This is a genomic window from Lentzea aerocolonigenes, from assembly GCF_000974445.1.
GTDB classification, from domain to species: domain Bacteria; phylum Actinomycetota; class Actinomycetes; order Mycobacteriales; family Pseudonocardiaceae; genus Lentzea; species Lentzea aerocolonigenes.
Genome location: NZ_BBOJ01000031.1, coordinates 1 through 101,753, shown reverse-complemented (window position 1 = coordinate 101,753; position 101,753 = coordinate 1). Strand labels below are relative to the sequence as shown.

The window sequence follows — 101,753 nt, the reverse complement described above, 5'->3', positions numbered from 1 at the left end:
AACCAGAACCGGTTCGAGCTTCGGCTCATCGTTGGTTGTAATTTCATAGTGTTTCGGTGGTTATAGCGTTGGGGAAACACCCGGTCCCATTCCGAACCCGGTAGTTAAGCCCTTCTGCGCCGATGGTACTGCACTGGTTACGGTGTGGGAGAGTAGGTCGCCGCCGAACTTAATTTGCCCTGCGGGTCGAGCGCCACAAGCGCTCCCCGCAGGGCTTTTTTGTGTTCTGGCCCCGTCCGCGAGGGGTCGTGTCCGCTTGAGCCGCCGACCGGGTGATGAGGCGCAGGCGAGCGGGTGATGCAGGTCAAGCGCAGGTTGTTCCTCCCTACCGTGATCGTCATGAATGAGCAGTGGGCAGGGGAGGCACCTTTGCGGTGGCGAGCGCGCAGGAGGCGGGGCAGGCACGCCCGCGAGCCCGCGCCGTCCTCGCAGTCGCTCCTGCCCGCGGTGCTCGGCGTCGTGCTGCTGGTGTGCCTGATCCTTCTCCTGCTCACGTACCTCTAGCGGGACCGCAGCGCGTCGAGCGCGACGGCTCGGCCGATCACGGGCCGGCGGTCGGCGCCAGGACCCTGGACCGGGACCCACATGGTGGTCGCGAATCCAGGTCGTCCTGTCGACGCTGAACACGGAAGCGCCGTTCTCCGCGGGGAAGTGCTATCGCAAGGGGGACGGCGCTTCGCCGACTCACAGTTCGCCCTTCTCGACCGGGACCGGTGTCAGGCTTCCGGTGGGGAACCGGCGCTCATTGCGTTCGATCTTCGCGAACGCGGCCTCGACGAGGTCGACACCGAGCTTGTCCGCCAGCCGGGTGAGGTAGTGCATCACGTCGGCGAGCTCGTCCCGCACGTTCCAGGCGAGATCGGGGTCGTTCATCGCGTTCGCCGCTTCCTCGGGCGTCAGCCACTGGAAGAGGTCGGTGAGCTCGCCGACCTCGGCAGACAACGCCATCACCAGGTTCTTGGGCGTGTGGTAGCTGTCCCAGTCGCGGGCAGCGGCGAACGCCCGCAAGGCGTCCCTCAGGTCCACGAGATCACGCTGACTCATGCACCACTAAGTACCACGTGGACGAACGAGCAAGGATGGCGGTCAATCAAGCATGGATCGTCCGCGTCAATGTTGATTGGCTCTAGTCATGTCAACATTGAGCGCAATCAAGTCGTCCACCGTCCTCGTGCTCGGCGCCACCGGCAAGACCGGTCGTCGTGTCACCGAACTCCTCGGTCCTGCCGCTCGTCCGGCGTCGAGGTCGTCCGCCACGAAGTTCGACTGGTCTCTCCCCGGCACCTGGGAACCCGCCGTCGCCGGCACCACCGCCGTCTACGTCGTGCCGCCGGAGAACCCGGCAGCGCTCGCCGACTTCGTGCCGGTGGCCGTGAAGGCCGGCGTCAACCGGTTCGTCCTGCTGTCCATGCGGGGTGCGCCGGACGACGACCCGTTCGAGGCGGCGATCAAGAACTCCGGGGCCGACTGGACGATCCTGCGTCCCACCTGGTTCATGCAGAACTTCGACGAGGACATGTTCGCGGAGCCTGTGCGGCACGGCGAGCTCGCTGTGCCCGCGGGGCAGGGCGTGCACCCGTTCATCGACGTCCGCGACATCGCAGAGGTCGCCGTCGCGGCGCTCACGCGGCCCGGTCACGCGGGGGAGACCTACGACCTGAGCGGGCCCGAGTCGTTGTCGTTCGCGGGGATGCTCGCGCGGATCGTGGCGGTGACCGGCAGCCCCGTCCTCTACACGGACGTCGCCCCGGACGACTTCGCGGCCTCGTTGCGCGGGCTCGGGTACCCGGACGAGATCGCCGAGCTGGTCACGATGCTGCTGGTGCGCATCCGGACGGGAGCCGAGGCACACCTGTCCGACGGGGTGCAGCGGGTCCTCGGCCGTGAGCCGCGAACGTTTGCGGACTACCTGGGCAGCAGCAGCTTCGCGTGAAGGCCGCGCGTGCCCTCGTTGACGATGACCGCTTCGCAGAGCGCGCGCCCCGTGCGGGCGCGCCACTCCTGCGCCACGTCGCAGTAGCGCAGACCCATCGCGTAGGAGAGTTGGCCGATGCATTCGCCTTCGAGCAGCACCTCGAGTGTGTGTTCGCCCGTGTGCGAGCCCTTGGCGATGCGGCAGTCGCGGAGCTCGGCGATGACGTGCACCGGGGTGTGTCCGTTGACCACGCGGTGCAGCACGTGCTGATGCGCTTCTTCGCCCGTGACGGTGACCTGGTGTTCGGCGGGCATGGTCGGTGCCGTGCCGAGAGCCTCGTGGTCGAGCAGCAACAGCCGCGGGGCACCGAGCTGCAGGTGCACGCCGTAGTGGCGCTGACCCCCGCCCATGATGCGGGCGGGGCACGAACCGACCTCGCCGCGTTCGGCCAGTTCGAGCAGAAGCGGCTGGTAGTCGGCAGCCTGATCAGTGCGCAGGTAGCCGGCGGTGACCGCCCAGCCATCGCCGCGCAGCAGGTCGACCCGCACCGCCTGGCGGTCGTGCCCGTCGGAAGGCTCCGGCACCAGCACGGCGGTCGCGGGGATGGGCTCGTCCGGCGAGTGCGCCGTCGCGTGCCTCGCCACCTCGGCGATGGCGTCCTGGTAGTACGACTCGCCGACGATCGCGACGCGTCCCGCCGTGGACAGGCGCCGGATCCGGGAGCGCGTACGTGACGACGTGGACTGTTCGGCGGGTTTCTTCTTGCTGCCGATGAACATCAACGCGAACAACGCGAGCCCGATGACGAAGCCCAGCGGGCCGAAAGCAACGGTCAGAACCAACGCGAGCACGGCAACGGAGATCAGAACTGCGGCGGGCGATGGCTCTGTGCGTTGCTGCATCGTCATGGGCGCATCCTCACGACTCGGCTTCCCGTCACTCTCAGTGTCGGGGATGCCGAGCGATGCGTTTCACAAATCGCTCGTTTGGTCTAATACAACGGGCCAAAAAATTGCAGCCTGTGACCAGTCAGTGAACGAGAGTGAGGCGCGCACGCCCTCGGGGCCCGCGTTCTCCGCCGCCGGGCAGCGCGGTCAGCACCAAGCCGAACACCAGACCGTTGAGCTCTTCCAGCCCGAGATTGAGTTCCTTGGCGACGTGCAGCGGCGTCGTGCCGTGCTCCCGGAGAACCTTGAACACCTTGGTGAGGAGCTTCGACGACTCCCGCCGCGCCATGCCACCCGGCGCCAGGCTGTGCACGTTCGCCCGCGTGCTGAACCGCTCCCTGGCCACGTGCCAGTGCCGGTGGTCCGTACCGGCCAGAAGCTGGTGCGGCATCAGGAACTCGGCGGCGAACTCGGCTGGTTCGTCGTGCCCGAGCAGGACGGCCAGCTGCACCGCCGCGTCGAACCTGGCCTGCTCCGGCGTGACCGTCGGGTCGAGGAACACGTACGGCGTCCCGAAGTGCCAGCAGGAGAACGCCTCCTGCCCGGCGCAGTCGACCGGCAACGAGAACACCCGCACGCCGTGCGACTCGAGCAGCTGCACCATGTTCGGCGCCGGCCCCGCCGCAAGCCGCCACGCATCGCGAGTGCGACCCGGCGAGGTCCTGGGCGGCGGCAGATCCGGCTGCGGCAACACGAACAGCCGCTCCAACCACCCGTTGAACTCGATCGCCAACTGCGCCGCCGCCGTGGCCTGGGCGTCGTGCGGCGCGTTCTGCGGCCGCGGCGGCTCCGGCGCACTCAGGAACGCGGCCGGAAACCCGAGCGCCCCGGCCAACGACTCGACGGTGGCAGCCTTGGGCCTGCGCACGCCGCGCTCGTACTCACCGATGGCCCGCGCCTGCACGCCGGCCTTGCGCGCGAGCTCGGCCGCGGTGAGTCCGCGCCGGGTGCGGGCGAGCGTGAGTCGCGAGGGCGTGAGCATGATCCGGTCATTGTCACCGGTGGCGCGGCGAGCTGCCACGCGGGTCCCGGTAGACAGGACGGCGGCTGCTCAGCGCGCCGCGGCTGCCCCGCGTGGGCCCGCGGGGGTGACTCGGCTTTGCGTCCAATGGGGACGTGGTTGCTTGGTTTGGTGTTGCTCAGGGTGGTGCGGCTGCCCGGCGTGGGCTTGAGCCGGTGGCAGGTGGGCGACCCGATTCCGGCGGTGCGGGCGTGGATGCTTGGTCTGGCGCTGCGCAGGGTGGCGTGACTGACCGAACCGCTTCGGGCCAGCGACGTCGGGGTGACCGGACACTGCGCAGCGCAGGCGTGGTCGCTTGGTCTGGTGCTGGACACTGCGCCGCGGCCGTGCGGTGTGGGCTCGAGCCCGGTCGCGTTGGGCGACCGGATTCTGCGTAGCGCAGGCGTGGTTGCTGGGTCTGGCGTTGCCCAGCGCACGGCGTCCGTCCGGCGTGGGTTTGAGTCGGTAGGGGCTGGGCCACCCGATTCTGGGCGGCGTGGGTGTGGTCGCTTGGTCTGCCTCGCTCAGCTCGCCGCGACTGTCCCAGGTGGGCTCGAGCCGGTCGCGGCGGCCGACCTGATTCTGCGCGGCGCAGACGCGTTGCTCAGCGCGGTGCGGTTGTCCCGCGCAGCTTCGAGCCGGTGACCCCGAGCGGCGACCCGACTTCGCGTAGCGCTCACGTGGGTGCGTGGCTGCTCGGGCTGGCACTGGTCGCGTTGTCGGTGGCCGGCGTGGTCAGGTGGCCGCATCCGGTGTGGGCGGCGCCGATCGCCTGCGCTGTGCTCGGCTTCCATGCGAACCACAGGACGAGGCGCACCGGCCGGCGCGGTGCGGCGGTGTTGCTCGGTGTGCTCACGCTCGTGCTGCTGGTTGGCGCGGGGGCGTTGGCGGAGGTCGCGTTCGGCGTCGCCTCAACGACGTAGCGCGATCGGGAAGTCCACCTCCTCCGGACCGTCCACATTGGGCGTCTTGAGCACCGGGAACTCCATCGGCGGCAACGGAATCCGGTGCGCCCAGCGCTCGATGACCTGGTTCTGGGGCGTGGGTTCCGGCTGCGACACCTCCCGCAGCACCACGAGCCGGTCCTCCAGTTGCAACGGGTACGTCACCAGGAACCACAGCTTCAGTCCTTCGCTGCGCGCGTTCTCGAACAGCGCGAACTGGTCGTGGTCGTTGTCCCGCATCATCGCCGCGATGGCGGGTCCCTTCGCGTAGTCGCTGCGCAACGGCGCGTCCGGCGAGCCCGTGCCGCGGTTGCCCTGCAGGGTGCCCAGCAGGATCGGGCGGGACGGGTGGCGGATCAGGCCCGCGTTCCAGTGGTCGAGGCGCTGCCAGCCTTCGCTCGCGAGGAGCTGGCGGAGCGTGCCGACCCGGTGGATCCAGTCGAGCAGGCCGGGCGCGTTGGTGGGCCCGAACGGCGGCGAGGCGGCGCGCGCGTCGATGCCGGCGGCGATCGCCCGGTCCAGGACCGCGAGGCGCAGGCCCAGGTCGGCGAGCTTCTCGTCGGTGGTGGGGGTGCGCTTGCGGAAGGCGGCGTTGGTCATGGGGTGACGGTAGCGACGGGGTCTGACAATTCCGGGATGCTGCAGGTCGTGTACCGCTACATCGACCCGGGGCCCGCGCCTGGAGCCAGCTCCGCGGCGACCTCGGGGGTGATGCGCAGGACCCGGCGGGTCGGCACCGCGCCGGAGCTGGCGGTTCGCCGGGCGCTGCACCGCAGGGGGCTGCGCTACCTCGTGAACGTCGCACCGCCCGGCACCAACCGGCGTCGGCGAGCCGACGTCGTGTTCCGCGGGCCGCGCATCGCCCTGTTCGTCGACGGCTGCTTCTGGCACTCGTGCCCCGAGCACGGGCAGCTGCCGAAGGCGAACCGCGAGTGGTGGCGGGTGAAGCTGCACGGCGTGGTCGTCCGCGACCGCGACACCGACGCGCAGCTCACGGCCGCCGGATGGCTCGTCGTGCGGGTGTGGGAGCACGACGACCCGGACGAAGTCGCCGTCCGGGTCGCCGCGCTGGTGACCTCTCGAAGACCGGTCAGGCCGCCACCGGCGTGAGCTGGTGCAGCACGTCCCGCTCACCCAGCCGCTCCCGCGCCCACTCCAGCACCGCGGTCTCCTGCGCGAACAGCACGATCTGCCGGTCCTCCGACAGCTTCAGCAGCAGGTCCAGCACCGCGCGGGTGCGGGCGTCGTCGGCCTGCACCGTGACGTCGTCCAGCAGCAGCGGGCACGGCTCGGTGGCGAGGTGTTGGGCGAGGGCCACGCGCAGCAGCAGGTAGATCTGTTCGGCGGTGCCCAAGGACAGGCGTGAAGCCTGGTGCCACGTCTCGGAGGAGGAGCACACCCGCACGGTCAGGGACTGCGGGTCTACGGCGGCGTCCACGTAACGGCCGTCGGTCACCAACGGTAGCCATGTGCGGAGGGTGGTTTCCAGGGCCGGGGCGATGGTGCTGTGCACCTTCTCGCGGGCGGCCGTCAGGTAGCGGGAGGCCAGGTCGATGGCTTCCACTTCGGCCGTCACCTCGGTCAGGACGGCGGTGGCCGCCTGCACGGCCTCCTCCGCGTCCGGGACGCTGGGGAGTTTGCGGGCCAGTTCGGTGACTGTGGCGGCCAGGGCGTCGGCTGCTGTGGCCAGGGTCGGGTCCACCGGGTCGCAGGCGGCGTAGCGGGCCGCGGTTTCGATCAGCGCGGCGTGCTCGGTCTGGGCGGCGGAGAGGGTTGTCTCCAGGTCGTTCACCGTGCCCTCCGCCAACAGGTTCTGGAGCTCCGCCCACGCGTTGCGCTCCTCTTCCGCCTCGCGGAGCATCCGGTCCCAGCCCCGTTGCCACTCGGCGATCGCGCGGAGCAGGTCCTCCGGGCGCTCGCCGGTGCCGCCGATGGCCGTCACGGCGTGGCGCAGCAGGGCCAGGGCTCTGGTGTGGGCGACCGTGGCCTCGGCGACGGTGGACTCCGCCAGACGACGGTCTTCCAGTGCCTGGGCGAGAAGGGGGCGCTGGGCCGCCATCAACGCCTGGCGGGCGCGGACCTTGCAGTCGGTTTCGTAGTCCACCAGCAGATCCGGCACGGACATGCCCGCCTCGACCTTGCCGCGGGCGGCCAGTTCCACGCGCACCGCCTTCTCGGTGCGGGCCACCTCGGACATCAGGTCGGCGTGCTCCGCCTCCCAGGCGGCGCGGTTCGCGAGGCGCCACAACGTCTCGCGGTCGGCTGGGATGCCCAGGGCGGCGCACCGGGCAGCGGCTTCGTCGTGCACGCGCACGGCTTCCGACGCCACGGCGCGCTGGCCTTCCGCTTCGGCGAGCGCCCGGTCCGCGTGGAACAGCACGGCTCGTGCGTCGGTGGCCGCCGCGGCACGCTCGGCGGCGAAGGCGACCGCGGCGTTGCGCTGGGCCGCGTTGCCCCGGGACAGGGCTCCACCGACGCCGGCCACGAGAGCGGCCACCAGCACACCGACGGCGGGAATTTGCTGGCCCACCACGAACAGCAGCAGACCCACGACGCTGGTCAGGCAGCTCAGAGCCAGCAAAGCGTTGCGCAGGAACGGGTTCGGCACGGCGATCTCGTGCACGCGAGCCGCCGCCACGTCGGCCTCGACCTGGGCGCGCGCTGCGTTCGCGGCGGCCTCGTCCTGGATCTGGCGGGCGGTGTCCACCTCGATCGACGCGGTGGTCAGGCGGCCACCGGCGGCCGGGTCGAGGCGCGTGGCCAGGCCCCGCAGCACCGACGGTTCAGCGGTGGTCGGGGGTGACGGCCTGCGCTCGTTGTGCGCCGCGGCCACGGCGGCCGCGGTCTCGTAAGCCGTTGCCACGACACGGAGTTCGTCGTCCACCGCGGTCTCACCGACCGGGAACTCCGGCAGGGCTTCGAGCTCGCCTTCGAGGGTCGCCGCCGACGGACCGGTCAGCACGCGCGGGGTCGGGGCGGCACGCCACGCGGCCAGCGCGCGGTTCACCACGTGCGTGAGCTCCTCCTGCGCGGCGAGACCGGACGGCGGCGAGTCGCCGAAGCGCTTCTGCAACTCGGTCAGCCGGGCCACCCGCTGGGACAACGCCTCCATCGACGCGGCGTGCTCCTGGACGGCCAGGCGGGCACGAGCCGCGGCGGCAAGCCTCGCCCGCGCGCTCAGCTCCAGGTACCGGACGTGCTCGCGCCGAGCCACGCCGAGGTCGGTTTCCGCCTCGCGCAAGCGGTTCCGCGCCTCCCGCAACGCGTCCACGGGCGCGTTCAGCCGTTTCAACGCCTGCTCCACCGTGCCGTCCGTGCCCGCCGTGGCGGCGGCACGGCGCAGGTGTTCCTGCAGACCGTCTGCGGCGTCGAGCACCGTCAGCAGCTGCGCCTGGTCAACGCAGGCGGTGGCGGCGAACGACGTGCGGTCGAGGCCCACCCGGCGCGCGACGTCCGGCGCCGAGTCGTCGTTCAGATCCCGGTCCACGGCAACGACTTCGCCCGACGCCAGCGACACCATCGCCGTCACGCGCCACGACTCGCCCTGCCACGGACGGTGCCGCGCCGACGGTTCACCGCACAGCGCGGCCCGGATGGCGGCGTGCCAGGACGACTTCGCGGACTCGTTCACGCCCGACACCACGGTCAGACCGGGCGCCAGCGGCAACGTCCGGTCGTGCAGCGGACCGAACGCGTGCGCGGTCACCGACTCGATCTTCATCGTTCCTCCAGCGCGCGCAGGCCCGTTGCGAGCACGCGGCCGCGCAACGCCGTGTCCAGGGACGGGTCCGCGAGCACGTCGCGCACGAACTGGCCGCGCACGGTCCGTTCCGCGGCGACGGAGTCGAAGTCGAGCGACGGGAACGCCTCGGCCCGCTCGGCCAGCAGCCCCAGCGACCGCGACGCCGACACGTCGAACACCTCACGCGACACCGTGCCGTCTTCGTGCACCGTGCACAGCACCGCCCCGCGTTCACCGGTCTCGCCCGGCGTGAGCGGGTCCGGGTTGCCGGGGAACGTGTAGCGGACGGCGTGTTCCGGCGTGTGCACGTGTCCCAGGAACGCGTGGTCCAGCCCGGTGATCTCGACGTCCTCCGGCGCGCAACCGTGGCCCAGGGCCAGGTTCACCCCGCCGCGGTTCACCGCGAAGCCGTCCAGGAAGTCGCGCGCGGGGCCGGGGCCGACGTGCGCGGCTCCCCACAGCGTGATGCCGTCGGTGAGCTCCACGGGCGTCAACGACTCCGAGGAGAACACGTGCACGTTCGGCGACCAGTCCACCTGCTGGTAGACCGACTGCGGCCCGTACCAGTCGTCGTTGCCCGGCGCCAGGAACACCGGCACCGAGCAGTCGAAGGACGACTGCAGGAACGAGGCGGTGTGAGGGGAGCAGCGCTCGTGCTCGTACAGGTCGCCGGCGCAGAGCACCGCGTCGGCCTTCGATTCCTCCGCGAGGTCCACGATGCGGCCCAGCGTGTCGCGCAACGCCTGGCGCCGCAGGGGACCCGCGCTGGGAAAGCGCGTGTCCAGGTGCAGGTCCGCGAACAGCAGCAGTTTCACCGGTGCCTTCAGGTGATCTCGATGGTGCCGGACAGGGTCAGGGTCGGGTGGAGAGCCGCGGCGACCGCCGCGGTGTCGGAGTGCCAGCCGCTCAGCTCCGCGACGGTCGGGGTCAGCTCGTAACCGTGGTGCCGGATCGCGCGGCTCAACGCGTGCCACAGCTGGGACGCGTCGTGCGCCACGTCGGCGTCCACATGAGACGCGAGGTTGATCAGCAACGCGTGTACGGGCTGATCCGTGTCCTCGGCGCCACAAGCGCGGGCCACCGACCGCTCCACCGCCGTGCGCAACAGCTCGGCACAGCACCGTATCCGGACGCCGTCGAGCTGATCCGGGCGTGCCAGCAGGTTCGCGACGCAGGTCAGCCGGTCCTGCACGTCAGAGGGAACGTTCATCGCTGCAACCACCCCGCCAGCAACTCGGTGTCGCGGATCAGCACGTCGAGATCGCCGCTGTCACCACCGACCCTGCACGCCTGCAGCAGGTCGACCGCCCAGGAACCGACGACGTCCTCGAGGTGCGGCAACAGCTTCGCGGGCTCCGCGAGGTCGTCGAGCACGGCCAGCGCGATCTTCTGCCTGGTCGTCAACGCGCACTCCAGCACCCGTTCCACCTCGGCGTGCGGCATCCCGCGGCCGAGCCGTTCACGGCGGAACCGGGCGTGCGACGCCGCTTCCAGGGCCGCCCGGCAGCACGACGCCACCAGCTCGGCCCGCAACGCGTCCGGCAGGTCCTCGTCGCCCCGCATCGCGCGGGCGTCGTTCAGGCACCGGCCGACCGGGTCGTCGGACATCCGCACCTGCACGACGGACTCCTCGCCGCGGCAGACCTCCCAGACCGTCGCCGCGAGCCGCAACCGCCGCAGCGCCTCCACCAGCCGTTCGTCGTGCGTGAAGACCACGACCTGGCGGGTGAGCCCGACGTCGGCGAGCACCTGCGCGAGTCCATCCACTTTGGACGGATCCATCGCCTGCACCGGGTCGTCGATCACGACGAACCGGAACGGGCTCTCGTCCACCATGGCGCGCGGCAGGAACAACGCCAGTCCCAGCGAGTGCAGCTCGCCCTGGCTCATCACCGCGAGCGCCGAGTTCGAGACGCCGTCGACCGACACGTCCAGCTCGACGTTGCGGGTGCCGCCGAGCCGCACCGCGCCCAGGTCGACGTTGCTCTGCTGCCGCAACCGCTGCCAGATCCGCTGCGACTCCTTGGCGAACGGCGCGATGCGCTCGGACCGCAGCGTGGCCGCGGTCTTGCGGATCCAGTTCTCCGCCTCGGTCACGTCGGCGAGCACCTCGGCGTCCGCAAGCGCTTGCTGCGCCTGGGAATGCCACTCGAACAACGCGATCGCCATCGGCCGCCACACCAGGTCGCGCCGGTCGATCTGCTCGCGCGCCACGGACTTCAGCTGCTCGACGACCGCCACCAGTTCGGCGTAGCGGTCGAAGAACTCGCGCCGCAGCCGCACGGGGTCGTCGATCGCGACGCAGTGCTCCCACGCCTGCCACGCCTGCAGCGCGGTCGTCGTGTCGAGCATGTCCTGCGCCTCCAGCAGCACGTCCGGCGCCGGCTGGCACAACGCCCGCGTGGCCGCCACGGCCACGTCCAGCCGGTCCGCGGCCTCGTGCAGCTCCGCGGCGGCCTTCGCGAGGTGCTCGGCGCGTTCCTTGGCCTTGGCCAGCCACAGCCCGTCGAGGCGGCCGAGGTCGCACACCGGGCACGACTGGTTGCCGCCGGACTCCTGCAGCTGGATCGCGAGCCGCAGGATCTCGCTGCACCTGAGCGAGTCCTGCGCGTTGTCCGTCGCAACGACAGTTACAGCCCCTAGCGCCAGATCGAGAGTCTCGCGGCACCGGTCGATCTCGTCGTCCGGCGGCAGTGTCAGGTCCACGATCTGGTGCAGCAGGTTCGTTCCGCTGCCGACCTCCGCGCCGAGTGCGAGGTCCGCGATCGCGTCGAGGTCGGGGGAGTCGCTGCCGAGCAGCGCCGCGGCGCGACGGGCGCGTTCGTCCTGCGACGCCGCCAGCTCCGCGCGCACGCGTTCACGTCGGTCGTAGGGGCGGGCAACGATCTCGGCGAGGCGTTTGCGGTGTTCGGCGAGAGACTGTTGAGCTTCCGTTATAGCCTCTAACCCCAGCAAACGGTGCAACGCTTCGTAGAGGTCCTCGGGCTGCGCGTCGAGGACGGTTCCCAGTTCGCTGTAGGGCAGAAACGGCCGGTAGGTCTCCAACGCGTCGTGCCACCTGCGGTCGTCGAACGGCGCGCCGTCCTGCGTCCACTCGCCCTGTGCCAGGTCCTCGTCGGGCGTCCAGCGTCTTCGGATCGTCGTGCGGTCCGGCAGCGACGCCTGGACGAGCTCCAGTTCGACGGCGGTGTCGTTCTGGTGCAGGTTGCGCCACCCCTGCCGCCACACGTCGTGCCGCGCGCGGGTCCAGCGGGCGTTGTAGCCGGTCAGCGCCAGTTCGGCGGCCTCGGCGAAGCTCGACTTGCCCGAGCCGTTGCGTCCGGTGACGACGGTCAGTCCAGGACCCGGCGCCAGCGGCAGGCGCGCCTGGGGACCGATGCCCCGGAAGCCGCGCACGCGGATCTCCGACACGAAGATGCCCTGGCCGGGGCCGTCCGTCCGCTCTCGCGGTACGGCGGTGTCCTCTGCGGGCACGCCGGCGAGCGCGCGCTCCAGCGCCGCTTCGCCTCGGCACGCCGCCAGCACCAGTTCCGCCGCACGTGGGGTGAGATCGTCTTTGGCCAATCGCCCGGCCATAAGTTCGAGTAACCCGGCTTCACCCGCCACGGTCACATTTCCTCCAGCTGCCACCACTCGATAGGGCGGCAACCTAGGCACCAAATGAGACCTACTGGTGAGTACTCACACGATCGGGTGGTGTTACATAGGGTGACTAAAGTAGTCCGCCCTCGTTATGGCCCCCACACTTCCAGCGCCCTGATGACGAAGTACGCGTCGGGCACGTACGTGCCGTGTCTGGGGTAGGTGGTGAACTCCGCCTCCGTCGAGCAGTTCTCGCGTTGGTAGACACTCGCGTCCCTGCTCAGGCGGTTGACGAACGATCTTCCGACGAGCGTGAGCGTGATGCACTCGGCGGGGTTCGCGGACTCCAGGTCGAGCCGCTGCACAGCCCCCGTGTAGTCCGGTCCGGCCCACACGCAGAACTCACCCTTGTCGCAGTTCTTGTCACTCTGCGCTACCGCGATCCCACTGGAGGCAACCGCTCCCGCAGTGATCACCAACGCGGCGATGAGGCTCTTCGTCGACATGGGCGCACCTCCGTCAGAGAACGAGTGTGCGTCCGTTTGGATCAATCGGCGAGACGATCTTGGATCAGCTCTTGCAGCTTCATGGCGTCGCGGGGCGCGTACGCCTTCGCGTCGTTGTCGAAGTACACGTACACGTCACCCTGCTTCGCCCAGCCGCGCACCTTCTCCGCCCACGCGTCGAGGCCCTCGTCGGTGTAGCCGCTGACGTAGAGCTCGTCGTGGCCGTGCAGCCGGACGTAGACGAAGTCGCTGGTGACCTCTTCGATCAACGGGTACTTGCCCGCGGCGTCCGCGACCACGAGCGCGATGTCGTGCTGTGTCAGCAGGTCGACGAACTCCGGCGTCTTGTAGCTGTCGTGGCGGACTTCCAGGGCGTAGCGCATCGGCCGTTCGGCGTCCGTGGTGGTGTGGGCCGGGTCCACGCGGTGGTCGTGGCGTTCGGCGACTTTCGCGGCCTCGGTGGTGGTGCGGGGGAGGCTTTCGAAGAAGCGGGTGAGCAGGTCCGCGTCGAACTGGAGCGTGGGCGGGAGCTGCCAGAGGATCGGGCCGAGCTTCGGGCCGAGGGCGAGCACTCCGGACGCGAGGTAGTTCGCGAGGAGCTCGTGGCCGTCCTTGAGGCGCTTCATGTGAGTGATGAAACGGCTTCCCTTGACGGAGAACACGAAGTCGTCCGGCGTCTCGGCGGCCCACTTCAGGTAGCTCGACGGGCGTTGCAGCGAGTAGAACGAACCGTTGATCTCGACCGAGCCGAGCTGCTCGCTGAGGTAGGCCAGCTCGCGCTTCTGCGTGACGCCCTTGGGGTAGAACGTGCTGCGCCAGGGCGGGTAGACCCATCCCGAAGTGCCGATCCTGACCTCGCCCATGTGGTTATCGTGGCACGGTGGACGCAGTCGTGTTTGATTCCTACTTGCAGCGCATCGGCGCCTCTCGTTCGTCGTCGTTGGTGGAGCTGCACGAACGCCACCTGTTGAGCGTCCCGTTCGAGAACCTGTACACCCACATGGACATCCGGATCGTGCTGGAGATTCCGTGGCTGTACGACAAGATCGTGGTGCAGCGTCGTGGCGGGTTCTGCTACGAGCTCAACGGGTTGTTCGCGGAGCTGTTGCGGGACTTGGGCCACTCCGTCGAGCTGCTGGCCGCGCGGGTGTTCAACGGGGAGCGGTTCGGGCCGCCGTTCGACCACGTGGCGTTGCTGGTGGACGGTTCGTGGCTGGTCGACGTCGGGTTCGGAGCGTTCTCCCTGCACCCGTTGTCGTGGGCGTCGCGGGAGGACCAGAAGGACCCGTTCGGGGTGTTCCGGCTGGTAGACCACGGCGACGACGTCGACGTGCTGATGGACGGCGCGCCCGTGTACCGGCTGGAGCGGCGGCCGCGTGAGCTCGCCGAGTTCGTGCCGGCCTGCTGGTGGCAGCAGACCGCGCCGGAGTCGGGTTTCCGCAAGGCGCCGCGGGCGTCACTGGCCAGGCTCGACGGGCGGATCACCGTGACGGACGAGAAGGTCGTGATCACGAAGGACGGCCACAAGACCTCGACTCCCGTCGAGGATCCCGCGGCCGCCTTCCTGGAACACTTCGCCATGAAATTCGAACAGAGTCACTTTCGGCAGAGCAACGCGTCCGGAGTCCTGCGCCAGTTGTAGGCGACGCCGGCGATGTGCTCGTCCTGCGCGCACTGACCCTTGTAGTGCCCGTTCGCCCAGTCGCCGCCCTGGTCCGGCCGGTTGTCGCCGCGGTCGAACCACAGGACACGCGTGGTCGTCCCGGTGGCGACCGGCGCGCAGACCAGCGTGAAGTTCGCGTAGCCGACGGCCGCGTTCCCCTGCGGGCACTGGAGTTTCGTGTAGCCGACGGCCCAGTCGGTGGTCACGTGCTGCTCGTTGGTGACCCTGGTGGTGTTGCTCCACTGTGGACCGCTGACGCACAGCCCGCGGTTGCCCGTGTGGCTGATGCCGACGAGCTTCTCGTTCTGTGGGCACGATTCCTTGAGCAGCATGTTCCACCGGGTCTCGGTCGGGATCTGACCGGTGCGGCCCGGTGCGTTGATCAGCCGGTTCCACGCCGACGCGCGCCAGTCGTCGCCGTCGTTGACGCTGATGCGGTTGCCGTTGGAGTCCCAGCGCAGCAGGGCCCAGCTGTTGCCGGTCCTGTTGGTGTGGAAGCCGACCAACGGCCAGTACGCGAAGTCGGTGTCCTTGGCGATCAGCTGGTCGACGAAGCGTTCGAACCAGTCGCGTGCCTTCTGGTTCGACTCGTCGATGCCGCCGACGCCGAACTCGCTGATCCACAACGGCGCGGTGAAGTGCTTCTGCGCCTCGGTGATGTAGAACGCCTGGCGCTGCAGGACGTCGGTCAGCTCCTGGGGTGACAGGTCCTGGTAGCGCGGGTCGGTCGTCTCGCCGATCCCCGTCGCGCCGCTGTGGTTCGGTCCGGTGTAGCCGTAGAAGTGGGCCGAGTAGACGAGCTTGTCGGGGTTGGCGAGCGTGTGGCTGAGGAACCGCACCGGTTCCAGCGTCGGGCGTCCGTGCGCGAAGCCGTCGACCGGGATGCCCGTCCAGTTGATGCCTTCGACGATGACCAGCAGGTCCGGTGCTGTCTGCTGGATGCGGTCCGCGGCCTGCTGGGACGCCTTGTGCCAGTCGTGGTCGTTGCCCCAGCCCCAGTTCGGGTCGTCCCAGACGTTGCGGCGCACCTCGTTGTAGAGGTCGGCGCCGACGACGCGTTTGTTGTCCTTGTAGCGGTTCGCCATGAACGCCCAGTCGTTGATCCACTGGTCGGTGCTCTGGCTGGTGTTCCACCGTTCGTTGCCGTCCACGCCGCAGCACCACCGGGATGTGGTGGTGTGGTTGTTGAGGATGACGGCGAGGTCGTTGCGCGTCAGTTCCGCCACGACCGCGTCGTAGATCTCGAGCGGCCGCTTGCCGTTGAGCTGCGCGTCCTTCAGGCCGCGGACGGGGTTGGTGTCCTTGATCATCTGGTTGGAGAACGGCAGCCTGACGCTGTTGACGCCGATCTCCTTGAAGCCGCTGATGATCTGTTGCACCGACGCGCGGTCGAGACCCAGTGGGACCTGGTCGGCCTTCTCGCCGGCGTGGTGGTTGGCGGGGTCGTTGATGTCGCCGGAACCGTTCCAGGTGCCGCTCGCACCGTGCCAGTTGCCGGACTTCAGCTTGAAGCGGTCGCCGTGGGCGTCGACGATCCACCGTCCGCGCGTGCTCAGCGGACCGGTCCAGGACGCCGGTTCCGCCTGCGCGGGAGCTACGAGACTCGCGGCCAGGAGCAGGGTGGCCGAGACGCGAGTGATATTCACGTACGTGAAGCTAGCGGTTGGTCTAGACATTGCGCCAGAGCTTCGGCGTTGCGAGGCGCGGCGCCTTCCATGGTGTTGTCGAAGTAGACGTAGGTGTCGCGGTCCCAGTCGCGGATCTTCCGTGCCCACTCGTCGAGCTGCTTGTCGTCGTAGGAGCTGATGTACAGCTCGTCATGGCCGTGCAGGCGTACATAGGCGAAGTCGGCGGTGACGGCCTCGATGCACGGAAACGTCGGTGCGTCCGACACGACGTGAGCGACGTTGTGCGCGCGCAGCACGTCGAAGTACGCGTCGGTGCGGAACGACTCGTGGCGGGGTTCGAGAGCGTGCCTGCCTGGTGGAAGCATCGCGAGGAAGTCCCGCAGGACCGCCTCGTCGAAGCGCAGGGTGGACGGCAGCTGCCAGAGGATCGGGCCCTGCTTGGTGCCGAGTGCGAGCGAGGACGTGAAGGTCTTCAGCGCGTCCTCGACGTGACGCAGGCGCTTGTGGTGCGTGATCAGCCGTGAACCCTTGACGGCGAAGAGGAAGTCGCCGGGCGTCTGGGCGGCCCACTTCTGGTAGTTCGACGGCGGCTGGAGCCGGTAGAACGAGCCGTTGATCTCGATCGTGGCGACGTGCGCGGCGAGGTGGCTGAGCCAGAGCCGCTGGGGGATGCCGCGGTAGAAGCCGTCGCGCCACTCGGGGTAGCGCCAGCCAGACGTGCCGATCCTGATCATGTCGTCTGGGTAGCCGCAGGTGCCTGTAGCTACTCTGTAGCACTTATCGGGGATGTGAGCTACATTGGTGTCATGCAGCAGCTCAAAGCCATCGGGCAGCGTGAGCTCCGCAACGACAACGCGGAGATCATGCGGCGTGTCGAGGCGGGTGAGAGCTTCGTGGTCACCCGCAACAACAAGCCGGTCGCCCAGCTCTCGCCGTATCGGGAGGACCCCGTGTCCCGTCCGCCGCTCGGTGACATCCAGGTGCTGTTCGGCACGCTGCCGCCAGTCGACGCCGACCGCTGGGAGGCGGACCGGAGGGCGGCTGACGAGGTCTTCGGCGCGGACGACCCGCTGGAAGACCCGTGGCAGGAGTGAACCGCTGCCTGCTCGACACCTGTGTGGTGATCAGGCTCGAGCGGGCTGACCTGGGCGAGTACCTGAACGCCCAGCCGTTCCTCAGCGCGGTCACGATCGCGGAGCTCGCGTTCGGGCTCGACACGGAGGACCCGGTCGAGCGCTTCGCCCGCACGGAGCGGTACTACGCGGCGCTGCAGACGTTCGAGGTGCTGCCGTTCGGCGTGGAGGAGGCCAAGGTCTACGGGCAGATGGCCTCGCTGGTGCGCCGGGCCGGCCGGTCGCCGCGGCCACGGCGCATGGACCTGCAGATCGCGGCCACGGCGGCGGTCGCGGGCCTGCCGGTGCTGACCATGAACGTCAAGGACTTCAAGGACGTCCAACGGCTCGTGGAGGTCGTGCCGATCCGGCAGGTCTGACCGGCCCGGAGAACGGAACAGGGCGTGCGTGCCGGCCGTCGCGGTCCAGGCCACGTCCCGCATCGCCGCGGTCGCGAAGCGGGCCGTCGACGTCGACGAGGATCGCGGGGCGCAACACCATGACCTGATCGAAACATCCGGACTGCTAATGATCCCGTCATTTTCGCCGATACGGGACACATGACTCTCACGGAGATCGCGGCCTGGTGCACCGCAGACCAGGTGCGGGCCGCTCTCGAACGTCAGCTCGAAGGCGCGCTGGTGGAGGTTCCCGACGAAGACGACTCGCCCCGCCGGGCGTTCAGCGAGGCCCTGCGCCGGTCGTTGATGCTGCGCCAGAAGCACCCGTTCGACGTCGTCGCGATCGGACTGCCCGACCTGCTGCGCTACCGGGACCTGGTGGCCGGGTCCGAGGTGACGTTGCGGGCGACGAACATCGACGCCTACTTAATCCGCCAGGACGGCAGCGTGGAGCAGTACCAGCCCGAAATCGAGGAGTGACGCGTCCGGTTCGCTGAACCGGACGCGTCGGCGGACGACCTCAGAAGAACTCGCTGTCGGTGCGAATCTGCAGCGTGACGGTGGTGTTCGCCGTGCCGTTGTTCGTGGCGCACGCGCTGTAGTAGCCCGGACCCGGGAACGTGCCGTTGGCCGTCCGCAGCTCGGCGGACCAGTAGCGCACGAGGCCCGGCGAACCGGTGCCCGGCACCGCGACGCCGTTGTACTGGATCTTGAACTTGGCGCCCTGCGAAGTCGCGGAGCCGTCGCCTCTCACCTGGTACGAGGCGTACTGGCTGACGCACCACTGCTGGCCGGGCGCCAGCGTCCTGGTGGCCGCGGGGCCGGCCGAGGCGGTGCCGGCGAGAGCGGCGAGGGCGACGGCGGCGGTGCCGGTGGCGACGGCGAGCTTGGTGATCATCGGGTGCTCCTTCTGCGGTGGTTGTGCGATGTGCAGAAGGTAGGAGCGCGAAATGGTCAGTCGGCAGACCGTTCCACGACCACTTCGTGTCCACTTTCCTGCCACAGGATCTCGGTGATCCGGGCCAGTCCGGTCGCCAGGTGGCGCCGGTAGGTCGTCATGGGCAGGCCGAGCAGGTCAGCCGCGGCCACCTGGGTCTCGGCGGGCTGCAGGTACGTGTGGTGCAGTGCCCGGAACGCCCGCCGGTCGCGTGGTGAGGCCTCCATGACTCGCGCGGCCTGCGCGACGGCGTTGTCGACCAGCACGGCGGCGTGGTCGATGCTCGGCACCTGTGGTTCACGCGCGTCCAGCCACACGGTCTGCCTGCCGGACTCCTCGGCGAGAAAGCCGAACTGGCGCAGCAGCGTCGACTTGCCGGTCCCGCCCGGCCCGTGCACGAACAGGATCAGCTCGTCGGCGTCCGGCGCGAGGAGGCGGCGGAACCGGTCCAGCTCGGCGTCACGCCCGACGAACGCCCGCCGCCGGGCGGCGCTGATCCGTTCCGAAAGGCGCGCCACACCGACAACGGCGGTCGCGTGCCAGGGGCTGTTACGAGCGAAGCCCGGCTCCCGTCGAGATGGGAGCCGGGCTTCGAACAGCGAGAGACCCTTACGCGGGCACGGACGCCACACCCGGCGCCAGGAAACGCTTGCCCGTCACCTTCTCCGAGATGCCGGTGCGGTCCAGGTACGGCGTGATGCCGCCCAGCCAGAACGGCCATCCGGCGCCCAGGATCATGCACAGGTCGATGTCCTGTGCCTCCGCGACCACGCCCTCGTCGAGCATGATCCGGATCTCCTCGGCCAGCGCCTCCAGCGCGCGGTTCTTCACCTCGTCACCGGTGAGCGGCGCGTCGCCGAACTCCCACAGCGCGAGGACCTCGGGGTCGACGGTCTGGTTGCCGGACGAGTCCCACTGCCAGACGGCGCCCTTGCCCGCGGCGACGAACTTCTTCATGTTCTCCGACACCGAGAAGCGGTCCGGGAACGCGCCGTGCATCGTCTCCGACACGTGCAGCGCGACGGCGGAACCGACCAGCTGCAGCAGGATCATCGGCGACATCGGCAGGCCGAGCGGCTCGGTGGCCTTGTCGGCGACCTCGAAGGAGGTGCCCTCGTCGACCGACTTGATGACCTCGCCCATGAAGCGGGTCAGCAGGCGGTTCACGACGAACGCGGGCGCGTCCTTCACCAGCACCGAGGACTTCTTCAGCTGCTTGCCGACCGCGAACGCCGTCGCCAGGGTGGCGTCGTCGGTCTGCTCGGCGCGCACGATCTCCAGCAGCGGCATGACCGCGACCGGGTTGAAGAAGTGGAAGCCCACGACGCGCTCGGGGTGCTTGAGCTTCGACGCCATGTCCGTGATGGACAGCGACGAGGTGTTCGTGGCGAGGATGGCCTCGGGGGAGACGTGCTCCTCGACCTCGGCGAACACCTGCTGCTTCACGGCGAGGTCCTCGAACACGGCCTCGATCACGAAGTCGGCGTCGGAGAACGCGGCCTTGTCGAGGGAACCGGAGACCAGCGCCTTGAGGCGGTTCGCCTCGTCCGGCGAGATGCGCTTCTTGCCCGCCAGCTTGTCGATCTCGCTGTGGACGTAGCCGACGCCCTTGTCCACACGCGCCTGGTCGATGTCGGTCAGCACGACCGGCACGTGCAGGCGGCGGATGAACAGCAGCGCCATCTGCGAGGCCATCAGACCGGCGCCGACGACACCGACCTTGGTGACCTTGCGCGCCAGCGACTTGTCGGGAGCACCCGCCGGACGCTTCGCGCGCTTCTGCACCAGGTTGAACGAGTACAGCCCGGCACGGAGCTCGTCGCTCATCACGAGGTCCGCGAGGCCCTCGGTCTCGGCGGCGTAGCCCTTCTCCAGGTCGTTCTCGCGCGCCAGCTCCAGCAGCTCCAGGGCCTTCTGCGCACCCGGCGCCGCGCCCTTGGTCTTGCCGTGCACGATCGCCTTGGCGCGCGCGACGGCGGCGTCCCACGCCTCGCCGCGGTCGATCTCCTTGCGCGGCACCGTGATCTCACCGCGCACGACACCGGACAGCCACAGCAGCGACTGCTCCAGGTAGTCGGCGGAGTCGAACAGCACGTCCGCGATGCCCAGCGCGAGAGCTTCCTTCGGCTTGAGCATCTTGTTCTGGTTCAACGCGTTCTCGAAGATCACCGTCACGGCGTCGTTGGCGCCGATCAGGTTCGGCAGCAGCTGCGTGCCGCCCCAGCCCGGGAACAGGCCCAGGAACACCTCGGGCAGCGCGATCGCGGCCGCGTTCGACGCGAGCGTGCGGTAGTGGCACGACAGCGCGAGCTCGAGGCCACCGCCCATGACCGCGCCGTTGACGAAGGCGAAGGTGGGGATGTCCGAGTCGGTGAACTTCTTGAAGACGTCGTGGCCCAGCTGGCCGATGGTGACGCCCTGCGAGCGGTCCGTCGCCTGCTCGACCGCGGACAGGTCCGCGCCCACGGCGAAGATGAACGGCTTGCCGGTCACCGCGATGGCGGCCGGCCCAGCCGCGTACGCCTCGTCGAACGCCGCGCCGAGCGAGACGAGCGACTGCGGGCCGAACGTCGACGGACGGGTGTGGTCCAGGCCGTTGTCGATCGTGACGAACGCGACCGGCTTGTCCAGGCCCGGTACGGAGATCAGACGGGTCTTGGCAACGGTGACGACCTCGTCGGGGAAGATCGCCTTTGCTTCCTCAGCAGAGATGGTCACTTGCCGCTCCAGTTCGGGTTCTCCCAGATAACGGTGCCACCCATGCCGATGCCGATGCACATGGTGGTGAGGCCGTAGCGCACGTCCGGGCGCTCGGCGAACTGACGCGACAGCTGCGTCATCAGGCGCACGCCGGAAGAGGCCAGCGGGTGGCCAGTGGCGATCGCACCGCCCCACTGGTTCACGCGCGGGTCGTCGTCCGCGATGCCGAAGTGGTCGAGGAACGCGAGCACCTGGATGGCGAACGCCTCGTTGACCTCGAACAGGCCGATGTCCTCGATGGACAGACCGGCGCGCTCGAGAGCCTTCTCGGTGGCGGGAACCGGGCCGATGCCCATGACCTCGGGCTCGACGCCCAGGAACGAGTAGCCGACCATCCGCATGCCGACGGGCAGGCCGAGCTCGCGCGCGGTCTCCTCCTCGGCGAGGATGCAGCCGGTCGCGCCGTCGTTCAGACCGGCCGCGTTGCCCGCGGTGATCCGGCCGTGCGGGCGGAACGGGGTCTTGAGCTTGGCGAGGTCCTCGACGGTGGTGCCGGGACGCGGCGGCTCGTCGGCGGTGGCGAGGCCCCAGCCGTTCTCGGCGGAGCGGGTCGCGACGGGCACGAGCTCCGGGCCGATCTTGCCGTTCTTGAGCGCGTCGGCGTACTTGGCCTGCGAGGCGGCCGCGTAGGCGTCCGTGCGCTCCTTGGTGATGTGCGGGAACCGGTCGTGCAGGTTCTCCGCGGTCTGGCCCATGACGAGCGCGCTGGTGTCGACGATCCTGTCCGACAGGAAGCGCGGGTTCGGGTCGACGCCCTCGCCCATCGGGTGCCGGCCCATGTGCTCGACGCCGCCCGCGATGGCGATGTCGTACGCGCCGAACGCGATGCCGCTCGCGGCGGTGGTCACGGCGGTCATCGCGCCCGCGCACATGCGGTCGATCGAGTAACCGGGGACCGACTTCGGCAGGCCCGCGAGCAGCGCCGCGGTGCGGCCGAGCGTGAGGCCCTGGTCGCCGATCTGCGTGGTCGCCGCGATGGCGACCTCGTCGACGCGCTCCGGCGGCAGCTCGGGGTGCCTGCGCAGCAGCTCACGGATGACCTTCACGATGAGGTCGTCGGCACGGGTCTCGGCGAAAATGCCCTTGGGGCCGGCCTTGCCGAACGGCGTGCGGACGCCGTCGACGAAGACCACGTTCCGAACGCGTGCCGGCGCTGCTGGTGCGGCCACGGCGTCTCCTCCACTTGTGGTGACAACTCTGTCCACCGGGCAGGGGGTGCGCGACATCCCTACCGGTCGGTAACGCCAACTCTAGCCCTAGTTACTGGCGAGTAACCACAGCTGCACCCCTGTTCGTTGCGTCACACACCTTGCGCACTCCCGGGAGCTGCGGCAACCCGAGGCCCGAGCCGGTATCGGCACTCGTCGCTACCCGTACCTAGACTGGCCAGGTGCGAGTTGGGGAGCTCTCGAGGAGCAGCGGCGTCCCGGTGCCGACGATCAAGTACTACCTGCGCGAGGGACTGCTGCCGGCGGGCGAGCTGACCAGCCCGAACCAGGCCCACTACGGAGAAGAGCACCTGCGGCGGCTCCGGCTGGTGCGGGCGTTGCTCGACGTCGGCGGCCTGTCGCTGGCGTCGGTGAAGGAGGTCCTGGGCCTCATCGACGCCCAGGACGAGTCGCTGCACCAGAAGCTGGGACTCGTGCAGGAGGCGATCACCACGCCCTCCGGCGCGCCGCTCGACCCGGCCGCGGTCGACCAGGCGAACGCGTACCTGGACCGGCTCGGCCTGCCCCGCGAGGACCACGGCGTCGAGCAGAGCCGCGTGACCAGGCGGCTGGCCGAGGCGCTGTCCGCGGCGAGACAGGTCGGGCACGACCGCTTCGCCGAGCTGCTCGACGCCTACGCGGACGGCCTGCGGATCATGGCCGAGGCCGACGTCGCGTACATCGCGAAGCACTCGAAGGTGGACGACGTCGTCGAGGGCATGGTCGTGGCGACGCTGATCGGCGACGCGGTGCTGACCGCCGCGCGCCGGCTCGCGCAGGTGCCCGTCTCCGAGAGGCTCATCGGGACCGGCGACTGACCTCGGTCTCCGTGGCGAGGAAGTCCTGCGGGACGCGGTCCTCGCGGTGCAGGAGCTGCAGCAACGGGCCGGTCATCGCCGTGGTCAGCAGGGCCATGAGCACCATCAGCGAGTAGAGGCCGGTGTCGAGCAGGCCCAGCTGCAACCCGGTGGTGAGCACGATCAGCTCGGTGAGTCCGCGTGCGTTCATCAACGTGCCGAGCGTCGCCGCCTGCCGCCACTCGACCCGGTGCAGCCGCGCCGCGATCATCGTGCCGGCGAACTTGCCGCCGACCGACACCAGCATGATCAGGACGAGGTCGGCCACGTTCGTCACGCGCATCGAGGAGAGGTCGACGTTCAGGCCGGCGACGATGAAGTACGTCGGCAGCAGCAGCACCCCGGCGAGCCGGGCGGTCCCTTCGAAGCTCTCCCTGGCGCCGGTCGGCATGACCAGACCGAACAGGAAGCAGCCGAAGATGTAGTGCAGGCCCATCCACTCCGTCGCGGCACCGCAGGCCAGCAGACCCACCAGTGCGACGGCGAGCGTGCGCGGGCGCGAGTCGTTCGCGATCCTGCCCAGCAGTGGGCGCACGATCAGCAGCAGGAATGCGGTGAACGGGATGATCATCGCGACCACCCACTGCGGCCGGTGCGCGCCGCCCACGATGGTCGCGATGACGGCGAGCAACGTCCAGGCGAGCAGGTCGGCCACCGCCGCGCAGGACAGCGCGAGACCTCCGATCGTGGTGCGCTGCATCCCGCGGTCGGTGAGAATCCGTGCCAGCACGGGGAAAGCGGTCACGGCCATCGCCGTGCCGAGGAACAGCACGAAGCCCACGCGGTGAGAACTCTCGTAGTGCCCTGAGAGGTACAGCGCGAGTCCGCACCCCAGCAGCAACGGCAGCGCCATCGACGCCGACGCGACCGACAACGTCATCCGGCCGTGGCCCCGCAACAGCCTCCGGTCGACCTCGGTGCCGACGGTGAACATGAACAGCGCCACGCCGACGTTCGCCAGCACGCTCAGCAACGGCCGGATCTCGGCGGGGAACAGGAACGCGGCGACCGCGCCACCGAAGAACGTCGGTCCGATCAGGACACCCAGCAGGATCTCGCCGATCACCGGCGGCTGTCCCGCCCGTCTCGCCAGCGCGCCGAACGCCTGCGCGGCCGTGACGATCACGGCCAGTGCGAACAACAGCACCGGAACTTGTTCGGGGTTCACAGCCGATGACTCCAATCGTCGATGTCCGGCGGTGGACGGGCACCCGCAACGCCGCGGGCGCCCGCCCACCTCCGGTTCCCCGCCGAAGCGACGGTTCCGCCGGGCACACGGGGCGGAGCCGTCGCTTCGGGAGATCAGGTGGCGAGGGTCAGGCCGTGACCGGGTCCAGGGCAACGCGGAGGTTGCCGAGGTAGGGGTGCCAGACGTGACCGGGGTCGTTCTCGACCTCGGTCACCACCTCGCGCATGGCGGCGAGCGCCTTCGGGTTCTCCTCGTACATGTCGCCCTGCAGCAGCTGGAGCACGTCGAGGCGGTAGCGCGGGTCCTGGACGAACGCGCCGAACAGGATGTTCAGCCGGTAGTAGATCGAGATGAACTCGTACCAGTTCTTCGTGCCGAGCCGCTGCAGCCGTTCGTACTCGGCGAACTGGGCCTTCTCGAAGTTGTCGTCCTTGAAGGCCGCGACGATGTCGTGCGCGGCGAGCCGGGCGGTGCTCAGCGCGATGCTGACGCCGCTGGAGAAGATCGGGTCGACGAACCGCGCGGCGTCGCCGATCATGACGAACCGGTCGCCGCTGACCTCCTTCATCGAGTAGCTGTAGTCGCCCTCCGGCCGGAATTCGGTGACCTGCTTGGCCTTCTTGAGCTGCTCCGCCAGGTCGGGACGGGTGCGCACGTACTTCCAGAAGAACTTCTCGCGGTCGGTGTTGGCCTCGGCGAACTGGTGCTTCTGCGTGACGACACCGATGCTCGTGATCCGGTCGGTGATCGGGATCTGCCACACCCAGGTGTCGCTGATCGGCAGGAAGTGGATCAGGATGTTCTCGGTCTCCTCCGGCGTGGCCGCGAGTGCCGTGCGATCGAGGTCCTCGAACCAGGCGTGGATGGCGTACTGGTCGAACACCTCGTCGGCGACCTTCACCTTGCGCTGCCTGCCGAGCAGCGTCTGCCGTCCCGACGCGTCGACGAACATGCGCGCGCTGAAGTCGACGGTGCGCGGGCCGAACCGGACGGAGGCCTTCACGAGAGAGGGATCGTCGAAGTCGACCTTGAGCACACGGGCGCCCTGGAACACGTTCGCACCGCAGGACTCCGCGTGCTTGAGCAGGATCAGGTCGAACTTGCTGCGGTCGACGTGGTAGGTGTACGGCCGGTCGACCCCCTCCTGGTCGCGCTCGCCGAACTGCACAGCGGCGTGGCCGTCGAAGTCGAACGACAGCGCCGGCGAGTTCAGCTGCGAGTGCTTGCCGGGGGTCGTCCAGGACGCGCCGTACTTCTTCGGGAAGCCCGCCGCGTCGATCTTGTCCATCGCCCCGATGTCGATCAGGACGCGCGTCGTGGCGGGCACGAGCGACTCCCCGACGTGCGGGCGGGGGAACATCTCGCTCTCGAACACCGCGACCGAGAGACCCTCGCGGGCGAGGTACGAGGCGGCCGTGGATCCCGCGGGACCACCGCCCACGATGATCACGTCGAAGTCAGTCTTCATTCCTTGCCCACTCCTTGACCGAGAATCGTTGTGAGTACTGGGAGATCACGAGGCAGGTCACGAGGGCCTGCGCAGCAGCACGCAGCCGATGGCCCCGTCGCGCCCCAGCGAGGTGACGAGTCCGAACCGTTCGGAGGCGGGCGAGTCCCCGGACCAGCGCGCGAGCACCGCCGCCGTCTGCAGCGCACCGCCGGCGCTGTAGCTCTCGCCGAGTGCTTCCGGCACGCGCAGGGCGTCCGGCAGGAACCCGAGCGCGAGCCGCACGCCCTGTTCCTCGATGCGGCGGGCGCCGACCTGACCGCCGGCTCCGAGCGCCACGACGCCGACGTCCTCGGGCCTGACCCCGTTGTCGGACAACAACTTCGTGATGCAGTCCGCGAGGCCCTGGGTGAGGCTGGTGCGCCCGCCGCGGTACGCCGTCCTGGTGCCGAGCAGCTCGGCCAGCACAGGCCGGTCGCCGACGACGGACCGGTCCTCGACCACGAGGATCCCGGCGCCTTCGGCGAGCGCGGTGCCCGGCCGGAGCAGGGCCGCGCGGTGCCACGCCCACGCGAGCTGCGGGCACGTCTCCTCGATGCCGCCGGCGAGCATGCTCGTCACGTGCCCGCGCCGGATCGCGTTCTGCGCGTACCGCAGCGCCGCCGTGCTGGAGACGTGCCCGCCCGCGACCGTCGCGTTGACCCCCTTGAGCGAGTTCCAGATCGCGACCTGACCCGCGCACGAGTTGAGCACCGTGTTCGGGAACCTGGACGGTTCGATCATGTACGGCTCGCTCTGGGTGAGCGTGTTCGTCGCGATCTCGAACAGGCTCGCGATGCTGCCGGTGCTGGTGCCGATGGCGACACCGGTTTGCGCGCGCATCGAGCGTTCGTCCGCGCGACCGGCCGACTCGAGCGCGAGCTTGCTCGCGACCAGAGCCAGCCCGACCATCCGGTCGAGGCGGCGGGTGCCCTTGCGGCCCACGTGCTCCGCGAGCTTGATGTCACCCGCCGAGTGGACGGCGAGCGGTGGGTAGGAGTCGGCGTCCTCGGGTGCGTGCACCGGCCGTGCGACCCTCGGCAGGTCGAGGTACTCCTTGAACCTGTCGAGGCCGACCCCGGCGGGGGACACGACGCCGCACCCGGTGATCGCGAGCGGCTCCGGTGGCGCGACGGTGGTCACGAGACCCTCCCCAGGACGACGACGGCGTTGTTGCCGCCGAAGGCGAAGCCGTGGTTCACCACGACCGAGGGCGTGGCCTCCCTGGTCACCGGCACGACGTCGAGCTCCGGCCCGAGCGCGGGGTCGAGCTGCTGGAGGTTCGCGGTCGGCGGCAGGAACCCGTCGTGCAGCGACTTGCAGGAGATGACCGCGCCGTAGCCGCTCGCGGCGCCCATCGTGTGGCCGATCATCGACTTGATCGAGCTGATCGGTGGCAGCTGCTCGCCGTACACCGACCGGACCGCGGCGATCTCCGCCTCGTCGTTGACCGGGGTGCCGGTGCCGTGCGCGCAGATGTAGTCGACCTCGTGCGGCAGCACGCCCGCCGAGCTGAGCGCGGCCGCGATGCACCTCGCCAGGCTTTCGGCGTCCGGGTGCACCATGTGCTTGGCGTCGCAGTTGACGCCGTACCCGAGCACCTCGGCGTAGATCCTGGCCCCGCGCGCGACCGCCTGCTCCAGCGGTTCCAGCAGCAGGGCGACGCCGCCCTCGCCGGTGATGATCCCGGAGCGGTTCACGTCGAACGGCCGGATGACGTCGTCGGCGAGTGCGCCCAGGCGCAGGAAACCGGCGTGCGTGTGGCGGTTCACCGAGTCGGCGCCACCGGCGAACACGTAGTCCGCCTCTCCCTCGCGCACCAGGTCGAACGCGTAGCCGAGCGCGTAGTTGCTCGCCGAGCAGGCGGTGGCGATGACGTGCGCCTCACCGTTGAGCCCCAGCTCGGTGTTCACCGCGGCGGCGATCCGGTGGGCCGGCGACATGAGCACCAGGTCCGGGTCGACCGTCTCCGGCCCGGCACCGACCGCCTGCTCCGACAGGCGTTGCTTGACCGCCGACTCGCCGCTCGTCGTGCCCATGACCGAGCCCGACGGTGCCGAGCTCAGCTCCTCGTCGGACACACCCGCGTCCCTCGCGGCGAGCCGGGCAGCCGCCGCGGCGAACAGCCCGCTGCGACCCCACTCGTCGGCGTCGAGGCGCTCCAGCACGGCGTCCGGCTTGAAGTCCTGGACCTCGCCGCCGATGACCTTGGGAAACCTGCTCGTGTCGAAGCTGGTGATCGGGGACATCCCGGTGCGGCCCGCCCGGATGGACTCGGTGAAGTCGTCGACGCCGATGCCGACGTTGCTGACGACGCCGAGGCCGGTGATGACGACTCGTCGGCCGCCGATCTCAGACAACGGGTGCCGTCCCGCTGAACTCGTTGACGACCTCGTAGACCTTGTCGAGGCTCGTCATCCGTCCGACGTGGTCGGACGGGATCACGATGCCGAGCTCCCGCTCGAACCGGGCCACGACGGCGAGCAGCGTCAGCGAGTCCGCGCCGTACTCGTCCTCGAACCCGGCGGTCGCGGTGAGTTCGTCCGATTCGATCTCGAGCTCCTGCACCAGGATTTCGCCGATGGCTGCTCGCAGATCTGATGTGCTCGAAGCGACGTCCTGAGTCACCAGTTTCTCCCCAATGTGTGGTGAGCTGAAGTGCCGTTCACGCTAGGAAAAAAATCGCCGGGACGGCAATGCGGGCAACCGTAAGTTCGCATCCTCCTTCATCTAAGGTTGTAGTGGGCGTACTACTCCGGTGTTCCCAACGACCAGCTTTCATCTTCGATTTATGTCGCTTTGACGCCGACCCCGTACGAATTGGTGGCGACAAGTCGTCTCGGCGAACCGGAGAATCGAGGATGTCTGTGAGCGAGCAGGTCGCACCGGAGTTCGACGCGCGCCCACCACTGGGCTTCCAGCGCACCGTGGACCGTGCGCTGGTGCACCGCACGTCCGTCGCGGAGGTGTTCGTCACGGACAGCGTGCGGATCGGCGAGCGGCGGTGCCTCGTCGGCGCCCAGCTCCCGTTGACGCACGGCCACTACAGCGACCACCTCGGCGTTCCCGCCAGGTACGACCCCATGTTGCTGCTGGAGGCGTGCAGGCAGGCCGGCATCTACGGCGCGCACGCGGTCGTCGGGCTTCCCCTCGGCCACTCGATGATCGTCAGCACGTTCAGCATCGAGCTCGACGACGTCGACGCGACGATCACCGGTGCCGAACCGGGTGAGCTGGTGCTCGACACCACGCTGTCGGGCAACCCGACGCCGCGCGGCCGGGTGCGCAACGCGGGCGTGGAGCAGGAGCTGTACCTCGGCGGCAGGCTCGCCGGCCGGCACGAGCTGAGCCTGAAGGTCATGCGGCAGAGCGAGATCGCGGCGCTGCGCGACTTCCAGCGCGGCACGGTCCCGCCCAGCACCGCGGCCTACCAGGGCTTCCGCGGGGACGACCAGGTCGCACCGCACCTGGTCGGACGGGTCGACCCGCGCAACGTCGTGCTCGCCGGCCTGCGCCGGAGTCCGGACGCGGTGACGGCGACGGTGTCACCGCACTTCGGCAACCGGGCGCTGTTCGACCACGAGTACGACCACCTGCCCGCGATGGTGCTCGCCGAGGCCGCGCGGCAGGCGGCGCTGGCGTTGGTCGACGACGGCACGGGCGTGGAGCTCGTGCACTGGTGCGTGGCCGGTGTCACGGCTGTTTTCGAACGTTATGCCGAACTCGACGAATTGCTGCTCGCGCACGCCACCGCGCACCCCGGCGGCGCCGAGCGGAAGGTGAACGTGAAGTTCACCCAGGGCGGCGAGGGCGTCGCGGAAATCGGTGTGCGTCTGGTGCGCACGGGAGGTGAATGAGATGGCTTCGCGCATTTCTGCGGTGTGGACCGATTTCGGTGGGGTGCTCACCCCGCCGATCAGTCACACCATGGGCGTGTTCTGCCGTTCCGCCGGCCTCGACCCCGCGGTGCTGATGGCCGCCGTCGAGAAGGTGACCCGCGACTACGGCACCACCGACATGATGGAGCCGATCGACACGCCGCTGGTCACCGAGGCCGAGTGGCTGCGGCAGGTCGGTGACGTGCTGGAGGCCGACCACGGCGTGTCGCTGCGGCTGAACTCGCTCGCCGACACGTGGTTCGACGGCAGGGAGACCAACCACGCCTGGGTCCGCGCGTTGCGCGAGATCGCCGCCCGCGGTGTGTTCGTCGGCCTCATCTCGAACATGGTCCCCGCGTGGGACGCCCACTGGCGGCGGATGGTGCCGGTGGACGAGCTGTTCGCCGACGTCCTGCTCTCGTTCGAGGTGGGGCACCGCAAGCCCCAGGCGGCCATGTTCGAGCTCGCCGCGCGACGGGCCGGAGTGCCCGCGCAGGAGTGCGTGCTCGTCGACGACCTCGAGCACAACCTCGCCGGCGCGCGTGCCGCCGGCTGGCACGCCGTCCTCTTCCGCGACGCGCGGTCGGCGCTCGCCGAGATCGAACCCCTGCTCGAACCGAAGGAGCTCGCATGACCAGGTCCGTTCTCGTCTCGGGTGGCAACAGGGGCATCGGCCTCGCCATCGCGCGCACCCTCGCCGCGGCGGGCGACAAGGTGGCGATCACCTACCGGAGCGGGGAACCACCGCCGGGCTTCTTCGCCGTGCGGTGCGACGTCACGAGCACCGAGTCGGTGCGGGAGGCGGTCGAGCAGGTCCGGGTGCAGCAGGGACCGGTGCAAGTGCTCGTCTCGAACGCCGGTGTCGTCAGCGACAACCTCCTGATGCGGATGAGCGAGGACGAGTTCCGCTCGGTGCTCGAGACGAACCTGCACGGCGCCGTGCGGCTGACCCAGGCGGTCATGCCGGACATGGTCGCCGAGCGCTGGGGCCGGCTCGTCTACGTCTCCTCGATGACCGGGGTGACGGGCGCGCCGGGACAGGCCAACTACTCCTCGTCCAAGGCGGCGCTCGTCGGCCTGGCGCGTTCGGTCGCGCGGGAGCTCGGCTCCCGCAGGATCACCGCCAACGTCGTCGCCCCCGGACTGATCGAGACGGACATGACCGAAGGCGTCACGGCCAAGCGCCGCGCGCAGATCCTGAGCGAGACGATCCTCGGCCGCGCGGGCACGCCGGACGAGGTCGCGGCCGCAGTCGCCTTCCTGGCCAGTGACGAAGCCGGCTACATCACCGCCGCGCTGCTGCCCGTGACGGGCGGGGCGGGCGTCGGAATCTGAGTGAGGACAGGACGATGAGCGAGACACTGATCAACCAGGCGGCCCAGGTCGGCACCAGCAGGGAGCTGGCGCAGGAGGCACTGGGCGGCGGCGCGACTCCGGAGATCTTCGAGATCGTCATCGGTGTCGCGAGGGTGATGGCGACGCTGGACGAGGAGGCGGCGCACAAGTACCTCGCCGCGGACTTCGTCGACCACGAGGCGTCGCCGGGCGTCGCGACCGGGCCGGAGGGCTACCTGTCGACGGCCCGGTACATGCGCACCGCGTTCCCGGACGCCGCCTGGCAGCCGGAGGACTTCTTCACCGCAGGGGACAAGTACGCGGTGCGCGTGACGTTCCGCGGCACCCACCAGGGCGACTTCATGGGCATTGCCCCCACGGGCCGCCGGGTCGAGGTGCAGCACCTGCACTTCTACCGGATCGCCGACGGCAAGGTCGCCGAGCACTGGGGCGCGCGCGACGAGCTCACCCTGCTGCGGCAGCTCGGCGTGTTCACCCCCGAGTACGCCAACCCCGCCGACGCCGGCGCCGGCGTGCGGGCGAGCGACCTGGAGGGTTCCCGTGACTGACGCGGCGGTCATCGACGCCATCGGGCACCACCTGCCGGAAGCACGCGAGACCAACGACGAGCTCGCGCGGCGGATCGACACCAGCGACGAGTGGATCAGGACCAGGACGGGCATCCGGGCCCGTTCCCGCGCGGGCGACGACGAGCCGACGTCGGTGCTCGCGACCCGTGCCGGACGGGAGGCGCTGGGCCGGGCGACCAACGGCGGCGCCGACGTGGACACGGTCATCGTCGCGACCACCACGCCGGACATGAAGTGCCCGGCGACCGCGCCTGTCGTGGCGAGCGACCTGGGTCTGGAGAACACCGCGACGTTCGACATCAACTCCGCCTGCACCGGGTTCCTCGCCGGCCTCGCGACGGCCGCGGGCCTGATCACCAGCGGGAATTCCCGCGCGGTGCTGCTCGTCGGCGCGGAGAAGTACTCCTCGATCATCTACCCGCAGGACCGCGGCACGTCACCGATCTTCGGCGACGGCGCGGCCGCGATGGTGCTGCGTCCGGGCTACCGCCAGCAGGCGGGTGCGATCGGCCGGGTGCACCTCGGGTCCGACGGCAGGCTCTGGGCGCTCGCGCACGTCCTGTCCGGCGGCAGCGCGCAACCGCTCGCCGCAGACCCGCACGACCCGTTCCTGCGCATGGACGGCCGCGCCACCTACCGGCACGCGGTCGCGCGGATGACCGACAGCTGTCAGCGGGTCCTCAAGGACGAGTCGCTGACGGCGGAGGACGTCGACCTTCTGGTCGCCCACCAGGCGAACGCGCGGATCCTCACCGAGGTCGCACGGGAGCTGGAGGTGCCGGCGGAGAAGGCGCTCGTCGACCTGACCGACATCGGCAACACGGCCGCGGCGTCGATCCCCGTCGCGCTCAGCAGGGCGCAGGAAGCCGGTGTGCTGCGCGGCGGCGAGACGGTGCTGCTCACCGCGTTCGGCGCGGGCGCGAGCTGGGGCTCGACCGTGCTGCGCTGGCCGGAGCTCACCTCGCCGAACCTCACGACCACGGAAGGGCCGAACCGATGAACACGATCAGCGTCGCGGAGATCGCCGAGTACCTCCGCGGGCTCGCCGAGCGCCTCGACCTCGACCTCGACGGGGTCGAGATCACCGGCGAGTCCTCGCTCGAGTCCGACCTCGAGATGGACTCGCTGAACCTGATGGACTTCCTGGTCCTGCTGGAGCGCAAGTACGGGGTGAAGATCAGCGACGAGCGGCTGCGCGAGGTCGACACGGTGGCCGACGTCGCCGAGCTGCTCAACGGGCTGAAGAACCCGGTGGGGAGCCGGTGATGTCCTCCGTCGCCGGGGAGGTGGCCCGGTTCTGCGGGGACGTGCTCGCGCACGCCCCGCGACCGGACCACGACACCGTCTACGACGACAGGCACCCGTTGTGGCAGAAGTTCGCCGCGGCCGGGCTCGCGAACTGGTGGGTGCCCGAACGGTTCGGTGGCGCTGGCGCGTCCACTGTGGATGGTGTGCGGATCGCGGCCGAGATCGCCTACCACGACCCGGGCTTCGCGTTCACCTCGTTCCTGCCGGTGCTCGCCTCGCGCATGCTGGAGCTCTACGGCGGGCCCGGCCTCGCGCAGGAGCACCTGCGCGGACTGGTGTCGTCCGGCGGGTTCTGCGCGGCGCTCGGCAGCGAGGCGGTGGCGGGCAGCGAGCTCACCAACACCGCGACGACCTTCCGGCGCACCGGTGACGTCCTGGTCCTCAACGGGGAGAAGGCTTTCTCGACCAACCTGGCGTTCGCCCGGTTCTGCCTGGTGCTCGCGCGCGCCGATGACGACCCGCGGGAGTTCGCGATGATCCTCGTGCCCGCGGGTGCCGAGGGGTTCGAGGCGGGGCCGCGCTGGCGGATGTCGGGACTGCTCGGCACCGGCACGCACCCCGCCACCTTCACCGACTGCGTCGTGCCCGCCGCCAACGAGCTGGCGGGAAGCGGCATCCGGATCCTCGAGGTGGGGCTCAACGCCAGCCGGATCATGATGGCCGCCATGGCTGTCGGCATGATCCGCCGCCTGCGCGACCTGCACATGGCCTACGCCGCGGACAAGCGTCTCGGCGGCCGGCCGTTGACGCGCAACGCCATCTTCGCCGCCCGGCTGGGCCAGCTGGAGATGGAGCTGGAGACCGTCAAGAGCCAGTGCCACCGCGCCGCGCTCGACTACGACGAGCTGCACCGCGCACCGGACGCCGGCGCGGCGTTCCTCGCGGGCGGCGTGCTGAAGTCGGCCGTGGTCGCCAAGATGCACGCCGGCCAGACCGGGTGGCGGATCGCGAGCACGGCGTCGGAGAGCTTCGGCGGCCTCGGGTACACCGAGCAGCACGACGTGCAATGGCTCCTGCGCTCCATGCGGCACATCTCGATCGTCGAGGGCGGCGACGACGTGCTGCGCGACCTGATCTACGGCCGGTACGTCAAGCGGCCGTCGCGGCGGGGCTGACGTCGTCCACGCGCGAGGCCCCAGTCATTTCGACTGATGCGGCCCGTCCCGCGACGGCCATAGCGTCACAGCAGGCGATCGAGTTGATGGGGGATCTGACCACATGACGAGCGTGCGAGAAGAACCGCGCAACCGCGATTTTCTCCGCTTCCTCGGGGAGTTCGCGCGGTCACCGATGACGACGGCGGCGGTGGCGCCGAGCTCGGCCGCCCTCGCCGCCGCGATGGTGGCACCCGTGCCGGAAAAGGGGGATCCGGTCGTGGTGGAGCTCGGGCCCGGCACCGGTGCGTTCACGAAGGCCGTGCAGGCGAAGCTCCGCGGCCGCGGCAGGCACCTGGCCGTCGAGCTCAACCCGGCGTGGGCTGAGCTGCTGCGGGAACGCTTTCCGCGTGTCGAGGTCGTGTGTGCCGACGCCACCGACCTGCGGAACGTGCTGACCGAACGGGGGGTTTCCGACGTCGACGTGGTGGTGAGCGGCCTGCCGTGGGTGGCCTTCCCCACCGGCGCGGGCCGGTCGCTCGCCGCGGCGGTGGCGGACTCGCTCACCGACACGGGGGCCTTCACGCAGTTCACCTACTCCTGGACGCGCTGGGCGCAACCCGCCCGTGTGCGGCTGCAGGCGTTGCGCGCCACCTTCGAGGAGGTCATCGTCAGCACCACGGTGTGGCGCAACCTCCCTCCGGCGGCGGTGTACGTCGCCCGGCGTGCGCGGCAGCACCGGCGAGTCGTCGAGCACGCCGCATGAGCAGGCGGGGCGGTCTCGCCGTCTTCGTGCTCACGGGCGCGGCCTCGTTCATGGCCGCGCTCGACAACCTGGTGGTGACCACAGCGCTGCCGCAGATCAGGCAGGACCTGGGCGCCGACCTGGAGAGTCTGGAGTGGACGGTCCACTCCTACACGATGACGTTCGCGGTGTTCATGCTGGCGGCCGCCGTGCTGGGGGACCGCTACGGCAGACGGACCGTGCTCCTCGCCGGCGTCTCCGTGTTCACCGCGGCGTCCGCGCTCGCGGCCATGTCGACGTCTACGGGAGTGCTGCTCGCGGCGCGCGCGTTGCAGGGCCTCGGCGGTTCCGTCATCTTCCCGTTGTCGCTCACGGTGCTGGTGCACGCCGTGCCACCCGCTCGCCGCGGTCTCGCGATCGCGGGGCTCAGCGTGGCCAACGGCCTGGCGATCGCGCTGGGCCCGTTCGTGGGCGGCGTCGCCGTGCAGCTCGCGGGCTGGCACTGGATCTTCTGGATCAACGTGCCGATCGGTCTGCTGGTCGTGCCGTTCGGCGCCCGCCTGCTCGCACAGAGCCGCGGTCCGCAGGCGCGGCTCGACGTCACCGGCACCGTGCTCGTCACCCTGGCGCTGCTGGGGCCGGTCTACGGGCTCGTGCGCAGCGTCAGCCGCGGCTGGCTCGACCCGCAGGTGCTGCTGCCGCTGCTCGCGGGAGTGGTGTTCCTGGCCGCGTTCGTGGCGTGGGAGCGCCGCGCGGTCGAGCCGGTCGTGCCGTTGCGCCTGTTCCGCAGCAGGGGTTTCCGGCTCACCAGCGTCGTCGCGCTGCTCGTGCAGGCCGGCATGTTCGGGTCGATCTTCCTGATCATGCAGTTCTTCCAGGACGTGCTGCACTACTCGCCGCTGGGCGCCGGGGTGCGCACGCTGCCGTGGACCGTCATGCCGTTGCTCGTCGCGCCGCTGTCGGCCGTGCTCGCCGACCGGTGGGGCGTCCGGCCGCTGATGGTGCTGAGCTGCGCCATGCAGGCCGGTGTCCTGGCGTGGCTCGCGCTGGTCGTGGCCGTGGACATGCCGTACCTGCCGCTGCTGCCCGCGATGGTCGTCGGCGGCGTCGGGATGGGGCTCTTCTTCGGGCTCAACGCCAGGCAGGCGCTCGAGTTCGTCTCGGACGACGACCGCGGAGTGGCGTCGGGGGTCAACCACGCCATGCGGCAGGTCGGTGTCGTGCTCGGCGTCGCCGTGCTGGCAACGGTCTTCTCGGCGTTCTCGGGTGGTGCGCGCGACGGGGCGCACTTCGTCGCGGGCATCTCGCCCGCGCTGCTGCTCGGTTGCGGTGTGCTGTCGCTCGCGACGGTCGCCGCGATCGCGACACCGGCCACCCGGCGTGCGGCGGGTCCGGGCGACCCCGATCCCGGACGTGCCGGCACGTCCGGCGACCGGATCGCCGCTCGTCGCGGGTGACCGGTGGGAAAGGCGGGGCCGGCGGTTCGCCTGGCCCCGCCTTTCGCGTTCTCGTTGTGCGGCAAGAGATGCGGGACCGGCGCACCGGTCCCGCATCGTCGTGTCCTGCTCACCCGTGGCGCAGTGCGATCGAGGCCACCGGGCCCGCCATCGGCCGTTCCTCCAGCAGGGTGAGCGCGCCGGTGACCGGATCGGTGGCGTAGACCTGCGCGGTGGCCGACATCTGGTTGGCGACGTGCAGGCGGCCGTCCGGCCCGAGCTCGAGGGCCCACGGCAGCGAGTGCACCCCGGACTCCGGGTGCACCGCGTGGTGCGTGGCGGCGCTGAGCCGTCCTCCCGGGCTGATCCTGAACACCGCGATGCTCTCGTGGCCCCGGTTGGCCACGTACAGCAGTCGGCCGTCGGGGGACATCGCGACCCCCGACGGCGCGTTCCACTGGTCGAACCCCGGTGGCAGGGTGGACCGGAAGTCGATGACCCACAACGACCCGTCCGCCGGCTCGTACCCGAGCGTCGTGACCGTGGAGTTGAGCTCGTTGACCACGTAGAGGAACTCTCCTGACGGGTGGAACACCGCGTGCCGGGGTCCCGCGCCCGACCCCACGACGACCCGGCGCTGGTGCACCAGGCGGCTGTCCAGCATCAGGTAGACGTACACGGAGTCGTTGCCCTTGTCCGCCACCAGCAACCGCTGCCCCGTGGGATCGGCCAGCGCCATGTGCGGACGCGCCACGTCCTGGCTGTGCGGCACGGGTCCCGAGCCCTCGTGGCGCACCAGCTGCCCCATCGGGCCGAGGCTCTCGTCGTCCATCAACATGATCACCGACACCGTGCTGGAGTCGTGGTGGCACACCACCAGCCGGTCACCGGACGGCGCGACGGTCAGGTGCACGGCGCCGTCGCCTCCCGTCGGGCGGCGGTTGCGCTCGACCAGGCCGCCGTCGTCCTGCACGGCGAAGGCGTGCACCGTCGCGTTCGGGACGTTGGTCACGGCGTACAGAGTGCGGCCGGAAGGCGAGAACGCCAGCCAGAAGGCGTTCGGCACGTCCGGAGCGGCGGGTGCGCCCGCCGGTGTGCTGATGCCCGGTGCCGCGTCCGGCAGTCCGTAGTGGCCGAACCAGGCCAGGGTGTGGTGCGCGGGTGCGAGGGTGCTCATTCGGCTCTCCAACCTGTTGCGGTGTCAGGGGAACAGCGACGCGCCGACGTGGTAGCGGGCGGTGCGCACGTCGGCGACGATGCTGTGCACGAGCGGCGCGGGGTTGTCCTGGAAGTAGAAGTGGCCGCCGGGGAACGACCGCACGCCGAGGAAACTGGTGGAGTGGCCCGACCAGTTGGCGGCGTCCTCCCGGACGGCGACCGGGTCCCGCTCCCCGCAGAACGCGGACAGCGGTCGTTCGAGCACCGTGCCGTGCCTGGTGGGCGACCAGGTCTCGGCGGCCTCGAGGTCGGCCCGCACCAGCGGTTCCACGCGGTCCCACAGCCACGGGTCCTGCAGCACCCGCGGCGGCAGTCCGTCCAGCGCCGCGAGCTCGGTGCGCAGGTCGTCGGGGGACAGCGTGTGCAGCGGTGGCCGGCAGCGGGTGATCGAGTGGAACGGACCGGGATGCCCGGACACGCCGACCCACTCGGGTGGACGATCGCGTTGTGCTTGGAGCACCAGCGCGGTGTCGAACGCGACGAGCCCGCCCATGCTGTGCCCGAACAGCGCGTAAGGCTCTCCCTGTTCACGACCGAGCAGGTCGGCGAACGCGTCGCTGAGCACGCTGATGTCGCGCACCACGGGGTGCGCTGTGCCCTTCGACCGTCCTGGTGCGACGACGAACCGCACGTCCCAGTCGCCCGGCAGCAGCGACAGCCACGGTTTGAACACCGTGTGCGAGCCGCCCGCGTGGTGCAGGAGGTACAGACTCAGCTTCGGGTGGGAGACCGGCCGCGGACGCAGCACGGACAGAACCTCGTTCTTCATCAACCTGCCCTCATGGCGAGAACGGCGTACGAGCGGGTGAGCACCTTGGTGGTGCCGAGGTGCGCGGTCATCCGCACCCGGACCCGGTCGGGCCACTGGACGTCGGTGACCGTGCCGGAGACCACGACGGTCACGCCGGTGTCGTCATCGGGCACGGTGATCGGCTGGGCGAACGCGGCCCGGTAGTCCACCACCACCGCGTGCGGGCCCGCCCAGTCCTCCAGCGCGCGGACGGCGAGCCCCATGGTCAGGACCCCGTGCGCGACCACACCCGACAGTCCGATCCGCTGTGCGCTGCGGTCGTTCCAGTGGATCGGGTTGAAGTCGCCGGACGCGCCCGCGTAGCGGACCAGGTCGTGGCGGGTGATCGTGAACGTGCGGTCCGGCAGCCGGGTACCCGCTTCCGGCGACCGGTGGGTCAGCGTGTCGGTCATGGCGCACCGCGGTTCGTGCGCGAGACGACCGTCGACGTCGCGGTGCACACGTGGTTGCCCCCGGCGTCCGCCATGTCGACGGTGATGGTCAGCGAGTGCGCGTCACCCAGCGAGTCGATCTTCGCGATGCGCGTCGAGGTGCTGAGCACGTCGCCCGCGTAGATCGGCCGGGTGTAGGTGAAGCGCTGGTCGCGATGCACGATGTCGGCGAGTCCGATGCCCAGGCCGCTGCGGGCGAGCGCCGTCTCCACGCCGTCGATGGCGAGCACGATCGGGAAGGTCGCCGGCGCCGCCCGGCGTTCGCCGAGCTCGTCCGAGGGCCTGCCGAGTGCCCGGTTGAATTCCTCGATCTTTTGTCTGCTGACTTCGAACAGGGCCGTTTCCGGTAAAGGTGTTCGTGTCGGTTCGTCTGTGTCCACCGCCTCACGCTAACCAGTCGAAGTCCGTGGAAAAATGGCACCATGGGGACGCTCGTGCGCACTAGGGGGTAGTCGAATACCTCTTTTGGTACATCCGCGCAGCACTTCAGGTGCGATGAGGTCGAAATCGTCCGTTCCGAACGTATCGTGGAACTCCTGGAGCGAATTCATTTTTCGGGGGAGCGCGATGAGGCTGAAAGTCCTCGGTCCGATCGAGTTGAGCGGCCGTCACGGAAACCGCGGCGTGCGCGGAGGGAAACTCGCGCAGGTGACGGGGCTGCTGGCGCTGCGGGCGAACCAGTTCGTGTCGATCGAGACCATCGCGGAGGAGCTGTGGGCGGGGGCACCGCCGCGCAACGAGGTCATGACCATCCGGACTCACATCTACCACCTGCGCAAGGTGCTGGAGTCCGTGCAGGGAGGACCGCCCGCGCAGGCGACGCTGCTCACCCGGCCGACCGGGTACCTGCTGTCGATGCCCGCCGAGCTGCTCGACGTGGACGTCTTCGACCTGCTCGCCGAGGAAGGCCGGGTCCTGCTCGACGCCGGCCGCTGCTACGAGGCCTCCGACCGGCTGCGGGCCGCGCTCGGGGTGTGGCGGGGCAGCGCCCTGCAGGGCGTGCCCGTGGGACCGGTGCTGAGCGCGCACGTGGCGCGGCTCGCCGAGAGCCACTCCAGGGTTCGCGAGCTGCGCATCGAGGCGGACCTGCGCGCCGGCAGGCACCGCGACATGGTTCCCGAGCTGCGCGAGCTCGTGGCCGCGGACCCGTTGAACGAGTGGTTGCAGGCGCGGTTGATGGAGGTCCTCGACCGCTCCGGCCGCCGCGGCGAGGCGCTGCAGACGTTCCAGAACGCGTGGCGGCACCTCGACGAACAGCTCGGCATCGAACCGTCGGACGACCTGAGGCAGGTCCAGCGCCGCATCCTCGCGGCGTCCGCGGGCAGGAGCTGAGCGGGTGGGTGCTGTGACCGCGCGGTCACAGCACCCGTGCCGTCAGAGGTAACGCGTGTCGGACGTGAGCAGCGCCTGTTCCTCGGCCTTGCGCACCGCGGCCATCCTGGACGTCACCCCGAGCTTCTCGAAGATGTTGCGCAGATGGCGTTTCACGGTGCCCTCGGTGATCGACAGCCGCGAGGCGATCTGCCGGTTGCTCAGCGCCGTGGCCACGAGCGTCAGCACCTCGAGCTCCCTGCTCGACAGCGGGACGGAACCGGTCGCGCGGGGATCTCCCACGAGCCCGGACGAGGTCGCGATCACCACGCTCTGGCCCGCGTGGGCGCTGCGGATGGTCGCGACCAGGTGCTGTCTGCTGACGTTCTTCGACAGGTACGCCGACACCCCCGCGTCGAGCAGCCTGCGGATGGTGTCGGCGCCGTCGTGCATGGTCAGGATGATGATCTTCGGTTGCGGTACCAGCTCCCTGAGGCGTGCGACCGTCCTGAGCGGGTTGTGCTTGGGCATCTCGACGTCGAGCAGGACCACGTCCGGCTTCGTGCGCGCGGAGACGGCGAGGACCTCCTCGCCGTCACCCGCGATTCCGCTGATCGCGAAGTCGTCCTCCACGAGCAGCACGTCGCACAACGCCTCCCTGAGCAACATGTGGTCGTCGGCGACCACGATGCGGATGTCGTCATCCGGCACGTTGCTCACCCGCCCGCGCGGTCAGCGGTATCCAGATCTCGATGCGCGTCCCCCGCAGCGGCCGGCTCGTCAGCACGAACATCCCGCCGAGCTGCTCCACCCGTTCCCGCATGGACAGCACACCGCTGCCGCCGAGCCCGGTCAGGTCAGCGGACGGGGAGAAGCCGCGGCCGTCGTCCTGGACCACCGCGCACACCCGTTCCGGCGAGACCTCGACCATCACGAAGGCCTTGGTGCCGCCGGAGTGCCGGAAGATGTTGCGCAACGCCTCGCGCAGCACGACGAACGTCTCGGCGCCGACGTGCGCGGGCATCGCGGTCTCGTCGCCGCGGACGAAGACGTCGACGTCCATGTCGCCGCCCGCCGAGTCCGCGTACGACCGCAAGGCCGTGCAGATGTCGCCCACCGGGTTCTGCAGCCGCAGGCCGGACGCGAACCGCCGGGTGCCCTCGAAGAGCTCGTTGAGCACTGCGCGCAGACCGGCCAGGTGGTCGCGGACGTCGTCGTCCGCCCGGCCGCGCGCCTCGACCAGTTCGAGCTTGCGCAGGGCGAGGCTGAGGTTGGTGCCGTACCAGTCGTGCAGCTCGCGTGACATCCGCCTGCGTTCGGCGGCGCGGACGCGGTCGAACCGCTGGTTCAGTGCGGTCTCGTACCACGAGGACGCGACCCCGCTCCGCTCGGCGATGCTCCGGTGCACCGCCGCGACGACCAGGTCGGGCCCGTGCACCGCGCCCGCCTCTCCCGCCACCCTCGGCAGGTCGAGCAGGAACACCTCGGACATCGCGCTCCACGCGGCCACGAGCTGGTCCAGCCCGACGCCCGCCGCTGCCGCCCGCACCCCCAGTGCGGACGCCAGCGCGACTTTCTTCTCGTTCACGAAGATCTCGCCGCGGCGCAGGCTCTCCTGGCAGTCGGCGTACACGTACCTCAGCTGGCGGTCGAATTCAGAGTGGATTTCCTCGTGGCCGATCAGTTTATTGGCCCGGTCCTGCAGTGCGGCGTCGAAGGAAATAGCCAGCTCGCGGATCGGATCCGTTTTCCTGTTGTCTCTGTCCACTAACGCGCAGCGACCGGAGCCGTGCTCCTGCATACGCCCCCCAAAATGTTTCGTTTCGGCGTCAGGAAATCATTGTGGAGTTCCCCGGTCAACGCGCACACTGATTTCCGTGATTGTTAGTGCCCCCAGGTGATGTGACATCACTGAATCTCGAACCTAGCACGACTCCACTGCCACGTCAGTCGCCTTCTTCCGCTTGGTCTTAGCGCGTATCCACCACGTTGCCAGGACGCAAACACCGGCGACGCACACCAGAGGCAGGCCCGCCAGACCGACCGCCATCTCGATCTGCTGGTACGCCTCGCCCGCCGTCCGTCCCAACAGGACGAGCCCGCACGCCCACACGATCGCGGCCGGCACCGTGCTCGCGGCGTGACGCGCCCTCGAGACTCCAGCCTTCGCGGCGAGCCTGGGCGCCACGGTCCTGAGCACGCCAAAGCACTGGCACGCGGCCAGCGTCCAACCCGCTCGCCTGTTCAACTGCGCGAGCAGAACCTCCATGCGCCGGTGCCCCGCCCGGCGCACCACCGATCGCCACACCGGGCCCGTGCGCAGGGTGCCGTGCAGGTAGCCGAGCTGGCTGCCGAGTGCCGAACACGCCGCCGCCGTGCAGATCGCCGCGATCTCGGACACGACGTCGAACCGCGTGAGGACACCGATGCCGAGCACCGTGGTGGCGGCGGGCAGGAACACCCCGACGGCGAGCCCCGACTCGGCGATCAGCAGCACACCCAGCACGAGCAACACCAATGGTGCGGGCAGTCCGTCCAAGAACCCCGTCAATTCGGATCACCCCCCGGTGATGATCCTGGCCGTGTTCGACGGCGGGCGAATCCGTCACGATGACTGGTCGTCGTTGCTAGTGTGGATCTCGTGCTCCACGGACGCGATCATGAGTTGAACGTGATCCGCCGGTTGATCGAGGAGGCCCGAGGGGGAGTTCCGGGTGTGCTCGTGCTGCGGGGGGAAGCGGGCGTCGGAAAGACGGCTTTGCTGGAGGAAGCACGTACCCACGCGGACGGCATGACGGTGCTTTTCTGCTCCGGGAACGACCTGGAGGCGGGTTTCGCGTTCAGCGGGCTGCATCAGTTGCTGCTTCCCGTGCTCGCCGAGATCGATTCGCTGCCCGCCGCGCAGGCGACGGCGTTGCGCAGCGCGCTGGGGATGGAGGACACGCACGCCACCGACTTCGCCGTCTGCGCGGCGGCGTTCTCGCTGCTGACCACTGTGTCCGAAGGCTCGCCGCTGCTCGTCGTCGCCGACGACGTGCAATGGCTGGACGACTCGACGATGGCCGCGCTGATGTTCCTGGTGCGCAGGCTGGTCGCGGACCCGATCGCGGTGTTGTTCGCGGTGCGCGATCCGAGCGAGGTCAACACGTCGTTCCTGCCGGAGCTGCCGCTGACGGGTCTGAGTCGTGAAGCCGCGGCGGAGTTGTTGTCCCGCAACGGGTGGCGTTCCTCGGACGCGGTGCGCGAGGCGCTCATCGAGTCGACGGGCGGCAATCCGCTCGCGCTCGCCGAGCTCGTGCGCACCGGCGCCGAGGGCGGGCTCGCACACGACCTGGTGATGGGCGGCACGGTGCCGCTGAGCAGCTCGCTGCAGAGCGCGTTCGCGCGCCGCGTCGACGAGCTGTCCCCGGACGCGCGGCTGCTCACCCTGGTGTTCGCCGCCGAACCCAACGCGCCGGTGGGTGCGCTGCTCGCCGCGGCGGAACGGATCGGCCTGCCGGAGACGGCGTTGCTGCCGATCGAGCAGTCCGGTCTCGTGCGCCTGCGCGGCTCGACGGTGTCGTTCGACCACCCGTTGATCAGGTCGGCCGTCTACCAGGCCGCGCTGTTCCACGACCGGTCGCGGGTGCATCTCGCCCTGGCCGCGGAACTGGGGGAGCGCAACGACTCCGGGCGTGCGATCCACCACCGGGCCATGGCGGCGACCGGGCCCGACGAACCGCTCGCCGCCGAGCTGGCGCGCACCGCGGACAGGATCGTCGAGCGCGGTGGAGCGGCGGCCGCCGCGCACGTAATGAGGCGGGCGGCGGAGCTGAGCCCCGACCGGGACGACCGCAGCCGCAGGCTGGTCGGCGCTGCGTACGCGGCGTGGAGGTCGGGCCAGGCGGCGTTTGCGAAGTCGATCACCGAACAGGTCGGCACGGAGATCGCGGGCAGCGGCACGAGGCTGGAGGCGCAGGTCTCCCGGCTGCGCGCGCTGATCGAGACCGACAGCGGCGATCCCGCACTGGGCTACGCGTTGCTGAGCCGCACCGCCGACGCCATCTCGGCGAGCCTGCCAGAGGAAGCGATGTGGGTGCTCTTCCTGGCCATGGAGTCCGCCAGGCTCGCCGGTGACCTCGAGGGCACGATGTCGGCGGGGCGCCGCATCGGCGAGCTGCGCATCGATCCCGTCCACGACCAGCTCAACCGGTGGATGGAGGGGAGCACGCGAGGCGTCGCCGAGAAGTCGGGCAGCAACCCGCACGAGGTGCTGGAGCTCGCGTCGACGGTGCTGCCTCCCGGCGATCCTCGCCGGTCGATGGTCGCGATGGCGCTGGCGATGCGCGGGCACGACACGAAGCTCGCCCGCGACTTCGGCATCGAGGTCGCCGGCCAGCTGCGGGCGATCGGCATGACCAACGTGCTCACCATGTTCCTGAACTGGTTGGCGGAGCTCGAGTACGACCTCGGCCTGTGGCACGACGGCATCTCCCACGCCGGGGAGGCGGCCAGGCTGACGCTCGACAGCGGGCAGCACAACCGCCGTGCGCAGTCGCTGGCGCTGCTGGCCCGGTACGCCGCGGTCATGGGGGACGAGGAGGCCTGCCTCGAGCACGTCCGGGACGCCACGGCGCTCGCCGTCCCGCACGGCAACCGCAACGCGCTCGCGATGTGCGCGTGGGCGCAAGGCTTGCTGCACCTGGTGAAGCCCGATCCGGAAGCCGCGCTGGAACACCTGCTGGCGATCGACTCGCCGTCCTCGCCGCAGACGAGCCGCGAGATGGCGCGGCAGGTCGTTCCCGACCTCGTGGAGGCGGCGCACTGGGCGGGCGCCGCGGACAAGGTCGTCGACTCGGTGAGCCGGTACGAGGAGTTCGCGTCCGGGGCGAACCTCTCGGTGTACCGCGCCGGTCTGCACCGGTGCCACGCGATGATCGGCGACACCGACGTGGAGGCCGCTCTGGAGCGTGCGCTCGCCGAGGAGTCGTTGCGCCAGTTCCCCTTCCACCGCGCCCGCACCCAGCTGTTCCACGGTCGCTGGCTGCGGCGCAACCGCAGGCAGTCGGAGGCGCGCGAGCAGCTGAAGGCGGCGGCGGAGGTGTTCGCCTCGCTCGGCGCGTCCGGCTGGGAGGCCGCGGCGGCGGCGGAGCTGCGCGCGGCGGGCGGGCTGGTTCCGCAGAGCACCCCGGAGTTCGAGTCGCTGACACCGCAGGAGTTGCACGTCGCCCAGCTCGCGGCGCAGGGCCTGAGCAACAAGGAGATCGCCATCGAGCTGTTCATCAGCCCGCGGACGGTCGGCTACCACCTGTACAAGCTGTTTCCCAAGCTGGGCATCGCGTCGCGGGCGCAGCTGCGCAACCTGCGCGCGTTCCGGGAGGGCTGAGACGAGAGGCGGCCCCTCCGCGCCGGAGCGCGGAGGGGCCTGGGGGTGGGGGCGGTCGGTCACCCGACGAGTGTGGGCTGGGGTTCGCGCTCGGGTTCCGCCACCTCACCGAGGCCGCGGTTCTGCCACCACCTGGCGAGCGGCGCCGGTGACCACCACGCCCACTTGCCCAGCAGCTTCATCGTGGCGGGCACCAGCAGGCCGCGCACGATCGTGGCGTCGACGATGACCGCGATGATCAACCCGACGGCGATCATCTTCATGAACACGATGCCGGAGAACAGGAAGCCGACGACGACCGCGATGAACAGCACGGCGGCGTTGGTGATGATGCGCCCGGTTTTCTGCAGTCCCACCGCGATCGACTCGTCGACGTCGCCGGTGCGGTCCCACGCCTCGCGGATCCTGGAGAGCAAGAAGACCTCGTAGTCCATCGCGAGTCCGAACGCGATGGCGACGACGAGCACCGGGAAGTTGATGTCCACGGCGCCGATCGGGTCGAACCCGAGCAGGCCGGACAGCCAGCCGTCCTGGAAGATCAGCTTGATCGCGCCGAACGACGCGGACAGCGACAGCAGGTTGAACACCGCGGACTTGAGCGGCAGCACCACCGAGCCGAACGCGAAGAACATCACCACGAACGACACGACCAGCACCGCGAGTCCCATCCACGGCAACCGGGACTCGATCATCCGCACGATGTCCACCCTGGACGCGGGCATGCCGGTCACGAGCGTCGTGGCGCCGGCGGGCGGGGGCACCGCGCGCACCGCGTCGACCACGGCGGGAGCCTCTCGCGACATCGGGTCGAGCGAGTACCCGAGCGTCACCCTGGCGAGGTTCTCGTGCGTGCCGGTGACCTTCGCGCTCGTGATGCCGGGCACCGCCCCGACCCTGGCCGCGTAGTCCTCGACCGCGCTCTTGGCACCGTCGGCCGAACCGGGCAGCCGCACGACGACGGTGGCGATCTTGGCGGGGTTCGCGGTGAAGTCGGCGTCGAGCGCCTTGGTCACCTCGCGGGCGTCCTCACCGCGCGGCAGCACCCACTCCGCGGGCCGGGCCCAGTTGACGCCGAGGAACGGCAGACCGAGCGCCACGAGCACGACGAGGATGCCCACCGTCGACAGGACCGGCTTGCGCATGGTCCGCTTCGCGGTCCGGTACCAGCCGGTGCCGTCGGCCTCCCGCTGTCGCCGGCGCGGCAGCGGCAGGCGCAGCGAGTTGATCCGCTGACCGGCGAAGCGCAGCACGGCGGGCAGCAGGGTCAGCGAGCTCACCACCGCGAACAGGACGACCGAGACGCCCGCGTACCCCATGGACGAGAGGAACCTCGCGGGGAACAGCACCAGGCAGGCGAGCACCGCCGCCACGGTGAGGCCCGAGTAGGCGACCGTGCGTCCCGCGGTGGCCGTGGTGCGCGCGACCGCGTCGTCCACCGTCCTGCCCGCGGCGAGCTCCTCGCGGAACCTGCTGACCATGAACAGCCCGTAGTCGATCGCGAGACCGAACCCGAGCATGGTGACCACGTTGATCGCGAACGTCGAGATGTCGGCGAACGACGTGATGATCTTGAGCAGCGTGAACGAGCCGAGCGCGACCACGATGCCGGTGAGCAGCGGGATCGCGGCGGCGACGAGGCTGCGGAAGACGATCACCAGCAGGATGATCAGCAACGGCATCGAGACCAGTTCCGCGACCAGGATGTCTCGTCCGGTGTGCGCGTTGACCTGCGCGGTCATGGCGGTGACACCACCGAACTTCACCGTGAGGCCTGGCGCGTCCGCGAGTCCGTCCTTGATCGCCTTGAGCTCGGTGACCCGGCCTTGGTCGGTCGTGGAGGGAAGCTGCACGGCGACGTAGGTGGCGTGCCGGTCGCGGGAGACGAACGCGGGGTCGTTCTCGGACCAGAACGACCTGATGCTGGTCACGGCGCCCTGGGGAACCGTGGCCACGGCCTGCTTCACCGCCGAGGCGAACTGGGCGTCGTCGACCGTGCGGTCGGTGCTCTCGTAGAGCACCACCACGTCGGGCGCGTACCTGCCGAGCGGCCCCTGCAGCACCTCGTCCGCGCGGACCGACTCGCTGGACGGGTCGTCGAACCCCGCGCCACCGGTCATCGCGCCGAACACGCTGGTGCCCCAGATTCCGCCGAACAGCACGAAAACCAGGGTTCCCGCGATCACCCACCACCGGCGCCTCGCGGCGAACCTGCCGAGACCGGAAAACATGACGCTCCCCCTCCGAGGGCTGACAAGTCGATAGCGAAGGTATCCGCTATCGATAGTTATACTACCGATGTCTGCGGGCCTCAAGGCCGAGGCGTCCCGGAGGAGAGACATGCGCATTGCGGAGTTGAGCCGCCGCACCGGCGTGCCGGTCCCGACGATCAAGTACTACCTGCGGGAGGGCCTGCTCGAACCTGGCGCGCGCACGAGCCCCAACCAGGCGTTCTACGGCGAGTCCCACGTGCGCAGGCTGCGGTTGATCCGGGCGCTGGTCGACATCGGCGGCCAGTCGGTCGGCGCCACGAAGTCGGTGCTCAAGGGCATCGACGAGCCGGGCATCAGCGTGCACGCGGCGCTGGGCGCGGCGCAGTACGCGATGACGACCACCCGCGCACCGGTCGTGGACGAGGCGTGGAAGACCGCGGCGAGGACCGTCGCCGAACTGGTGGCGAAACGGGGCTGGGACGTCAAGGAGACCAACCCGTCCCAGCAGGCGATGACCGAGGTGGTCGCCACGCTGCTGCGGCTGGGTCAGGACCACTGGCTCGCGGTCCTCGACACCTACACCGACGCGGCCGAGTCGATCGCCGAGCGCGAGCTGGCCGAGCTGGCCGGGCGCGCCGACATCGACGACATCACCGAGCGGGCGATCGTGGTGACCGTGCTCGGTGACGTGCTGCTCTCCGCGCTGCGCAGGCTCGCGCAGGAGCACGTGTCGCGGACGCACTTCGACACCGTGTGCGGCACGCCGGCGCAGGAGACCTGACCGCGGGCCGCCGAGCGTGCCCGCCGGTCATCGGCCGCTACAGGCGAAGCAGCCAGCGGATCTCGCCGTCGTGCTGCTCGTCGGTGGCCGTGAGACCGGCGGACCTGGCCACGGCGGCGGACGCGTGGTGGTCGGGATGGACGTGCGCGATGACGGCGTCGACGGGCCGGGTCCGCAGCCAGGTGACGAGACCTCGTGCCGCTTCGCCCGCGATGCCCCGACCCTGCCACGGCGTGCCGACGGCCCAGGCGATCTCGGCGGTCCTGTCGGCGACGGTCGCCTGGACAGTGCCGGCGAGGCGCTCTTCCGGACGCAGGTGGATCACCCAGTTCAGCCAGCGCACCGCGGGATCGGGCGCACCGGCGACCAGGCGCTCGTAGCGGGCGAGGAGTGCCTCCGGCGCGTACGGCGTGCCGCCGGTGAACGCGTGCAGGGCCGGGTCCTTCAGCACCTCGGCCATCTCCGCGGCGTGCTCGATCCGCAGCGGCAGGAGGTCGAGCCGGAGGGTGCTGATCACCTCGGCCCGAACGGAGGTGGGGCTCGCACCGTCGTCTGTCACACGCCGATCATCCCTTCCACCGCCCCTGGCAATGAGTCTTTTGCGGACGAAGTCAAAAGACTCATTGCTAAGGGGCAGGTCAGCAGGGTTGGAGGATGTGGCGACGGAAACAGCTGCTCAGGCGTTCGTGCCGGGATGGCCGACACGGTCGACGCGTTGACGACGACACTCGGAAGCGCCCGGCCTGGACCGGGAGGACGTCGAGGTCGTCGTCAACGCGCAGCTGAACTGATATATCGGATATCAGCTAGCGGGAGCTGTCGCTGCCAGCGCCTTCGTCAGCGCTTCCAGGGTGAGCTCGACCTGCCACGACCTTGCCCCGCCCTCGCGCAGCACGGCGGCCACGGACTCGGGGGAGAGGTCGTCCGGCGGTTGCCAGCAGGTGCGGCGCACCAGGTCCGGCAGCAGCAGGTTCTCCACCGGGAGGGTGTTGGCCTCGGCGATGGACGTCAGCGCCGCTCGGGTCGCGGCCAGGCGGGCCGCGGCGTCCGGGTCCTTGTCCGCCCAGCGGTTGGGCGGGGGTGGGCCGTCGTGCTGGCCCGCGGGTTCCGGCAGCTCTGACTTGGGCAGGGCGGCGGCCTTGCGCAGGGCGTTCATCCAGACGCCGGACATCCGGCGCTGGGATCGGCCGCGGAAGACCGGAAGCGCGAGCAGTTCGGCTTCCGAAGCGGGGTTGCGGGCGGCTGCCTCCATCAGGGCGGAGTCCGGGAGGACTCGGCCGGGGGCGATGTCGCGTTCGCGGGCCACGGCGTCGCGGGCTTCCCACAGCGACCGCACGAGGGCCAGTTGCCTCTGGTTGCGCACGCGGTGGATACCCGACGTGCGCCGCCAGGGGTCGGTACGGGGGCGCGGCAAAGGCGCCGTCCGTACCGCCTCGAACTCCTCGAGCGCCCAGGCGAGTTTGCCCTGGCGCTCCAGCTCGGCCTCGAGAACGTCGCGCAGCTGCACGAGCAGCTCCACGTCCAGAGCGGCGTACGTCAGCCAGTCGGCAGGAAGGGGGCGGCGTGACCAGTCGGCCGCGCCGTGCCCCTTCTCCAGCCGATAGCCGAGTAGTCGCTCGACCAGCGTGCCCAATGCCACGCGTTCGAACCCAGCCAGCCTGCCCGCCAGCTCGGTGTCGAACAGCACGCCGGGTCGCAGCCCGAGTTCGGCGAGGCACGGCAGGTCCTGAGACGCTGCGTGCAACACCCACTCGGTGCCGTCCAGCGCCTGCACCAGCGGGTCCATCCGACCGCCCAGGGCGATCGGGTCGACCAGCCACGTGCCGGCGCCCTCCCGGCGCAGTTGCACCAGATAGGCACGCTGTGAGTAGCGGTAGCCCGAGGCTCGCTCGGTGTCCACCGCGACCGGGCCCTTCGCCCCGGCGAGCGCGTCAGCGGCTCGCCGGAGCGCAGCAGGATCGGCGACCACGGGCGGGACCCCATCAGCAGGTTCCGTCAGCGGTACCGGATCTGGTCCGGTTGGTGCGGTTGGCTCGTCGGCGGGTACATCCACAGCGGATGACCCTACGACGATCGCACCACCCACAGGTGTTCTCGGCCGGTTCAGTGCTTCAAACCGGTATCTAGCGGATCACGCCGGCACGCATGGCCAGCGCGACCATCTGAGCGCGATCCCCGGTGCCCAGCTTCCGGCCGATCCGCGACAGGTGAGACTTCACCGTCAACGCGGACAGGCTCAGAGCCTCGCCGATTTCCTTGTTGCTCTGGCCATCGGCGACCAGCTGGAGCACCTCGACTTCACGCGCGGAGAGTTCCCGCGGCGTGTTGTCGGTGCCCGGCACCCGAGTACCCGCTGCGAGTACTGGTGCCACGCTCGGATCTGCGTAAACGCCGCCATCGAGAACCCGGCGCACCCCGTCGGTGACCACCATCGGAGAGGCGGACTTCAGGAGGTACGCCTGGGCGCCCGCCTGGAAGGCCGACCTGACCGCGTAGGGGTCGTCGGAGGATGCGAGGACCACGATGCGGGGCCAGCCCTGGGCACGGAGCTCCGTGACCAGGTCGATGCCGGTGCCATCCGGCAGGCCCAGATCGAGGATCGCGAGGTCGCACGGTCCGGTTGCAAGTGCCCGCGCCCGAGCCTCTGCCACCGATGCGGCCTCATGCACTGTCCCGGCTCCCATTTGGGTGAGCCGAGCTGATATCGCCTCCCTCAGCAGTGGGTGGTCGTCGACCACCAGCACTGAAAAAGCTCTTCCCGCGGGTGCGGGACCATGTTCGCCGGCAACGAGCCGGCTGGCGTGGTACGAACGGCCTGACCTAAGCCGACGGCAGCCACGTCACTACCTCCCTGGAGTCGGTCGTGCCCCCCGACCGGCACCGGAGACTTTCGTCCAATCAGCCGCGCCACTGATCGACCGAAAGTGGTGTCGTCTGGGGCAGCGTAGCCGCCCATGCGGGTCTACGGGACGATCAATCGGGTATCTATCCCTATTGAGTTGTGACAGATGGCCTCATGTGTCACACGATCGGATGACAACTGGATAGGGGGAGTAACACGCGCCCCTCTCCGAACGACATCTAGGAGTTGGTTGTGCAGAGCTCTTCCGGTCTCGAGCGAGCGCGAGCGTTGCTGCAGCGTGTGCCCCTCGTCGACGGCCACAACGACCTTCCGTGGGCCTTGCGAGAGTTCGGCGAGGGAACGGGCGAAGACGTCTACACGACCGCCGCGAAGATCGATCTCACGGAACGTCAGCCCAGCCTGCACACGGACATCGTGAAAATGCGCGAGGGCGGTCTGGGGATGCAGTTCTGGTCCGTCTGGATTCCCGGGAAGCTCGCGGGCGACGGAGCCGTCACCGCCGTCCTGGAGCAGGTCGAACTGGTCTACGAGCTGGCCGGGCGGTACTCCGACCACCTCGGCATCGCGACCACCGCCGCAGAGGCTGAAAAAGTTTTCGCGTCCGGGCGTGTCGCGTCCCTCCTCGGCGCCGAGGGCGGACATTCCATCAACTCTTCACTCGGAGTTCTGCGCGCGTTGCGCCGTTTGGGTGTCCGCTACATGACGCTGACCCACAACGACAACACGCCGTGGGCCGACAGTGCCACTGACCAGCCAGAACACGGCGGGCTCACCGAGTTCGGTCGCGAGGTCGTGCGCGAGATGAACCGGATCGGCATGCTCGTCGACCTGAGCCACGTCGCGCCCAGCACGATGCACGCCGCGCTCGACACGAGCGTCAAGCCGGTGATCTTCAGCCACTCGTCGTGCCGCCACGTTGCGGACCACCCGCGCAACATTCCGGACGACGTCTTGATCAAGTTGAAGGCCAACGGCGGTGTGGCCATGATCACATTCGTTCCGGACTTCGTGTCACCCCGTGTCGCTGAATGGGACGCAGCCCTTCGTGACGCCATGACCGCCGCCGGCGCGAACCACGCCGACATGACCGAGCGCAAGACGTTCAGCGAGAAGTGGTCCGTCGAGCACCCGAAGCCCGGCGCCACGCTCGACGACGTCGTCACGCACATCGAGCACGCCCGTGAGGTCGTCGGCATCGACCACCTCGGCCTCGGCGGCGACTACGACGGCGTGAAGTCGCTCCCGGAGGGGCTCGAGGACGTCTCGACCTACCCCAACCTCATCGGCGCGCTGCTCGACAAGGGCTGGTCCGAGGACGACTGCACGAAGCTCGCGGGTGCCAACGTCCTGCGCGTCCTGCGCGACGCCGACTGACCAGCGCTGTTCTGAACTAGCGCTGACCGAACAGGGTGACCCCGACCGGCGGCAGCCCCACGGCTGTCGCCATCAGCTCGTAGAACGCGGTGCCGTGCTCGGCGAGCTCTCCGTCGAGCGCGGTCCACGACGCGCGCAGCTCCAGGTCGTCCGTGCGAGCGGGACCCGCGATGTCGCCGAACCGCGCGGACGACGTCTGCGTCACGGTCCCGCCCAGAGCGGTGAAGCGGGCACCGGACTGCTCCAGCGCCTCGGTCAGCCACGACCACCCGACCTCGGGCAGCAGCGGGTCCGACGCCAGCTCGTGGTCCAGTTCGACGCGCACGTACGCCACGACGCGCAGGACACCGCCCCACGCCTCGTCGCCGTCCGGGTCGTGCAGCAGCACGAGTCTCCCGGTCGACAGCTCGTCCGACGGGCCGGTGACCTCAGCCGTCAGCGCGTACGCCCACGGCGCGAGCCGCTGCGGCGGGCGAACTTCGGTGAGTTCGATCTCGGGCCTGTGGCGAACCGACTTGAGCGTCCCCACCGCCCGGCGGAAGATTTCCGGCTCGGTCACACAACTGACTGTATGCCTCGCAATCCGGCCGGGTGATGGCGGCACGCCGGGACGTGGGACCATGAAAAGGAGATGACTTCCATGGCACCCCTCCTCGTGGCCGCGCGTGGCGGCACCCCGTCGCACACCCCTGTCTGGTTCATGAGGCAGGCGGGCCGGTCGCTGCCCGAGTACCGCGCGCTCCGTCAGGGCACCGCGATGCTCGACGCGTGCATGGACCCGGAGATGGTCTGCGAGATCACCATGCAGCCCGTCCGGCGGCACGGCGTCGACGGCGCGATCCTCTTCTCCGACATCGTGGTGCCGCTCAAGGCCGCCGGTGTCGACCTCGACATCGTCGCGGGCACCGGTCCCGTCGTCGCGAATCCCGTCCGGACGCTCGACGACGTGAAGGCTCTCCCGGAGCTGCACGCCGAGCAGGTCCAGCCGGTCGCCGACGCGATCGGGTTGCTGCTCAAGGAACTCCCGCAGGACGTCGCGCTGATCGGGTTCGCGGGAGCGCCGTTCACGCTCGCGAGCTACCTGGTCGAGGGCGGGCCGAGCAAGAACCACGAGCGCACCAAGGCGCTCATGCACGGCAACCCCGACCTGTGGCACGCGCTGCTCGCCAGGATCGCCGACGTCACGGCGGCGTTCCTGCACGCCCAGCTCGACGCGGGCGTCCAGGCGGTCCAGCTGTTCGACTCGTGGGCGGGCGCGCTGTCCGAGCGCGACTACCGCGAGTTCGTCCTGCCGCACTCGAAGCGCGTGCTCGAGACGATCACGACGGTGCCGCGGATCCACTTCGGCGTCGGCACCGGTGAGCTGCTGCCCGCGATGCGCGAGGCCGGCGCGGACGTCGTCGGCGTCGACTGGCGGATCCCGCTCGACGTGGCGGTCGAGCGGCTCGAGAAGGCCGCTCCCGAGCTGCCGAAGCCGGTCGTGCAGGGCAACCTCGACCCGGCGCTGTTCTTCGCGGGCTTCGAGGCCGTCGAACGCGAGGTGCGCCGCATCCACGCCGAGGGCAAGGCGGCCGCGGGCCACATCTTCAACCTCGGCCACGGCGTCCTGCCCGACACCGATCCGGAGATCATCACCCGGACCGTCGAACTGATCCACAGCTTGTAATGGACAGAAGACCATCGCACGTGGCCGTCGTCGGAGGAGGGATCTCCGGCCTGGCCGCCGCGCACCGGCTGCGGATGCTGCTCGGTCCCGACGCGAAGATCACCGTGATCGAGCAGTCCGACCGGCTCGGCGGCAAGCTGCGGACCACTGAGCTCGCCGGCGTGCGGTTCGACGTCGGTGCCGAGGCGTTCCTGCACCGCAAGCCCGAAGCGCAGGAACTGATCACCGAGGTCGGACTGGGTGACCAGATCGTGCACCCGACGGCGGCGAAAACGTCGATCCACGCGGCCGGACGCACCCACCAGCTGCCCGCGCACACGTTCATGGGCGTGCCGGCGAGCGTCGAGGCCGTGCGGCACGTGCTGTCCTCCGAGGGCGCGCTGCGGGTCGAGATGGAACCGACGCTGCCGCCGGTCGACCTCAAAGGCGGCGACGTCGCGGTGGGCGCGCTCATGAAGGACCGGTTCGGCCCCGAGGTCGCCGACCGGCTGGTGAACCCGCTGCTCGGCGGCGTCTACGCGGGCCGCGCGGACGAGCTGGGCCTGCGCGCCACGATGCCGCAGATCGCGACGCTGCTCGACAAGGGCGTCGGCTCGCTGCTCGCGGCCGCCGCGACGATGATGCCCGCGCCACCGCAGCCCCGTGCCGCGCGACCGCCGGTGTTCGCCAGCCTGAGCAACGGGGTGTCCTCCCTCGTCGACCGGCTCGCCGAGGTCGCGAAACCCGAGGTCAGGCTGGGTCTGCCGGTCCGCGTGCTGTCGTGGCTCGGCGACGGCTGGCGCCTGGAGATCGGGTCGGCCGCGACCCCGGAGTACCTGGAGTGCGACGGTGTCGTGCTCGCGGTCCCGGCACCGTCGGCGCGCAAGCTGCTGCACGAGATCGCGCCGCAGGTGTCCGCCGCGTACGGCAAGGTCGAGGTCGCCTCGATGGCCGTGGTCGCGCTCGCGCTGCCGCCGGGAACCCAGCTGCCCGACCGCTCCGGCATCCTGATCGCGGAGGGGGAGCGGTACAGCGACCGCATCACCCCGTTCACCGCCAAGGCGTTCACGTTCTCCAGCCGCAAGTGGGCTCACATCGGTGAGCCGGTGATCCTGCGCGGCTCGGTCGGCCGGCACGGCGAGACGGCGCTCCTGCAGCGCAGCGACGCCGACCTGGTCAAGGCCGTGCGCAACGACCTGTACGAGCTGACCGGGATCAGGGCCGAGCCGATCGACTACGTGGTGCAGCGCTGGGGCGGTGGCCTGCCGCAGTACGGCGTCGGTCACCTCGACTTGGTGGAGACCATCGAGAAAGGCATCGGCGACGTGCCGGGCCTGGCCGTGGCCGGCGCCACGCTGCACGGCGTCGGTGTGCCCGCGTGCATCGCCACCGCCGACGCGGCCGCCGCCCGTGTCGCAGCACACCTGCTGGGCCGCGTTCGCCGCTGACGGGCCCGTGCCAAGATGGACGCATGGCGCGCCTGAACTACAACGAGCTCAACGACACCATCCGCTACACGATGTGGTCGGTGTTCCGGGTCGAACCCGGCAAGCTGCCCGAGGACCGGTCGGCCGCCGCGAACGAGACCCAGAACTACCTGGACGCGTTGGAGGGCAAGGGCGTCACCGTCCGCGGCGTCTACGACGTGGCCGGTCTGCGCGCCGACGCCGACTTCATGATCTGGTGGCACGCCGAGGAGATCGAGCAGGTGCAGGCCGCCTACACGGGCTTCCGCCGCACCCCGCTCGGCAAGGTCTCCACGCCGGTCTGGTCGCAGGTCGCCCTGCACCGGCCCGCGGAGTTCAACCGCAGCCACATCCCCGCGTTCCTCGCGAACGAGGAGCCGCGCAAGTACGTGTGCGTGTACCCGTTCGTGCGGTCCTACGAGTGGTACCTGCTGCCGGAGGAGGACCGCCGCAAGATGCTGGCGGACCACGGCAAGGAGGCCCGCGACTTCCCGGACGTGCGCGCGAACACCGTCGCGTCGTTCGCGCTCGGCGACTACGAGTGGATGCTCGCGTTCGAGGCCGACGAACTGCACCGCATCGTCGACCTGATGCGGCACCTGCGCGGCACCGAGGCGCGGCTGCACGTGCGTGAGGAGATCCCCTTCTACACGGGCACCCGCGTCCCGGCGGCCGAACTGGTTACGAACCTGCCGTAATCCTGTACGCGCGGATCACCGTCAGTTCAACGGTGTTCCCCTTGGCGTCCGTCGCAGTGGCCTTCAACGAGGTCCACTGCGCGTTCGCCGGGTGGTAGATCAGTGCGCTGTTGCCGACCACGCCCGCACGGCGCCACGACTTGCCGTCGTCGTGCGAGTACTCGACACCGGTGACGCGCACCTTGCCCGTGTCGCCCTGGGACTGCGTGAGCAACCCGATGCGCTGCAACGTGCCCGCGGGCACACCGCCGGTCGCGTCGAGTTTCGGCGCGAACCGCACCACCGACAGCGGCACGGTGTCGATCTGGTCCGGCGTGCCCTTCGACTTGAAGGTCCACACCCCGGACACCTTCGTGCTGAACTCGAACTGCGAGCTCCGGTCGAGGCTCATCTCGGCGCGGAAGTCGCCTTCGGGCAGCGGCACGTTCTGGAAGTTGCCGTAGGGAGTCGTGCTCTCACCGATGAGCACACCGTTGCGGTACAGGGCCGTGCGGGCACTGTCCACAGTGGAAGAACCTTCGCCGTTGCTCGCGTCGCCCAGCGGCGGGACGCGGAAGGAGAGCTGCGTGCCGTTCCGCGCGGTGTACGGGTACGGCGCCTCGGGCAGGCCGGGGGAGAAGACCGGCTGGTTCTCCTTCTCCTGGTAGGTCTTGCCTGCCTCGTACGTGCGGGGCCCCGAGATGACGCTCGCCTGGGCTCCGTTCGCGTGGGCGATGCTGACGATGGACTGCCAGCGCACGTCCTCGGTCGTCACGTAGTCGACCGTCTTGCCCGCCGGCACGGGGTAGAGCGCGGAACCGCCGCTCAGGCCGTGCACGGACAGCGGGAACTCGCCCTTGTTCGCCTTGCTGTCCGGCTTGAGGCCGCCGATGGTGGCCTCGACGCGGGCCAGGTCCTTCTTGGCCGGTGCGCGCGTCAGACCGTTCGGCAGGCTGCCTGCGACCGGGTAGGACAGCCGGTAGTACGTGCTCGCGTCGGCCGCGGAGTTGGCGTGCAGCGTCGTGAGCGACGACAGCTCCTTCGGTGAGAGCGGCCCGCCGACCTGGGCGGCGGAGATGCCGTCGAAGCCGCCGAACGAGACCAGTCCCGCGCCGATCGAGAACTGGCCGAGGGTGCGCCTCCACTGGATCTCGCCGGCCACGAAGTCACCGGCGGGCTCAGGGACCTTGATCGACAACGGTTGTGCCAGGCGGGCGTCCTGCTTGATCGTCACGTTGCCGTGCAGCTTCACCGTCGGCTGCAGCAGCAGGTCCATGCCGTTCGCCGTGCTGATCGTCGAGTCGGCCACGTAGGTGCCCTTGGGCAGCCGGACCTTCTGGTCGCCCGCGCCGTAGACCGCCTTGAACGTCCTGGTGTCGAGGCCGTCGACGAACGTGAGCGAGTTCGCCGGGTCCTGCCCGTCGCGGCCGGTCAGGTCGATCGTGAGGTCGTAGCTCTCCACCTCGCGGTCGACGCCGACGAGCGTGCGGACGGTGTGCGGGCCGGACGTGGCGACGACCTCGCCGCTGTACGCGGCGTCCTGCGTGCCAACGCGGGTGTCACCGGTGACCGCGACCGCCGCGGTGCCCTTGGCGGGAACCGTCACCTTCGAGGCGCTCAGCGAGAACATGCCCTGCGGCGCGCCGCTCGTGAGTTTGAGGTCGAGCGTGATCGCCGCGTCGGTCGGGTTGCTGTAGGTGATCGACCTGGTCTCCGGCTTGTCGTCACCGTGCGGCCACTCGTGGCGGCCGAGGTTCACCGCGACGACGTCGGCGGTCAGCACCTGGCCGATCGCCTTGGCCACGTCGATGCGGCCCGCGCCCTGGTCGAACGCGCTCACGCCCGCCGTCGGCTTGGCCGTGGTGGCCAGCACCGACTTGACCTGCGCCGGCGTCCACTCCGGGTGCTGCTGGCGGAGCAGGGCCGCGGCGCCCGCCACGTGCGGCGTCGCCATCGACGTGCCGCTGAACGCGACGTGCTCGCCGTTCGTGCCCGCTGCTGCTGCGACGATGCCCACGCCCGGTGCGGTCACCTCCGGCTTGAGGCCGCTGTCACCGATGCGAGGACCCCTGCTGGAGAACGGGGCGAGGCTGTCGTCGCGGTCCACCGCACCGACCGACAGCGCGGCCTCCGCGGTGCTGGGCGAGCTCACCGAGCCCGGCGAACCGGCGTTGCCCGCCGCGATGACGAACAACGTGCCGTACTTGGCCGTCAGGTCGTTGACGGCCTGCTCCAGCGGGTCGACGTCCGGGGTGTCGCCGCCGCCGAGGCTCATGTTGACGACCTGGGCGCCCTGCTCGGCGGCCCAGCGCATGCCGTCGAGGATCCAGGACTCCTGGCAGCCGAACTCGATGCAGACCTTGGCGTCGAGCAGCTGCGCGCCGGGTGCGACGCCGCCGTACTTCGAGTCGTGGCTCGCGACCGTCGAGCCGACGTGCGTGCCGTGGCCGACGTGGTCGGTGTTGTCGGGGTCGGTCGTGAAGTTCTTCTCCGCGATCTGCTGACCCTTGAGGTCGGGGTGGTTCTCGTCGACACCGGTGTCGACGATGGCGACCTTGATCCCCTTGCCGGTGATGCCCTTCTGGTGGGCGGCCGGCGCGCCGATCTGGGCCACGGAGCGGTCGAGGCTCGGCCGACGGATGCCGTCGAGCCAGACCTTGTCACCGGAGTCCGTCTCGGCCTTGAGAGCGGCCCAGTCGTTCGCGGACCGCGCCCCGAGTCTCGCCCGACCGTCCACGATCAACGGCATGCGGTCCCGGTAGCCGAACTCCAGCAACGTGGTGACGTCGAAGAGTCTGCGGTCGAGCCGGCCCGCCGCCAGGGGCCCGAACGCGTCCTTCGGAACGACCGTCGTGTGCCCGCCGGCACCGCGGTGCGTCTTGAACGTCATGCCCCGGCGGCCTTCGCCGGGCTGAATCGCGACGACCTGCTGTCCTCGTCCCAAGAGGACTTTGTCGCCGGTGACGAGCGTGACCTCGTCGACCGCCTTCTGCGGTGTGGTGGGTGGTGGTGCGGCCGTCGCAACGGCGGCCGGAACCGTGGTCAGTGCGAGCGCAGTGAAGGCGGCGCCCAGCACCGTGGATTTTCCGCGCATTCGAATCCCCTCAGTGGTTCGAATTTCTGCGCGCTGTGGTCCGCGCAGGCCGGAAAACCCACTGCGGTTATGCGAAAAAGGTCCCCCGACCCTTTCGAACGTATCGATGGTGGCCCGGGTCACACAGGGCTGAACGGGGGATTCTGCTCCCCGGATCGTTCGCCCGTCAGTTCGACTGCCAGAACTTCCAGCGCGCCTTGCGTTTCACTGACAGTTCTCCGGCGGCGCGGCACCATTCCGCGAACGACGCCGCGTCCTCGCGCGCGCGCGAGCCCGCACGGCGCGGATGCTCGACCGCGTAGGCGTCGAAGAGCGGCCGAAACCGGTCGCCGAGCTCGTCGGCGACACCAGGGCTCAGCATCCGCACGATGCCGCGGCGTTTCGACAGCAGCGCGCGGCGTTCGACGTCGAGTCGTTGTTCGTCGAATCCCGCCGGGGCCGGACCGTTCGCGAGCAATGCATTTAGCAGCTCTGCCTGCTGGGCTGCAAGCCTTTTGCGTGCAGCCGAAGCGTCATTGTTTTCGATCATTTCAGCCACGGTGTGCGTCCACGACCGCTCGGATCGCCGCCAGTTCGGACGCGATTTCGGAGTCGGACGGGTAGTTGTCGTCGCGTTCCAGCAGAACACCGGGAGGGGAGACGCGCGAGCACAGTTCGTCGAGAACACCGAGCACTTCCGGCAACACCGCGTGCGCGTGGGTGTCGTGGTAGACGTCGCCGTGGTCGACCCCGCCCGCCACGTGCACGTACGCCAGACGCTCCAGCGGGATCTCGTCGAGGAACCGCTCCGGGTCCGTGCCGATGTTGCGGGCGTTCGCGTACAGGTTCGCGACGTCGACGAGCAGCCAGCAGTCCGTGCGTTCCACGAGCTCGGCCAGGAACTGACCCTCGGACAGCTCGCCGTCCGGCCACTCCAGCAACGCGGCGACGTTCTCCAGCGCGAGCGGGACGGGCAGGTTCTGCTGCGCCAGCCTGACGTTCGCCACGAGCACGTCGAGGGCGTCCTTGGTGCGCGGGACCGGCATCAGGTGGCCGGAGTCGAGCCCGCCGGCCCGGACGAAGCACACGTGGTCGCTCACCATCGGCGCCCCGACGGCCTCCGCGACCTCGCCCAGGTGCTCGACGCGGGTCAGGTCGACCGGGTCGGCGCCGCCCAGCGACAGCGACACGGCGTGGGGGAGGACCGGGATGCCGCGTTCCAGCAGCAGCCTCACGGATTCCGGCAAGTGTCCCCTTTGGACGTCACCGTGGAGGTTCTCGGCCACGACCTCCACGAAGTCGACGCCGGGCAGCCGTTCCACGGTCAGGTCGATCTCCGAACGCCAGCCGATGCCGACGCCCAGGTCCGTGATCCCCGCCATCAGTCGCCTCCTCCTCCGCCGCCGCAGCCTCCGCCACAGCTGCTGCCACCGGACGAACAGCTGCTGCCCGACGAACAACTGCTGCTACTGCTACCACATCCGCTGCCGCAGCTGCTGCAGCTCGACGCGGACCCGCACCCGCCACCGTCCGAAGAGGACCGGTGCTTCTTCTTGAGCGGGATCATCTTGACGACGCTCTGCGAGAGGTCGAAGAGGTCGCCGACCTTGTGCCCGCTGACCTTGCCCGCGAAGCCGTACAACGCCACCGCGTGCACCCGGTCGCTCGCGGTCACTTGCCGCAGCACCTCCTTGCCCGCCTTGGTGACGGCGCCGCGGCCGCGTTGCCAGACGAAGAACAGCAGGGCGATCGGTACGCCGATGAAGAAGGCCGGCGTCGAGAAGCCCAGGAAGACCAGGAACACCGCGACCCCGAGCGAGAACACCCACGCCGGGCTGCGGCGGCGCGGGCGTTGCATGAGCCCGCGGCCCAGCAGGTGCTCGTGCAGCTGGGTCATCTCGGTGCTGGTCGCGGTCGACTGCAGGATCGCGTCGAACCGGACGGCGGCCCGCGCGTGGTTCAGCAGCCGCGCCTCGACCGGCGTGGTGGCGCCGTGATTGGTCTGGTGCACGGCGGATACGAGCCCATCGCGCGACACCCGCACGAGGCCGGCGTCGATCAACCGGGCCAGCGCGGTCTCGGCGGCCCTGCCAGGACCGGCCGTGAGGTACCCGGCCTGTTCCGCGGACAGCTGTGTCGTCTGTGCGGTCATCGGTGTGACCATCGGGTCCCCCTCAACTGCTGGAGCTGCTGCAGCTGCTGCTGGAACTGCTGCTGCAACTCGAACTGCTGCAGCTGCTACTGCTGCTGGAACAACTGCTTGAACTGCTGCTGCAGCTGCTCGACGAACAGCTGCTGGACGAGCAACCGCTGCTGCCCGAACAGCTCGACGAGCCGCCGCAGCTGTGGTCGCTCCAGTCGTACGAGCTGCTGCAACTGCTTCCACACCCGCCACCGTGCGAAGTGGACCTCCGCGGCCGCTGCTTTCCCCTGCGCAGGCCGAAAAGCGCCACCTGGTCCGCACCGCTGCGAGGGTTGCGGTACGCGTGGAGCAACACGAGCTTGCCGTGCTTGGTGACCCTGCCCTTGTTCCGCAGGACCACGATGGCGAGGAACAGCAGGACCGCCGTGAGCACCAACAACCACGCGTCGAAAAGGATCGCCGCCGGGACGGAGGCGACGGCCAGCAGGAACAGCAGGACCCGCAACCCGGTGTGCTTGTTCCCCGTCCTGCGTGCGACCGAGCGGGCGATCAGGCTGTGGTGCAGGGCGGCCATCTCGTTGCTGTGCATTGCCACCTGCACGACCTGGTGGATCGGGCGAGAGGTGCCGTGCAACCCGGCGAGGACGTACGCCTCCAGCGCTGTCGTCGCGCCGTAGCCGTTCTGGTGGACGGCGGTCACGACCCCCTCGCGTGAGACACGCACGAGACCGCCGTCCATCAGCCGGGCGAGCACGGCCTCCGCCGCCCTGCCCGGTCCCCCTGTCAGGAACCCGATCTCCTCCGCGGACCAGATCGTCTGGTGCGGTGTCGAAGACTTGGCCATCAGCACTCCCGTTCACTGGTGCCAGTGCATCTTCGACGTGAGATCTACCCCTGGGTTCCTGGTGTTACCTGATTCAGACCGAACAACGGGTCAGCTGCCGCCGCCGCACCCTCCACCGCAGCCGCCGCCCCCACCGCAGCTGCTTCCGCTCGAACACGAGGAAGAGCCGGACGAGCACCCGCTGTAGCCGGTGTAGCTCGACGACGACGCGGAGGAGGACGAGGCGAGCAACGAGCTGCGCACCGCCAGATCCGGATACGTCACGAGGCCACCGAACAGCACCACGCCGGCCGCGCCCGCGTACAGGGCGTCGTCGGAAGTGGCCAGCCTGCTGGTGCTCGTGGTGCGGGCCTCGTCGAGAACGCGGTTGCCCTTGGACGTGCGCAGGTGCTTGCCACGCCGCGTGAGGAGCCAGATGAGCACGCCCGTGACCACGAGCTGCAACGTCAGCCAGCCGACGGGCGCGCTGATCGCGACCCCGTTGACCCAGCGGACGACCCCGACCGCGAGCAGCACCCACAACACGAGGGATCCCTTGCGCAGCGCGCTTTTCGCGACGTCCGGGTTGACGACCAGGCCCATGTCCTCGAGCCGCTGACCGATCGCCGTGACGACGCCGTCCTTGGCGACGGCGGGGATCATCAGGTTGACCGTGCGGTTGGTGTAGCGCTGGCTGTCGGTGATGACGGCGCGGTCCACCTGGTTCAGCGACTGCGCGTTGGACGTGACCTGAACGGTGCCACGCCGTGAAGTGCGAAGCTCACCCGACGTGAGCAACCGCGCGATGGACGTCTCGACCACGCGCCGCGGACCACCCGCGAGGTATGCGAGCTCGTCCATGTCGAGCGAACGCACGGGCTGGTTGCTGTGACCCGCCCGCACGCGCACCCGAACGATGACCACGACCAGCACCGCCAGTGCCAGCCCGATCCAGTACAGCTGAAGGAACTCCGGTCCGGACAATCCCCAAGGCCTCTGCATGCGACCCACCCCCTGACTGCCCCGAAAGTGCTTCGGTGGCGTCCATGGTGTGGTCCGGGCCACATGCCCACAAGGCTTGTTGACGAAGCCTTAGGGTTGTCCGTCTTCTGTCACTGATTCGCGGTTCCAGCTGCTGTCTAGCTGGACGAACCGCCATCGACTCCGCTGGAGCCTTCGCCGTCGGTACCGAAGAAGATCATTGCGCCTCCCAGGTCGGTCCGGTCCAGTGCGACCGGACTCGGGCTCAGTCTCCTATTCGGACGGAACGAGTTTCAAGGAGACGGAGTTGATGCAGTACCGCTGGTCCGTCGGGGTGGGATACCCCTCACCTTCGAAAACGTGTCCCAGGTGGCTGTGGCATGTGGCGCAGAGCACTTCGACGCGGGTCATGCCGAGCGCGCGGTCCTCGCGCAGGATGACCGAGTCCCCGGCCAGGGGTGAGAAGAACGAGGGCCAGCCGCAGTGCGAGTCGAACTTGGTGTCACTGCGGAACAGTTCGGCCCCACACGCACGGCACTCGTAGACGCCTTCGGTCTTGGTCTCGGTGTACTCGCCTGTCCAGGGACGCTCGGTGCCGGCCTGGCGCAGCACCGCGTACTCGGCGGGGTTCAGCTGGGCGCGCCATTCCTCTTCGGAACGCACGACTTTGGGGGTGGCGCCGACAACAGGTTCCATGTCCCTTTATAACGCGGGGTGCGGCGCAGGGCTTCCCGGCGGGTGTGGGGGAGTGGGCGGTCGTAAGACCCCGTTAAGGAGTTGTCGTTCGGGGTGGGGATGGGGTCGGGGCTTGGCCGGGGGTTGTGGGCTGGGAAGCTCGGACCGGGGGCACGGACCGGAGGGCTAAGTCTGGGAGCCGTGGGCTGGGAGGCTTCGGCTGGGAGCTGCGAACCGGAGAGCCCAGGCCGGGAGTCGTGGACCGGAAGGCGCTGGCCGGGAGACGCGGGCTGGCGTGGACTCGAAGGCGCGGCCTCGGAGTCTTGGGCTGGGAGTCTTGGGCTGAGGGATGGACCGGGAGGCTCCGACCGGGAGGCTTCGGCCGGGCTGCGCGGATCAGAAGGTGCGGACCAGGAGTCGGGCTGCGAAGGCGTGGACCGGAAGGCGCTGGCCGGGAGACGCGGGCTGGAATGCGTGGGCTGGAAGGCACGGACCGCGAGGCGTGGACCGGAATGCGGGAGTCGGGAGACGCGGCCCGGGAGACGTGGCCTGGGAGGAACCGCTGAGAAGTCTCGGCCCGAAGGCGCGGCTCAGAAGATGATGGCGATGATGTCGCCCAGCGCGAACCAGATCGTGAGGATCACGCCGAGCAGGATGAGGCCCACGACGACGACGGCGACCAGCCGCTGTTGCCCGGTCGTGCGGTTCGCCGAGTCCGCGAAGTCCTGCACGCCCTCCAGGTATCCCTCGACGGTGTAGCCGGGGCGCTCTCGCTTCATCCGGTCGAGGTGCTCGGCGAAGGCCTTCGTCTCGGGGTCGTGGGGGTCGAGGCCGATCAGCTCCTCCTGGAACTTCTCGCGCTCGTCCTTCGAATCGCCCATAACCCCCAGGGTAGTGCCAGGGGCGGGGATCAACGCCGCGCCGCGCGTCCGTGTTGACGCGATGGTTGACACGTTGATTCGCGTGTTGATGGCAATCAACATGTTGACGGATCCACGCTGGAGTGGACCCGTCAACACCTGGTCACGCAACCGGGATCAACTGGACTTGAATCAACAGGCCAGGGCGAGTGACGGCTTGACGGCGCCGACTGCACGGCCGTGGCCCAGGACCGGCACGGTGGCGAGGCCGTCGATCGCGCTCACGTCCACCCTGAGCCGCTTGAGCACCGCGACGATCACGACCGCGCGGGCGCGTGAGGAGCCGTCGGCGATCTTCAGCGCCACGCCTTCGCCGGTGGGCAGGCCGACGGCGTAGACGCCCTCCGCGCCGTCCTTGGCGATGACGCCGGGCAGGGCGTCCATCAGCACGGTCACGTCACGGCCGGTGCCGCCCACCCACTGCGGATAGGTGTTCATCGCCGTGGCGACGCGGTGTTCCAGCGTGCCTTCCTCGGCGGCGGCCAGGCGGCCGAACGCCCTGGCCAGGCCCGTCAGGCTGATGGCGAAGATCGGGGCGCCGCAGCCGTCCACGCCCACCTGGGCCACGGGCTCGCCGGCCACGTCCTCGATGGTCTTGCGCGTCGCGACCTGCAACGGGTGCGTCGGGTCCAGGTAGTCGGTGGTCGGCCAGCCGTTGGCCACACAGGTGGCGAGCATGGCGGCGTGCTTGCCCGAGCAGTTCATGTACTTCGGCGCGGCGGTCAGGCCTCGGACCAGGTGCTGGGCGCGGGCGTCGTCGCCGAGGGGCAGGTCCGGGGTGCACTGCAGCGCGTCCTCGCCCAGGCCGGCAGAAGCCAGGATTCGGAGGGCGCCGGAGACGTGGAAGTCCTCGCCGGAGTGAGAGGCGCACGCGAGGGCGAGCAGTTCGCCGTCGAGGTCGAGGCCAATGCGGAGCATCGCGAGGGCCTGGAGCGGCTTGTTCGACGAGCGCGGGAACGCCACGTCGCCGGGTCGGCCGACGGAAAGCACCGGATCTCCGGACGGGTTGGTGGCCACGACGGTGCCGTGGTGCACCGACTCCAGGAAGTCGCCCCGCCAGACCTCTGCCACTACCTCGTGTCCCATGTCGCCCCTTCCCGCACCTCGACGAACTGCCAACTGTCGACAGTTGACAACATCGATAATGTAACCAGGAGACGGCCGGTGCCGTCCAGATCAGGAGACGAAGGTGACACCTCCCCTGCACCTCAGTCTGGCCGGACAGGCCGTGGACGTCCTGCGTGAGCAGGTGCTGACCGGGGAGATCCCGCCTGGCTCACGGGTCAACGAGGTCGAGGTGGCGCAGAAGCTCGGCATCAGCCGCGGGCCGTTGCGCGAGGCGATCCGGCACCTGGCCTCGGAAGGTCTGCTCACGCTGGTGCCGCACCGCGGCGCGTTCGTGCCCGACGCCAGCCCCGACGACGTCCGGGCGCTCTTCGAACTGCGGACCGCCCTCGAGTGCGCGGCCGCGGAACTGGCGGCGTCGCGGCGGACCGACGTCGACCTGGTGCGGTTGCACGAGGTGTGCGCGGCGAGCCGGAGCAACTACCACGCCGGGCAGCCGTTCCCGTACCGGCTGGACCTCGCGTTCCACCAGACGCTGCTCGACGCCGCCCGCAGCCCGTACATCGCCGAGCAGGTGCGGCTCGTGCAGCAGCGAGTCGTTCTTCTCCGCAGTGCGCTCGAGGACGACCCGCCGCACCAGCACGCGTCGATGGACGACCACGACGAGCTCGTCAGGGCGATCGAGGACGGCGACGCGGCCAGGGCGTCGACGGTGATGCGCCGTCACCTCTCTCGCGTGTGTGCGCAGATGCTCACGAGCCTGAACCACTAACGTCGCAAGACATGACGTTCGGCGACCGGCTCCTGCGGCACCGCAAGAACGCCGGGCTCAGCCAGGAGGAGCTCAGTGCCCGCTCCGGTGTCAGCGTCCGCGCCATCAGCGACATGGAACGCGGCAGGGCCCGCTCCCCGCAGCGCCGCACGACCGAAGCACTCCTCGACGCGCTCGGCCTCGACGAACCCGGCCGCGCCGAACTGCGCAGGCTCGCTAGGGCGGGCCGGGCCGCGGTGACGAACCCCGTCTGGTCGTTGCCGATGTACGTGGCGGACCTCGTCGGCAGGGACTCCGAGCTCGCCACGATCGGGGCGTTGCACGGCGGGCTCGTGGTCGTCCACGGCGCGGCGGGAACCGGCAAGACCAGCCTCGCCGTGAGGGCGGCTCACCTGCTCGAAGGATGCTTTCCGGACGGTCAGCTGCTCGTCGAGCTGGACGGCTCCACACCGCCGCTCGAACGGTTGCTCCGGGACCTCGGCATTCCCGCCGAGCACGTGCCGGAGGACGTCAACGGGCAGACGCGGCTCTACCGGTCGTTGCTCGCGGGGAAGCGTCTGCTGCTGGTGCTCGATGGTGTGCACACGGAGGAGGAAGCCCGCACGCTCCGTGCCGAGCCGGGCTGCCTCACGATCGTGACGTCACGACGACGGCTGGCCGGCCTCGAGGACGCCACGTGGATCCGGCTCGGCGGGCTCACCGAGGACGCCGCCGTCGAGCTGCTCGGGTCGATCATCGGGCCCGCCCGCGTCGACACCGACCACGAGACCGCGCGGGAGCTCGTCGCGTTGTGCGGGACGTCGCCGCTGGCGCTGCGGATCGCGGGCAACCGGCTCGCCAGCAGGCCGCGCTGGCCGTTGCGGCACCTGGTGGAGCAGATCCGGGAACGCCGCCTGGCCGCGCTCACGGCAGGCGACCTCGACGTGCGGGGCGCGTTCGAGGTGTCGCTCGCGCACCTGCCGGACACCGCGCGGCTCGTGTTCCGGCGGCTCGGTCTGCTCGTCGGCACCCGCGTCACCCCCGAACTGGCGGCTGAGCTGGCCGGAATCGGCGTGACGGAGGCGGAACAGGCGCTGGAGGAGCTCGCCGACGTCAGCCTGCTCGACGCAGACGACGACGGGTACTCGATGCACGCGTTGGTCAAGACGTTCGCCAACGGCCTGATCGACGTCACCGACGACGACGCGCACCGCAAGATGCTCGCCTGGCTGCTGGAGTCCGCAGTCGCCGCAGGAGTCCTCTTCGGACAGACGGGTGACGCACGGCGCGTGCAGCCACGGGACAGGGCGTTGCCGGACGTCCCGGCGGCGAGGCGCTGGCTGGACGAACACCGCGACCTGATCCCCCGGATCGTCGAGCAGGCACAGGCCAAAGGCATGCACGACGACGTCGTCCGCGCCGTGATCGCACTCTCGCACTACGCGGCCATCGAACCGGGTCTCGTCTGGGAACGGGTCTACCGCGCCGCGCTCCCGTCGGCGCGCGAGCCGTGGCAGGAGATCGTGCTGCTCACCCAGCTCGGCTGGGTGCTGTTCGACGTGGCCGACCGGTCGGGTCCGGCGCTGGAGGTGCTGACCCGCGCGGCACGGCTCGCCGAGTCGTCGGGGGAGACCGGGCACCTCGGCTGGGTGTGGTTGATCGCGTCGGCCGCGCACAGCGGGCTCGGAGAGGACGAACAGGCTGAAAGCGTGCCTCAAGGCCATCGAGTCGATGCACGAACCCGAAGACGTGCACTACGCGCGGTCCGTGCTCGGTGTGCTGTGGCGGCGAATGGGTCGTCCCAACGCCGCTGTGGCGGCACATGAGGAAGTCGCGAGAGAGCAGCGCGCCTATGCGCACACCATCTACGAACTTTCCGCTCTCGGCCGCACGCTCGGATGGCTCGGCCTCGCGCTGATAGACGTCCACCGGCCAGACGACGCCGTCTCCGCACTAACGGAGGCGGAGTGCGTCTACAAGCGCGCACAGATGACGTCGTGGCTTGCGCGCACGCGGTTTCATCGAGCAGAAGCTCACCGGGTCGCGGGCCGGATCGACCAGTCCGACGAGGACCTTGCCCAGGCGCTGGACGGGTTCCGCGCGACCGGCGACCGGATCGGGGAGATCGAGACGCTGCGGGCGTTCGCCGACAACGCCGAGTCACGTGGCGACCACAGCGCGTGCCGGCGTCATCTGCGAGACTCGCTCGCGACGTGCGAGCGGTGGGACACCGATGCGACGCGCGAGATAGCCGCTGAAGTGCGGCTGTGCTTGTCGAAGATCGAGGGTTTGGCCAAAGGGTGAGGCGATGCGGGCGAAGGCCTTCAGCGAGTTCCTGCGCTTCTACCGGCGGCGCGCGGCGCTCACGCAGGAGGACCTCGCCGCCCGCACCGGCCTGGGCGTGCGGACGCTGAGCGACCTCGAACGCGGCCGGGTGCAGACTCCCCAGGCGCAGACCGTCGACCTGCTCGTGGCCGGACTCGGCCTGCGCGGCACCGAGGCCGACCAGTTCGTGGCGCTCGCCCGGTCCTCCGGCAAGGCTCAGCCACGTCCGGAACGCACCGACTCCGCGCTTCCGGCCCGTAACACCCTCATCGGCCGTGAACCGGAGCAGCAGCAGCTCGCCGCGTTCATCGACCGAGCGTCGGCATCGCCCGTGCTGGACGTTGTCGTCGTGCACGGACCTCCGGGCGTGGGCAAGACCTCTCTCGCGGTGGACGCTGCACACCGGTTCGCCGACCGGTTCACGGATGGCGCACTCCACCTCGACCTGCGCGGCATGGACCCGGCCCCGCTCTCGGCGGAACGGGCGATCGCACGGCTGCTGCGGGCGTTCGGCGTACCGGACGCGCGGATGCCGTCCGACCCGGACGACCGCGTCCGCCTGTACCGGTCGATGCTGCGGGAACGGACCGTGCTGCTCGTGCTCGACAACGCCGGGAACGAGGCCCAGGTCCGGCCGCTGCTCGCCGCCGCCCCCGGTTCGCTCGTGCTGGTGACCAGCCGCAACGTCCTGGCGGGGCTGGCCTGCCGGTCCCGCCTCGACCTCGGCCCGCTGCGTCACGACGGCGCCGTCGCACTGCTCGCCGCGACCGCCGGACCCGAGCGAATCCGGGCCGACCTGCACGCCGCGGACGAGGTCGCGACGCTGTGCGGCGGCGTTCCGCTGGCGCTCGCCATCGCGGGCCGAACCACGTCGTCGTTGCGGCACCTCGTCGAGCAACTCTCCGACGAACGGGAACGTCTGGACGTGCTCGCGACCGGCGACGTCCAGGTCCGCACGGCGTTCGAACTGTCCTACCGGCAGCTCGCGCCGGACGCCGCGCTGCTGTTCCGCAGGCTCGCGCTGGTCCACGGCCCGGACACGTCCGTCGAGCTCGCCGCGGTCGCCGCCGACCTGGCTCCCGGCGACGCGGAGTCGTTGCTGGAGGACCTCGTCGACGCGAGCCTGCTGCGACCGGACGTTCCCGGCAGGTACTCGTTCCACGACCTGATACGTGACTACGCGCGCGAGCGTTTGCACAGCGAGGAACCGGACCTCGAAAAGCACCGTCTGCGCACGCGTGACTGGCTGCTGACCACCGCGACGCGGTGCGCGTCGGCGTTCCTCCCGGACGGCGAGGGTGCGACGGACCTGGCGAGCGCGGACCGCTGGCTGTCCGAGGAGCTCGCGAACTGGCGCGGCGCGTTCCGGGAGGCCGTCGACGACGGAGCCCACGAGCAGGTGCTGGCGCTGGCGCGGTCGATGCACTGGTACTCCGACCACCGCGGGTCCGGCGAACTGTGGCTGGAGGTGTACACGGCGGGCGTCACCGCGGCCGCCGCGCTGGGGGAGACCGAGCAGCAGGCCCAGCAGCTCAACTTCGTGTGCTGGGTCTACGCCGCACGGCACACGAACATCCCTCTGGCTGTGCGGTGGCATGAGGAGGCGTTGCGGGTCGCGCAGGAGTGCGGCTCGCTCGCGGAGACGGCCTGGGCGCACTACTACCGGGCGGCCGTCGAAACCCGGCTCGGTGACCACGCGGCAGGTGTAATGCACGCCGAGCGCGCTGCGGAACTGTTCCGCGAGGCCGGTCAGCCGATGAACGTGGTGATCGCCATGTCGTACACCGGCGTGCTGCTGGAGAGGCTGGGGCGCTTCGCCGACGCGGTCGCGACGCACCGGGCGTGCGTCGCGGAGGAACGGGCGCTGCGCGGCGACGAGCGCGGGGTGGCCCTGGAGAACGCCGCCCAGCTGCTGCTGCGCCTGGCGGACGCACTGGTGGCCGCGGGTGAGCACGAGCAGGCGCTCGACGTGGTGGCCGAGGTCGAGGAGCTGACCGGGCGGGGTGCGGCGAACCTGCGGTCGATGGCCAGGCACACCCGCAGCCGCTCGCTGGCCGCCGCCGGACGGCTCGCCGAGGCGCGGGAACAGCTGTCCGGTGCCGTGGAGTCGCTGTCCGATCCGGAGGTCAAGGTGGCCGTGCTGATGGAGCTCGCCGGGCTCTGCGACCGCATGGGCGACCACGACGCCGCGATCCGCCACCGGGTGCGTGCCCTGGCCGAGAGCGAGGGCTACGAGTCACCCGGCATGACCAAGCTGCAGCACGACCTCGCGGACGCGCTCGGGATCGGTCTGTCAGCGTAGGACGGTGCTCAGGAACGCGTCCGCGTCGAAGTGTTCCGTGCCGGGCGGCACGAGCCGGTAGGTGGCGTCGAGGAACTTCCGCAACGTGCCCGCCGGCACCCGGAACACCGTCACGTGCCGGTCCGAGATCAGCTCCAGCACGAGCACCCGGCCGGCGTGCGGGCGCAACCGCACGTCGCCTTCGCCCGCCGGCGCGACCAAACCCTCGGCCAGCAGGTCCCTGCCCATGATCCACGTCGCCACCGCGCCGCCGGCGTGGAAGTTCATCGTCACCGCGAACGGGTCGTCCGCCTGGTAGAGAAGTTCCGTCTCAACTGGCGCGGTGGCGCCGCTCTGCCGGACGAAGTCGAAGACGGTGCGTGACGCGACCCGCATCGGGGACTCCCTGAGGTGTTCGCCTGTGTTCAGCAGTTCTCACGCGAGGAAAGCCGAATCGGTTCAACGGCACGTGTTGACGTTCCCAATTGAATTGTGCGAACGGGCAGACCTGCGGAAGTTCTGCCGGTCCTTCTGCATGGTCCAGTTGGGTCCACTGGCGATTTGCTGGCTGGCATGGTTGCCCCGCTTCGCCCAGGTCTCGTCGACGCCGTCGTGCGTCAGGCTGGTGGCCTGCTCGTAGGCCGTGAGCGGGAAATCGCCGTCTTGACAGACGCGCTCGGTGGTGGTGCACGGTCGTGCGTCGTGCACGGCGCGACGGGGATGGGCAAGAGCGCGTTGTTGTCTGTTGCGTCGTCGATCGCGGTGCGCAGCGGGTTGCGGCCCGTGCGGGGTCTTCGGGCGTTGTCCGGGGTCGACAGTCACGTGTTGCTCGTGGTGGACGACGTCGAACAACTTTGCGCCGAAGAATGCGAGCGTTTGTCGCGATTTCGGGGCGCTGTGGTGGTGGGAGGAGACTTCGACCCGGATTCTTCGGGTTTCGCCGATGCGGTTCGGGTGCCATTGCGGCCCGTCGACGCCGAGTCCGTGGCCGAGATGATCCGGCGCCGGTTCGACGTTGAACCCTCGCCCGAGCTGACCGCGTTGTTCCTGGAGCACAGCGGCGGTGCGCCGGGCGTGGTGAGCGACGTGCTGGACGTCGTCACGGACCTCTCGGTGAACTCGGTGCGCGCCACGCTTCCCGGACTCCGGCTGCCACGCCTGCTGCGGGCCGTGCGCCGCCACTGGCAGTTGCTCGACGCCGACGCGGTGGCTGTTGCGCGCGCACTGGCCGTGGTGGGCCATGCGTCGTTGGACCTGTTGTGCGAAGTCGCCGGCATGGGGTCGTTCCGCACCCTCGCCGCGTTCGAACGCCTTAACGACGCACGCCTCGCCGTGGCCGAGCCGATGCGTCTCCAGTCCCCGGCGTTGAGCCACGCGATCCGGCACGAGACGGCGCCGCAGGTCAGGGAACGTCTGCACCGCGTGGCGGCGGACGTCCTGCACCGGCGCTGCGACCCACCGGCTGCCGTCGCCGACCAGGTCGTGGCGTGCGCTGAGCCCGTCGGGGCGTACTGGGTGGCTCCGGTGCTGCACAGCGCGGCGCGGCTGCACCGGGCCGCCGGTCGGCCGGACCAGGCGGTGAGGTGCCTGCGCGCCGCCCTGCGCGAGCCGTTGAGCAGGGAGGCTGCGGCGCAGGTGGCGGTGGCGATGGCGGACCTGCACCTGCGCTGCGGGATCGCACCGCGAGCGGGTGAGCTGGCACGGCAGGCGCTCGTCGTGGACGGTGACGCGGCGGACTGGCTCGCCGCGGTGGCGCTGGACTGGCAGTGCGACGAGGACGTGCTGGGCGCTCTGGGGAGTCCACCGGTCGTTCCCGCGGACCCGGAGCAGGTGCTCCGCGACCTCCCGGAGAGCGGGCCGCTGCTGATGCCGTCGATCGTCCTCGCCGGGCTCGGTCTGGTGCGGGCCGGATCCGTCGCGGTGCTGGAGCTCGCGCCACGGCTGCGCACCCGGCTCACCGGAACGGAGAACGACTGGCTGACGGCGCTGGAGATGTGGGCGCACCGGGAGAAAGGTGACCACACCGAGGTTTCCCGGCTCATGCGCGACCTCGCCGAGGCCTCACCCGCGCGAGGGTGCGTGGCACTGGGCGCTGGCGCGTTCGTCGCGTCCTGTGTGGACAGAGGACGGCTGGCTGATGCACGGGAAGTGTTGGTACGGCTCGGCTACACGGGCACGTTGCCGCCGGCGTGGGCATGCACCCCGCTGTTGCACCACCGCGCGCGCATGCACCTCGCCCTCGGCGCACCGCGAGCCGCACTGGCCGATGCCGAACAGGCGGGGGACGCTGAGCTGGCCGGTGTCGCGCGGGCGGCGCTGGCGGAACCATCGCAGCAGCCGTTGCGGTGCGCGGCCTGGCAGAAGCTGACGCCGCACGAGTCGCGCGTCGTGCGGCTGGCGCTCGACGGCGAGACGAACCGGGAGATCGCGACGCGGTTCAACGTCACGCAACGGGCGGTCGAGCTGCACTTGACCCGCGTCTACCGCAAGGTCGGGATCAGCAGGCGAGTGCAGCTCTCCTCCGTCTTCGGCACCGTCTAAAGCAGACCCGAACGCAGTGCCCACGCCACGGCGTGCACGCGGTTGCGCAGCCCGAACCGTTCCAGCAGCTGGTGCAGTGCGTACTTCACGGTGCGTTCGGAGCAGAACAGCCGTGCGGCGACTTCGGCGATCGTCGCGCCGTCGGCCAGCAACCGCAGCAGCTGCAGATCACGGTCGTTCAGCACCGGTGACCTCTCCCGCACGTGGTGCCCGCCGACGAGCAGCTTGACCAGACGTTCGGCGTTGACGTCCGCACGCCGCAAGGGAAGCGGAAGGCCTGCTTGTGCAGCGATCGAAGGTGTGAGGTCGTGCACCCGTGCGGCGATGACCACGATCCTGGACGAACCGCTCGCTCGCAGCCGTGCGGCCTGTTGCGCACACAGCTCGTTGACGAGCGCAAGCAACACATTTGCGTCCGTGCGATCGTGCACCACTCGCACCCGTGGTGAGTTCTTCAGCAGGTGCGTCACGCCGGCGGCGCTGATCAGGTCGCGGGACTCCACCGCAACACGCACCGGTTCGAGTCCGGAGTCCAAGGTTGCCAGGGCAGTGCTCATGCCCCCGATCGTCCGAATTTTCGGCGGCCGTCCACTTCGGAAAACCGAACCGATCCGACGAGCACCTGCCGATCGCCCGCGAAGGTGCGGAACTCTCCGGTCGGCCAATGTTCGATCCGGAGCTCGTCACCGGGGAACACGGGTGCGGTGAACCGGGCGTGCAGCTCGGTGAAGTCCTTGCCGCGCACGGTGATGCCGAGCGTGCACAGGCCGTGCAGGATCGGTCGTTCGAACCCGGCCCTTCTGGCGAACGCGGGGTCGGAGTGCATCGGGTTCACGTCGCCGGTCTCGCTGTAACGCAACGCCTGGCTCGCCGAGGTCTGGAAGAAGCTCACGTCCGGTTCTTCGTCGGGCACCTCGAACGCGCGGGTCTCGCCGCGGTCGCCGCCGAACCCGCCCTCGCCCTTGATGAAGCACGACGACCGCGTGCTCGCGTATTCCGACTCCCACGTGCTGACGACGAGAGCGCCGGAACCCTTGTCGTAGATGCCGGTGACGGTCTTCGTGACGACCGCGGCACCGTCCGCGGGGAGTCTGCGGTGCACCCACAGCGACTGCTCGGCGTGCAGGACCTGGGTCATGTCGGCACCGGTCAGCCCGAGCTGGGGGCCGCCGTGCTGCAGCAGCGGGATGGCGAACGCGGGGGAGTGACCGCCGGTCGCCGCCGCGTACACCTCGGCGTCGCCGGCCGACCAGGTGCGGACCTGTCGTTCGACGACGCCGAGGATGTCGTGGTTGAGCATCAGCCCAAGATAGAACTAACCGAGCGTGCCGCGGATGTTCGCGTGGCCCTTGAGCAGGTTGCGGGCGATCGTGCGGCGCTGGATCTCGTCGGTGCCCTCGTAGATGCGCAGCAGCCGCAGCTCGCGGTACCAGCGCTCGATCGGCAGCTCGCGGGTGTAGCCCATGCCGCCGTGGATCTGCAGCACGCGGTCGACGATCTCGTTGGCCTTGATGCCGCCGTACAGCTTCGCGATCGACTGCGCCTGCCGCGAGTCCTGCTTCTGGTCGACGAGCCACGCGGCGTGCAGCACGAGCCAGCGCAGCGCCTCGATCTCGACCGCGGAGTCGGCGATCATCCACTGGATGGCCTGGTACTCGGCGATGGGCTGGCCGAACGTGACGCGGTTCTTGGCCTGCTCGATCGCCATCTCCACGAGGCGTTCGACCGACCCGAGCGCACGGGCGGGCAGCAGGTAACGGCCCTGGCCGATCCACTGCATCGCGAGGTGGAAGCCCTTGCCCTCCTCGCCGAGGATGTTCTCGTGCGGCACGCGGACGTTGTCGAACACGAGCGCCGCCGGGCCCCACTGGCCCATGGTCGGGATGGGCTCGGACTTCCAGCCCATGTCGCGGTCGACGAGGAAGCACGTGACGCCGCCGTCGGCGCCCTTCTCCTTGTCCGTCACGGCGAACACCATCACGAAGTCGGCCTCGTTGCCCTGCGTGATGAACGTCTTCTCGCCGTTGATGACCCACTCGTCGCCGTCCCTCACGGCGGTCGTGCGGATGGCCTTGGCGTCACTGCCGGCACCGGGCTCGGTGATCGCGAAGCACGACACCCGTTCACCCGAGATCGTCGGCATCAGGTAACGCTGCTTCTGCTCCTCGTTGCCGTGGAACAGGATGTTGTCCGCGTACCCGCCGAACCGGAACGGCACGAAGCTGCGGCCGAGCTCGGCCTCGATGAGCGCGGTCATCATCGCGCCGAGCCCCATGCCGCCGTACTCCTGCGGCGTCAGCACACCGAAGAATCCGGCCTGCTTGGCCTTGTCCTGCAGCGCCTTGAGCTCGTCCTTCGGCAGACCCGGCTGGCCGGCGCGTTCGCGGCGCAGCACCTCCGGCTCCAGCGGGATGATCTCCTTGCGCACGAAGGTCCGCACCCAGTCGCGGATCTCCTTCTGCTCCTCGTCGAGCGTGAAGTCCATTTCTTTCCTTTCAGATGAACGCGTTCACGCCCGTGAGCGCGCGTCCGATCAGCAGTTTCTGGATCTGGCTGGTGCCCTCGTAGAGGGTGGTGACGCGGGCGTCCCGGAGGTACTTGCCCACCGGGTACTCGTCGATGTAGCCGTAGCCGCCGAAGACCTGGATGGCGTTGTTGGCGACCCTGACCGCGGCCTCGCTGGCGTACAGCTTGGCCATGGACGCTTCGGTGCTCATGGGTTCGCCGCGGTCGGCGAGGTCGGCGACGCGCCACGTGAGGAGCCTGGCGGCGTCGGTCTCGACGGCCATGTCCGCGAGGAGCTCCTGGACGAGCTGGAAGCCCGCGATGGACTTGCCGAACTGCTCGCGTTCCTCGGCGTACTGAAGTGCGGCCTCCAGCGCGCCTCGCGCGGCACCGACGCACCCCGCCGCGACGGACATGCGCCCCTTGTCGAGCGCGCCCATCGCCAGCTTGAAGCCTTCCTCGCTGAGCAGGGCGTCTTCGGGGATTTTGACGTCGTCGAGGGTGATCTCGGCGGTGGCCTGGCCGCGCATGCCGAGCTTGCCCTTGATCTCGGTGGCGGTGAAGCCCTCGGTGTTCGTGGGGACCAGGAAGGCGCTGATGCCCTTCGGACCTGGTCCTCCCGTGCGGGCGAACACGAGCGCGACGTCCGCCCACGTGCCGTTGGTGATGAAGACCTTGCGGCCGTTGAGCACCCAGCCGTCGCCCGTCCTGGTGGCCTTGGTGGTCAGGCTGCCGGCGTCGCTGCCGGTGCCGGGTTCGGTGAGCGCGAAGCAGCCGAGGAGGGTGCCCGCGGTCAGGCCGGGCAGCCAGCGTTGCTTCTGCTCCTCGGTGCCGTGCTTCGCGATCGACTTCGCGACCAGGCCGAGCGAGACGGAGATGATGCCCCTCACGGCGCTGTCTCCGCGCGCGACCTCTTCGAGCACGAGGCAGTAGGCGAGGTTGTCGCCGCCGGACCCGCCGTAGGTCTCGTCGATGCCGAGCCCGAGGAACCCGACCTCGCCGAGCGCCGGCACGAGGTCCCGGTCGATCGCCTCCTCACGGTCCCACCGCGTCGCGTGCGGGACGATGCGCTCGTCAGTGAAGCGCCGCGCCAGCTCCCTGAGCTGCCGGTGCTCGTCCGAAAGCGTCAAGTCCACGGGTCCTCCCGATTAACCGAACAGTGTTAGGTTAACCCACATGCCCCGGCCGAGCACCCCTCTGCTGAGCCCCGACCGCATCAGGTCGACGGCTCTGGCCATCATCGACCGCGACGGGCTCGACGGCCTGTCCATGCGCAAGCTCGCCGCCGAGCTCGGAGTGCAGGCGGCGTCGCTGTACGGGCACGTCCGCACCAAGGACCAGCTGCTCAACGACATCGCATCCTCCATATTGTCTACAGTCGACGTGTCCGGCTTCGATGTCGACTGGAGGGAGGGGCTGATCCGGTGCGCGCGCTCGTACCGTGCGGCGTTGTCGTCGCACCCGAACATCGTCCCGTTCCTGGCGTACGGCCCGGCCGGTCGTGACGAGTCGTTGAAGCGGCTCGACATCCTGCACGGCGCCCTCGTCGACGCCGGCTGGTCGCGCCGTGAGGCCACGATGATCGCCGCGGGCCTGATGTACATCGTGTTCGGCTCGGCGCTGAGCTCGTTCTCCAGCGGTTTCTCCGCCGATCCCGCCGACTACTCCGGCCGCTACCCGCACCTCGACCGCGCGCACCTGCTGCCCGGCGTGGCCCGCGAACTGGACCACGACAGCTTCGAACTGGCGCTCGCGGCGTTCGTCCGGGGCCTTTAGTGTTTCGGCGTGGCTGCGAAGGCGAAGGCGATCGAGCTCGAGGTCGGTGACCGGCTGGTGCGGGTGTCCAACCCGGACAAGCCGTACTTCCCCGCGCGGGGCATCACCAAGGGGCAGGTGGTCGAGTACTACCGCACCGTCGCGCCCGTGCTGCTGTCCGTGCTGCGCGACCGTCCGGTGGTCCTGAAGCGCTACGTCGACGGCGTCGAGGGTGAGGCGTTCTACCAGAAGCGCGTGCCGAAGGGCGCCCCCGACTACGTCGAGACCGTGACCGTCCGCTTCCCCTCCGGCCGCCCTGCCGACGAGATCTGCCCGACCGAGGAAGCCGTGATCGTGTGGGCGGCCAACCTCGGCACGTTCGACTTCCACCCGTGGCCCGTCCGCCGGCCTGACGTCGACCACCCCGACGAGCTGCGCATCGACCTGGACCCGCAGCCGGGCACGGACTTCTCCGACGCCGCCCGCGTCGCCCTGGTGCTGCGCGAGGTGCTCGCCGACGCCGGCCTGACCGGCTACCCGAAGACCTCCGGCGGCCGCGGCATCCACGTCGCCGTCCGGATCCGCCCCGAGTGGGACTTCGTCGACGTCCGGCACGCGGTGATCGCACTGGCCCGCGAGGTCGAGAAGCGCGCGCCGTCCCTCGCGACTTCGGCCTGGTGGAAGGAAGAACGCGGCTCGCGCGTCTTCATCGACTTCAACCAGGCCGCCCGCGACCGCACGATCGCCTCGGCCTGGTCGGTGCGCGGCACGGCCCGCGCGACCGTCTCCACGCCGGTGGAGTGGGACGAACTGTCCACTGTGGACCCCGATGACTTCGACGTGCTGACGGTGCCGAAGTACCTCGCCGAGCGCGGCAATCCGCACGAGGGTCTCGACTCGGAGGCGTTCGGCATCGAGACGCTGCTGGAGTGGTACGCGGCCGACCCGCGCGGCGAGATGCCGTACCCGCCGGACTACCCGAAGATGCCGGGCGAGCCGATGCGGGTGCAGCCTTCGCGTGCCAAGCGTCCTACCAGCGGAAACGCGAAGGAGTAGCGCTCGGCGAGATCCGTACAACGCTCACTCGCCTGATAACCTCCGAGGCATGTCAGAGCGGCTTGATCGACTCGCAGCCTCCTTCGACAGAGCGCTGAGAGCGGACGGAAAAGCAGAGCGCACAAGGGTTCTCTACGGGCAGAGCATCCGCTTCTTCTCGGAATGGCTTGTGCGAGAAGGGCGAGAGCCGGAGCTCGACGAGTTCACCCGCCTCGCCGTGCGTGAGTGGCTCAGCGAGCTCAAGGACACGAAGTCCCCCGGCACGGTCGCCGTCCGCTTCCGTGGGCTGCGCAGGTTCTCGCGGTGGCTGGTCGTGGAGGAGATCCGCGACAAGAACGTCATGGCGGGCATGGAGGAGCCGGAGGTTCCCGAGAAGCCCGTGCCTGTCCTGGAGGACGATGACCTCGCCGCCCTGCTGAAGCTGTGCAAGGCCAAGGACTTCAGGTCACGTCGTGACGAGGCGATGGTCCGGCTCTTCTTCGACTGTGGCCTGCGCGTGGCTGAGCTGTGCGGGATCCAGCTCGACCATGTCGACCTCGACGCCGAGGTCATCCAGGTGACCGGCAAGGGCGGCAAGACCCGCCTGATCTATCCGTCCGCCAAGACGATGCGGGCCATCGAGCGCTACATCCGCGAGCGCGGCAAGTCCAAGCACGCCCGCACGACGAAGGCCCTGTTCTTGTCGCAGCGGGGCGCCTGGTCCGTCGATGGCGTGCGTGACCGCTTGGGCGTCATGGCCAAGCAGGCGGGCCTGGACCACATCAACCCGCACAAGTTCCGCCACACTTTCGCCCATGATTTTCTGATCTCTGGTGGTCAGGAGCGCGACCTCAAGCGCCTGGCTGGCTGGACTTCCGACACGATGTTGGAGGTTTACGGCCGCAGCACGGCACAGCAGCGCGCGGCCCATGCCACTCGTCGACTCGCTCGCGGTAACCGCGTCTGAACAAGGCACAGCACCTCGTCTCAGGCTGGCTTACTGCGCCGAACGAGTGGTCTTCGTCTCAAAGAAGCTGTTGTGTGGCAAGGAATCTAGCTACGGCTGTTTGCGTACAACGCTGATGCCTGCTGTCCTGTTCATGTCCACATCGAACGCACCGCACCGGAGGAGCCAGGCATGAAGGCGAAGGTCCCTGATGGCCGCCACCTCCTCCGAGAAGTCGCTGCAAGCACGAGCCGCCGTCACCACTCGCTGGGCGAAGGTCACCGATCGCGAGGCTGAGACCGCACCGGCCCGCAAGGGCTTCCTCGCCAAGCTGGAGCGCGAGGTCGACCCCGAGGGTGTTCTTCCTCCCGAGGTTCGCCACCAGCGCGCTGTGGAGCTCCGCAAGGCACATCTGCTCCGTGCGGCTCTGAAGTCCGCTCAGGTGCGCCGTCAGCGCCGGGAAGCGGTGCAGTCATGAGCACCAGGACCGACGAGAACCGTCTGCGTCGTGTGGCCACGCGTACGGGTCTACGCCTGGTGAAGTCGCGTCGCCGCAATCCCGAGGCCATCGGCTTCGGCGGGTACATGCTCCTCGACATCCGGACCAACGTACGAGTCTTCGGCCTGATCGACTCACCAGAGGCGTTGGATCTCAACGAGGTCGGCGAGTACCTGGCGAAAGAGGCCGAGCCGCCTGTGGCAGAACCAGAACATCGCGTTCAGGCTTTCAAGGTCGTACGTGAGCCTGTTCGCTCCCCGGAACCCCGCGTCCGCACCTTCACCGTGGTTCGCGAACCTCTGCCTCCGACCGTTCCTCGGGCGATCGTGATCGAGGGAGACCTGGTGCGAGCCCTCGAAGTCAACCGTGCGGCCGTCGAGCGGCAGACGCTCGAACGCCGAGGCGATTCCCGATGACCCGCCAGGACATCCGCGGGTACCGGTTTGCCGGCCTTTGCGCGGCCGTCGCCGTTGCCGTCTTCTGCCAGTCGCTTCTGGCTGGCCTCTCCGTGGTCGCGATGGTCGTCGCGGGCTGTCGCTTGCTCCGCATCCTGTCGAGCTGACCCTGAACGAACGGCGGCCCCGAGTTGTGAGCTCGGGGCCGTGACGTTTCGAGCAGTCCTGTCCGTGCGGGACGGACTGCTCAGAAGAGGTGACGGGCGGACACCCGTGAGCCTCGATTTCCTTCAGCGAAAAGGAACGACATGCAGAGCGAAGAATACCAGGAAGACAACGCTGCGGAAGGTGCCGGAGCGTCGGCGTTCGCCACCATCAACTGGGTGGCTGAGCTGCCCTGGACCTACATCGGGAAGAACGACAAGCAGGTCGACCGCGCCATCCGCCAGGTCGCCTTCGCGCTTGCTCGTCGCGCCGACGGAGCCACCGGCAAGCGCGCGTACCCGAGCCTGAACGAGATCCGTGAGGTGACCGGACTCGACCGGAAGTCCATCGCCAGCGCGCTGGAGCGTGGCATCAAGCTCGGCTTCTGGAAGCTCCTGCCGACGAAGTCCAAGTACGGCACCGACTGGTACGAGCTTCAGCTCGACGCGGACCTCAGTAACCTTCGTCAGGTCATGGGCGCCAACCGTGCCGCCGAGCTGAAGGCCAACGCAGAGAAGGCCAAGAGGACTCGTGCGCGTGCCAAGCAGAGGCAGCTCGGCGACGCGTACCGGGAATCCGAGCGGTACGTACCGGAAATCCCACGGGGTACGTACCGGGAAAATGAGGGGGTACGTACCCCGTCGGATTCCACCGGACCAGCCCTTGAACCTGCCCCTGTCGACCAGCCCGTCACCGACCCTCTTGCGCCCGCTTCGCGGTCGCGGGGGACCAGCGAGGTCCCGGCTGAGGAGAAGCAGGACGCCCAGGAACCCGTGGCCGATCACACCGAAGAGGAGCCCGAGCTGATCAGGAACTTCACGACGTCCCTGGACAAGCAACCAGACGCCTCCTTCGTGGTCGAGACCGCAGAGGAACTCAACGCGACCCTGGACAAGATCTTCGCCACCGAGACGCCTCAGAAGGCCTCAGACCGCTCAGCCATCACCGCGACCTCGGACGACACTCTTCAAGCCGCCCTCGACGCCCTCGGCCCCGTGGCCGACGCGCGCTACGAGCCCGGTCGGCCGATCGAGCGCCGTCCAGTCCCGATCCTCACCCCGGAGGAGGTCGAGCGGCAGGTCGCAGCTCGCCACAAGCAGCCCACCGAGGCGCAGAGGAAGCATCAGGAGTTCCTGGAGCAGCAGAGGAAGTTCGACGCTGAGTACGAGGCCGCGAACCCGTTGCCCAAGCGCTCCGAGGGTGTCGACATGGTCCAGCGGGCTCGCGAGGCTCTGGCCAAGGCACCTCGCCGCCGTGGTGGGCGCAAGAAGAAGCAGCCAGCCGCCCCGGAGAACCTTCAGTCCTACGAGGGCGTCAAGTACGAGTTCGCGCCGTATCTTGTCGAGCCGCACAAGGCTCAGGAACTTGTCGGCACGCCGTACGACCCGGCCCGGTTGTTCAAGGCCTATGAGGAGGCCCTGGCCGAGCGAGGGCTGACGATGGACTGGCAGTACTCCGGCGAGCTGCGCCGGTTCATCAGCGCCTTCTTGCTCCACGTCGGCGGAGACGAGAACCGCGTGGCGAAGGCGTTGCAGTCGGTGCTCGACAACGAGTCCGTGACGCACCCGCACAACACCAAGGTCATCGTCACGTTCGCCGGGACTGCCCTGCTGTCGGGGCTTTCCTTCATCGGCTCAAAGGCGCTCGGCATTCACTTGAGGAGGTCGGCGTGAGTGCTGAATTGCACCAGCTCTACCTGGAGCAGGCCCGGCGCGCGTTCGGCATGTACGCCAGGACTGTCGAGGTCCAGAACGAGGCGAACGCGCCGATGCCGACGTGGGACGACCTGGACAACGCCGAGCAGGTCGCGTGGGTGGCGGCTGTTGTTGAGCTCTGTCGTGTCTTGGGCGCGGATGACAGGCGGTTCAGCAGGTCGATGACGTGGAGTCATAAAAAGGATCTGCGCCTTCGGGATTAATGGAAATTTCGAAGTCGGCTGAGCTCATCAAACACATATATTCCTTCGCCGTGGACTGAGGTGTCGATCGCCACTTTGAGTATGCCTCCTGGGACGTCTACGTTGTGATCTCTATGTATTACCCCAATCCGCTTGCGGGCGGGAAAAAGGGACTCCAGGATGACCATGGGAAGGGTTACTCTCTGAACGCCCGGAAGAACGGCTGCGTCGCTCACTAAGACTTGGGCGTCTGCTCGCAAGATGGTCTCGTGACCTACGATCCGCCTGAGTCGTCTTAGGACCAAGCGACGACGTATATAGGCAAGATCGTAGGCCGCTTCTAGGATTGTTGCCGTCCAATCGATAGACCCCTGCTTGCTTGTTGGGTCAAAATCATCGGGCAATATTGCCTCCTCCCTGCCTGCTGCTAGATAAACGGAAAGTCTTGTTGCTTCCTTTCGAATGGTCTGACGAGCTGCAACGCGTCTCTTCGCGCTTTCCTCTGTATGAACTTTCCAGGATGACATAAGTACGCCTGCGGCACCTCCGACGATGGCGGAGGTCAGGATCGTGATCGGCTCGAACGGCAAGGCGTTGTATCCCTTCGTTGGTGGGGGTGCATCTGCCTATCGCTTGGTCATCTCGTTGTGCAACTTAAACTGCACGACCGCCTGTCGGACCACCTCCAGCCCCACGGAAGGGGCAGGAGGTGGTCTCGTTGTCCCGCAACACGCTCACCGATTTCCGCATCGACACCAGGTCCGGCTTCACGACCCCGTGCCACGTCTTCCTCGGCGGCCTCAATGGTCCCGGCTACGGCCAGCTTTCCCGTCCCGTCGAAGGAACCCGTCTCGTGCACCTCGCCGCCTGGCGAGTGACCAACGGCCCGGTGCCCACGAGCTTCGAGCTCGATCACGCGTGCCGTGTCCGGGTGTGCCGCAACGTCGAGCACCTGAGTGTGGTGACGTCCGCCGAGAACACCCGGCGCCGCGTGATCGATCACAGCCGCCGCCGCAAGCCCCAGTTCGTCCACACGGGCCGCTTGGAGCTCGGTGGCACCTGCCAGAGCGGACGGCATGTGATCGGCCCTCAGGACATCGCACGGCGCCGATGCCTGGCTTGCTACAACGAGGCCTGCGCGGTCTCCCGCGTCCGCTTCCACCAGCAGAGCCTGGCCGCCCAACGAGGGGACTGGGTCACCTTCCGCCGCTTGGCCACCAACCGCCGGCCTGTGCCCGCGGTCGAGTTCGCCCAGCCTGCCGTCTGACCGTCCCGAGAAGGCTCCTGGAGCGCACTTTCCTTTCACGGTAACGGCGCAAGGTCGTAGGTTTTCTGGAGGGCTCATGCACGTGCAGCACCCCTTCGCGGTGGTTCCGGAAGGCGCGACCTACCCAGGGCCGCACAGCGATGCCGAGGCCCGGCGTGGCAAGTGGCTGGTGAAGGCGAGGTACTTTGCGGGGCACCGGCAGAAGGTCTGCCACGGGCGGACCTTCGTCGTCGAGCCCGGCGCCGATGTGCGCGCGATCCTCGCCGAGGTCGCGGATGAAGTCCGGCGGGTCGTCGAGCTCTTCGTGTTCGACGACGAGGACCGGTGCGTGCCGATCCCAGGCCAGCTGATCACCGGGTGGTCGATCGTCCTGCCGTCAGCGAAGTCACCTGGCAACGCGAAGCGGTTCGGGAAGGGTTAGAACCAGAGCAGGGTGGTCCGTGAGACCCGGCGCAACAGCCTGATCGCCTTGCGGACCTCCTTGGAGTCCGGCGGCTGACGCAGGGCGATTTCGAGGAAGCCTTTGGGAATCCCATCGGCGTACTTCTCGTCGCGGTGAGCGTGGATCATGCCGATGATCGCGGTGCCCATGATGTCCTCCCCCTTCTCGCTGGCGGGCTTGGCAACGGCGATGTTGAAGGCGACCGGACCGACCAACTCCTTGAGGCGACGGTCGAGCAGCCACCGGCGGACTCGTCCGAGGCCACGCGATGCCACCAGAACCTTCGAGGCCCAGATGTAGTCGCTCATCCATTGCGACGCGTCCGACCGGCCTGGAACCAGCTGGGCCTGATACGCCACCGCTTGGGCCAGCAACTCGCCAGCGGCCTCCTCGACGCGGTCCTGCGCGAGCACCCGGCGCTTGGCCCGCTCCTCGCGGTCGACTCGCCATGACGCGAGGATCAAGCCTGCGAGGCCACCTGCTGCGGCCGACGCGATGATCGTGTTGGGCTCGAACGGCACGAACGCGCTCCTTCCCTCCGGTGCGGGAAGCCCATTGTGTCTGGAGGGGTGGGCGTTTCGGGGTAGGTCCGCCGGGCAGTAGGTGCGGAGACTGAGGCGAGGTCTGTCCGAGGGCATGAAGTGGTTCGGGAAGATCACCACGACTTCGCGAGACGCGTGAGGTGGCGTCGCACGTCCCGGATCGCCTCGGAGTTGCGATCCGCCCGGACAGCACGGGTTAGGAGCCCGCGCAGGTCGCTCGGTGAGTACTTGTCAGGTTGGGCTGCACGGATTACGGCGGCGGCGTCTGCCCTGGTGTGTTTGTCGCCCGTAGTGGAGGGTCGGGCGTACGCGATATCGCAGCTGAACCTGCCCAAAAGGATTCGAACGCGACGCTTCACTAGACGTTGACGGATCGGACCGAGTCGTCGTGCGGCCAAGGCAACGCTGAAGGCCCACTCGTAGCCAGGTGTCCAGCCCCCTTTCTCCCAGGTCTCTTTCTCCATGAAGCCAGCCTGGTAGGCGATGACCCCCAGCAGCACGTCGCTCACCGCGTCATGCACCTGGTCCTTGGCCGCTGCCCGCCGCTTGGCCTTCTCCTCCTGGCCCGTTTTCAAACTGGCGAACACGATCCCTGAGATGCCGCCTGCAACGGCGGACGTGATGATCGTTGCTGGGTCGAACGGCACGCGTGTGCCCTCCCTCCGGTGCGGGTTCGTTAGTGCATCGTCGGTCGACGCATCCGTGTGACATCACTTCAAACGGTCGGCTGTGTGGAATCACCGTCCGATCAGGACGTCCTGTAGCAATTTTCCTTGCTACACAAGGGAAGTAGCTCAAGATCCGATGCGAGTTCGTTATTTTCAACGCGTGTAGAACGTGCCTAACATGGTGCAAGATCCCCCGCGCGATCGCGCCTTTCACCTCGGCTGAAGCCACTTCTCCTGCCTTGACTCAAGGAGCCCTTGACGATGGACACGCCTGTCTCCGGTCTGCGGATCCTCGTCGACGGTGTGGACCTCGCCGGTGACGTGACCGAGTACGCGTTCGAGACGCCCCAGCTCGTCCACAGCCTGGGGGACTACTTCGACGGCGCCAGCTTCCTGGGTGCCATGGGCTTTGCCTGTTGTGTCCGAGGCGCGTGGAACGAAGAGCACGTCCTGGCCCTCGGGCGGCGCACGCGTGGTGGCGAGTGCCTCGTCACGGTGATCAAGGACGACCTCGCGCTGGAAGTTCCCTGCGACGTCGCCGACCTCCGTGCGGTCCGGCTCGCTGACGGTCGCCTGATCTGGGAGGCCGCCTTCGTGCTGGCCAAATCCCTCTGCTCCACCGCCATGGTCACCTGGAAGGAACTGGTGGCCTGAGTTGATGAACGCCGCGCAGCAGATCGACGGGGCCGAGCGCAAAGCTCAGGTCCTCGACCTGTTGCGCCGTGGCTACTCAGGTGCTGAGGTCGGTCGCAGGTTCGGCATCAGCCGTCAGCGCGTGCACCAGATCAAGCAGGAGCACCTCGCCGAGCTCGCGGAGCACGCCGAGCAGTCCACCGCCGAGTACCGCCTGGACGCCCTGGAGCGCCTGGAGCAGATCCGCGAGGACCTGCGCAGGATCGCCGACGCCCAGCACCTGCTCGTGTCCGGCGGCAAGGTCGTCCGCCAGGGCAAGCCCTGCATCGACTACGACGCCGAGGACAACCCCGTCGCCGTCATCGACGAGAACGAGGGCGCACCCCTCGTGGACGTCGCTCCCGTGCTGACCGCTCTCGACAAGCTCATCAAGGTCGAGGACCGCTGGTCGAAGCTCCTAGGCCTCGACGCCCCCGTGAAGCAGGAGATCAGCGGTGGCGTGACCTTCGAGTACCGGTTCGCCGGGGCGGAGGACGTCTGATGATCCCGATCCGAGTGCGGCTTGGCGCCTACGCCCCTGACCATGTGTCAGCCTCCCCAGGCCTGCTGGAGAGCTTCTCGCGTCCGGCGCACCTGCGCCCTGACGTCGTGGTGCCCGTGCCGAACCGGGCTGATCGTCGCAAGGCGCGCAAGCGGTGACGGCCCCCGCGATCGTGAAGGTCGAGCACGAGCTGCGAGGCGCGGCCCGTGAGCTCATGTGCACCCGTGACCCCGAGGTCCTGCTCTCCGGCCCGGCCGGTACGGGCAAGAGCCGCAGCTGCATGATCAAGCTGCACACGGCCGCGATGAAGTACCCCGGCATGAGCGGCCTGGCCGTGCGCAAGACCGCACGCTCCTTGGCCTCCTCGTTCACCGAGGAGTGGGAAGACCTCACCAAGGCCGAGCTGGAGACCGGGGTCCTGAAGTTCTTCGGTGGCTCGCAGCGCAAGCCCGCGCAGTACCAGTACGAGAACGGCTCCACGATCACGCTGGGCGGTCTCGACGACCCCATCAAGATCATGTCGACCCAGCGCGACTTGGCCTACGTCCAGGAGTCGACCGAGCTCACCGAGGACGACTGGCAGTCGCTGGTCACCCGCATGCGCGGCAAGGTCATGCCCTACAAGCAGATCATCGCCGACTGCAACCCCTCGCACCCCAAGCACTTCCTCAAGCAGCGCGCCAACGAAGGCGTGATCAAGCTGCTCATCTCGGTGCACGAGGACAATCCGCGGTTCTTCCACGCCGATGGCACGATGACGGCCGACGGCATCGACTACATGTCGAAGCTCGACTCGCTGACTGGCGTGCGGTACCTGCGCCTGCGCAAGGGCCTCTGGGTGGCTGCCGAGGGCGTCATCTACGACGGCTGGGACGAGTCGCACCACCTGATCGACCGCTTCGAGATCCCCGAGGACTGGCCCCGGTACTGGATCGTCGACTTCGGCTTCCGGAACGCGTTCGTCGCCCAGTTCTGGGCGGAGGATCCCGACGGCAGGTTGTACCTGTACCGCGAGCTCTACATGACCGAGCGCCTGGTCGAGGACCACGCCAAGGACATCTTGCGCGCGGTCACCAAGCCGACCGTCCGCGACGAACTCCTGGACCGCCACGAGCTCGGCCCGCTGGAGGACATCGACAGGGGCTACCGCGACTGGACCGAGCCCGAGCCCTACGAGGTCATCACCGACCACGACGCCGAGGGCCGCGCGACGCTGGAGAAGTACCTCGGCATCAGCACCACCGCCGCCGACAAGGCCGTGCTGGAGGGCATCGAGCGCGTCCAGGCGCGCATGAAGCGCCAGCTCGACGGCAAGGCGCGGATCTTCTTCATGCGCGACTCCCTCGTGGAGCTCGACAGGAGCCTCGCCGCCGCGAAGCAGCCCACGTGCACCGTCGAGGAGATCCCTGGCTACCGCTGGGACCCGAAGGACGGCCCCGGCAAGAAGGATCGTCCTCTCAAGGAGCAGGACCACGGCTGCGACTGCATGCGCTACATGGTCGCCCACAAGGACCTCGGCTCGGCCGACCTCAACTTCCTGGGGTGGGTGTGATGGCCGCTGAGTCGCGCATGAAGCGCCGCATCAAGGTGATCGGACTCCGAGTGCGCTTTCTCATCCGCAAGTGGCGCAGCGGCGTTCTGGTGACCTCAGGCCTCGGCTTCCTCAGCGCTGCCGCGTGGACCCTGCACACAGTCGCCGGCCTCGCCGCGGTGGGCATCTCGCTGCTGCTCGTCGACCTCGGCACGAGGGGGCGCAGCTGATGCAGAACCCCCTGACGATGCTGACGAACCTCGTGCCCACGCCGTACGTCGGCAAGGGCGAGAGCCGCACGTGGAACTGGGGCCTGGGCCGCAACTCCGCGCTCAAGCAGCTGAACGCGATGGGTCAGAACGGCACGCTGTTCTCGATCGTCAACCGGATCACCACAACCTCCGCCTCGGTGGAGTGGCACATGCACCGCGAGCGTCCTCGTGCCTCGGTGACGTGCTCCCTGTGCGGTGAGCCAGGCGTCGAGCTCGTCACTAAGCACCCGGCCCTGATCACGCTGAACAAGCCGAACGACTTCTTCGACCGCGTCAACTTGTTCGAGTCGGTGGGGCAGCACGTCGAGCTCACCGGTGAGGGCTGGATGGTCATCAGCCGCATCGGTGCGCTCAACGTGCCCTGCGAGCTGTGGCCTGTGCGTCCCGACCGCATGGAGCCGGTGACCAGCCCGAACCGCTTCCTGCTGGGCTACGTCTACACCGGACCCAGCGGCGAGCAGGTTCCGCTGGACCGCAAGGACGTGCTGTTCATGCGCATGCCCAACCCAACGGATCCCTACCGAGGCATGGGCGCAGTCCAATCGATCATGCACACGCTCGACAGCGTCAAGTACAGCGCCGAGTGGAACAACAGCTTCTTCCGCAACAACGCGCGTCCCGCTGGCCTCGTGAAGGTCAACAAGCGCATGCAGCCGCGCGAGTGGGAGAAGTGGCGCGAGCGCTGGAACGAGACCCATCAGGGCGTCTCCAACGCCGGTCGTGTCGGCATGATCGAGGGGGAGATGGAGTGGATCGACCTCAAGATCTCCCAGCGCGACATGCAGTTCACCGAGCTCGCGCAGCTGGACAAGGCGACCATCCGTGAAGCGTTCGGCATGCCCAAGTTCAGCGTCGGCGACGTGGACGACGTCAACCGCGCGACCGCCGACGCCGCGAAGGCTTGGTACGCCGAGGCCATCACCGTCACCCGCCTGGACCGGTGGAAGGGCCTGCTGAACAACCAGTACCTGCCGCAGTTCCCGGACCTCGGCCTGGGCAAGTTGTCGCTCGTCTACACCAGCCCGGTCCCCGCCGACCGCGAGGCGGATCGCGACGACAAGAAGGCCGCAGCCGAGGTCTACAAGACGTTGATCGACGCGGGCGTGCACCCGGATGACGCCGCGATCCAGGCCGGTCTCCCTCCCATGAGGACGGCGACGCCACCACAGCAGGACAACAACTTCGGGGCCGAGCTGAAGGGAGCCCTGGCGTGAACAAGCAGCGCGTGGAGCAGCTTCTCGGGTCGATCCGCACCAGGGTGGAGAACCTGGCGGGCGCACCCACACAGAAGCGCGAGCTCAAGCCCAGCAACGAGGACGGCGCGACCGCCATCTACCTCTACGACCGCATCGGCGGTTGGGACGGTGTGATCGCCAAGGACGTGGCCAACGCGCTCAACGGCCTCGGCGACGTCACCGTGCACATCAACAGCCCCGGTGGCGACATCTTCGAGGGCGCGGCGATCCACAACCTGCTGCGCAACCACAAGGGCAACGTCACCATCCGGATCGACGGCAACGCCTCGTCGGCCGCCTCGTTCATCGCGATGGCAGGCGACCACGTGGTCATCGAGGCCAACGCCACGATGATGATCCACGAGGGCAGCGCCCTGTGCGTGGGCAACGCCCAGGACATGCGCGACGCCGCCGACGTCCTGGACCTGCTCAGCGACACGATCGCCGAGATGTACGCGGCGAAGGCCGGCGGAACCGCGACCTCCTGGCGCACCAAGATGCGCGCCGAGACCTGGTTCAACGCCAAGGAAGCGCTGGCGGCCGGTCTGGTCGACGAGGTCGCCTCCGCTGGCAAGTCGGACAACGCGCTCGACCTGTCCATCTTCGACGCACTCACCCCACCCGCTGCCACATCTCTCGTGGCGGCAACGAATCACGCTCCCGAGACCGAAGGCGTCAAGGGGTTCGCGGCAGAGCTCAAGGAGGCCCTGGCATGACCGCTGTACTGGCGACCCCCACCACGCCGAAGGAGTGGGAGGACTACCTCACGCGGTCGAATCGACCTCAACGCCGTCGTCACCACGGGCGTCGTGGGTCTGGTTCAGACCGGCTCCGGCACCATCGACGGCGCGGTGACCGCGTACTGCACGTGGGTGCCGCTCACCGACGGCGCGACGCTGGTGGCTGCCTGATGGAACTCGATCCGCAGGACTACTGGGACCGCAAGAGCCGCCAGGGCACGCCGGAGTTCACCGACGAGGACGCCCGCCTGGTCAAGCTCTACGAGCGAGAGGGCTGGCTTCTCAGCGCCGGAGAAGGCGATCCCTGCGTCGTCGACCCCGAGGGTGTCGCTTGGTATGGGGAGCAGGAACTCGTGGCCGAGGAGGGCGTTGAGGCGCCGGAACCGGGCAAGTACGAGGGCCTGTCCTATGCCGAGGTCCGCGAGCAGGCCAAGAGCCGCGGCCTCAATGCCGGTGGTTCACACGAGGAGATCGTGGCCCGGCTCGAAGAGCACGACCAGAAGCAGGGCTGACCGGTGTCGTGGGAGCAACTCCTCAGCATCTACAGGCAGAACGCCGAGGAGTTGCACCGCGCCGAGACCGAGCAGCCGCTGGAGTGCCCGAACTGCGGCAGCCCGCTCGATGAGGCGCGTGGCCTCCTCAACTGCCCGATGGGCGACTGGCAAGGGCCTGTCGGCCGACCTGCCTGACAACTGAACACACCCCATCACCTGGGCAGCACCAACGCCCTAGGCCAGAAAAGCAAGGCAGAGGCGAGGGAATCCATGGACGCCACGGGTTGGTACACCACCCGCGAGGCGGTGAAAGCCGACCTCGACTTCAAGGAAACCGCACGCACCAACCGGATTGTCGACCGGGCGATCGCAGGTGCCACGCGGTCCATAGAGGGCCTGATGCGCCGGAAGTTCATCCCTCGCCGCGCCACGGTGGCCTTCGATTGGCCGGCAAACCCTCGCTCCCGCTCCTACCGCCTGTGGCTCGACGAGAACGAGTTCATCAGCGTCGACACCATCACGGTCGACGGCGTGGAGATCCCGAGCTCCTCGTACCTGCTCTACCCCAGCGACGGGCCGCCCTACGATCGCATCGAGGTCGACCGCAACAGCTCCGCCACGTTCTCCTCGGGGACGTTGCAGCAGGGCGTTCTGGTCACCGGATGGCTCGGCTACACCGACGACCAGGAGGACGCGGGCACGATCACCGCGGGCCTCGACGACGAGACGACCACCGTGCTCGTCACCGACTCCGTGACCATCGGTGTGGGCTCGATCATCGAGGTCGACGCGGAGCGTATGGCCGTGGTGGACAAGCGCATGGTCGACACCACACAGAACCTCGCCTCCGACCTGGACGATGACGTGAGAGTCGACACCGTCCCGGTCGGCAGCGGCGCCGCCTTCACCGAGGGCGAAATCATCATGATCGGCGCGGAGCGCATGCTGATCTACGAGATCGCGGGCAACAACCTGATCGTCCAGCGAGCCTGGGACGGATCCACGCTGGCGGCACACACCAATGGCGCCGACGTCTACGCGCCCCGATCCCTGCGGGTGAAGCGAGGCGCGTTCGGCACCACGGCCACCGACCACGCCGATGACTCCACCATCACCGTGTGGATCGTGCCGGAGCTTCTGGAGGAGCTGTGCGCGGCCGAGGCCATCAACACCTTGCTCCAGAAGGAAAGCGGCTACTCCCGGCGGATCGGCTCCGGTGAGGGTGAGCGCGAGGCGAGCGGACGGGGTCTCAAGGAGCTCCGCGAGCGTGCCGAGGTGCTGTACGGGCGGGTGCTGTCATGAGCATCGAGTTGAACGCACGGGGTCCGGTCTTCGACGAGCGCGGTCCTCGGGCCATGCGTGAGTTCGCTGACGAGCTCGGCGAAACCCTGGCCGATGACGGCGTCAGCGTGGTTCGCGCCGAGTTCGCGACGGTTGTGCAGCACCCCACCGGTCGCTATTCACGGTCGATCCACGCGGTTGGCTACGGCTCCCTCCACGAGGTCAACGACGGCGGCATGGTCTATGGCCCGTGGCTCGCCGGTGTTGGCTCCCGCAACCGGAAGAGCCGGTTCAAGGGCTATGCGCATTGGCGGCGCTCCACTCAGCAGCTCGTGCGCCGGATCCCGGCGTTGGCGCAGCGACTCAAGCCGCGCTTGCTGGGGAGGCTGAAGTGAGCCTGGACTTCACACCCGCGCTCAAGCGGATCGAGTCGATGATCCTGGCGACTGGTCTGTTCAAGCAGGTGAACCTGCACGAGCCGAAGAACGCGCCCGGCAAGGGCTTGGTGTGCGCGGTGTACCTCGACGACATCGGCCCGGTGCCGCAGGAGTCCGGCCAGAACGTCACCACCGGCCGCGTGGTGTTCAAGGCCCGGATCTTCCTGCCGATGCTGACCAAACCCGAAGGCCTGATCGACCAGACCATCGGTCACGCGGCCTGCAAGATCATCGAGGTTTTGTCAGGCGACATCGACCTCCAGAACAACGTGAAGTACGTGGATCTGCTTGGGGCGACTGGAACCACGCTGTCCGCGAAGGGCGGCTACCTCACCATCGATACGACCATGTTCCGGATCATGGACGTGACGATCCCGTTGATCTTCAACGACATCTGGAACCAGGGAACGTGATCACATGACTGAGCGAACAGGCCTCGGGTTCCGGTTCTTCGCCGACGGGTACGAGATCTCCGGTGGCATCAACGCCATCGACGAGATCGGTGGAGGCGCAGCGCCACTCGACTACACGGCCATCAACCAGAACGCGATGGACCGCAGGCTCGGCATCCGGAACGGGCGCATGGGCCTGAAGTCCTTCCTGGACGGCGACCCGGACACCGCCCACGACCGGCTGTCCGCGATGAGCCAGTCCAACCAGATCCTGACCGCGCTCGCCGGAAGCACGCTGGGCGACCCGGCCGCATGCCTTCAGGCGAAGCAGGCCAACTACGACGCCACTCGGCCCCAGGACGGCAGCTTCCTGTTCACCACCCAGGCACAGAGCAGCAGCACGCCGCTGGAGTGGCAGGAACTGCTGACTGCCGGCCTGCGCACCGACACCGCGGCCACCAACGGCACGGGGGTGGACTTCGCGGCCGCGACCAACTTCGGCCTCCAGGCGTTCCTCCAGGTCACCGAGTTCACCGGCACCGATGTGACCGTGAAGCTCCAGCAGTCCAGCGACAACGGCGCCACCGACGCTTGGGCGGACGTGGTCGGTGGCAGCTTCGCGCAGATCACCACCGATCCCCAGGCGCAGCGCATCCAGACGGCCCGGAATCTCGCTGTGGAGCGCTACTTGCGCGTGGTCACCGTGACCACCGGCGGATTCACCAGCTTGTCCTTCGTCTGCACCGTCGCAAAGAACGTCGTTGAGGTGATCATCTGATGGACAGCCTTCTTGCTCACACGCTGGGCCTGAGCAACCCTTTCCGCCGCAGGATGAACTACATCCAGCCCAATCTGCCCGCGTCGGCCATGAAGACCTACAGCATCCGGCAGCCTCTCAGCACCCACTTCCGTGCGGCGGGTTGCAAGGAGGCCGGATGCCTCAACTACCTCTTCGGCTGGCGCATCCACATTGAGCCGATCGCCAAGCGCCCCAACGGCGAGCTCCTGTTGCGCGACATCAAGCAGTCGGGCAGGCGGTTCCGCGTCGTGGACGAGGGTCCCGGACAGACGTACTGGGTCTTCGAGGCCGGTCAGCTCTGTTTCGACGGTCAAGCGGGGCGCCACAGGGTCGCCGTGGGCAAGCCCGCGCTGTTCGTCGTCCGAGGCGGCGACTGGCGTGGCAATCCACGTGGCGAGCAGCGAGTGCACCACAACCTGGCCGACTGGATCGACGACATGTCAGAACACCGCGACAAGCTGATGACCCGGTTGGCGCAGGGCTGATTCTCAACCCGCTCCTGTTGGGGCGTAACGAAGGTAGGTGGTTCAAATTTCGAAGCAGACGGGCATTGCCCTCACCACGCTGTCGGTGGACGACGCGGGCGGCACTCCACGTGACATCCGTTCCGCAGTCACCAACTGGGACCTGGCGTTCCCGCGCGGTGTCCAGGACGTCACGGGCCAGGACGCGACCGCGATGGACCGCCTCCTGCTCCTGGCGGACAGCTCGGTCAACCTGGCGGGTGCCGTGGACGCGGCGAGCAACGGCCAGCACGACGTCTTCAAGACCGTGACGACGACCTCGGTCGCTCGCACCGTCTCGATCGACGCCGGGACTCCTTCGGTCGGCAACGAGTACCTGTTCACCGACTACCAATGGACGCGTGCCCAGGACGGCTCCCTCGTGTGGGCCTCTCCGGGCGTGCTGACCGGCGGCACCATCAACGCGTGGGCGTGAGGCAGAGACATGGCCAAGACCACCTTCACCAGACGCAAGATCTACAAGCTCGTGTGGCCCGAGGGCGCCGAGCTGGAGGGCCTGGAGGTGCGCGCGAAGGCGATCCCCTTCCGCGCGTACCTCGTCATCGCGGCCCTGCTCGACGGGGACGCTCCAGACACGCACGAGGACGACGACGGCGCCGTCTACGACTTCAAGGACAACCCGGACTCCCAGTTCGAATACGTCATCAAGAAGTTCGCCGAGGCGCTCGTGGACTGGAACCTGGTCGAGGACGACGAACCGGTCCCGGCTGACGAGAAGGGCATCTGGTCGCAGGACCGGGAGCTCGTGCTCATCACCATCCGGGCCTGGATCGACGCGCTCGCGAGCGTGAGCCGCCCTTTGGCGCAGCCCTCGCCCGCTGGCGAACCGTTGGCGGGGGTATCGATTCCGATGGAAACGTTGTCCGAAAGCCCCGAGAGCTAGAAGAGGCAGAGTGGATCCTCCAGAAATGCAGGGAATACGGCTGTTTGCCGAGTGCATTGCTGGAGGAATCCACCGAGCTTCTTGAGCTTGAGGCCATCGTCGCCGAGGGAGGCGTATATGAGTGACGTCGAAATTGTCGTCTCCGACAAGTACGTCTCACGAGGCGGTTTCGGGACGGCGAAGAAGGAAGTCAAAGAGCTCGGCAAGGACGTCAAGGACGCAGACAGGGACTCCAAGAGCCTGGGCAAGTCGCTGGGCTCGCTGGGTCCCTCGGCCAAGTCCGGCGGGTTGCAGATCGGGTCGGCGCTCTCCTCCGGCGTCTCCAGCGCCCTTGGCTCGGTCAAGAACGAGATCCCCAAGCTTCTGACGAACCCAGGTACCGCTGGAGCGGCAGCGGGTGCGGGTCTCCTTCTGGGTGGCGCGATGTCCGGCGCCCTCGTCACGGGCTTCGGTGCGGGACTTGCCGGCCTTGGTCTTGTCACAGCGTCGAAAACCCCTGCGGTCAAGAATGAGATCACCAAGCTCAAGCAGGACATTGGCGCGGAAATGTCCACCATTTCCCAGCCTTTCGAGAAGACCTGGAAGGACATCACCTCCTCGGCTCGCCGCGGTTTCGCGGAGATCAAGCCGGAACTGTCTGCGATGTTCAGCGATGTCGCTCCGGAGGTTTCTCGATTTGGTGACAGCCTCGTCACCGCGCTTGCGAAATTCGGTCCATCCATCCAGCCGATAGGACGAGCCTTCAAGGCGGTTCTGTCCGACTTGGATGGACGACTTCCGGGAGTTGTCGAAGGGCTCGCCGACAGCTTCGCTGATCTGGCGCGCTCGGTGGAGAAGAACCCCAAGGCACTCGGCGACGCCATCTTCCTCATGGGGAAGTTCGGCGAGGTGGCGCTGGGAACGATGGGGGTCCTGAACGACCTCTACGAAGTCGCGAAGGAGAACCTCCTCCCGGACTGGGCGACTAGGGCCATCGACGCCTGGAGCATGGTCGACGAGAAGATCAACGCGGTCAAGGAGTCGCAGGACGGCGTCACCGCCAGCGGCAACCGCGTCACCCCAGCCATGCGCTCGATGGCGGAGGCCCTCTCTGAGGTCGCGGACGAAAGTGCGGACGCGGAGACCCGAGCGCATGGTCTGCGTACGGCGATGGACCAGCTGACTGGGCAGACCCCCAGCTACACCGAGGGGCTCGCCAACGCCTCCGATGCGGTGCGTGGCATGAAGGACATGTTCGAGACCGCCGAGGACCGAGCCAAGGGGTTCGGTTCCGCGCTGCTCGACCAGTCGGGCGCCTTCGACGTCACCAACGAGAACGGTGCCGAGTTGTATAAGGGCGTCCGGGACGTGACGGAAGCCTTCGACGACATGGCAGCAGCGGTGGCCAACGGCCAAGGCAGCCGCGAGCAGTTCGTCGCCGACGCCAACCGGCAACGCGAAAGCCTCAACGCCGTGTGGCGTGCGGCGGGCCTCAACGAGCAGCAGATCAACTCGCTCAACCGTGCCTACGGCTTGACCCCGCAGCAGATCCAGACACGTCTCGACCTCCTGGGCGTCAGCACGGCACAGGGGATGATCGACGGCTTCATTCGCATGAACAACGGCCGCACTATCCAGATCTACACGTCGGTGCTCGGTTCTGGTGGCCTTGCCTCTGCCGGCCGTTTGGCGACCGGTGGCATCAGCTCCACGGCGCACGCCGCCACCGGTGGAGCCCGCGGTGGCGACACCATCATCAACGAGCAGGGCCCCGAGAACGTGCGTCTGCCCAACGGCTCCACGGTCATCAACGCGGGCACCACGCGGCGCCTGGAGAAGCAGATGTTCGGTGAGGGCGGCATGGGTGGCGGCAGCCCCATCACCGTCGTGCTGAAGCTCGACGGCAAGCAGATCGCGGCGGTCCTGGTCGATCCGCTCAAGGGTGTCGTGCGTAAGCGCGGCGGTAGCCCGGAGGTGCTCGGCTGATGACCCGGCTCGTGAACGACATCGTCACCAAGCTGTACCTGGCGTCGGACTGGCGCGACATCTCCAGCGACGTCCGCGCTGCTGGCGGGATGGACATCACCCGGGGCCGCAGATCCGAGGACGGTGACTCTCCGCCTCAGACGTGCACCTTCACCCTCGACAACACCTCGGGCGACTACACCGAGCGCGACCCGATGGGCACCTGGTACGGCCACCTGGGGCGCAACACGCCCCTGGAGGTGTCGCTGCGCATCGCCAAGGACACGTGCAGCTCCACCGTGGTCGACGGCTGGGGCACCATGGACACCGACGCGGCGGGCGCCTGGACTTCCTACACCTGGATCACCGCCGACGGTGCGCCGAGCGACTACGCGAAGTCGAGCGGCAAGGCCACGCACACGATCAGCGTCGCGAACACCGGCAAGAACTGCTACCTCGACGGGTTCTCGCACCGCGATCTGGACGTCACGACCACGATCACCACCAACGCCTCCAGCAACATCGCCGGTGGCGCGATCGCCGTCGACTACCTGATGCGGATGCAGGGGTACTTCTCGGACTACTACTACGTCCGGATGCTCCTCAACACCGATGAGTCCATTGGGGTCGACATCGGGGTCCCCTCAGTTGGATCCATCGTTTCAGGTGGCTCCATCGCGGTTCCGGGACTTACCTGGACCTCTGGGCTGGTGCTGAAGTTCCGGGCGCAGATCGAAGGCCAGACGATCCGCGTCAAGATCTGGAACGCGGCCTCAGCCGAGCCCTACGACTGGAGCCTCACCCTGATCGATGAGGCCCTACTCGCTGACACGGACACGCTCAGAGTGTCTGCTGGCGGGTTCGCCATCCGGTCTCTCACCGGTGCTGGCAACACCAACGTCCCGGTCGTGGTCAGCTTCGATGACATCGACATCCGGGTACCGATGTACTTCGGCGAGGTCTCCGAGTGGCCGCAGACCCGTGATGTCTCGGGCACCGACAAGACCGTGGAGATCGAGGCCTCTGGTGTCCTGCGGAGGCTCAGCCAGGGGCGCAACCCCATCTCCGCTCCGCGCAGGGCCATCCCCAACGACTCCGAGTGCACGTACTACTGGCCGCTGGAGGAAGGCCCTCTCGCTACGGTCGCCAAGCCTCTCGTGGGCAACGCGAACCTGCTGTCCCTGTCGCTGGGGACCGGCTCGGCGAGCGTCTTCGGTGAGGGCACGCTGGCGCCGTGGCTGCTGAACGGCCCCATCGTGAAGGACGAGGTGCTGGGCGTTGAGGCGTACACGCTCAATCAGCCCCTGTTCACCGCCGCGAACGGGTGGCGGGTCGAGTACTTCAGGCAGGCGATCGAAGTCGACGACGCCGGGGATTCGTTCTACGTCTCGGACAACGCGGACGGGCTGTGGCTGGTCACCATCGACCACAGCACGGGTGACATCTCGGTTCTGAGCCCTTACAGCACCGTGACGACCACGCACGCCCCCCTCACCTCGGGTGAAGGGGCCTGGATCAAGTTGGTCGTCCAGGGCTCCGGAACCGTCACCTGGTCGCTTTTCATGAACGATCTCCTCCTGTTGACGAGCTCGGCAGCAGGCAGCGCGCAGGCTGTGCGGCAGATCGTCTTCACCGGAGGCGCACGTGGTTTGGCCATCGGCCACATCGCGATCTACCACGGCAACACCGCCTCCGGCTCCCTGATCTACCCGATGCTCGGCAACACGGGCGAGCGAACGCTGGATCGGTTTGTTCGCCTCTGCGATGAGAACGAGGTCGCGGCGACGTTCATCGGAACGTCCACCGACAGCGCGATGATGGGTCCACAAGGGGTGAAGACCACCGTCGAGCTGCTGCGCGAGTGCGCCGCCACCGATGGCGGCATTCTCTACGAGGACCGGACTTCCGGCGGACTCGTCATCCGCACGCTCGCGTCCATGTACTCGCTCTCCAGCTGGGCCACCTTGAGCCTGTCCGGGGGTGAGTTGTCGCCACCGTGGAAGCCGACCAGCGACGACCGCTACCTGCGGAACAAGGTCACCGTCGTGCGCGAGTCAGGCGGCAGCTCCACGTACGAGATCACCTCGGGCAGGATGTCGACCCTGCCACCGGAGCAGGGCGGCGCGGGCACGGTCGACGACTCCGTGACCCTCAGCCTGTCGAGCGAGGAGCAGATCCTCGATCAGGCGGCCTGGCGCGCGCACCTGGGCACGGTCGATGAAGAGCGCTACCCGGCCGTCGTGGTCGAACTGCATCGCGACGAGATCCGCGTCAACAACCCGACCCTGTACGCCAAGCTGCTGAGCTTGGACGTGGGGGACCAGATCACGCTGTCGGACCTGGACGCGACCGGGATCTATGACAACCCGGACCAGATCGTCATCGGCTACGAGCGGCTGCTCACGCGGTTCACTCACACGCTCAAGCTGAACTGTGCTCCCGCGTCTCCGTACAAGGTGCTTGTGCTGGACGGGGACAGGCGCCTCGATTCCCGTTCGTCCACACTCGACGAGGACCTCGACACCACCGAGACGGGTGTCGACGTTGCGACTTCGGATGTGTTCGATCTGTGGGCTACGACAGCCGCGAATCCTGGGGAATTCCCGTTCGACATCATCGTGGGTGGTGAGCGGATGACCGTTACGGCGATCACAGGTTCGACATCTCCCCAGACTTTCACGGTGACGCGATCGGTCAACGGGGTCGTCAAGCCACATTCGGCGGGAGCCGAGGTTCATGTCTTCGAGCCGTTCCGGTTCGGTCTGTAGGAGGGCACGATGACGTTCGTTTCTGGTCAGAGAGTGACCGCCGCGCAGCTGAATTCCGCAGCTCCCATCGGTGCCGTCCAGTCGGTGGTGAACACCACCGCTGGCACAACCTCAAGCGGGACTTACACGGACACGCTGACTGGCACGTCTACGGTTTCGTTGAATTTCGTTGTGCCGCCCTCCGGCGCCATCTGGGTGACCACCAACGTCGGAATGTTTTCTGGAGCCAACACCGTTTACGCCGTCACTTCCTACCGCATCTCTGGATCGCAATGCCGCTAAGTTAGCGATCTTGGATGTGGCTGTGTAAGGCCGTGAAGTGGTTGGCACTACGGTGGTTCGGTGCCGTCGCCTCGCTCGTTCACCGATGGAATCAGCATCGGTGTGCTGACCCGCCTGTTCGATCGTGACCTGGTGGACGAGGTGCTGGTCGAGACAGGGCGTCGGGAGAAGCGTTCACGGTTGCTGCCCGCGCGGGTGGTCGTCTATTACGTGCTGGCGTTGTGCCTGTTCTTCGGTGACGGCTACGAGGAAGTGATGCGCAAGCTGGTCAACGGCTTGCGGTTTCTGGGCACGTGGCGGACTGGCTGGCAGGTGCCGAGCACGAGCGCGATCTCCCAGGCGCGGCAACGGCTCGGCGAGGAGCCGTTGCGGGTGTTGTTCGAGCGGGTCGCGGCGCCGATGGCGCAGCCAGGCACCAAGGGCGCGTGGTTTCACGGGTGGCGGGTGATGGCCGTCGACGGCGTCATCGTGGATGTGCCCGACACCGCGGACAACCTCGAGGCTTTCGGCAAGACGGGGCATCAAGATGGGAAAAGCCCGTTTCCGCAGGTGCGGATCGTGGGCTTGGGTGAATGCGGCACTCATGCGATCGTGGCTGCGGCGATCGACTCCTGGCGCGTCTACGAACGTGAGTTGTTTGCGCGCGTGCTCGACGATATTGAGCCGGACATGGTGGTGCTGGCCGACCGCGGGTTCTTCAGCTACGAGTTGTGGTGCCAGGCGCGGCAGACCGAGGCTGAGCTGGTCTGGCGTATATCCGATAACGTCGATGTGCCGGTGCTGGAATGGCTGCCGGATGGGTCCTATCGAGCCGAGCTGCTGCCCAAGAACATGAAGTCCGACCTCAAG

Annotated in this window: 107 protein-coding genes, 1 rRNA gene and 3 pseudogenes; 62 read left to right on the top strand and 49 right to left on the bottom strand. The window is 68.8% G+C overall.

Annotated elements, in window-relative coordinates:
* The first annotated feature begins 52 nt into the window (after window positions 1-52).
* Together rrf and AOM45_RS43570 are read left to right on the top strand one after the other, a co-directional pair.
* Window positions 53-169: ribosomal RNA gene (gene rrf / locus AOM45_RS43575) — 5S ribosomal RNA — on the top strand.
* A 170-nt stretch (window positions 170-339) separates the two neighbouring features.
* Window positions 340-504, top strand: coding sequence for a hypothetical protein (locus AOM45_RS43570; protein WP_156094242.1), 165 nt, complete (start codon window positions 340-342; stop codon window positions 502-504).
* A gap of 180 nt (window positions 505-684) precedes the next feature.
* On the opposite strand, the gene AOM45_RS43565 is transcribed toward AOM45_RS43570, so the two are convergent.
* The gene (locus AOM45_RS43565) at window positions 685-1,044 is read right to left on the bottom strand and encodes a nucleotide pyrophosphohydrolase (protein WP_030471853.1); all 360 of its coding nucleotides are present in this window, start codon (window positions 1,042-1,044) and stop codon (window positions 685-687) included.
* An 88-nt stretch (window positions 1,045-1,132) separates the two neighbouring features.
* Here AOM45_RS43565 and AOM45_RS43560 point away from each other — a divergent pair, with 88 nt between their 5' ends.
* On the top strand, window positions 1,133-1,933 hold the full coding sequence (locus AOM45_RS43560; RefSeq protein WP_051784416.1) for an NAD(P)H-binding protein: 801 nt from the start codon (window positions 1,133-1,135) through the stop codon (window positions 1,931-1,933).
* On the opposite strand, the gene AOM45_RS43555 is transcribed toward AOM45_RS43560, so the two are convergent.
* Both AOM45_RS43555 and AOM45_RS43550 read right to left on the bottom strand, forming a co-directional pair.
* Window positions 1,906-2,823, bottom strand: coding sequence for a hypothetical protein (locus tag AOM45_RS43555; protein ID WP_030471855.1), 918 nt, complete (start codon window positions 2,821-2,823; stop codon window positions 1,906-1,908). The two genes, AOM45_RS43560 and AOM45_RS43555, sit on opposite strands and share 28 nt — an antisense overlap.
* 121 nt (window positions 2,824-2,944) lie before the next feature.
* Window positions 2,945-3,883 (bottom strand): XRE family transcriptional regulator, encoded by a 939-nt coding sequence (locus tag AOM45_RS43550; RefSeq protein WP_156094243.1) that lies wholly within the window; start codon window positions 3,881-3,883, stop codon window positions 2,945-2,947.
* A gap of 659 nt (window positions 3,884-4,542) precedes the next feature.
* Here AOM45_RS43550 and AOM45_RS43545 point away from each other — a divergent pair.
* The gene (locus tag AOM45_RS43545; RefSeq protein ID WP_030471857.1) at window positions 4,543-4,785 is read left to right on the top strand and encodes a hypothetical protein; all 243 of its coding nucleotides are present in this window, start codon (window positions 4,543-4,545) and stop codon (window positions 4,783-4,785) included.
* On the opposite strand, the gene AOM45_RS43540 is transcribed toward AOM45_RS43545, so the two are convergent.
* On the bottom strand, window positions 4,774-5,406 hold the full coding sequence (locus tag AOM45_RS43540) for a hypothetical protein (RefSeq protein WP_030471858.1): 633 nt from the start codon (window positions 5,404-5,406) through the stop codon (window positions 4,774-4,776). The genes AOM45_RS43545 and AOM45_RS43540 overlap by 12 nt on opposite strands.
* A 36-nt stretch (window positions 5,407-5,442) precedes the next feature.
* Between AOM45_RS43540 and AOM45_RS43535 the strand changes: the two genes are divergently transcribed.
* Window positions 5,443-5,916 carry a very short patch repair endonuclease gene (locus AOM45_RS43535; RefSeq protein ID WP_051784417.1) on the top strand — a complete coding sequence of 158 codons (474 nt, stop codon included), beginning with the start codon at window positions 5,443-5,445 and terminating at the stop codon, window positions 5,914-5,916.
* Here AOM45_RS43535 and AOM45_RS43530 read toward each other — a convergent pair.
* The 6 genes from AOM45_RS43530 to AOM45_RS43505 form a co-directional block, all read right to left on the bottom strand.
* Window positions 5,897-8,527 (bottom strand): AAA family ATPase, encoded by a 2,631-nt coding sequence (locus AOM45_RS43530; RefSeq protein WP_030471860.1) that lies wholly within the window; start codon window positions 8,525-8,527, stop codon window positions 5,897-5,899. The genes AOM45_RS43535 and AOM45_RS43530 overlap by 20 nt on opposite strands.
* A complete protein-coding gene (locus tag AOM45_RS43525) occupies window positions 8,524-9,363 on the bottom strand; it encodes a metallophosphoesterase family protein (RefSeq protein WP_030471861.1) in 840 nt (279 codons plus the stop codon). Before AOM45_RS43525 ends, AOM45_RS43530 begins: the two co-directional genes overlap by 4 nt.
* A gap of 8 nt (window positions 9,364-9,371) precedes the next feature.
* Window positions 9,372-9,758, bottom strand: a complete 387-nt coding sequence (locus AOM45_RS43520; RefSeq protein ID WP_051784418.1) for a hypothetical protein — start codon at window positions 9,756-9,758, stop codon at window positions 9,372-9,374.
* Entirely contained in the window at window positions 9,755-12,112 is a 2,358-nt protein-coding gene (locus AOM45_RS43515) for an AAA family ATPase (protein ID WP_051784419.1), read from the bottom strand. The genes AOM45_RS43520 and AOM45_RS43515 overlap by 4 nt, the downstream gene beginning before the upstream one ends.
* A gap of 167 nt (window positions 12,113-12,279) precedes the next feature.
* Complete coding sequence (locus AOM45_RS43510; protein ID WP_030471864.1) at window positions 12,280-12,636, bottom strand: peptidase inhibitor family I36 protein; 357 nt, start codon at window positions 12,634-12,636, stop codon at window positions 12,280-12,282.
* Window positions 12,637-12,677: 41 nt separating this feature from the next.
* The gene (locus tag AOM45_RS43505; RefSeq protein WP_030471865.1) at window positions 12,678-13,499 is read right to left on the bottom strand and encodes a DUF72 domain-containing protein; all 822 of its coding nucleotides are present in this window, start codon (window positions 13,497-13,499) and stop codon (window positions 12,678-12,680) included.
* A gap of 17 nt (window positions 13,500-13,516) precedes the next feature.
* On the opposite strand from AOM45_RS43505, the gene AOM45_RS43500 reads away from it, so the two are divergent.
* Entirely contained in the window at window positions 13,517-14,278 is a 762-nt protein-coding gene (locus tag AOM45_RS43500) for an arylamine N-acetyltransferase family protein (RefSeq protein ID WP_081902584.1), read from the top strand.
* Here the strand turns inward: AOM45_RS43500 and AOM45_RS43495 are convergent.
* Together AOM45_RS43495 and AOM45_RS43490 are read right to left on the bottom strand one after the other, a co-directional pair.
* Window positions 14,233-15,945, bottom strand: coding sequence for a glycoside hydrolase family 5 protein (locus AOM45_RS43495; protein WP_030471867.1), 1,713 nt, complete (start codon window positions 15,943-15,945; stop codon window positions 14,233-14,235). The two genes, AOM45_RS43500 and AOM45_RS43495, sit on opposite strands and share 46 nt — an antisense overlap.
* Complete coding sequence (locus AOM45_RS43490; protein ID WP_035912847.1) at window positions 15,942-16,661, bottom strand: DUF72 domain-containing protein; 720 nt, start codon at window positions 16,659-16,661, stop codon at window positions 15,942-15,944. Before AOM45_RS43490 ends, AOM45_RS43495 begins: the two co-directional genes overlap by 4 nt.
* A 72-nt stretch (window positions 16,662-16,733) precedes the next feature.
* Here AOM45_RS43490 and AOM45_RS43485 point away from each other — a divergent pair, with 72 nt between their 5' ends.
* The 3 genes from AOM45_RS43485 to AOM45_RS43475 all read left to right on the top strand — a co-directional run bounded on the left by AOM45_RS43485 (window position 16,734) and on the right by AOM45_RS43475 (window position 17,920).
* Window positions 16,734-17,021, top strand: a complete 288-nt coding sequence (locus AOM45_RS43485; protein ID WP_030471869.1) for a type II toxin-antitoxin system Phd/YefM family antitoxin — start codon at window positions 16,734-16,736, stop codon at window positions 17,019-17,021.
* The gene (locus AOM45_RS43480; RefSeq protein WP_030471870.1) at window positions 17,009-17,419 is read left to right on the top strand and encodes a type II toxin-antitoxin system VapC family toxin; all 411 of its coding nucleotides are present in this window, start codon (window positions 17,009-17,011) and stop codon (window positions 17,417-17,419) included. Before AOM45_RS43485 ends, AOM45_RS43480 begins: the two co-directional genes overlap by 13 nt.
* A gap of 180 nt (window positions 17,420-17,599) precedes the next feature.
* The gene (locus AOM45_RS43475) at window positions 17,600-17,920 is read left to right on the top strand and encodes a hypothetical protein (protein ID WP_030471871.1); all 321 of its coding nucleotides are present in this window, start codon (window positions 17,600-17,602) and stop codon (window positions 17,918-17,920) included.
* Between the two features lie 40 nt (window positions 17,921-17,960).
* Here AOM45_RS43475 and AOM45_RS43470 read toward each other — a convergent pair whose 3' ends face one another.
* The 4 genes from AOM45_RS43470 to AOM45_RS43455 form a co-directional block, all read right to left on the bottom strand.
* Window positions 17,961-18,338, bottom strand: coding sequence for a hypothetical protein (locus AOM45_RS43470; protein ID WP_030471872.1), 378 nt, complete (start codon window positions 18,336-18,338; stop codon window positions 17,961-17,963).
* Window positions 18,339-18,394: 56 nt separating this feature from the next.
* Window positions 18,395-18,895: an ATP-binding protein gene (locus tag AOM45_RS43465; protein WP_030471873.1), complete on the bottom strand. Its 501-nt coding sequence runs from the start codon at window positions 18,893-18,895 to the stop codon at window positions 18,395-18,397.
* Between the two features lie 91 nt (window positions 18,896-18,986).
* On the bottom strand, window positions 18,987-21,095 hold the full coding sequence (locus AOM45_RS43460) for a 3-hydroxyacyl-CoA dehydrogenase NAD-binding domain-containing protein (protein ID WP_030471874.1): 2,109 nt from the start codon (window positions 21,093-21,095) through the stop codon (window positions 18,987-18,989).
* Entirely contained in the window at window positions 21,092-22,363 is a 1,272-nt protein-coding gene (locus AOM45_RS43455; protein ID WP_301314620.1) for a thiolase family protein, read from the bottom strand. Before AOM45_RS43455 ends, AOM45_RS43460 begins: the two co-directional genes overlap by 4 nt.
* 164 nt (window positions 22,364-22,527) lie before the next feature.
* Between AOM45_RS43455 and AOM45_RS43450 the strand changes: the two genes are divergently transcribed.
* Window positions 22,528-23,163, top strand: a complete 636-nt coding sequence (locus AOM45_RS43450) for a MerR family transcriptional regulator (protein WP_030471876.1) — start codon at window positions 22,528-22,530, stop codon at window positions 23,161-23,163.
* Here the strand turns inward: AOM45_RS43450 and AOM45_RS43445 are convergent.
* The 5 genes from AOM45_RS43445 to AOM45_RS43425 form a co-directional block, all read right to left on the bottom strand.
* Entirely contained in the window at window positions 23,144-24,370 is a 1,227-nt protein-coding gene (locus tag AOM45_RS43445; protein ID WP_051784422.1) for a cation:proton antiporter domain-containing protein, read from the bottom strand. The genes AOM45_RS43450 and AOM45_RS43445 overlap by 20 nt on opposite strands.
* A 148-nt stretch (window positions 24,371-24,518) precedes the next feature.
* The gene (locus tag AOM45_RS43440; RefSeq protein ID WP_030471878.1) at window positions 24,519-25,859 is read right to left on the bottom strand and encodes an NAD(P)/FAD-dependent oxidoreductase; all 1,341 of its coding nucleotides are present in this window, start codon (window positions 25,857-25,859) and stop codon (window positions 24,519-24,521) included.
* A gap of 57 nt (window positions 25,860-25,916) precedes the next feature.
* Entirely contained in the window at window positions 25,917-27,020 is a 1,104-nt protein-coding gene (locus tag AOM45_RS43435; RefSeq protein ID WP_051784423.1) for a beta-ketoacyl synthase N-terminal-like domain-containing protein, read from the bottom strand.
* On the bottom strand, window positions 27,017-28,237 hold the full coding sequence (locus tag AOM45_RS43430) for a beta-ketoacyl-[acyl-carrier-protein] synthase family protein (protein ID WP_030471880.1): 1,221 nt from the start codon (window positions 28,235-28,237) through the stop codon (window positions 27,017-27,019). The genes AOM45_RS43435 and AOM45_RS43430 overlap by 4 nt, the downstream gene beginning before the upstream one ends.
* Window positions 28,230-28,505 (bottom strand): acyl carrier protein, encoded by a 276-nt coding sequence (locus tag AOM45_RS43425; RefSeq protein ID WP_030471881.1) that lies wholly within the window; start codon window positions 28,503-28,505, stop codon window positions 28,230-28,232. The genes AOM45_RS43430 and AOM45_RS43425 overlap by 8 nt, the downstream gene beginning before the upstream one ends.
* A 239-nt stretch (window positions 28,506-28,744) precedes the next feature.
* On the opposite strand from AOM45_RS43425, the gene AOM45_RS43420 reads away from it, so the two are divergent.
* From AOM45_RS43420 to AOM45_RS43380, 9 genes are all read left to right on the top strand, one after another.
* A complete protein-coding gene (locus tag AOM45_RS43420) occupies window positions 28,745-29,734 on the top strand; it encodes an AfsA-related hotdog domain-containing protein (RefSeq protein ID WP_051784424.1) in 990 nt (329 codons plus the stop codon).
* A gap of 1 nt (window position 29,735) precedes the next feature.
* Window positions 29,736-30,389 carry an HAD family hydrolase gene (locus AOM45_RS43415; RefSeq protein WP_030471883.1) on the top strand — a complete coding sequence of 218 codons (654 nt, stop codon included), beginning with the start codon at window positions 29,736-29,738 and terminating at the stop codon, window positions 30,387-30,389.
* Window positions 30,386-31,090, top strand: coding sequence for a 3-oxoacyl-ACP reductase FabG (gene fabG, locus AOM45_RS43410; protein ID WP_030471884.1), 705 nt, complete (start codon window positions 30,386-30,388; stop codon window positions 31,088-31,090). Before AOM45_RS43415 ends, fabG begins: the two co-directional genes overlap by 4 nt.
* Before the next feature lie 14 nt (window positions 31,091-31,104).
* Window positions 31,105-31,659, top strand: coding sequence for an ester cyclase (locus AOM45_RS43405; RefSeq protein ID WP_081902588.1), 555 nt, complete (start codon window positions 31,105-31,107; stop codon window positions 31,657-31,659).
* Window positions 31,652-32,680 carry a beta-ketoacyl-ACP synthase III gene (locus AOM45_RS43400; RefSeq protein ID WP_035912852.1) on the top strand — a complete coding sequence of 343 codons (1,029 nt, stop codon included), beginning with the start codon at window positions 31,652-31,654 and terminating at the stop codon, window positions 32,678-32,680. Before AOM45_RS43405 ends, AOM45_RS43400 begins: the two co-directional genes overlap by 8 nt.
* On the top strand, window positions 32,677-32,946 hold the full coding sequence (locus tag AOM45_RS43395) for an acyl carrier protein (RefSeq protein ID WP_030471887.1): 270 nt from the start codon (window positions 32,677-32,679) through the stop codon (window positions 32,944-32,946). Before AOM45_RS43400 ends, AOM45_RS43395 begins: the two co-directional genes overlap by 4 nt.
* The gene (locus AOM45_RS43390; protein WP_051784425.1) at window positions 32,946-34,103 is read left to right on the top strand and encodes an acyl-CoA dehydrogenase family protein; all 1,158 of its coding nucleotides are present in this window, start codon (window positions 32,946-32,948) and stop codon (window positions 34,101-34,103) included. Before AOM45_RS43395 ends, AOM45_RS43390 begins: the two co-directional genes overlap by 1 nt.
* Before the next feature lie 103 nt (window positions 34,104-34,206).
* Complete coding sequence (locus tag AOM45_RS43385) at window positions 34,207-34,848, top strand: class I SAM-dependent methyltransferase (RefSeq protein WP_030471889.1); 642 nt, start codon at window positions 34,207-34,209, stop codon at window positions 34,846-34,848.
* Window positions 34,845-36,284: a DHA2 family efflux MFS transporter permease subunit gene (locus tag AOM45_RS43380; RefSeq protein ID WP_030471890.1), complete on the top strand. Its 1,440-nt coding sequence runs from the start codon at window positions 34,845-34,847 to the stop codon at window positions 36,282-36,284. Before AOM45_RS43385 ends, AOM45_RS43380 begins: the two co-directional genes overlap by 4 nt.
* 109 nt (window positions 36,285-36,393) lie before the next feature.
* Here AOM45_RS43380 and AOM45_RS43375 read toward each other — a convergent pair whose 3' ends face one another.
* The 4 genes from AOM45_RS43375 to AOM45_RS43360 are packed head-to-tail and all read right to left on the bottom strand — an operon-like array spanning window position 36,394 to window position 39,103.
* The gene (locus AOM45_RS43375) at window positions 36,394-37,440 is read right to left on the bottom strand and encodes a lactonase family protein (protein ID WP_051784426.1); all 1,047 of its coding nucleotides are present in this window, start codon (window positions 37,438-37,440) and stop codon (window positions 36,394-36,396) included.
* 24 nt (window positions 37,441-37,464) lie between these two features.
* Window positions 37,465-38,250 carry a thioesterase II family protein gene (locus tag AOM45_RS43370; protein ID WP_051784427.1) on the bottom strand — a complete coding sequence of 262 codons (786 nt, stop codon included), beginning with the start codon at window positions 38,248-38,250 and terminating at the stop codon, window positions 37,465-37,467.
* Window positions 38,250-38,684 (bottom strand): MaoC/PaaZ C-terminal domain-containing protein, encoded by a 435-nt coding sequence (locus AOM45_RS43365; protein ID WP_030471893.1) that lies wholly within the window; start codon window positions 38,682-38,684, stop codon window positions 38,250-38,252. Before AOM45_RS43365 ends, AOM45_RS43370 begins: the two co-directional genes overlap by 1 nt.
* Window positions 38,681-39,103, bottom strand: coding sequence for an FAS1-like dehydratase domain-containing protein (locus tag AOM45_RS43360; RefSeq protein ID WP_030471894.1), 423 nt, complete (start codon window positions 39,101-39,103; stop codon window positions 38,681-38,683). Before AOM45_RS43360 ends, AOM45_RS43365 begins: the two co-directional genes overlap by 4 nt.
* A gap of 187 nt (window positions 39,104-39,290) precedes the next feature.
* Between AOM45_RS43360 and AOM45_RS43355 the strand changes: the two genes are divergently transcribed.
* Window positions 39,291-40,055 carry an AfsR/SARP family transcriptional regulator gene (locus tag AOM45_RS43355; protein WP_030471895.1) on the top strand — a complete coding sequence of 255 codons (765 nt, stop codon included), beginning with the start codon at window positions 39,291-39,293 and terminating at the stop codon, window positions 40,053-40,055.
* Window positions 40,056-40,097: 42 nt separating this feature from the next.
* Here AOM45_RS43355 and AOM45_RS43350 read toward each other — a convergent pair whose 3' ends face one another.
* The 3 genes from AOM45_RS43350 to AOM45_RS43340 form a co-directional block, all read right to left on the bottom strand.
* Window positions 40,098-40,745, bottom strand: coding sequence for a response regulator (locus tag AOM45_RS43350; RefSeq protein ID WP_156094244.1), 648 nt, complete (start codon window positions 40,743-40,745; stop codon window positions 40,098-40,100).
* Window positions 40,735-41,667 (bottom strand): sensor histidine kinase, encoded by a 933-nt coding sequence (locus AOM45_RS43345; RefSeq protein ID WP_156094245.1) that lies wholly within the window; start codon window positions 41,665-41,667, stop codon window positions 40,735-40,737. Before AOM45_RS43345 ends, AOM45_RS43350 begins: the two co-directional genes overlap by 11 nt.
* A gap of 291 nt (window positions 41,668-41,958) precedes the next feature.
* Window positions 41,959-42,585 carry a DedA family protein gene (locus AOM45_RS43340; RefSeq protein ID WP_035912856.1) on the bottom strand — a complete coding sequence of 209 codons (627 nt, stop codon included), beginning with the start codon at window positions 42,583-42,585 and terminating at the stop codon, window positions 41,959-41,961.
* Between the two features lie 81 nt (window positions 42,586-42,666).
* Between AOM45_RS43340 and AOM45_RS43335 the strand changes: the two genes are divergently transcribed.
* Window positions 42,667-45,399 carry a helix-turn-helix transcriptional regulator gene (locus AOM45_RS43335; RefSeq protein WP_059362988.1) on the top strand — a complete coding sequence of 911 codons (2,733 nt, stop codon included), beginning with the start codon at window positions 42,667-42,669 and terminating at the stop codon, window positions 45,397-45,399.
* A gap of 59 nt (window positions 45,400-45,458) precedes the next feature.
* Here AOM45_RS43335 and AOM45_RS43330 read toward each other — a convergent pair whose 3' ends face one another.
* Window positions 45,459-47,627 carry an MMPL family transporter gene (locus tag AOM45_RS43330; protein WP_030471900.1) on the bottom strand — a complete coding sequence of 723 codons (2,169 nt, stop codon included), beginning with the start codon at window positions 47,625-47,627 and terminating at the stop codon, window positions 45,459-45,461.
* A 109-nt stretch (window positions 47,628-47,736) separates the two neighbouring features.
* Here AOM45_RS43330 and AOM45_RS43325 point away from each other — a divergent pair, with 109 nt between their 5' ends.
* The gene (locus AOM45_RS43325) at window positions 47,737-48,390 is read left to right on the top strand and encodes a MerR family transcriptional regulator (protein WP_051784430.1); all 654 of its coding nucleotides are present in this window, start codon (window positions 47,737-47,739) and stop codon (window positions 48,388-48,390) included.
* Window positions 48,391-48,427: 37 nt separating this feature from the next.
* Here the strand turns inward: AOM45_RS43325 and AOM45_RS43320 are convergent, their stop codons facing one another.
* The 3 genes and pseudogenes from AOM45_RS43320 to AOM45_RS43310 form a co-directional block, all read right to left on the bottom strand.
* Window positions 48,428-48,949, bottom strand: coding sequence for a GNAT family N-acetyltransferase (locus AOM45_RS43320; RefSeq protein ID WP_035912859.1), 522 nt, complete (start codon window positions 48,947-48,949; stop codon window positions 48,428-48,430).
* Between the two features lie 243 nt (window positions 48,950-49,192).
* Window positions 49,193-50,443: a ribonuclease D gene (locus AOM45_RS43315; RefSeq protein WP_030471903.1), complete on the bottom strand. Its 1,251-nt coding sequence runs from the start codon at window positions 50,441-50,443 to the stop codon at window positions 49,193-49,195.
* Window positions 50,444-50,513: 70 nt separating this feature from the next.
* A pseudogene (locus tag AOM45_RS43310) lies at window positions 50,514-51,229 on the bottom strand (response regulator).
* 255 nt (window positions 51,230-51,484) lie between these two features.
* Between AOM45_RS43310 and AOM45_RS43305 the strand changes: the two are divergent.
* Window positions 51,485-52,627 (top strand): dipeptidase, encoded by a 1,143-nt coding sequence (locus AOM45_RS43305; protein WP_030471904.1) that lies wholly within the window; start codon window positions 51,485-51,487, stop codon window positions 52,625-52,627.
* A 16-nt stretch (window positions 52,628-52,643) separates the two neighbouring features.
* Here AOM45_RS43305 and AOM45_RS43300 read toward each other — a convergent pair whose 3' ends face one another.
* Window positions 52,644-53,186: a DUF3000 domain-containing protein gene (locus AOM45_RS43300; protein WP_030471905.1), complete on the bottom strand. Its 543-nt coding sequence runs from the start codon at window positions 53,184-53,186 to the stop codon at window positions 52,644-52,646.
* Between the two features lie 72 nt (window positions 53,187-53,258).
* Between AOM45_RS43300 and hemE the strand changes: the two genes are divergently transcribed.
* The 3 genes from hemE to hemQ are packed head-to-tail and all read left to right on the top strand — an operon-like array spanning window position 53,259 to window position 56,436.
* The gene (gene hemE, locus AOM45_RS43295) at window positions 53,259-54,293 is read left to right on the top strand and encodes a uroporphyrinogen decarboxylase (RefSeq protein ID WP_030471906.1); all 1,035 of its coding nucleotides are present in this window, start codon (window positions 53,259-53,261) and stop codon (window positions 54,291-54,293) included.
* A complete protein-coding gene (gene hemG, locus AOM45_RS43290) occupies window positions 54,293-55,720 on the top strand; it encodes a protoporphyrinogen oxidase (RefSeq protein ID WP_030471907.1) in 1,428 nt (475 codons plus the stop codon). Before hemE ends, hemG begins: the two co-directional genes overlap by 1 nt.
* A gap of 23 nt (window positions 55,721-55,743) precedes the next feature.
* Complete coding sequence (gene hemQ, locus AOM45_RS43285; RefSeq protein ID WP_030471908.1) at window positions 55,744-56,436, top strand: hydrogen peroxide-dependent heme synthase; 693 nt, start codon at window positions 55,744-55,746, stop codon at window positions 56,434-56,436.
* Here hemQ and AOM45_RS43280 read toward each other — a convergent pair.
* The 9 genes and pseudogenes from AOM45_RS43280 to AOM45_RS43240 form a co-directional block, all read right to left on the bottom strand.
* Window positions 56,420-59,509, bottom strand: coding sequence for a S8 family serine peptidase (locus AOM45_RS43280; RefSeq protein ID WP_059362987.1), 3,090 nt, complete (start codon window positions 59,507-59,509; stop codon window positions 56,420-56,422). The two genes, hemQ and AOM45_RS43280, sit on opposite strands and share 17 nt — an antisense overlap.
* A gap of 166 nt (window positions 59,510-59,675) precedes the next feature.
* The gene (locus AOM45_RS43275) at window positions 59,676-60,038 is read right to left on the bottom strand and encodes an SCO6045 C-terminal-like domain-containing protein (RefSeq protein ID WP_030471910.1); all 363 of its coding nucleotides are present in this window, start codon (window positions 60,036-60,038) and stop codon (window positions 59,676-59,678) included.
* A gap of 1 nt (window position 60,039) precedes the next feature.
* Window positions 60,040-60,870, bottom strand: coding sequence for an MbnB/TglH/ChrH family RiPP precursor modification enzyme (locus tag AOM45_RS43270; RefSeq protein WP_174517964.1), 831 nt, complete (start codon window positions 60,868-60,870; stop codon window positions 60,040-60,042).
* Window positions 60,870-61,874 (bottom strand): TIGR04222 domain-containing membrane protein, encoded by a 1,005-nt coding sequence (locus AOM45_RS50245; RefSeq protein ID WP_162185736.1) that lies wholly within the window; start codon window positions 61,872-61,874, stop codon window positions 60,870-60,872. The genes AOM45_RS43270 and AOM45_RS50245 overlap by 1 nt, the downstream gene beginning before the upstream one ends.
* Before the next feature lie 58 nt (window positions 61,875-61,932).
* Window positions 61,933-62,475, bottom strand: a pseudogene (locus AOM45_RS53310) (TIGR04222 domain-containing membrane protein); the annotation flags it as partial.
* A 90-nt stretch (window positions 62,476-62,565) separates the two neighbouring features.
* Window positions 62,566-63,456, bottom strand: a complete 891-nt coding sequence (locus tag AOM45_RS43255; RefSeq protein ID WP_156094248.1) for a TIGR04222 domain-containing membrane protein — start codon at window positions 63,454-63,456, stop codon at window positions 62,566-62,568.
* Between the two features lie 252 nt (window positions 63,457-63,708).
* Window positions 63,709-64,131 (bottom strand): peptide-methionine (R)-S-oxide reductase MsrB, encoded by a 423-nt coding sequence (msrB, locus tag AOM45_RS43250; protein WP_030471915.1) that lies wholly within the window; start codon window positions 64,129-64,131, stop codon window positions 63,709-63,711.
* Between the two features lie 569 nt (window positions 64,132-64,700).
* Window positions 64,701-64,991 (bottom strand): hypothetical protein, encoded by a 291-nt coding sequence (locus AOM45_RS43245; RefSeq protein WP_030471916.1) that lies wholly within the window; start codon window positions 64,989-64,991, stop codon window positions 64,701-64,703.
* A 171-nt stretch (window positions 64,992-65,162) separates the two neighbouring features.
* Window positions 65,163-66,116 (bottom strand): asparaginase, encoded by a 954-nt coding sequence (locus AOM45_RS43240; RefSeq protein WP_030471917.1) that lies wholly within the window; start codon window positions 66,114-66,116, stop codon window positions 65,163-65,165.
* A 103-nt stretch (window positions 66,117-66,219) separates the two neighbouring features.
* On the opposite strand from AOM45_RS43240, the gene AOM45_RS43235 reads away from it, so the two are divergent.
* The 4 genes from AOM45_RS43235 to AOM45_RS43220 are packed head-to-tail and all read left to right on the top strand — an operon-like array spanning window position 66,220 to window position 71,473.
* Window positions 66,220-66,867 (top strand): GntR family transcriptional regulator, encoded by a 648-nt coding sequence (locus AOM45_RS43235; protein ID WP_030471918.1) that lies wholly within the window; start codon window positions 66,220-66,222, stop codon window positions 66,865-66,867.
* Window positions 66,868-66,878: 11 nt separating this feature from the next.
* Window positions 66,879-68,672: a helix-turn-helix domain-containing protein gene (locus AOM45_RS43230; protein WP_051784432.1), complete on the top strand. Its 1,794-nt coding sequence runs from the start codon at window positions 66,879-66,881 to the stop codon at window positions 68,670-68,672.
* Window positions 68,614-69,150 carry a hypothetical protein gene (locus AOM45_RS43225; RefSeq protein WP_156094249.1) on the top strand — a complete coding sequence of 179 codons (537 nt, stop codon included), beginning with the start codon at window positions 68,614-68,616 and terminating at the stop codon, window positions 69,148-69,150. Before AOM45_RS43230 ends, AOM45_RS43225 begins: the two co-directional genes overlap by 59 nt.
* 4 nt (window positions 69,151-69,154) lie before the next feature.
* Window positions 69,155-71,473: an ATP-binding protein gene (locus AOM45_RS43220; protein WP_035912863.1), complete on the top strand. Its 2,319-nt coding sequence runs from the start codon at window positions 69,155-69,157 to the stop codon at window positions 71,471-71,473.
* Here the strand turns inward: AOM45_RS43220 and AOM45_RS43215 are convergent.
* Entirely contained in the window at window positions 71,465-71,848 is a 384-nt protein-coding gene (locus AOM45_RS43215; RefSeq protein ID WP_030471922.1) for an SsgA family sporulation/cell division regulator, read from the bottom strand. The two genes, AOM45_RS43220 and AOM45_RS43215, sit on opposite strands and share 9 nt — an antisense overlap.
* Window positions 71,849-72,025: 177 nt before the next feature.
* Between AOM45_RS43215 and AOM45_RS43210 the strand changes: the two genes are divergently transcribed.
* Window positions 72,026-73,993, top strand: coding sequence for a helix-turn-helix transcriptional regulator (locus tag AOM45_RS43210; protein WP_081902594.1), 1,968 nt, complete (start codon window positions 72,026-72,028; stop codon window positions 73,991-73,993).
* Here the strand turns inward: AOM45_RS43210 and AOM45_RS43205 are convergent.
* The 4 genes from AOM45_RS43205 to AOM45_RS43190 are packed head-to-tail and all read right to left on the bottom strand — an operon-like array spanning window position 73,990 to window position 77,634.
* Complete coding sequence (locus AOM45_RS43205; protein WP_030471924.1) at window positions 73,990-74,550, bottom strand: helix-turn-helix domain-containing protein; 561 nt, start codon at window positions 74,548-74,550, stop codon at window positions 73,990-73,992. The two genes, AOM45_RS43210 and AOM45_RS43205, sit on opposite strands and share 4 nt — an antisense overlap.
* Entirely contained in the window at window positions 74,547-75,293 is a 747-nt protein-coding gene (locus AOM45_RS43200) for a MaoC/PaaZ C-terminal domain-containing protein (protein ID WP_051784433.1), read from the bottom strand. The genes AOM45_RS43205 and AOM45_RS43200 overlap by 4 nt, the downstream gene beginning before the upstream one ends.
* 15 nt (window positions 75,294-75,308) lie before the next feature.
* Window positions 75,309-76,478, bottom strand: coding sequence for an acyl-CoA dehydrogenase family protein (locus AOM45_RS43195; RefSeq protein ID WP_030471926.1), 1,170 nt, complete (start codon window positions 76,476-76,478; stop codon window positions 75,309-75,311).
* A 10-nt stretch (window positions 76,479-76,488) separates the two neighbouring features.
* Complete coding sequence (locus AOM45_RS43190) at window positions 76,489-77,634, bottom strand: acyl-CoA dehydrogenase family protein (protein ID WP_030471927.1); 1,146 nt, start codon at window positions 77,632-77,634, stop codon at window positions 76,489-76,491.
* A gap of 40 nt (window positions 77,635-77,674) precedes the next feature.
* Here AOM45_RS43190 and AOM45_RS43185 point away from each other — a divergent pair, with 40 nt between their 5' ends.
* From AOM45_RS43185 to AOM45_RS43145, 11 genes and pseudogenes are all read left to right on the top strand, one after another.
* Window positions 77,675-78,274 (top strand): TetR/AcrR family transcriptional regulator, encoded by a 600-nt coding sequence (locus AOM45_RS43185; protein WP_030471928.1) that lies wholly within the window; start codon window positions 77,675-77,677, stop codon window positions 78,272-78,274.
* A gap of 9 nt (window positions 78,275-78,283) precedes the next feature.
* Window positions 78,284-79,309, top strand: a complete 1,026-nt coding sequence (ligD, locus tag AOM45_RS43180; RefSeq protein WP_030471929.1) for a non-homologous end-joining DNA ligase — start codon at window positions 78,284-78,286, stop codon at window positions 79,307-79,309.
* A 49-nt stretch (window positions 79,310-79,358) separates the two neighbouring features.
* Window positions 79,359-79,622, top strand: a pseudogene (locus tag AOM45_RS53940) (phage integrase N-terminal SAM-like domain-containing protein); the annotation flags it as partial.
* Window positions 79,623-80,255 (top strand): tyrosine-type recombinase/integrase, encoded by a 633-nt coding sequence (locus tag AOM45_RS43175; RefSeq protein WP_236704045.1) that lies wholly within the window; start codon window positions 79,623-79,625, stop codon window positions 80,253-80,255.
* 190 nt (window positions 80,256-80,445) lie between these two features.
* The gene (locus AOM45_RS43170; RefSeq protein WP_051784435.1) at window positions 80,446-80,712 is read left to right on the top strand and encodes a hypothetical protein; all 267 of its coding nucleotides are present in this window, start codon (window positions 80,446-80,448) and stop codon (window positions 80,710-80,712) included.
* Complete coding sequence (locus AOM45_RS43165; protein ID WP_030471932.1) at window positions 80,709-81,149, top strand: hypothetical protein; 441 nt, start codon at window positions 80,709-80,711, stop codon at window positions 81,147-81,149. The genes AOM45_RS43170 and AOM45_RS43165 overlap by 4 nt, the downstream gene beginning before the upstream one ends.
* Window positions 81,146-81,295 carry a hypothetical protein gene (locus AOM45_RS51505; RefSeq protein ID WP_156094251.1) on the top strand — a complete coding sequence of 50 codons (150 nt, stop codon included), beginning with the start codon at window positions 81,146-81,148 and terminating at the stop codon, window positions 81,293-81,295. The genes AOM45_RS43165 and AOM45_RS51505 overlap by 4 nt, the downstream gene beginning before the upstream one ends.
* 141 nt (window positions 81,296-81,436) lie before the next feature.
* Entirely contained in the window at window positions 81,437-83,005 is a 1,569-nt protein-coding gene (locus AOM45_RS43160; RefSeq protein ID WP_030471933.1) for a hypothetical protein, read from the top strand.
* On the top strand, window positions 83,002-83,250 hold the full coding sequence (locus AOM45_RS43155) for a hypothetical protein (RefSeq protein ID WP_030471934.1): 249 nt from the start codon (window positions 83,002-83,004) through the stop codon (window positions 83,248-83,250). Before AOM45_RS43160 ends, AOM45_RS43155 begins: the two co-directional genes overlap by 4 nt.
* A 688-nt stretch (window positions 83,251-83,938) precedes the next feature.
* Window positions 83,939-84,496 carry an HNH endonuclease signature motif containing protein gene (locus AOM45_RS43150; protein ID WP_035912866.1) on the top strand — a complete coding sequence of 186 codons (558 nt, stop codon included), beginning with the start codon at window positions 83,939-83,941 and terminating at the stop codon, window positions 84,494-84,496.
* Window positions 84,497-84,572: 76 nt separating this feature from the next.
* Window positions 84,573-84,917 (top strand): hypothetical protein, encoded by a 345-nt coding sequence (locus AOM45_RS43145; protein ID WP_030471936.1) that lies wholly within the window; start codon window positions 84,573-84,575, stop codon window positions 84,915-84,917.
* Here AOM45_RS43145 and AOM45_RS43140 read toward each other — a convergent pair.
* Both AOM45_RS43140 and AOM45_RS43135 read right to left on the bottom strand, forming a co-directional pair.
* Window positions 84,914-85,459 carry a hypothetical protein gene (locus AOM45_RS43140; protein WP_030471937.1) on the bottom strand — a complete coding sequence of 182 codons (546 nt, stop codon included), beginning with the start codon at window positions 85,457-85,459 and terminating at the stop codon, window positions 84,914-84,916. The genes AOM45_RS43145 and AOM45_RS43140 overlap by 4 nt on opposite strands.
* Window positions 85,460-85,593: 134 nt before the next feature.
* Entirely contained in the window at window positions 85,594-86,127 is a 534-nt protein-coding gene (locus AOM45_RS43135; protein WP_030471938.1) for a hypothetical protein, read from the bottom strand.
* Between the two features lie 282 nt (window positions 86,128-86,409).
* On the opposite strand from AOM45_RS43135, the gene AOM45_RS43130 reads away from it, so the two are divergent.
* From AOM45_RS43130 to AOM45_RS43050, 20 genes are all read left to right on the top strand, one after another.
* Complete coding sequence (locus tag AOM45_RS43130; protein ID WP_030471939.1) at window positions 86,410-86,802, top strand: hypothetical protein; 393 nt, start codon at window positions 86,410-86,412, stop codon at window positions 86,800-86,802.
* A 4-nt stretch (window positions 86,803-86,806) separates the two neighbouring features.
* A complete protein-coding gene (locus AOM45_RS43125; protein WP_030471940.1) occupies window positions 86,807-87,322 on the top strand; it encodes a helix-turn-helix domain-containing protein in 516 nt (171 codons plus the stop codon).
* Window positions 87,322-87,480, top strand: coding sequence for a hypothetical protein (locus tag AOM45_RS51500; protein WP_156094252.1), 159 nt, complete (start codon window positions 87,322-87,324; stop codon window positions 87,478-87,480). The genes AOM45_RS43125 and AOM45_RS51500 overlap by 1 nt, the downstream gene beginning before the upstream one ends.
* Complete coding sequence (locus AOM45_RS43120) at window positions 87,477-88,874, top strand: phage terminase large subunit (RefSeq protein WP_030471941.1); 1,398 nt, start codon at window positions 87,477-87,479, stop codon at window positions 88,872-88,874. The genes AOM45_RS51500 and AOM45_RS43120 overlap by 4 nt, the downstream gene beginning before the upstream one ends.
* Complete coding sequence (locus AOM45_RS43115) at window positions 88,874-89,083, top strand: hypothetical protein (RefSeq protein WP_156094253.1); 210 nt, start codon at window positions 88,874-88,876, stop codon at window positions 89,081-89,083. Before AOM45_RS43120 ends, AOM45_RS43115 begins: the two co-directional genes overlap by 1 nt.
* A complete protein-coding gene (locus AOM45_RS43110; RefSeq protein WP_030471943.1) occupies window positions 89,083-90,339 on the top strand; it encodes a phage portal protein in 1,257 nt (418 codons plus the stop codon). The genes AOM45_RS43115 and AOM45_RS43110 overlap by 1 nt, the downstream gene beginning before the upstream one ends.
* Window positions 90,336-91,076, top strand: a complete 741-nt coding sequence (locus AOM45_RS43105) for a head maturation protease, ClpP-related (RefSeq protein WP_051784436.1) — start codon at window positions 90,336-90,338, stop codon at window positions 91,074-91,076. Before AOM45_RS43110 ends, AOM45_RS43105 begins: the two co-directional genes overlap by 4 nt.
* 194 nt (window positions 91,077-91,270) lie before the next feature.
* Window positions 91,271-91,612, top strand: a complete 342-nt coding sequence (locus AOM45_RS43100) for an SAP domain-containing protein (RefSeq protein ID WP_030471945.1) — start codon at window positions 91,271-91,273, stop codon at window positions 91,610-91,612.
* 3 nt (window positions 91,613-91,615) lie between these two features.
* Window positions 91,616-91,789 carry a competence protein CoiA family protein gene (locus tag AOM45_RS51495; RefSeq protein WP_156094254.1) on the top strand — a complete coding sequence of 58 codons (174 nt, stop codon included), beginning with the start codon at window positions 91,616-91,618 and terminating at the stop codon, window positions 91,787-91,789.
* A 75-nt stretch (window positions 91,790-91,864) separates the two neighbouring features.
* The gene (locus tag AOM45_RS43095) at window positions 91,865-92,896 is read left to right on the top strand and encodes a hypothetical protein (RefSeq protein WP_030471946.1); all 1,032 of its coding nucleotides are present in this window, start codon (window positions 91,865-91,867) and stop codon (window positions 92,894-92,896) included.
* Window positions 92,893-93,270, top strand: coding sequence for a hypothetical protein (locus AOM45_RS43090; protein WP_030471947.1), 378 nt, complete (start codon window positions 92,893-92,895; stop codon window positions 93,268-93,270). Before AOM45_RS43095 ends, AOM45_RS43090 begins: the two co-directional genes overlap by 4 nt.
* Window positions 93,267-93,725: a hypothetical protein gene (locus AOM45_RS43085; protein ID WP_030471948.1), complete on the top strand. Its 459-nt coding sequence runs from the start codon at window positions 93,267-93,269 to the stop codon at window positions 93,723-93,725. The genes AOM45_RS43090 and AOM45_RS43085 overlap by 4 nt, the downstream gene beginning before the upstream one ends.
* A 4-nt stretch (window positions 93,726-93,729) precedes the next feature.
* Window positions 93,730-94,482, top strand: coding sequence for a hypothetical protein (locus AOM45_RS43080; RefSeq protein WP_035912869.1), 753 nt, complete (start codon window positions 93,730-93,732; stop codon window positions 94,480-94,482).
* Complete coding sequence (locus AOM45_RS43075) at window positions 94,482-94,988, top strand: hypothetical protein (RefSeq protein WP_030471950.1); 507 nt, start codon at window positions 94,482-94,484, stop codon at window positions 94,986-94,988. Before AOM45_RS43080 ends, AOM45_RS43075 begins: the two co-directional genes overlap by 1 nt.
* 37 nt (window positions 94,989-95,025) lie before the next feature.
* Window positions 95,026-95,442 carry a hypothetical protein gene (locus tag AOM45_RS43070; protein ID WP_051784437.1) on the top strand — a complete coding sequence of 139 codons (417 nt, stop codon included), beginning with the start codon at window positions 95,026-95,028 and terminating at the stop codon, window positions 95,440-95,442.
* A gap of 9 nt (window positions 95,443-95,451) precedes the next feature.
* Window positions 95,452-95,910, top strand: coding sequence for a hypothetical protein (locus tag AOM45_RS43065; RefSeq protein ID WP_030471952.1), 459 nt, complete (start codon window positions 95,452-95,454; stop codon window positions 95,908-95,910).
* Window positions 95,911-96,027: 117 nt separating this feature from the next.
* The gene (locus AOM45_RS43060) at window positions 96,028-97,875 is read left to right on the top strand and encodes a hypothetical protein (protein ID WP_030471953.1); all 1,848 of its coding nucleotides are present in this window, start codon (window positions 96,028-96,030) and stop codon (window positions 97,873-97,875) included.
* Window positions 97,875-100,622, top strand: coding sequence for a hypothetical protein (locus tag AOM45_RS43055; RefSeq protein WP_030471954.1), 2,748 nt, complete (start codon window positions 97,875-97,877; stop codon window positions 100,620-100,622). Before AOM45_RS43060 ends, AOM45_RS43055 begins: the two co-directional genes overlap by 1 nt.
* A gap of 9 nt (window positions 100,623-100,631) precedes the next feature.
* On the top strand, window positions 100,632-100,904 hold the full coding sequence (locus tag AOM45_RS51490; RefSeq protein ID WP_156094255.1) for a hypothetical protein: 273 nt from the start codon (window positions 100,632-100,634) through the stop codon (window positions 100,902-100,904).
* Window positions 100,905-100,964: 60 nt separating this feature from the next.
* On the top strand, window positions 100,965-101,753 hold a 789-nt coding region (locus AOM45_RS43050), incomplete at its 3' end, for an IS4 family transposase (protein ID WP_156249769.1).

Excerpts from the sequence above, each read along its gene's own strand:
- AOM45_RS43540 (WP_030471858.1), bottom strand. The coding sequence starts at position 5,406 with ATGACCAACGCCGCCTTCCGCAAGCGCACCCCCACCACCGACGAGAAG.
- AOM45_RS43330 (WP_030471900.1), bottom strand. The coding sequence starts at position 47,627 with ATGTTTTCCGGTCTCGGCAGGTTCGCCGCGAGGCGCCGGTGGTGGGTG.
- AOM45_RS43275 (WP_030471910.1), bottom strand. The coding sequence starts at position 60,038 with ATGATCGAAAACAATGACGCTTCGGCTGCACGCAAAAGGCTTGCAGCC.
- AOM45_RS43100 (WP_030471945.1), top strand. The coding sequence starts at position 91,271 with ATGGAACTCGATCCGCAGGACTACTGGGACCGCAAGAGCCGCCAGGGC.
- AOM45_RS43570 (WP_156094242.1), top strand. The coding sequence starts at position 340 with ATGAATGAGCAGTGGGCAGGGGAGGCACCTTTGCGGTGGCGAGCGCGC.
- AOM45_RS43380 (WP_030471890.1), top strand. The coding sequence starts at position 34,845 with ATGAGCAGGCGGGGCGGTCTCGCCGTCTTCGTGCTCACGGGCGCGGCC.
- AOM45_RS43475 (WP_030471871.1), top strand. The coding sequence starts at position 17,600 with ATGACTCTCACGGAGATCGCGGCCTGGTGCACCGCAGACCAGGTGCGG.
- AOM45_RS43110 (WP_030471943.1), top strand. The coding sequence starts at position 89,083 with ATGCAGAACCCCCTGACGATGCTGACGAACCTCGTGCCCACGCCGTAC.
- AOM45_RS43440 (WP_030471878.1), bottom strand. The coding sequence starts at position 25,859 with ATGAAGACTGACTTCGACGTGATCATCGTGGGCGGTGGTCCCGCGGGA.
- AOM45_RS43390 (WP_051784425.1), top strand. The coding sequence starts at position 32,946 with ATGTCCTCCGTCGCCGGGGAGGTGGCCCGGTTCTGCGGGGACGTGCTC.
- AOM45_RS43060 (WP_030471953.1), top strand. The coding sequence starts at position 96,028 with ATGAGTGACGTCGAAATTGTCGTCTCCGACAAGTACGTCTCACGAGGC.
- AOM45_RS43185 (WP_030471928.1), top strand. The coding sequence starts at position 77,675 with ATGCCCCGGCCGAGCACCCCTCTGCTGAGCCCCGACCGCATCAGGTCG.
- AOM45_RS43065 (WP_030471952.1), top strand. The coding sequence starts at position 95,452 with ATGGCCAAGACCACCTTCACCAGACGCAAGATCTACAAGCTCGTGTGG.
- AOM45_RS43125 (WP_030471940.1), top strand. The coding sequence starts at position 86,807 with ATGAACGCCGCGCAGCAGATCGACGGGGCCGAGCGCAAAGCTCAGGTC.
- AOM45_RS51500 (WP_156094252.1), top strand. The coding sequence starts at position 87,322 with ATGATCCCGATCCGAGTGCGGCTTGGCGCCTACGCCCCTGACCATGTG.
- AOM45_RS43145 (WP_030471936.1), top strand. The coding sequence starts at position 84,573 with ATGCACGTGCAGCACCCCTTCGCGGTGGTTCCGGAAGGCGCGACCTAC.
- AOM45_RS43565 (WP_030471853.1), bottom strand. The coding sequence starts at position 1,044 with ATGAGTCAGCGTGATCTCGTGGACCTGAGGGACGCCTTGCGGGCGTTC.
- AOM45_RS43485 (WP_030471869.1), top strand. The coding sequence starts at position 16,734 with ATGCAGCAGCTCAAAGCCATCGGGCAGCGTGAGCTCCGCAACGACAAC.
- AOM45_RS43280 (WP_059362987.1), bottom strand. The coding sequence starts at position 59,509 with ATGCGCGGAAAATCCACGGTGCTGGGCGCCGCCTTCACTGCGCTCGCA.
- AOM45_RS43455 (WP_301314620.1), bottom strand. The coding sequence starts at position 22,363 with ATGTCGCGCACCCCCTGCCCGGTGGACAGAGTTGTCACCACAAGTGGA.
- AOM45_RS43205 (WP_030471924.1), bottom strand. The coding sequence starts at position 74,550 with ATGAGCACTGCCCTGGCAACCTTGGACTCCGGACTCGAACCGGTGCGT.
- AOM45_RS51490 (WP_156094255.1), top strand. The coding sequence starts at position 100,632 with ATGACGTTCGTTTCTGGTCAGAGAGTGACCGCCGCGCAGCTGAATTCC.
- hemG (WP_030471907.1), top strand. The coding sequence starts at position 54,293 with ATGGACAGAAGACCATCGCACGTGGCCGTCGTCGGAGGAGGGATCTCC.
- AOM45_RS43115 (WP_156094253.1), top strand. The coding sequence starts at position 88,874 with ATGGCCGCTGAGTCGCGCATGAAGCGCCGCATCAAGGTGATCGGACTC.
- AOM45_RS43385 (WP_030471889.1), top strand. The coding sequence starts at position 34,207 with ATGACGAGCGTGCGAGAAGAACCGCGCAACCGCGATTTTCTCCGCTTC.
- AOM45_RS43160 (WP_030471933.1), top strand. The coding sequence starts at position 81,437 with ATGCAGAGCGAAGAATACCAGGAAGACAACGCTGCGGAAGGTGCCGGA.
- AOM45_RS43365 (WP_030471893.1), bottom strand. The coding sequence starts at position 38,684 with ATGACCGACACGCTGACCCACCGGTCGCCGGAAGCGGGTACCCGGCTG.
- AOM45_RS43170 (WP_051784435.1), top strand. The coding sequence starts at position 80,446 with ATGGCCGCCACCTCCTCCGAGAAGTCGCTGCAAGCACGAGCCGCCGTC.
- AOM45_RS43325 (WP_051784430.1), top strand. The coding sequence starts at position 47,737 with ATGCGCATTGCGGAGTTGAGCCGCCGCACCGGCGTGCCGGTCCCGACG.
- AOM45_RS43130 (WP_030471939.1), top strand. The coding sequence starts at position 86,410 with ATGGACACGCCTGTCTCCGGTCTGCGGATCCTCGTCGACGGTGTGGAC.
- AOM45_RS43530 (WP_030471860.1), bottom strand. The coding sequence starts at position 8,527 with ATGAAGATCGAGTCGGTGACCGCGCACGCGTTCGGTCCGCTGCACGAC.
- hemQ (WP_030471908.1), top strand. The coding sequence starts at position 55,744 with ATGGCGCGCCTGAACTACAACGAGCTCAACGACACCATCCGCTACACG.
- AOM45_RS43510 (WP_030471864.1), bottom strand. The coding sequence starts at position 12,636 with ATGTCGACGAAGAGCCTCATCGCCGCGTTGGTGATCACTGCGGGAGCG.
- AOM45_RS43255 (WP_156094248.1), bottom strand. The coding sequence starts at position 63,456 with ATGCAGAGGCCTTGGGGATTGTCCGGACCGGAGTTCCTTCAGCTGTAC.
- AOM45_RS43415 (WP_030471883.1), top strand. The coding sequence starts at position 29,736 with ATGGCTTCGCGCATTTCTGCGGTGTGGACCGATTTCGGTGGGGTGCTC.
- AOM45_RS43165 (WP_030471932.1), top strand. The coding sequence starts at position 80,709 with ATGAGCACCAGGACCGACGAGAACCGTCTGCGTCGTGTGGCCACGCGT.
- AOM45_RS43505 (WP_030471865.1), bottom strand. The coding sequence starts at position 13,499 with ATGGGCGAGGTCAGGATCGGCACTTCGGGATGGGTCTACCCGCCCTGG.
- AOM45_RS43520 (WP_051784418.1), bottom strand. The coding sequence starts at position 9,758 with ATGAACGTTCCCTCTGACGTGCAGGACCGGCTGACCTGCGTCGCGAAC.
- AOM45_RS43370 (WP_051784427.1), bottom strand. The coding sequence starts at position 38,250 with ATGAAGAACGAGGTTCTGTCCGTGCTGCGTCCGCGGCCGGTCTCCCAC.
- AOM45_RS43270 (WP_174517964.1), bottom strand. The coding sequence starts at position 60,870 with ATGGCGGGGATCACGGACCTGGGCGTCGGCATCGGCTGGCGTTCGGAG.
- AOM45_RS43055 (WP_030471954.1), top strand. The coding sequence starts at position 97,875 with ATGACCCGGCTCGTGAACGACATCGTCACCAAGCTGTACCTGGCGTCG.
- AOM45_RS43405 (WP_081902588.1), top strand. The coding sequence starts at position 31,105 with ATGAGCGAGACACTGATCAACCAGGCGGCCCAGGTCGGCACCAGCAGG.
- AOM45_RS43395 (WP_030471887.1), top strand. The coding sequence starts at position 32,677 with ATGAACACGATCAGCGTCGCGGAGATCGCCGAGTACCTCCGCGGGCTC.
- AOM45_RS43355 (WP_030471895.1), top strand. The coding sequence starts at position 39,291 with ATGAGGCTGAAAGTCCTCGGTCCGATCGAGTTGAGCGGCCGTCACGGA.
- AOM45_RS43095 (WP_030471946.1), top strand. The coding sequence starts at position 91,865 with ATGGACGCCACGGGTTGGTACACCACCCGCGAGGCGGTGAAAGCCGAC.
- AOM45_RS51505 (WP_156094251.1), top strand. The coding sequence starts at position 81,146 with ATGACCCGCCAGGACATCCGCGGGTACCGGTTTGCCGGCCTTTGCGCG.
- AOM45_RS43195 (WP_030471926.1), bottom strand. The coding sequence starts at position 76,478 with ATGGACTTCACGCTCGACGAGGAGCAGAAGGAGATCCGCGACTGGGTG.
- AOM45_RS43555 (WP_030471855.1), bottom strand. The coding sequence starts at position 2,823 with ATGACGATGCAGCAACGCACAGAGCCATCGCCCGCCGCAGTTCTGATC.
- fabG (WP_030471884.1), top strand. The coding sequence starts at position 30,386 with ATGACCAGGTCCGTTCTCGTCTCGGGTGGCAACAGGGGCATCGGCCTC.
- AOM45_RS43560 (WP_051784416.1), top strand. The coding sequence starts at position 1,133 with ATGTCAACATTGAGCGCAATCAAGTCGTCCACCGTCCTCGTGCTCGGC.
- AOM45_RS43375 (WP_051784426.1), bottom strand. The coding sequence starts at position 37,440 with ATGAGCACCCTCGCACCCGCGCACCACACCCTGGCCTGGTTCGGCCAC.
- AOM45_RS43200 (WP_051784433.1), bottom strand. The coding sequence starts at position 75,293 with ATGCTCAACCACGACATCCTCGGCGTCGTCGAACGACAGGTCCGCACC.
- AOM45_RS43080 (WP_035912869.1), top strand. The coding sequence starts at position 93,730 with ATGACTGAGCGAACAGGCCTCGGGTTCCGGTTCTTCGCCGACGGGTAC.
- AOM45_RS43075 (WP_030471950.1), top strand. The coding sequence starts at position 94,482 with ATGGACAGCCTTCTTGCTCACACGCTGGGCCTGAGCAACCCTTTCCGC.
- hemE (WP_030471906.1), top strand. The coding sequence starts at position 53,259 with ATGACTTCCATGGCACCCCTCCTCGTGGCCGCGCGTGGCGGCACCCCG.
- AOM45_RS43210 (WP_081902594.1), top strand. The coding sequence starts at position 72,026 with ATGGTTGCCCCGCTTCGCCCAGGTCTCGTCGACGCCGTCGTGCGTCAG.
- AOM45_RS43470 (WP_030471872.1), bottom strand. The coding sequence starts at position 18,338 with ATGATCACCAAGCTCGCCGTCGCCACCGGCACCGCCGCCGTCGCCCTC.
- AOM45_RS43490 (WP_035912847.1), bottom strand. The coding sequence starts at position 16,661 with ATGATCAGGATCGGCACGTCTGGCTGGCGCTACCCCGAGTGGCGCGAC.
- AOM45_RS43240 (WP_030471917.1), bottom strand. The coding sequence starts at position 66,116 with ATGGGACACGAGGTAGTGGCAGAGGTCTGGCGGGGCGACTTCCTGGAG.
- AOM45_RS43215 (WP_030471922.1), bottom strand. The coding sequence starts at position 71,848 with ATGCGGGTCGCGTCACGCACCGTCTTCGACTTCGTCCGGCAGAGCGGC.
- AOM45_RS43230 (WP_051784432.1), top strand. The coding sequence starts at position 66,879 with ATGACGTTCGGCGACCGGCTCCTGCGGCACCGCAAGAACGCCGGGCTC.
- AOM45_RS43535 (WP_051784417.1), top strand. The coding sequence starts at position 5,443 with ATGCTGCAGGTCGTGTACCGCTACATCGACCCGGGGCCCGCGCCTGGA.
- AOM45_RS43245 (WP_030471916.1), bottom strand. The coding sequence starts at position 64,991 with ATGGGCGATTCGAAGGACGAGCGCGAGAAGTTCCAGGAGGAGCTGATC.
- AOM45_RS43090 (WP_030471947.1), top strand. The coding sequence starts at position 92,893 with ATGAGCATCGAGTTGAACGCACGGGGTCCGGTCTTCGACGAGCGCGGT.
- msrB (WP_030471915.1), bottom strand. The coding sequence starts at position 64,131 with ATGGAACCTGTTGTCGGCGCCACCCCCAAAGTCGTGCGTTCCGAAGAG.
- AOM45_RS43220 (WP_035912863.1), top strand. The coding sequence starts at position 69,155 with ATGCGGGCGAAGGCCTTCAGCGAGTTCCTGCGCTTCTACCGGCGGCGC.